This window comes from Kribbella sp. NPDC048928, from assembly GCF_043197975.1.
Lineage (GTDB): Bacteria > Actinomycetota > Actinomycetes > Propionibacteriales > Kribbellaceae > Kribbella.
Genome location: NZ_JBICUC010000003.1, coordinates 55162 through 167938, shown reverse-complemented (window position 1 = coordinate 167938; position 112777 = coordinate 55162). Strand labels below are relative to the sequence as shown.

106 protein-coding genes, 1 pseudogene and 1 riboswitch (2 of these 108 running past the window's edge) are annotated in these 112777 nt (G+C 68.3%); of the genes and pseudogenes, 49 read left to right on the top strand and 58 right to left on the bottom strand.

Annotated features, from left to right (window positions below):
* The 3 genes in view from gmd to ACGFI6_RS14265 are tightly spaced (each overlapping or abutting the next) and all read right to left on the bottom strand, a layout consistent with a single transcriptional unit that may run on beyond the window.
* Positions 1–699, bottom strand: the 5' portion of a protein-coding gene (gene gmd / locus ACGFI6_RS14275; RefSeq protein WP_393118438.1) for a GDP-mannose 4,6-dehydratase. 288 nt of this gene lie to the left of the window's left edge; 699 of the gene's 987 nt are visible here — the first part of the coding sequence; it begins with the start codon at positions 697–699; its stop codon lies off the left edge, out of view.
* Positions 696–1625, bottom strand: coding sequence for a GDP-L-fucose synthase family protein (locus tag ACGFI6_RS14270; protein ID WP_393118437.1), 930 nt, complete (start codon positions 1623–1625; stop codon positions 696–698). Before ACGFI6_RS14270 ends, gmd begins: the two co-directional genes overlap by 4 nt.
* Entirely contained in the window at positions 1625–3109 is a 1485-nt protein-coding gene (locus ACGFI6_RS14265; protein ID WP_393118435.1) for a sugar transferase, read from the bottom strand. The genes ACGFI6_RS14270 and ACGFI6_RS14265 overlap by 1 nt, the downstream gene beginning before the upstream one ends.
* Positions 3110–3363: 254 nt before the next feature.
* Here ACGFI6_RS14265 and ACGFI6_RS14260 point away from each other — a divergent pair, with 254 nt between their 5' ends.
* Positions 3364–4047 (top strand): phosphatase PAP2 family protein, encoded by a 684-nt coding sequence (locus ACGFI6_RS14260; RefSeq protein ID WP_393118433.1) that lies wholly within the window; start codon positions 3364–3366, stop codon positions 4045–4047.
* 15 nt (positions 4048–4062) lie between these two features.
* On the opposite strand, the gene ACGFI6_RS14255 is transcribed toward ACGFI6_RS14260, so the two are convergent.
* The 15 genes from ACGFI6_RS14255 to ACGFI6_RS14185 form a co-directional block, all read right to left on the bottom strand.
* A complete protein-coding gene (locus tag ACGFI6_RS14255) occupies positions 4063–4956 on the bottom strand; it encodes a hypothetical protein (protein ID WP_393118432.1) in 894 nt (297 codons plus the stop codon).
* A gap of 66 nt (positions 4957–5022) precedes the next feature.
* Positions 5023–6336, bottom strand: a complete 1314-nt coding sequence (locus tag ACGFI6_RS14250; protein ID WP_393118430.1) for a glutamate-1-semialdehyde 2,1-aminomutase — start codon at positions 6334–6336, stop codon at positions 5023–5025.
* 2 nt (positions 6337–6338) lie between these two features.
* Entirely contained in the window at positions 6339–6884 is a 546-nt protein-coding gene (locus tag ACGFI6_RS14245; protein WP_393118428.1) for a dTDP-4-dehydrorhamnose 3,5-epimerase family protein, read from the bottom strand.
* A gap of 12 nt (positions 6885–6896) precedes the next feature.
* On the bottom strand, positions 6897–8141 hold the full coding sequence (locus ACGFI6_RS14240; RefSeq protein WP_393118426.1) for a polysaccharide pyruvyl transferase family protein: 1245 nt from the start codon (positions 8139–8141) through the stop codon (positions 6897–6899).
* The gene (locus ACGFI6_RS14235; protein WP_393118424.1) at positions 8138–9082 is read right to left on the bottom strand and encodes a glycosyltransferase family 2 protein; all 945 of its coding nucleotides are present in this window, start codon (positions 9080–9082) and stop codon (positions 8138–8140) included. Before ACGFI6_RS14235 ends, ACGFI6_RS14240 begins: the two co-directional genes overlap by 4 nt.
* The gene (locus tag ACGFI6_RS14230; protein WP_393118423.1) at positions 9079–10428 is read right to left on the bottom strand and encodes a hypothetical protein; all 1350 of its coding nucleotides are present in this window, start codon (positions 10426–10428) and stop codon (positions 9079–9081) included. The genes ACGFI6_RS14235 and ACGFI6_RS14230 overlap by 4 nt, the downstream gene beginning before the upstream one ends.
* A 2-nt stretch (positions 10429–10430) precedes the next feature.
* Positions 10431–11561 carry a class I SAM-dependent methyltransferase gene (locus tag ACGFI6_RS14225; RefSeq protein ID WP_393118421.1) on the bottom strand — a complete coding sequence of 377 codons (1131 nt, stop codon included), beginning with the start codon at positions 11559–11561 and terminating at the stop codon, positions 10431–10433.
* A gap of 14 nt (positions 11562–11575) precedes the next feature.
* Positions 11576–12226 (bottom strand): PIG-L deacetylase family protein, encoded by a 651-nt coding sequence (locus tag ACGFI6_RS14220; protein ID WP_393118419.1) that lies wholly within the window; start codon positions 12224–12226, stop codon positions 11576–11578.
* On the bottom strand, positions 12226–13179 hold the full coding sequence (locus tag ACGFI6_RS14215) for a glucose-1-phosphate cytidylyltransferase (protein WP_393118417.1): 954 nt from the start codon (positions 13177–13179) through the stop codon (positions 12226–12228). The genes ACGFI6_RS14220 and ACGFI6_RS14215 overlap by 1 nt, the downstream gene beginning before the upstream one ends.
* A gap of 43 nt (positions 13180–13222) precedes the next feature.
* A complete protein-coding gene (locus ACGFI6_RS14210) occupies positions 13223–14455 on the bottom strand; it encodes a class I SAM-dependent methyltransferase (RefSeq protein WP_393118415.1) in 1233 nt (410 codons plus the stop codon).
* On the bottom strand, positions 14455–15516 hold the full coding sequence (locus ACGFI6_RS14205) for an NAD-dependent epimerase/dehydratase family protein (protein ID WP_393118414.1): 1062 nt from the start codon (positions 15514–15516) through the stop codon (positions 14455–14457). The genes ACGFI6_RS14210 and ACGFI6_RS14205 overlap by 1 nt, the downstream gene beginning before the upstream one ends.
* A 297-nt stretch (positions 15517–15813) precedes the next feature.
* Positions 15814–15957 (bottom strand): hypothetical protein, encoded by a 144-nt coding sequence (locus tag ACGFI6_RS14200; protein WP_393118412.1) that lies wholly within the window; start codon positions 15955–15957, stop codon positions 15814–15816.
* 176 nt (positions 15958–16133) lie between these two features.
* A complete protein-coding gene (locus ACGFI6_RS14195) occupies positions 16134–16490 on the bottom strand; it encodes a hypothetical protein (RefSeq protein WP_393118410.1) in 357 nt (118 codons plus the stop codon).
* A gap of 194 nt (positions 16491–16684) precedes the next feature.
* Positions 16685–17344, bottom strand: a complete 660-nt coding sequence (locus ACGFI6_RS14190) for a hypothetical protein (RefSeq protein WP_393118408.1) — start codon at positions 17342–17344, stop codon at positions 16685–16687.
* On the bottom strand, positions 17341–17679 hold the full coding sequence (locus ACGFI6_RS14185) for a hypothetical protein (RefSeq protein WP_393118406.1): 339 nt from the start codon (positions 17677–17679) through the stop codon (positions 17341–17343). The genes ACGFI6_RS14190 and ACGFI6_RS14185 overlap by 4 nt, the downstream gene beginning before the upstream one ends.
* 168 nt (positions 17680–17847) lie before the next feature.
* Between ACGFI6_RS14185 and ACGFI6_RS14180 the strand changes: the two genes are divergently transcribed.
* The 11 genes from ACGFI6_RS14180 to ACGFI6_RS14130 all read left to right on the top strand — a co-directional run bounded on the left by ACGFI6_RS14180 (position 17848) and on the right by ACGFI6_RS14130 (position 33828).
* Positions 17848–19170: a UDP-glucose dehydrogenase family protein gene (locus ACGFI6_RS14180; protein WP_393118404.1), complete on the top strand. Its 1323-nt coding sequence runs from the start codon at positions 17848–17850 to the stop codon at positions 19168–19170.
* On the top strand, positions 19167–20408 hold the full coding sequence (locus ACGFI6_RS14175; RefSeq protein ID WP_393118402.1) for a glycosyltransferase family 4 protein: 1242 nt from the start codon (positions 19167–19169) through the stop codon (positions 20406–20408). Before ACGFI6_RS14180 ends, ACGFI6_RS14175 begins: the two co-directional genes overlap by 4 nt.
* Position 20409: 1 nt before the next feature.
* The gene (gene asnB / locus ACGFI6_RS14170; protein ID WP_393118400.1) at positions 20410–22329 is read left to right on the top strand and encodes an asparagine synthase (glutamine-hydrolyzing); all 1920 of its coding nucleotides are present in this window, start codon (positions 20410–20412) and stop codon (positions 22327–22329) included.
* Between the two features lie 25 nt (positions 22330–22354).
* Positions 22355–24502, top strand: a complete 2148-nt coding sequence (locus ACGFI6_RS14165) for a bi-domain-containing oxidoreductase (protein ID WP_393118398.1) — start codon at positions 22355–22357, stop codon at positions 24500–24502.
* Positions 24499–26430 (top strand): alginate lyase family protein, encoded by a 1932-nt coding sequence (locus ACGFI6_RS14160; protein WP_393118396.1) that lies wholly within the window; start codon positions 24499–24501, stop codon positions 26428–26430. The genes ACGFI6_RS14165 and ACGFI6_RS14160 overlap by 4 nt, the downstream gene beginning before the upstream one ends.
* Positions 26431–26499: 69 nt before the next feature.
* Entirely contained in the window at positions 26500–27726 is a 1227-nt protein-coding gene (locus ACGFI6_RS14155; protein WP_393118394.1) for a Wzz/FepE/Etk N-terminal domain-containing protein, read from the top strand.
* Complete coding sequence (locus tag ACGFI6_RS14150) at positions 27723–29357, top strand: hypothetical protein (RefSeq protein WP_393118392.1); 1635 nt, start codon at positions 27723–27725, stop codon at positions 29355–29357. Before ACGFI6_RS14155 ends, ACGFI6_RS14150 begins: the two co-directional genes overlap by 4 nt.
* Complete coding sequence (locus ACGFI6_RS14145) at positions 29354–30601, top strand: O-antigen ligase family protein (RefSeq protein WP_393118390.1); 1248 nt, start codon at positions 29354–29356, stop codon at positions 30599–30601. The genes ACGFI6_RS14150 and ACGFI6_RS14145 overlap by 4 nt, the downstream gene beginning before the upstream one ends.
* A complete protein-coding gene (locus tag ACGFI6_RS14140; protein ID WP_393118388.1) occupies positions 30598–31800 on the top strand; it encodes a glycosyltransferase in 1203 nt (400 codons plus the stop codon). The genes ACGFI6_RS14145 and ACGFI6_RS14140 overlap by 4 nt, the downstream gene beginning before the upstream one ends.
* A 33-nt stretch (positions 31801–31833) precedes the next feature.
* Positions 31834–33459, top strand: a complete 1626-nt coding sequence (locus ACGFI6_RS14135; RefSeq protein WP_393118387.1) for a right-handed parallel beta-helix repeat-containing protein — start codon at positions 31834–31836, stop codon at positions 33457–33459.
* A 33-nt stretch (positions 33460–33492) separates the two neighbouring features.
* The gene (locus tag ACGFI6_RS14130; RefSeq protein WP_393118385.1) at positions 33493–33828 is read left to right on the top strand and encodes a hypothetical protein; all 336 of its coding nucleotides are present in this window, start codon (positions 33493–33495) and stop codon (positions 33826–33828) included.
* 6 nt (positions 33829–33834) lie between these two features.
* Here ACGFI6_RS14130 and ACGFI6_RS14125 read toward each other — a convergent pair whose 3' ends face one another.
* From ACGFI6_RS14125 to ACGFI6_RS14105, 5 genes are all read right to left on the bottom strand, one after another.
* A complete protein-coding gene (locus tag ACGFI6_RS14125) occupies positions 33835–34641 on the bottom strand; it encodes a class I SAM-dependent methyltransferase (RefSeq protein ID WP_393118383.1) in 807 nt (268 codons plus the stop codon).
* Positions 34638–35192, bottom strand: a complete 555-nt coding sequence (locus tag ACGFI6_RS14120) for an RNA polymerase sigma factor (protein WP_393118381.1) — start codon at positions 35190–35192, stop codon at positions 34638–34640. The genes ACGFI6_RS14125 and ACGFI6_RS14120 overlap by 4 nt, the downstream gene beginning before the upstream one ends.
* Before the next feature lie 56 nt (positions 35193–35248).
* The gene (locus ACGFI6_RS14115) at positions 35249–36775 is read right to left on the bottom strand and encodes a sugar transferase (RefSeq protein WP_393118379.1); all 1527 of its coding nucleotides are present in this window, start codon (positions 36773–36775) and stop codon (positions 35249–35251) included.
* 282 nt (positions 36776–37057) lie between these two features.
* Positions 37058–37318: a hypothetical protein gene (locus tag ACGFI6_RS14110; protein WP_393118377.1), complete on the bottom strand. Its 261-nt coding sequence runs from the start codon at positions 37316–37318 to the stop codon at positions 37058–37060.
* A gap of 11 nt (positions 37319–37329) precedes the next feature.
* Positions 37330–38148, bottom strand: coding sequence for a PspA/IM30 family protein (locus ACGFI6_RS14105; protein ID WP_393118375.1), 819 nt, complete (start codon positions 38146–38148; stop codon positions 37330–37332).
* Between the two features lie 165 nt (positions 38149–38313).
* On the opposite strand from ACGFI6_RS14105, the gene ACGFI6_RS14100 reads away from it, so the two are divergent.
* The 13 genes from ACGFI6_RS14100 (at position 38314) to ACGFI6_RS14040 (ending at position 50722) form a co-directional block, all read left to right on the top strand.
* Positions 38314–38901, top strand: a complete 588-nt coding sequence (locus tag ACGFI6_RS14100; protein ID WP_393118373.1) for a DUF3043 domain-containing protein — start codon at positions 38314–38316, stop codon at positions 38899–38901.
* 41 nt (positions 38902–38942) lie between these two features.
* On the top strand, positions 38943–39953 hold the full coding sequence (locus tag ACGFI6_RS14095; protein WP_393118371.1) for an aldo/keto reductase family protein: 1011 nt from the start codon (positions 38943–38945) through the stop codon (positions 39951–39953).
* Entirely contained in the window at positions 39950–40159 is a 210-nt protein-coding gene (locus ACGFI6_RS14090) for a hypothetical protein (protein WP_393118369.1), read from the top strand. The genes ACGFI6_RS14095 and ACGFI6_RS14090 overlap by 4 nt, the downstream gene beginning before the upstream one ends.
* A gap of 31 nt (positions 40160–40190) precedes the next feature.
* Positions 40191–40267, top strand: a riboswitch (cobalamin riboswitch).
* A 114-nt stretch (positions 40268–40381) separates the two neighbouring features.
* Complete coding sequence (locus ACGFI6_RS14085) at positions 40382–41116, top strand: SCO2322 family protein (protein ID WP_393118367.1); 735 nt, start codon at positions 40382–40384, stop codon at positions 41114–41116.
* On the top strand, positions 41117–42202 hold the full coding sequence (locus ACGFI6_RS14080) for an energy-coupling factor transporter transmembrane component T (protein ID WP_393118365.1): 1086 nt from the start codon (positions 41117–41119) through the stop codon (positions 42200–42202). It abuts the gene before it with no gap.
* Positions 42199–43809: an ABC transporter ATP-binding protein gene (locus tag ACGFI6_RS14075; protein WP_393118363.1), complete on the top strand. Its 1611-nt coding sequence runs from the start codon at positions 42199–42201 to the stop codon at positions 43807–43809. Before ACGFI6_RS14080 ends, ACGFI6_RS14075 begins: the two co-directional genes overlap by 4 nt.
* A complete protein-coding gene (locus ACGFI6_RS14070; protein ID WP_393118361.1) occupies positions 43806–44669 on the top strand; it encodes an ECF transporter S component in 864 nt (287 codons plus the stop codon). Before ACGFI6_RS14075 ends, ACGFI6_RS14070 begins: the two co-directional genes overlap by 4 nt.
* On the top strand, positions 44662–45192 hold the full coding sequence (locus tag ACGFI6_RS14065; RefSeq protein WP_393118359.1) for a bifunctional adenosylcobinamide kinase/adenosylcobinamide-phosphate guanylyltransferase: 531 nt from the start codon (positions 44662–44664) through the stop codon (positions 45190–45192). The genes ACGFI6_RS14070 and ACGFI6_RS14065 overlap by 8 nt, the downstream gene beginning before the upstream one ends.
* Positions 45193–45254: 62 nt before the next feature.
* Complete coding sequence (gene cobS / locus ACGFI6_RS14060) at positions 45255–45995, top strand: adenosylcobinamide-GDP ribazoletransferase (RefSeq protein WP_393119732.1); 741 nt, start codon at positions 45255–45257, stop codon at positions 45993–45995.
* Between the two features lie 150 nt (positions 45996–46145).
* Positions 46146–47321: an ROK family protein gene (locus ACGFI6_RS14055; RefSeq protein ID WP_393118357.1), complete on the top strand. Its 1176-nt coding sequence runs from the start codon at positions 46146–46148 to the stop codon at positions 47319–47321.
* 79 nt (positions 47322–47400) lie between these two features.
* Positions 47401–48471 carry a substrate-binding domain-containing protein gene (locus ACGFI6_RS14050; protein ID WP_393118355.1) on the top strand — a complete coding sequence of 357 codons (1071 nt, stop codon included), beginning with the start codon at positions 47401–47403 and terminating at the stop codon, positions 48469–48471.
* Between the two features lie 143 nt (positions 48472–48614).
* The gene (locus ACGFI6_RS14045; protein WP_393118353.1) at positions 48615–49430 is read left to right on the top strand and encodes an ATP-binding cassette domain-containing protein; all 816 of its coding nucleotides are present in this window, start codon (positions 48615–48617) and stop codon (positions 49428–49430) included.
* The gene (locus tag ACGFI6_RS14040) at positions 49427–50722 is read left to right on the top strand and encodes a sugar ABC transporter permease (protein WP_393118351.1); all 1296 of its coding nucleotides are present in this window, start codon (positions 49427–49429) and stop codon (positions 50720–50722) included. Before ACGFI6_RS14045 ends, ACGFI6_RS14040 begins: the two co-directional genes overlap by 4 nt.
* Before the next feature lie 70 nt (positions 50723–50792).
* Here ACGFI6_RS14040 and ACGFI6_RS14035 read toward each other — a convergent pair whose 3' ends face one another.
* From ACGFI6_RS14035 to gcvT, 6 genes are all read right to left on the bottom strand, one after another.
* The gene (locus ACGFI6_RS14035) at positions 50793–51812 is read right to left on the bottom strand and encodes an ABC transporter ATP-binding protein (RefSeq protein WP_393118349.1); all 1020 of its coding nucleotides are present in this window, start codon (positions 51810–51812) and stop codon (positions 50793–50795) included.
* A gap of 18 nt (positions 51813–51830) precedes the next feature.
* Positions 51831–52970, bottom strand: coding sequence for an ABC transporter ATP-binding protein (locus ACGFI6_RS14030; protein ID WP_393119730.1), 1140 nt, complete (start codon positions 52968–52970; stop codon positions 51831–51833).
* A 32-nt stretch (positions 52971–53002) separates the two neighbouring features.
* Positions 53003–53995: an ABC transporter permease gene (locus ACGFI6_RS14025; RefSeq protein WP_393118347.1), complete on the bottom strand. Its 993-nt coding sequence runs from the start codon at positions 53993–53995 to the stop codon at positions 53003–53005.
* Between the two features lie 77 nt (positions 53996–54072).
* Positions 54073–55830 (bottom strand): ABC transporter substrate-binding protein, encoded by a 1758-nt coding sequence (locus ACGFI6_RS14020; RefSeq protein WP_393118345.1) that lies wholly within the window; start codon positions 55828–55830, stop codon positions 54073–54075.
* A 41-nt stretch (positions 55831–55871) separates the two neighbouring features.
* Complete coding sequence (locus tag ACGFI6_RS14015; RefSeq protein WP_393118343.1) at positions 55872–56879, bottom strand: ABC transporter permease; 1008 nt, start codon at positions 56877–56879, stop codon at positions 55872–55874.
* Between the two features lie 376 nt (positions 56880–57255).
* Positions 57256–58356 carry a glycine cleavage system aminomethyltransferase GcvT gene (gene gcvT / locus ACGFI6_RS14010; RefSeq protein WP_393118341.1) on the bottom strand — a complete coding sequence of 367 codons (1101 nt, stop codon included), beginning with the start codon at positions 58354–58356 and terminating at the stop codon, positions 57256–57258.
* Positions 58357–58454: 98 nt separating this feature from the next.
* On the opposite strand from gcvT, the gene ACGFI6_RS14005 reads away from it, so the two are divergent.
* The gene (locus ACGFI6_RS14005; protein ID WP_393118336.1) at positions 58455–59951 is read left to right on the top strand and encodes a leucyl aminopeptidase; all 1497 of its coding nucleotides are present in this window, start codon (positions 58455–58457) and stop codon (positions 59949–59951) included.
* A gap of 27 nt (positions 59952–59978) precedes the next feature.
* On the opposite strand, the gene ACGFI6_RS14000 is transcribed toward ACGFI6_RS14005, so the two are convergent.
* Entirely contained in the window at positions 59979–60296 is a 318-nt protein-coding gene (locus ACGFI6_RS14000; RefSeq protein ID WP_393118334.1) for a hypothetical protein, read from the bottom strand.
* A 184-nt stretch (positions 60297–60480) separates the two neighbouring features.
* On the opposite strand from ACGFI6_RS14000, the gene lpdA reads away from it, so the two are divergent.
* The 4 genes from lpdA (at position 60481) to ACGFI6_RS13980 (ending at position 65957) form a co-directional block, all read left to right on the top strand.
* Positions 60481–61872 (top strand): dihydrolipoyl dehydrogenase, encoded by a 1392-nt coding sequence (gene lpdA, locus ACGFI6_RS13995; RefSeq protein WP_393118332.1) that lies wholly within the window; start codon positions 60481–60483, stop codon positions 61870–61872.
* A gap of 127 nt (positions 61873–61999) precedes the next feature.
* Entirely contained in the window at positions 62000–63943 is a 1944-nt protein-coding gene (gene sucB / locus ACGFI6_RS13990) for a 2-oxoglutarate dehydrogenase, E2 component, dihydrolipoamide succinyltransferase (RefSeq protein ID WP_393118330.1), read from the top strand.
* Between the two features lie 106 nt (positions 63944–64049).
* Positions 64050–64937: a TIGR01777 family oxidoreductase gene (locus ACGFI6_RS13985; protein ID WP_393118328.1), complete on the top strand. Its 888-nt coding sequence runs from the start codon at positions 64050–64052 to the stop codon at positions 64935–64937.
* A 168-nt stretch (positions 64938–65105) separates the two neighbouring features.
* Positions 65106–65957, top strand: coding sequence for a phosphotransferase (locus ACGFI6_RS13980; RefSeq protein WP_393118326.1), 852 nt, complete (start codon positions 65106–65108; stop codon positions 65955–65957).
* Between the two features lie 113 nt (positions 65958–66070).
* Here ACGFI6_RS13980 and ACGFI6_RS13975 read toward each other — a convergent pair whose 3' ends face one another.
* Positions 66071–66799, bottom strand: a complete 729-nt coding sequence (locus tag ACGFI6_RS13975) for a 4a-hydroxytetrahydrobiopterin dehydratase (RefSeq protein WP_393118324.1) — start codon at positions 66797–66799, stop codon at positions 66071–66073.
* 113 nt (positions 66800–66912) lie between these two features.
* Here ACGFI6_RS13975 and ACGFI6_RS13970 point away from each other — a divergent pair, with 113 nt between their 5' ends.
* Complete coding sequence (locus tag ACGFI6_RS13970) at positions 66913–67884, top strand: helix-turn-helix transcriptional regulator (protein ID WP_393118322.1); 972 nt, start codon at positions 66913–66915, stop codon at positions 67882–67884.
* Between the two features lie 142 nt (positions 67885–68026).
* The gene (locus ACGFI6_RS13965; RefSeq protein ID WP_393118320.1) at positions 68027–70000 is read left to right on the top strand and encodes a DUF222 domain-containing protein; all 1974 of its coding nucleotides are present in this window, start codon (positions 68027–68029) and stop codon (positions 69998–70000) included.
* Between the two features lie 386 nt (positions 70001–70386).
* Here ACGFI6_RS13965 and ACGFI6_RS13960 read toward each other — a convergent pair whose 3' ends face one another.
* Entirely contained in the window at positions 70387–70860 is a 474-nt protein-coding gene (locus tag ACGFI6_RS13960) for a hypothetical protein (RefSeq protein ID WP_393119764.1), read from the bottom strand.
* On the opposite strand from ACGFI6_RS13960, the gene ACGFI6_RS13955 reads away from it, so the two are divergent.
* From ACGFI6_RS13955 to ACGFI6_RS13945, 3 genes are all read left to right on the top strand, one after another.
* Entirely contained in the window at positions 70805–71065 is a 261-nt protein-coding gene (locus ACGFI6_RS13955; protein ID WP_393118318.1) for a hypothetical protein, read from the top strand. The two genes, ACGFI6_RS13960 and ACGFI6_RS13955, sit on opposite strands and share 56 nt — an antisense overlap.
* 17 nt (positions 71066–71082) lie before the next feature.
* Positions 71083–71253, top strand: coding sequence for a hypothetical protein (locus ACGFI6_RS13950; protein ID WP_393118316.1), 171 nt, complete (start codon positions 71083–71085; stop codon positions 71251–71253).
* A 63-nt stretch (positions 71254–71316) separates the two neighbouring features.
* Positions 71317–71838, top strand: coding sequence for a hypothetical protein (locus tag ACGFI6_RS13945; RefSeq protein WP_393118314.1), 522 nt, complete (start codon positions 71317–71319; stop codon positions 71836–71838).
* Between the two features lie 1581 nt (positions 71839–73419).
* On the opposite strand, the pseudogene ACGFI6_RS13940 reads toward ACGFI6_RS13945, so the two are convergent.
* Positions 73420–73851 (bottom strand): annotated as a pseudogene (locus tag ACGFI6_RS13940) (protein kinase); the annotation flags it as partial.
* Positions 73852–73944: 93 nt separating this feature from the next.
* Here ACGFI6_RS13940 and lipB point away from each other — a divergent pair.
* On the top strand, positions 73945–74661 hold the full coding sequence (gene lipB / locus ACGFI6_RS13935) for a lipoyl(octanoyl) transferase LipB (RefSeq protein ID WP_393118312.1): 717 nt from the start codon (positions 73945–73947) through the stop codon (positions 74659–74661).
* A 65-nt stretch (positions 74662–74726) separates the two neighbouring features.
* Here lipB and ACGFI6_RS13930 read toward each other — a convergent pair whose 3' ends face one another.
* Entirely contained in the window at positions 74727–76037 is a 1311-nt protein-coding gene (locus ACGFI6_RS13930; RefSeq protein ID WP_393118310.1) for a sulfatase-like hydrolase/transferase, read from the bottom strand.
* An 87-nt stretch (positions 76038–76124) separates the two neighbouring features.
* On the opposite strand from ACGFI6_RS13930, the gene ACGFI6_RS13925 reads away from it, so the two are divergent.
* Positions 76125–77465 carry a hypothetical protein gene (locus tag ACGFI6_RS13925; RefSeq protein ID WP_393118308.1) on the top strand — a complete coding sequence of 447 codons (1341 nt, stop codon included), beginning with the start codon at positions 76125–76127 and terminating at the stop codon, positions 77463–77465.
* Between the two features lie 3 nt (positions 77466–77468).
* On the opposite strand, the gene ACGFI6_RS13920 is transcribed toward ACGFI6_RS13925, so the two are convergent.
* The 5 genes from ACGFI6_RS13920 to ACGFI6_RS13900 all read right to left on the bottom strand — a co-directional run bounded on the left by ACGFI6_RS13920 (position 77469) and on the right by ACGFI6_RS13900 (position 82671).
* The gene (locus ACGFI6_RS13920) at positions 77469–78431 is read right to left on the bottom strand and encodes a LysR family transcriptional regulator (RefSeq protein ID WP_393118306.1); all 963 of its coding nucleotides are present in this window, start codon (positions 78429–78431) and stop codon (positions 77469–77471) included.
* Positions 78432–78540: 109 nt separating this feature from the next.
* Complete coding sequence (locus ACGFI6_RS13915) at positions 78541–79704, bottom strand: ABC transporter permease (protein WP_393118304.1); 1164 nt, start codon at positions 79702–79704, stop codon at positions 78541–78543.
* Entirely contained in the window at positions 79701–80582 is an 882-nt protein-coding gene (locus ACGFI6_RS13910) for an ABC transporter ATP-binding protein (protein WP_393118302.1), read from the bottom strand. The genes ACGFI6_RS13915 and ACGFI6_RS13910 overlap by 4 nt, the downstream gene beginning before the upstream one ends.
* A gap of 144 nt (positions 80583–80726) precedes the next feature.
* A complete protein-coding gene (locus tag ACGFI6_RS13905; RefSeq protein WP_393119729.1) occupies positions 80727–81386 on the bottom strand; it encodes a response regulator in 660 nt (219 codons plus the stop codon).
* A gap of 7 nt (positions 81387–81393) precedes the next feature.
* Positions 81394–82671, bottom strand: coding sequence for a sensor histidine kinase (locus ACGFI6_RS13900; RefSeq protein ID WP_393118300.1), 1278 nt, complete (start codon positions 82669–82671; stop codon positions 81394–81396).
* 55 nt (positions 82672–82726) lie between these two features.
* Here ACGFI6_RS13900 and lipA point away from each other — a divergent pair, with 55 nt between their 5' ends.
* From lipA to ACGFI6_RS13885, 3 genes are all read left to right on the top strand, one after another.
* Positions 82727–83665 carry a lipoyl synthase gene (lipA, locus tag ACGFI6_RS13895; RefSeq protein ID WP_328998572.1) on the top strand — a complete coding sequence of 313 codons (939 nt, stop codon included), beginning with the start codon at positions 82727–82729 and terminating at the stop codon, positions 83663–83665.
* Positions 83666–83676: 11 nt separating this feature from the next.
* Positions 83677–84372 (top strand): DUF4191 domain-containing protein, encoded by a 696-nt coding sequence (locus ACGFI6_RS13890; protein ID WP_393118298.1) that lies wholly within the window; start codon positions 83677–83679, stop codon positions 84370–84372.
* A gap of 110 nt (positions 84373–84482) precedes the next feature.
* Positions 84483–85790, top strand: coding sequence for a class I SAM-dependent methyltransferase (locus ACGFI6_RS13885; protein ID WP_393118296.1), 1308 nt, complete (start codon positions 84483–84485; stop codon positions 85788–85790).
* Positions 85791–85800: 10 nt separating this feature from the next.
* Here ACGFI6_RS13885 and ACGFI6_RS13880 read toward each other — a convergent pair whose 3' ends face one another.
* On the bottom strand, positions 85801–86277 hold the full coding sequence (locus tag ACGFI6_RS13880) for an RDD family protein (protein ID WP_393118294.1): 477 nt from the start codon (positions 86275–86277) through the stop codon (positions 85801–85803).
* 189 nt (positions 86278–86466) lie between these two features.
* Here ACGFI6_RS13880 and glnA point away from each other — a divergent pair, with 189 nt between their 5' ends.
* A complete protein-coding gene (gene glnA / locus ACGFI6_RS13875) occupies positions 86467–87891 on the top strand; it encodes a type I glutamate--ammonia ligase (protein WP_393118292.1) in 1425 nt (474 codons plus the stop codon).
* Positions 87892–87948: 57 nt separating this feature from the next.
* Here glnA and ACGFI6_RS13870 read toward each other — a convergent pair whose 3' ends face one another.
* Positions 87949–88818: an aldo/keto reductase gene (locus tag ACGFI6_RS13870; protein ID WP_393118290.1), complete on the bottom strand. Its 870-nt coding sequence runs from the start codon at positions 88816–88818 to the stop codon at positions 87949–87951.
* Positions 88819–88903: 85 nt separating this feature from the next.
* Here ACGFI6_RS13870 and ACGFI6_RS13865 point away from each other — a divergent pair, with 85 nt between their 5' ends.
* Positions 88904–89470, top strand: a complete 567-nt coding sequence (locus ACGFI6_RS13865) for a TetR/AcrR family transcriptional regulator (protein ID WP_393118288.1) — start codon at positions 88904–88906, stop codon at positions 89468–89470.
* A 177-nt stretch (positions 89471–89647) separates the two neighbouring features.
* Here the strand turns inward: ACGFI6_RS13865 and ACGFI6_RS13860 are convergent, their stop codons facing one another.
* The 3 genes from ACGFI6_RS13860 to ACGFI6_RS13850 form a co-directional block, all read right to left on the bottom strand.
* Entirely contained in the window at positions 89648–91549 is a 1902-nt protein-coding gene (locus ACGFI6_RS13860; RefSeq protein WP_393118286.1) for a glycoside hydrolase family 76 protein, read from the bottom strand.
* A gap of 91 nt (positions 91550–91640) precedes the next feature.
* Positions 91641–92597 (bottom strand): aldo/keto reductase, encoded by a 957-nt coding sequence (locus ACGFI6_RS13855; RefSeq protein WP_393118284.1) that lies wholly within the window; start codon positions 92595–92597, stop codon positions 91641–91643.
* Positions 92598–92864: 267 nt separating this feature from the next.
* Entirely contained in the window at positions 92865–94298 is a 1434-nt protein-coding gene (locus tag ACGFI6_RS13850; protein WP_393118282.1) for a DUF2252 domain-containing protein, read from the bottom strand.
* Positions 94299–94399: 101 nt separating this feature from the next.
* On the opposite strand from ACGFI6_RS13850, the gene ACGFI6_RS13845 reads away from it, so the two are divergent.
* From ACGFI6_RS13845 to ACGFI6_RS13825, 5 genes are all read left to right on the top strand, one after another.
* On the top strand, positions 94400–95449 hold the full coding sequence (locus tag ACGFI6_RS13845; protein WP_393118280.1) for an LLM class flavin-dependent oxidoreductase: 1050 nt from the start codon (positions 94400–94402) through the stop codon (positions 95447–95449).
* A gap of 30 nt (positions 95450–95479) precedes the next feature.
* Positions 95480–95854 carry a hypothetical protein gene (locus ACGFI6_RS13840; protein WP_393118278.1) on the top strand — a complete coding sequence of 125 codons (375 nt, stop codon included), beginning with the start codon at positions 95480–95482 and terminating at the stop codon, positions 95852–95854.
* Entirely contained in the window at positions 95851–96273 is a 423-nt protein-coding gene (locus ACGFI6_RS13835; RefSeq protein ID WP_393118276.1) for a MarR family winged helix-turn-helix transcriptional regulator, read from the top strand. Before ACGFI6_RS13840 ends, ACGFI6_RS13835 begins: the two co-directional genes overlap by 4 nt.
* Positions 96274–96386: 113 nt before the next feature.
* Positions 96387–97328, top strand: a complete 942-nt coding sequence (locus ACGFI6_RS13830) for a peptidoglycan recognition family protein (RefSeq protein WP_393118274.1) — start codon at positions 96387–96389, stop codon at positions 97326–97328.
* 55 nt (positions 97329–97383) lie between these two features.
* Positions 97384–97689, top strand: coding sequence for a pyrophosphatase (locus ACGFI6_RS13825; protein ID WP_393118272.1), 306 nt, complete (start codon positions 97384–97386; stop codon positions 97687–97689).
* Here ACGFI6_RS13825 and ACGFI6_RS13820 read toward each other — a convergent pair.
* From ACGFI6_RS13820 to ACGFI6_RS13800, 5 genes are all read right to left on the bottom strand, one after another.
* Positions 97677–98237, bottom strand: coding sequence for an HAAS signaling domain-containing protein (locus ACGFI6_RS13820; RefSeq protein ID WP_393118270.1), 561 nt, complete (start codon positions 98235–98237; stop codon positions 97677–97679). The two genes, ACGFI6_RS13825 and ACGFI6_RS13820, sit on opposite strands and share 13 nt — an antisense overlap.
* Positions 98234–98575: a PadR family transcriptional regulator gene (locus ACGFI6_RS13815; RefSeq protein WP_393118268.1), complete on the bottom strand. Its 342-nt coding sequence runs from the start codon at positions 98573–98575 to the stop codon at positions 98234–98236. The genes ACGFI6_RS13820 and ACGFI6_RS13815 overlap by 4 nt, the downstream gene beginning before the upstream one ends.
* 67 nt (positions 98576–98642) lie before the next feature.
* Positions 98643–100181, bottom strand: coding sequence for a DUF6297 family protein (locus ACGFI6_RS13810; RefSeq protein ID WP_393118266.1), 1539 nt, complete (start codon positions 100179–100181; stop codon positions 98643–98645).
* Positions 100178–100822 carry an ATP-binding cassette domain-containing protein gene (locus ACGFI6_RS13805; protein ID WP_393118264.1) on the bottom strand — a complete coding sequence of 215 codons (645 nt, stop codon included), beginning with the start codon at positions 100820–100822 and terminating at the stop codon, positions 100178–100180. The genes ACGFI6_RS13810 and ACGFI6_RS13805 overlap by 4 nt, the downstream gene beginning before the upstream one ends.
* Positions 100819–101454 (bottom strand): O-methyltransferase, encoded by a 636-nt coding sequence (locus tag ACGFI6_RS13800; RefSeq protein WP_393118262.1) that lies wholly within the window; start codon positions 101452–101454, stop codon positions 100819–100821. Before ACGFI6_RS13800 ends, ACGFI6_RS13805 begins: the two co-directional genes overlap by 4 nt.
* Positions 101455–101548: 94 nt before the next feature.
* Between ACGFI6_RS13800 and ACGFI6_RS13795 the strand changes: the two genes are divergently transcribed.
* Positions 101549–102529 (top strand): carbohydrate kinase family protein, encoded by a 981-nt coding sequence (locus ACGFI6_RS13795; protein WP_393118260.1) that lies wholly within the window; start codon positions 101549–101551, stop codon positions 102527–102529.
* On the opposite strand, the gene ACGFI6_RS13790 is transcribed toward ACGFI6_RS13795, so the two are convergent.
* On the bottom strand, positions 102526–102945 hold the full coding sequence (locus ACGFI6_RS13790; protein ID WP_393118258.1) for an ester cyclase: 420 nt from the start codon (positions 102943–102945) through the stop codon (positions 102526–102528). The two genes, ACGFI6_RS13795 and ACGFI6_RS13790, sit on opposite strands and share 4 nt — an antisense overlap.
* 76 nt (positions 102946–103021) lie before the next feature.
* Between ACGFI6_RS13790 and ACGFI6_RS13785 the strand changes: the two genes are divergently transcribed.
* A complete protein-coding gene (locus ACGFI6_RS13785) occupies positions 103022–103615 on the top strand; it encodes a TetR/AcrR family transcriptional regulator (protein WP_393118256.1) in 594 nt (197 codons plus the stop codon).
* On the opposite strand, the gene ACGFI6_RS13780 is transcribed toward ACGFI6_RS13785, so the two are convergent.
* The 8 genes in view from ACGFI6_RS13780 to ACGFI6_RS13745 are tightly spaced (at most 57 nt apart) and all read right to left on the bottom strand, a layout consistent with a single transcriptional unit that may run on beyond the window.
* The gene (locus ACGFI6_RS13780) at positions 103603–104289 is read right to left on the bottom strand and encodes a GntR family transcriptional regulator (RefSeq protein WP_393118255.1); all 687 of its coding nucleotides are present in this window, start codon (positions 104287–104289) and stop codon (positions 103603–103605) included. The genes ACGFI6_RS13785 and ACGFI6_RS13780 overlap by 13 nt on opposite strands.
* A 57-nt stretch (positions 104290–104346) precedes the next feature.
* On the bottom strand, positions 104347–105624 hold the full coding sequence (locus ACGFI6_RS13775; RefSeq protein WP_393118254.1) for an alpha/beta fold hydrolase: 1278 nt from the start codon (positions 105622–105624) through the stop codon (positions 104347–104349).
* A complete protein-coding gene (locus ACGFI6_RS13770) occupies positions 105621–106445 on the bottom strand; it encodes an ATP-binding cassette domain-containing protein (protein ID WP_393118252.1) in 825 nt (274 codons plus the stop codon). The genes ACGFI6_RS13775 and ACGFI6_RS13770 overlap by 4 nt, the downstream gene beginning before the upstream one ends.
* Entirely contained in the window at positions 106442–107281 is an 840-nt protein-coding gene (locus ACGFI6_RS13765; RefSeq protein WP_393118250.1) for an ABC transporter ATP-binding protein, read from the bottom strand. The genes ACGFI6_RS13770 and ACGFI6_RS13765 overlap by 4 nt, the downstream gene beginning before the upstream one ends.
* Positions 107278–108261 (bottom strand): ABC transporter permease, encoded by a 984-nt coding sequence (locus ACGFI6_RS13760; RefSeq protein WP_393118249.1) that lies wholly within the window; start codon positions 108259–108261, stop codon positions 107278–107280. The genes ACGFI6_RS13765 and ACGFI6_RS13760 overlap by 4 nt, the downstream gene beginning before the upstream one ends.
* Positions 108258–109223, bottom strand: a complete 966-nt coding sequence (locus tag ACGFI6_RS13755; RefSeq protein ID WP_393118247.1) for an ABC transporter permease — start codon at positions 109221–109223, stop codon at positions 108258–108260. Before ACGFI6_RS13755 ends, ACGFI6_RS13760 begins: the two co-directional genes overlap by 4 nt.
* Positions 109220–110914 carry an ABC transporter substrate-binding protein gene (locus ACGFI6_RS13750; RefSeq protein ID WP_393118245.1) on the bottom strand — a complete coding sequence of 565 codons (1695 nt, stop codon included), beginning with the start codon at positions 110912–110914 and terminating at the stop codon, positions 109220–109222. The genes ACGFI6_RS13755 and ACGFI6_RS13750 overlap by 4 nt, the downstream gene beginning before the upstream one ends.
* A protein-coding gene (locus ACGFI6_RS13745; RefSeq protein ID WP_393118243.1) for a glycoside hydrolase family 127 protein crosses the window boundary here: on the bottom strand, positions 110911–112777 show its 3' portion. It continues 14 nt past the right edge of the window; 1867 of the gene's 1881 nt are visible here — the last part of the coding sequence; the start codon falls outside the window, past its right edge; the stop codon is at positions 110911–110913. Before ACGFI6_RS13745 ends, ACGFI6_RS13750 begins: the two co-directional genes overlap by 4 nt.

The following is a 112777-nucleotide window of genomic DNA, read 5'->3' as shown; positions in this document are numbered from 1 at the left end:
CATGCCCTCGACGTACTCCGGGGCGTACCCCCAGTCGCGGGACGCGTCCAGGTTGCCCAGGTACAGGCGCTCCTGCCGGCCGGTCTTGATCGCCGCCACCGCACGGGTGATCTTGCGCGTCACGAACGTCTCACCGCGCCGCGGTGACTCGTGGTTGAACAGGATCCCGTTCACCGCGAACATCTCGTACGCCTCGCGGTAGTTGCGGGTCATCCAGTACCCGTAGAGCTTCGCGGCACCGTACGGCGACCGCGGGTAGAACGGGGTGTCCTCGTTCTGCGGTGGGGGTGTCGCGCCGAACATCTCCGAGCTCGACGCCTGGTAGAAGCGGCAGTCGAGCCCGATCATCCGGATCGCCTCGAGCAGCCGCGTCGTCCCCATGCCGGTGGTGTCGCCGGTGTACTCCGGCTCGTCGAAGCTCACCCGGACGTGACTCTGTGCGGCCAGGTGGTACACCTCGGCGGGCTGGATCGACGCGAGCAGCGTGACGAGTCGCGAGCCGTCGGTGAGGTCGCCGTAGTGCAGGAACAGCCGCTTGTCCTGCGCATGCGGATCCTCGTACAGATGGTCGATCCGGCGCGTGTTGAACGTACTGGCGCGGCGGATCAGGCCGTGCACCTCATAGCCCTTGGCCAGCAGCAGTTCGGCCAGGTACGAGCCGTCCTGGCCGGTGATGCCGGTGATGAGCGCCTTCTTCATGCCATCTGCTCCTGATACCAGGCGTAGGTGGCGGCCACACCGTCTTCCAATGAAATCGAGGGTTTCCAGCCGAGCGCCAGCAACCGGCTGACGTCGAGCAGCTTGCGCGGGGTGCCGTCCGGCTTGGACAGGTCGTTGCTCAGGGCACCGGTGTAGCCGACCACCCGGGCGACCAGCTCGGCCAGTTCGCGGATCGTCACGTCGGCGCCGACGCCGACGTTGATCGGCTCCGGCTCGTCGTAGTGCTCGACCAGGTGCAGGCACGCGTCGGCGAGGTCGTCGACGTGCAGGAACTCGCGCCGCGGCGTACCGCTCCCCCACAACACGACCTCGGGCGCGTCTGCCTTCCGAGCCTCGTGGAAGCGGCGGATCAGCGCCGGCAGGACGTGCGACGAGGTCGGGTCGAAGTTGTCGTTCGGCCCGTACAGGTTGGTCGGCATCGCGGAGATCCAGCGCAACCCGTACTGCCGGCGGACGGCCTGGACCTGCATGATGCCGGCGATCTTCGCGATCGCGTACGCGTCGTTGGTCGGCTCCAGCTCGCCGGTCAGCAGGCTCGACTCGCGGATCGGCTGCTCGGCGTACTTCGGGTAGATGCAGGATGAGCCGAGGAACAGCAACCGCGGCGTCCGGACCTCGAGCGCGGCGTCCATCAGGTTCACCTGGATGCGCAGGTTGTCGCTGAGGAACTCGGTCGGGTGGTCGCGGTTCGCGAGGATGCCGCCGACCCGGGCCGCGGCGTCGATCACCAGCGCCGGCCGGTGCGTACGCAGGAACTCCAGCGTCTGCTGCCGATCCCGCAGATCCAGCTCGGCGGACGTCGCCCCGATCAGGTTTGTGTAGCCGGCCGCCTCGAGACGGCGCCAGAGGGCCGACCCGACAAGTCCACGATGGCCGGCGACGTACACCGGTGCATGCAAATCCATTAGTACGCTCCCGCGCCGTAGATCACCGCGCGCACGGTCTTCCAGAGAATCAGCAGGTCCAGCGTCATCGACCAGTTGTCGACGTACCGGAGGTCGAGGCGCACGGACTCGTCCCAGGACAGGTCGCTGCGCCCGCTGACCTGCCACAGACCGGTCATGCCGGGCTTCACCAGCATCCGGCGCGAGTCGTCGGCCGCGTACAGCGCGACCTCCTCGGCGAGCGGCGGCCGCGGCCCGACCAGGGACATGTCGCCGCGCAGGACGTTGAACAGCTGCGGCAGCTCGTCCAGCGAGAAGCGCCGGATCCAGCGACCGAGCGGGGTCATCCGCGGGTCGTTGCGCATCTTGAAGATCACGCCGTTGCCGTCGCTCAAGGCGTACAGGTCGCTGAGTCGTTGCTCCGCGTCGACGTACATGCTGCGGTACTTGAGCATCGTGAACTCGACGCCCCCGCGGCCGACGCGCTGCTGGCGGAACAGCACCGGACCGGCACTGGTCAGCTTGACGGCGAGCGCCAGCCCGGCCAGCAGCGGCGACAGCAGCACAATGATGCCGAGAGCAACGATGCGGTCGAAGACGGCCTTCATCAGGTGCGGTCCGCCGCTGACGGACGGGCGCTCCAGATGCAGCAGCGACAGGCCGGCCACCGGGCGGACCGAGATCCGCGGACCGGCGACCTCGATGATGCCCGGGGACACGATCAGCTCGACGCCGCGCTGCTCCAGCGCCCACGACAACCGGCGCAGCGACTGACCGGCCAGCTCGGGATCGGTCGCGATCGCCACCACCTCGACCGCGTGCCGGTCGGCGGCGGCGAGAATGTCCGGCTCGTCCAGCTCGTCCGGCAGCAGGGAGGCGTTGTCGTCCTCGCGCGGGCGGCACGTCGCGACCACCCGGAATCCGTCGGTCGGACGGCTCTCGAGGTGCTCGCACAGCGTCGCGGCCGGGCCACTGCGCCCGACCACGAGAACTCTGTGCATGCAGCGACCTCTGACCCGGTGCCGGTGCAGGTCCTTCCGCAACGCGTACCGCAGCAGGAGCGCCGCGACCACCATCACCGGGATCGCCAGCACCACGAACCCGCGGGCGATCTGCGCCTTGGTCACGTACGACGTCATCGCCACCGCCGCGGTCAGGCCGACGCCCGCGCGCAGCAGGGACCGGAACTCGTCCGGTCCGGCGCCGAAGAACCGCGGGTCGTACCCCTTCGACAGGGCGACCACCGCGACCCAGGCCAACGGCAGCAGACTGCTGACGACCAGGTAGCTGGAGCCGACGTGGTACCCGAACCGGGTCAGCAGCGCGATCGAGACGCCGAGCATCGCGGCGAGCAGATCACCACCCACCGCAGCCCACCGGTAAACCCCGACCCAGCGCGGCTCCGTCGACCGGGACGGCAACGGAACAATCGCCGGAACCTCATGCGGGACGACCCAGAGCGGCCGACGGCTGTCCACAGCGTCCGGCGCTTCTGCTCCGCTCACAGCGGTCCTCGTCCCCTCCCGCATCCGCCCCGTCACTTACAGTGTCCGGCACCGCATGCAGTGTGTCCTTGTTAACCCGCGCGTCGGCGCGGAGTCACCGAACATTACTACGCGAGGTGGGCCCCAGCGACCGGCGGGCCGACTTCCTTGTGGAGAAATTGCATTCCCCAAGACGAACTGGTGGACGGATAACGAACCGGTGGACAAGTGGTTGCCTGGCTACCCTGCCTAGACTGTTGCTTTGGGGGTGGGGCGTGTCAACTGAGGACGAAACACGTGTCATTGCCGGTGCGCGGCCTGCGCTCACGCCGGGTCTTCGCCGCCCGGTCGTTGTCCTGGCCGCAGTCGGCGCCGTACTACTCGTCGTACCGGCGGTACTGCTCAGCGGTCACACCGGACCCAGCCGGGTCGACGGGCGGGTACAGCGCATCGTTGACGCCTCACCAGCTGCCGTGTGGAACCTCATCCGCGGACTGGACTGGCTCGGCGATCCGCTCGGACGTGCATCGCTGACCGTTGCTGTCGCCGGACTCTGCCTGATCGCCGGTCGTCGGCTGCTGGCCGTCACGACGCTGCTCGCGATGGGACTGAGCAGCGTGCTCTGCTCGGTCCTCAAGGAGGTCGTGGATCGCCGGATCCACGACGGCTTCCTGTCCTATCCGAGCGGCCATACTGCCGCCGGCACAGTGAGTGCGACGATCGTTGGTCTGTTGCTGGCCGACGTGCTGCACACCGGTCGCCTCGCCGGTACGGCGATCACCGTCGCGCTGGCTGTGCTGGGTGGCGGCGTGATGGCGTGGGCGCAGATCCACCTGACCGCGCACTACCCGACCGACACCCTCGGCGGATTCGGCTGCGGGCTCCTGGTGGCGACCTCCGTGGCCTTCCTGGCCGACCGGATCGAACAACGCCGGAAGGCCTGGCCGGTGCCGCGATAACACCGGCCAGGGCAGTCAGGCGAGCGCCTCGTGCGGCGTGTCGAAATCGGCCACCACGTCCGCCGGGACATGGTTCAGGTCCCGGACACGCAGGTAGTCGCCCATCGTCGTACCGGTGCATTCCGAGTCGATGTTCGGCGCGGCGCGCCCGGCCGTCGCGTCGCCGAGGTGCACGGTGCGCAGGTCGATGCTGAACCTGGTCCGGCCCGACGAGTTCGGCACGCTCGAGTGCAACTGCGCCCCGGAGAACAAGATAACCCCTCCCGGCTTGCAGATCGGCCGGATCTGCGGCACCAGCTCCACATCCTCCTCGGGCACCGGTTGCACACGGGTGTCGATGCCGATCTGGGTCGCGGCGATCTTGCGACTGGTCGCATTCCACTCCGCGTAGTTGTAGCCCCGCGAGCTGTTCCGCAGTGGGGTCTGCCAGTACTTCGGGTGAAAGGCGAGCCCGTTGTCGGCGCCGATCGCGAAGATCGGCAGCCACCAGTTCAGCTGGACGTACGGTGCCGAGTACCAGGTGTCGCGATGCGGATGGAACGCGAACGCGATCCCAGTGGTGAGGTAGTCGTCCGACGTCGAGCTGCGCATCCGGGGCACGTCGAAGTACACCTGCTCCGGGTCGCACCCGAAGTCGGCCAGCATCAGCTGGATCAGTCGCTTCGACTCCGGGTGGTGGATGAACCGCGGCTTCAGGTCGGCCAGCAGCGCCGCGTACTCCTCGACGGCCATCTCGAACTGCGCGGTCTCCGGGTCGAGTGGCGCAAACGCGGACTGCGCCATCGCGGCGGCGAACTCGGTCAGCGCCAGCGTCGAGGGCCGCGGCGAGTAGACGAACAGGTCGCCGTCGTACAGCTTCTCCCTGCGCTCGTCGTCACCGATCTCGGCGTCGACGTAAATTGAATGCATCGTTCTTCCCCCTTGCTGCGCCGGTCGTTGCCGCCGCCGTTCTTTGTAGCCAGTTCTGTTCCGCCGCTATGCGTAGCGGCGGAAGACTGGTGCCACCGGACGGCCGCCGGTCCAGGACTGCGGATCTCCGGCCTCCAGCGCCTGCCGATAGGTGGCGCAGGCATCGGCGACGACTTCGACGGTCCGTGCGATGTCGGTGCTCGTCAGTGCCGCACTCACCACGAAGGACGGCCCGAGTACGCCCCCGAGGATCAGTTCCCGGAGGAACAGCGTGCGGTACTGCTGCGACGGCGCGAAGTTCTCGTCCAAAGTCGCGAAGACCAGGTTGCTCGGCCGGCCGCGGAGGACGACATGGCTCCCCACACCAGCCGCCTCTGCGGCTTGCCGCACTCCCACGGCGAGCTCAGCACCGATCTCGTACAGCTGTGCCGCGACGTTCTCCTCGGCATAGATACCCAGGACGGCGACGGCCGCTGCGAGTGCGTGTGTCTCGGCACCGTGGGTCGTGGACAGCAGGAAGACCCGCTCGCGGTCGTCGCGCAGGCCGCCGCGCTCCATGAACTCGCGCTTGCCCGCGAGCGCCGCGACCGAGAATCCGTTGCCGAGCGCCTTGCCGAACGTGGACAGGTCCGGTGTCACGCCGTACAGGCCCTGCGCGCCCGCCGCGGAGAACCGCAGGCCGGTGATCATCTCGTCGAACACGAGCAGGGCACCGTGCCGGTGGGCCAGGTCGCGGAGCTGTTCCAGGTAGCCGGCGGGCGGGTCCTGATGCGTCGCAGCCTCGAGAATCAGGCAGGCGACCCGGCCTTCGTGCCGGACGAAGAGTTCTTCGGTTGCTGCCAGGTCGCCGTACGGGAACGCCACCGTGAGCTCGTCGATCGCGTCCGGAATGCCGGCGTTCATCGCGGTCCGGGTGATGAACCAGTCGTCCACGGAGAAGAACGCGTGGTCCGAGCAGACGGCGACCAGCGGGCGGCCGGTGACCGCACGCGCCAGTTTGATCGCCGCCGTGGTCGCGTCCGATCCGTTCTTGCAGAACTTCACCATGTCGGCGGTCGGCACCGAGGCGAGAAAGCGCTCGGCCGCCTCCAGTTCGAGGATGCTCGGGCGGACGAAGTTGCTGCCTCGGTCGAGCTCGCGACGCACTCCCTCCAGGACCTTCGGGTGCACGTGGCCGAGGCTGACCGCGCGCAACCCGGCGCCGTACTCGATGTACTTGTTGCCGTCGAGGTCCCAGACGTGTGCCCCGTTGCCGTGATCGATCACCGGCGCCATACCCTCGGGAAACTGGTCGACGCCCTTGGCGTAGGTGTGCGCACCACCGGGGATGACGTCGTGCAGTCGCTTGTTCGCGGCGTCGGATCGCGTGAACGACTTCATCGTCAGAGCCTCGTGGTCGCCAAGGCGAACGATGCCGCCGCCTTGTCGCGTTCGGACATCAGCGTGACGGGCAACGGCCACGGGATGCCGAGGTCCGGATCGTCGAACCTGATCGAGACGTCCTCGGCAGGATCGTGGGCGCGGTCGATCCGGTAGGACACGTCGGCCGGTTCGGTCAGCGCCTGGAAACCATGCGCGCACCCGGCCGGTACGTAGACCGTCACCTGGTTGTCACCGGTCAGGTCGAACACCTCGCGGTTGCGGTAAGTCGGTGACTCGGGGCGCAGGTCGATGACGACGTCGAAGACCGCGCCGTAGGAGCATCGCACCAGCTTCGCCTCGCCCTCGCCAGAGCGGACGTGCATGCCACGCACCACACCCCGTCTGGACCGCGAGATGCTGTCCTGTACGAACGCGTCCGGATCCAATCCGGCCTGCCGCACCACGTCACGGTCGAACGTGCGCGAGAAGAACCCCCGCTCGTCACGATGCGGCGCCGGCCTGAACAACAGCGCTCCGGTGATGCCAGCTATCTTCTCGACCTGCATCTCGGCCTCCGTCTAGCTCGATCCTGGCACTGCGGACCGTTGCTTGCCGTCCGCAGCGGCGAACAGGGTGGTGGACAACAGTGCGTACTGCTCTGCCAGCAGCTCGCGATTGTGGCGGTTCCGCTCGAGCAGATCGGTCCGCAACGGGCCGGCCATCTGCTTCACCGACTGGAACTGCTTGATCAGGAGCGGAACATCGAGGGCCTGGATGTCCTGGCAGAACTCGCCCAGACCCATGCTCTGCATGACCATGTCGTTCTTGGTCCCGTAACCGATCGAGATCGTGGGCTTCGCGAGTTTCAGTCCCGCCACGACGTTGTGGAAGCGGGTCGCGACGACGACGTCGACCTTCGCCATCCGCTCCAACAGGCTCGCCAGGTTCGGTGCGAACTCGGTGCCGACGCGGTCTTCGGCAAGATCCGGGCGATGCAGCCTCACCGACGAGGTCAATTCCAGCGCGACGGCCTCATCTTGCTGGTCCCCGGTGAACAGCCGCACCCGGTACCCCTCGTCGACGAGCCATTCCACGAAGGCGGTGATCCTGGAGACATAGGTCGCATAGATCTCGTCGGCGCGATGCCGGTCGCGATAGGCGCCGGAGTACGACATCACGCCGACGCCGATGGTGTTCGACTCCGCGGTGTCCGTCGGAGGTACCGGCAGACCGAACGCCAGATCCGGGAAGACATGGTCACGGCTCGTGTCGACGCCTGCCTTCTGCATCGCTGCGCGGGAATTCTCGTCGCGGTACGAGCGATAGGTCGCCAGTGATGCGGCAACGCTCATCACGCGGCGGGTGACCGTCTCGTTGACCTTGTCGGCGCCGACGCTGACGAACGCCACCTTGGTACCGCAGAGCCGACCCCACAGCGTGACGAGAAGCAGCGCGTACGGCAGACCCCACGGGCGAATCGGAACGCCGGCCTCGAGCACTCCTGATCCGGGGATCGCGACGACATCGAACCTGCGGATCCAGCGGAGGGTGCGGAAGGCGTCGATCAGCTTGCCGAGCGCCTTCAACGAGTACATCCGGACCGGCCGGGCCTTGTCCTGTTCGGTCGGGTTGTACCACCACATCGAGAATGCTGGGATGCCGAACTCCTGCTGCACGTCCTCCGGACCGGCGCAGACACAGGTGACCTCGGCATCGCTGTGCACGTCGTGGAGATACCGCAGCATCGCGTCGAGGGAGCCGCCGTTGCCGAGGTTGCCGGAGCCGAAGAGGCCGAACAAGGCAATTCTGAGTGGACGCGTCATCGCGACGGCACTTCCTCCTGATCGTTGCTCACGCGAGCAGCGGTACTGGCAAAATCAGATCGGTCGGCGCTGTCCTCGATCCGTCGAGGGCCTGCAGGTACGACCCGGCTGGCCATCCACTGCGCGAGGTACCGGTAGCACCGCCGGCGCTCGGCGGACGGCAGCGGAGCGCGCCGGACCGCACCGATGAATCCGCCGATGTACTCACCGACGAGCCGGGCCTTCGGGTGCCGGAGCTTGTCCCCGCGACGAGGATCGAGGTTCGCGCAGCGCGCCCGCATGCTCGGCGCGGCGCGCTCGGCCCGGTCCGGGTGATCGCGGCGGAAGAACAGCAGCTCCGGCACCTGGTAGAAGCGCCCGTGCAGTGCGATCTCGGCGACGATCGTCCGGTCGGCGTGGTGATAACTCTGCTGGAGTGCGGTTCTCCGCAGGACGTCCGTCCGCATGATGCCGTAGAAGTCGTCACCGCCCACCGTGAACAGCAGGCTCCGGAAACGTTCGGACGGGCGCGGGTCGTCGGTCGCGAGCGGGTAGTCGATCGACAGGACGACGTCACCATGCTCGTCGATGATGGCCTGCCACGCATGTGCGAGGACGACGTCCGGCTGGGCTTCCAGAGCCTCGACACATCTGAGCAGCAGGTCGCGCCCGTAGAGGTCGTCGTGGGACGCCCACTTGAAGAGTTCGCCGCGCGCCTCCCGGACCACGGCGTTGTGGTTGGGTGCCGCGCCGAGGTTGACCGGCTGCCGGATGTACCGGATGCGGGAATCCTTGGCGACGTACTCCTTGCAGATCCGTTCGGTGCCGTCGGTCGAGGCGTTGTCGGAGATAATCAGCTCGAAGTCCTCGTAGCTCTGCCCCAGCAGGGCGTCGAGGGACTCGGCCAGGTACTTCTCTCCGTTGTACACCGGAAGGCCGATGGTCAATCTCGGCGTTGTCATCTGCTCCTCGTCTCAATCATGTCCTGCTTGTCCTCAGGTACCGCAGGTACGACGCCGGCAGCCAGCGGCGACTCGGCGATCGGCGCACCCTGCGTACTGCCGGTACTCGGGAGCACCGGCTCGATTGCCTGCCGGTGCTCCCGAACACCGGCACGCAGATACCACCACCAGAAGATCGCCCCGACGAACGTCGCGGCCGCGGAGCCCCACGCCGACCCCAACGCACCGCCGACAGCGCCGCCGCCGACGCCGCCGATCAGGTACGCCGTCGACGCGTACAGCTGCGCTCGGAGGCTGCGCCGCGCCACGCCGAGCGCGCGCAGGCCGGCAGCCGCGCCGGTGGACATGCTCGCGCTGGTCACGGACAGCGTCGCCGGAATCAGCAGCGCCGATGCCGAGGCCCACACCTCACCGAGCAGTGCATGCCCCCAGGAGTCCGGCAGGCCGACGACCAGCAGGAACCCCCACAGCAGCGCCGCCACCGCTTGCGCACCACCCAGCAACAGACAGAAGAGCGGCAACCGGCGTACCGAGCGTTTCAGGACTCGGGCAGCCTCCGGCACGGCGACCAGACCGACACCGGACAGAACGATGGTGAAGGGCCCGAGCATCATCTCCGCGCCACGAACGGTACCGACCGCGGCGATCCCCGCAAACGCTCCCAGGCCGTACATCTTGAACTGGTACGCCCCGCTGATCGTCACGTTCTCGACCAGGTAGCGCAGCCCGAGGTCACGGTGGTTCCGCAGCCAGTCGCGAGCCCGGAAAAGGCGGGGTACGACGCCTGCTTGCAGACCGCTGACCAATGCCGCGACTGCCGCCGCGGCACCCCAGGCGAGGACGAACCGCGTCACGCTCGGAGTCCGCGTGGCCAGCCAGAGCAGCGGAATCAATGCCAGCGCCCAGGTGATGTCGGCGATGAAGGCCTTCCCGCCCTGGCCCGAAGCGAAGAACGCGAACCGCCAGCTGTCCTGCAGCATGAGCCCCGGCAGCACGACACCCAAGGCAATGAATCCGGAGCCGCCGCGGCCACCGAGGGCGAGACCGACGGCCACGCAGATGGTGCCGGTTGCCAGGCCGACCGCGATCGCCATCCCGGAGGACTTCGCAACGGCGGTCTTCCAGATCGATCTCTCGACGCCGCTGAACCGGACCGCGAGTGGGTCGGTCGCCAGGCCGCGCGAGATGTTGACCACCACGCCGTACGTGACGAAGGCCAGGCTGAACGCGCCGAATTCCAGCGCGCCGAGCGACCGCGCCACGACGATGCCCACGATGAAACTGACCAGGCTGGTCACCGCCTGGTCAGCCAGCCCCCAGGTGAGCCGGCGCAGAACACCACGCATCGTCAGCGCCCCCTCTCGTGGGGTTCGGGGAGGGGGACGAGGTAGGTCGTGCCCCAGCCGCCGTCGGCTTCGAGTTGCGCGATGATCTCGTCGGCGATGTCCCAGGTGAGGACGAGGACGACGTCGGGCTTCGCGGCCTTCAGTTCGTCGATCGGGCGGATCGGGATCATCTTTCCGGGGACGCCACCGGGGATCCGGCGGCCGTGCTTGCCGGGCGCGAGGTCGACAGTGAACGGCAGGAGGTCCGTTGTCACCTTGCTCAGGTCGAGGAGGACCGGGGCCTTGGACGGGGCGCCGTAGCCGAGGACGGTACGGCCCGCTGCCTTGTGCCGGACCAGCTCGTCGTGGAGCGCGCCGGCGGCATGCCAGGCGGCTTCTTGCAGGCTGCCGAGCTGTACCTCGTCGGCGATGCCTGCCGCGTCCTCGTCCTCGAGCACGACGTCGACCGACTGGTCCGGCTGGACGTCCGCGGTGTGCCGGAGCATCACCATCAGGCTGCCGCCGTACATCTCGACCTGTTGCACCGACTCGACCTTGAGGCCGTGCAGTGCGGCGATGTTCTGTAGGGCGCGTAGTGAGACGTACGCCCAGTGGCCGTGGCGGACGGTGTCGAACTGGTTGCCGACGAACAGCGGCAGCAGGTGGTGGAACTCCATCACCAGCAGGCCGCCGGGCGCGAGCCGGTCCGCGCGCAGCTTGAGCATCTCGCCGTACTGCGGCTCATGCACGATCCCGTGCACGTCGACGACCAGGTCGGCCTTGTCGTCATCACCCGCGAGCCTGGCGCCGGCCGCGTACAGATGGTCAAGCCAGGAACCGCCGTGGGGACTGCCGAACTCGAACACCACGCCATTGCTCAGTTCGGGATGGTCGCTGAGGATCTCCTTGACCGAGGCCTCCGCGTGCGCCCGGCTGGTCGCTGACTCGACCGCGAGCGGCTCCTCGGCCAGCTGCGGCTCGACCGGTCCGAGCTGCACCAGGGTGCACTCCCGGCAGAGCCAGAGCGCCAGCGGCCAGCGTGGATCGGGCCCGGGAGTCTCGGCGGGCGGGAAGTAGTCGGCGCACGGCTGCTCACCGAGGTCCACCACGGGGACGACGTTCTCCCCCGCGCACCCGCGACACTTGAAGCTCACTGCGTCCCCCTCGTTCACCATGTCAGCGTGGCTTTGGCCGTGGTGAAGGCCTCGGCGTACGGCGCCCTGCACTCCATCCCCCGCAGCCGGGCCAGGCCGGCGAACACCTCTTCGTCGAACCAGTCGTGCGGGACCTGGGACGGGTACGCCTTGTGCAGCAGCGCGACCTTCTCCCGGAGCTGGTCCTCGGTGAGTTCGACGTACAGCCACGGGCGGCCGAAGTCGCCGTCCCACTTCGGGATCTCGTAATGCAGCACCAGGTGGCTGCGCCAGACCGTCGGGGCCAGCTCAGCGATCAGGCGGTGGTCCTGGTGGGCGTCATGCTTGCTCGGGGCAAAGACCAGGTCGGCGCGGCGGCTGCCGCGTGCCGTTGCCTCCAGCAACTCCTTGGTCTGGTTCCAGTACGCCGGGAGTCGTCCGTCCGGCAGCTCGGCCGAGGTGACGGTCACCTCGCACTCCGGGAGGAACAGCTCTGCCGCGCGGCGAGCCTCCTCCAGGCGTACTGGTGTGCCGGTCGCGATCACGAACTCGGCGGTCAGCTCCGGCACCGACTCGGCCAACTTCAGCATCGTGCCGCCGCAGCCGATCTCGATGTCGTCCGGATGGGCGCCGAGGGCAACCAGATGGACCGGCCCGTCGATCAGCCCGAGCTGGAACGGAAGCATCAGATCGCCACCACAACCGGATCCTGGCCAACAACCCCATCGTCAACCACCCGATTGTCGACACTCTGCGCAGCAGCCGGCTCCGTGGTGGGAGGCTGCGCGGCGGCGGGCCGATTGTTGGCCGGTGAATTGTCGACAGTTTGCGTGTCGACGATTCGGCTGTGTTGGTCGCGGTTCTCGTGGCTCCACAGGGCCCAGGGCTTTTTGCCCGATCGGTAGAGCTCCTCGAGCTGGCTGCGCTCCTTGAGGGTGTCCATCGGCGCCCAGAACCCGTGGTGCGGGACCGCCTCCAGCTTCGACATCGCCGCGAGCCGCGGGAACGCGTCCCCGACCAGGTCCTCCCCCTCGCCCAGAACGTCGAAGATTTCCTTCTTCAGGACGAAGTACCCGCCGTTGATCCACACGTTCAGATCCGAGGCCGACCGCAATCCGGTGATCCGTGAGTCCGCACCGAACTCGACGACGTGGAACGACGCCTGCGGCGGGACCGCGAGCAGACTCGCCGTCACATCGCTGGCAATCACATTGTCGACGATCTTGTCCATCGGCGCATCGGTGAGCACGTCACCGTAGTTCGCCAGGAAGACGTCATCGTCCTCCAGATACGGGCGTACCCGGCGCAGCCGCTCACCGATGCTCGTGTCGACGCCGGTGTCCACGAACGTGATCTTCCATTCGCTGATGTCGGAGTCGAGCAGTTCGATCTGCTGCCCGCCCTTGGTCATCACGAAGTCGTTCGAGACGGTCTCCTCGTACCGCAGGAAGTACTCCTTGACCGACGACCCACCGAACCCCAGCGGCAGGATAAACTCGGTGTGCCCGAAATGCGCGTAGTACCGCATCACGTGCCACAGCACCGGCCGGTCGCCGATCGTCATCATCGGTTTCGGCGCGGAGTCGACGCCGCTGCGCATCCGCAGCCCGTGCCCCCCGCAGAAGATCACGACCTTCATCGTGGTTTCCCTTCCCCCCAAGGCTGTTTCAGATCCCAACAAGTCAGAGAACAGTGAGCTTCGGGATGGGTACGACGAACTTCGCGCCCCACTCCCGTGCGTAGCCGAGCTGGTGAACGATCTCCGCGCGCAGGTTCCACGGCAGGATCACGATGTAGTCGGGGCGCGTCTCGGCCAGGCGCTCCGGGTCGAAGATCGGGATGTGCGTACCGGGCAGGAACATCCCGTGCTTGTGCGGGCTGCGGTCCACCGTGTACGGCAGCAGGTCCTCGCGGATGCCGCAGTGGTTGAGCAGCGTGTTGCCCTTGCCCGGGGCGCCGTACCCCGCCACCGACTTGCCGTCGCGGCGTGCCTGGACCAGGAATTCCAGCAGGTCCGACTTGATCGTGAACACCTCGTCGGCGAACCCGAGATGCCCCTCGATTGTGTGCAATCCGGCGTCCTGCTCGTCCTGCAGCACCTTCTTGACCAGCTCGGACGGCTCGCCTGCGGTCTCGGCCGGCGTCGACATGACGCGCAGCGACCCGCCGTGGCTGGCCAGCTCCTGAACGTCGACCACCTTGAGCCCGGCCTTCTCCAGCGCGAGCGCAGCGGTCTTCAACGTCAGGTACTGGTAGTGCTCGTGGTAGATCGTGTCGTACTGGCGGTTCTCGATCAGCCGGAGCAGATGCGGGAACTCCAGCGACACCAGGCCGTCGTCCTTCACCAGTGCCCGCAGGCCCTTCGCGAAGTCGACGATGTCCGGTACGTGCGCGAACACATTGTTGCCGACGACAAGATCCGCCTGGCCGTGCCGCGCTGCCGCGTCCTGGCCGGTCGCCTCACCGAGGAAGTAGCTCTCGGTACGGATGCCCTTCTCGTTGGCGATCTTCGCGATGTTCGCGGCCGGCTCGATGCCGAGCACCGGGATGCCTTCGGCAACAGCATGCTGCAGCAGATAACCGTCGTTGCTCGCGGCCTCGACGATCAGGCTGTTCGCATCGAGGTTCAGCCGCTCCTGCATGTCGGCGACGAAGCGGCGCGCGTGCTCGACCCAGCTCGTCGAGTACGACGAGAAGTAGAGGTAGTCGCTGAACACGTCGTCGGCCGCGACGTACGCCGGGAGCTGCACGAGCAGGCAGTTGCCGCAGATCCGGACGTGCAGCGGGTAGAACGTCTCGCCGCTGTCGAGCTGGTCGGCGCGCAGGTAGCTCTCGCACGGCGGCGACATGCCGAGATCCACGAAGGTCTGCGTCAGCGGCTCACCGCAGAGCCGGCAGGCAACTGCGTCCGCCATCACTGCATCTCCTTCGGGCCCGGGAACTGCGCGTCGGTCTGGCGGCGCAGTTGATTGTCGACAAGGTTCGCGCTCAGCAGCTGCTGGATCCGGCGCAGCCGGACGAACTGCGCGGAGTTGAAGTCGTCGAGCGTGAGGCCGTGCCGCTGGTACGCGTCGTACAGCTCCTCGACGCCCTTGCGGACCGACCATTGCAGCTTCAGGTCCGGGAACGTGTCGTTGAGCTTGGCGAAGTCGACCTTGTAGTTGCGCAGGTCCGGGCCGGCACCGTCGGCAATCGACAACGTCGAGCCCGGTACCGCTTCGCGAACCATCTCGGCGATGTCGCGGACCTGGACGACGTCCTCGGACCGGCCGACGTTGAACGCCTCGTCGTGGATCGTCTCCCGCGGCGACTCCAGTACCTGAAGGAATGCGCGGCTGATGTCCTCGATGTGCACAAGCGGCCGCCACGGGGTGCCGTCGCTCTCCAACCGCACCTGCCCGGAGGTCAGCGCGATGGCTGTCAGATTGTTGACAACGATGTCGAGCCGCAGCCGGGTGGATGCGCCGTAGGCGGTGGCGTTCCGCAGGTACGTCGGGCTGAAGTTGTCGTCGGCGAGCTTCGACAGCTCCTGCTCGGCGAGTGCCTTCGTCTCCCCGTACGGCGTGACCGGGAACATCTCGGCGTCCTCGGCGACCGCCTCCGACCCCGCTGCTCCGTACAGGCTGCAGGACGACGCGAACAGGAAGCGCTCGACGCCTGCATCCTTGGCGGCCCGGGCGACGTTGAGAGTCCCGTCGAGGTTCACGGAGTATGTCGCGGCCTTGTCCAGGTTGCCGAGCGGGTCGTTCGACAGCGCGGCCAGGCAGACCACCGCGTCGTACCCAGCGAGCTCCGCCGCCGTCACGTCCCGCATGTCCCGCGGCGTCCGGCCACTGATCGGCTCCGGCCCGCCCAGCAGGTCACACCCCTCGTACAGCCCGGTATCCAGCCCGTCCACCTGATGCCCCGCACCCCGCAGGAACGGCACCATCACCGCACCGATATATCCCCGATCCCCGGTGACCAGAACCTTCATCAGCCATCCCCTCACCCCAGCACAGTCCCGTCGCCCAATACAGAACCGCCGAACCCCCCGTTGATACAGCCAATTTCGCCGCACCAGTGAGGCGCTGGGTGCTGACCTCTCGCATGATGGCCGGTCACGCTGCGCGGAGGTGACGCAATGCGCACACGCACTGACAGGAAGAGGATGCTGCGGGAGCGCCCCGAACGACAGCAGGACGGCATTCGATCGCACCCTCGCGCTGCGGCCGACGTCGGGCCGTCCTCCGCCGGCAACACCTTGCAGCTCACGGGACGGAGTGCCAAGCGTTCACCCGAGGCGTCGGCCTGCGATGCCGGCCGGATCCTGCGTCCGGTGCGCGAATACGATCGGCTGCCGGTACGGCTGAGCACCGAGATCCGGCACCACCCGCCCGTCCTCCACCTTCGGCAAGGCGTCGAACTCCCGATTCACCAGCCGATGCGACGGACCGCGCTCATACCCACCGCAAGTGAACTCACCGATCCACAGGAACTTTCAGCTCCGCACAGTCCCGCAGGTCGTACGACTGCGGTCCGTATCCGGGTACTCGGCGCCCAACTTGTTGCTCTCTTGCCTGAAATCCTGATGGACCATCAGGTGGTAGGTGGTCACTGCTTGCCGGGATCAGCCGGCGGCTCGTACGGCGGGACGTCGAGGTCCCAGCCGCCCTCGCGCGCCGCGTCCTCGAAGGACACCCACTGGGACGGGTCGTCGTTCGCAAGGCGCTGGCGGACCAATTCCTCGCGGCGGCGGTCGTCTTCAGCGTCTTCCTTGAAGGTCTCGTACTCGGCCCACTGTTCGAAGGAGATGACGACGCCCTCCGGCCGGGGGGTGTCGCCGAAGAAGACCGGTTCAGCCGGGCCGGAGCGGAAGAGTTCGAGGACCCGGCCGAGGCTCTGACCGACGGTGGCGGTGTCGATGACGCGCACCCGATCGCCGTTGGGGAGGTCGTACAGGGCTTCCATGGGTTACTCCGATTTCGGGAGGGCCGGACACGTTCCGTGATCCAGGATAGTTTCCGGGCCGTCTTCGAGGTGGGAGATTTCCACAGGGGTGTATCAGGGTGGTGGTCTGGTCGCGGCGGCGGGTTGTTCGCTGGATACCGGGTTGCACAGCAGGCCAGGCATCGAACAGCCCGCCATTGGCGCGGGCCACCAGGTCAGCGTTCTTCGGAGCGCCCGGTGCCGGGTCCGCGGGCCCGGTTGACATTCGCCTGCGGCGCAGACGCCGGCTTCGGCCCGCTACCAGCCGGCGGGCTGTCACGAAGGATCTGCTGCAAAACGTCCTGCGGCATCGGCAGTCGATGCGGTGTGGTTTGCACGCCTGACCGCTGCGGGCCGACGTCAGGACGACCGCCACCGGTGAGGCCGTGCAGGTTCCTGTCCTGTTGCCCCCGGATGCGTCCCAGCCGCTCCCCGGCGATCGCCGCCGGATCGTCACGGCGATGGTTGAACGCCACGATCTGCCGGACCGGCTGCGCGTTCGGATCATGTACGACCGCTCCGTTCTCGACCTTCGGCAGCGGGTCGAACTCGCGGTACACCATTCGGTGCGACGGCCGGGGCCGCTCAGGTGTACCGCCCTCGGCGAAGACGTCCACCTTGATTTCCGCGGCATCCCTGAGATCGTGCGACGACGGTCCGTAGCCGAGCTGCTTGCCGATGTAGTTGCCTTCGTTGCCGTCGCGGAGTGCCGTCATCGCGTCGCGGAAAGCCTCGAACTCCCGGCCGGAGTCAGAAGACGGGTCTGCCTTCCACGCTTGGTAGAGGCGGTTGACCTCCTGCCGAAGCTCGGGGTGCACAACCAGCCGATAGTTCACCGTTTGTCACCGCCGTTCTCCGGTTCGTCCAGCCCCCACTCCCGCAGCATCTCGTCGTACGGCACATAGTCCTCGGGGCGGGCGTTGGCCAGTCGCTCGCGGGTGATCTTCTGCATGCGATGGTCGGTTTCCGCATCTTCCTTCAGGGCTTCGTACTCCGCCCATTGTTCGAAGCTGATGACAACGCCCTCGGGCCGCGGCTGGTCACCGAAGAAGACCGGTTCCGTGTCGCCGGAGCGGAAGAGCTCGAGGACTCTGCCGAGGCTCTGGCCGACCGTGGGCGTATCGATGACCCGAACTCGGTCGCCGTTCGGGAGGTCGTACAGGGCTTCCATGGGTTACTCCGATTTCGGGAGGGCCGGACACGTTCCGTGATCCAGGATAGTTTCCGGGCCGTCTTCGAGGAGGGAAGTTTCCACAGGGGTGTATCAGGGTGGTGGGGTGAGTGCTCTCATGGGCGCTGGGGTGTGGGGGAACCGTGTTTTGAGCCTGTGGGGGGCGTTATGAAGGTTGCCGTGTTCGGCTTGGGGTATGTGGGGTCGGTGACGGCGGCTTGTCTGGCTGCTGCCGGGCATGAGGTGTGGGGGGTGGATGTCGACACCGCCAAGGTCGAGCCGATCTCGCAGGGACGCAGCCCGGTGGTTGAGCCGGGGCTGGACGAGCTTGTCGCGGCGGGTGCGGCGTCGGGGCGGTTGCATGCAACGACCGATCCGCGGCTCGCGCTGGAGCGCGCCGACGTCTCGCTGATCTGCGTCGGTACCCCGTCGACCGCTGCGGGCAGTACCGATCTCACCTACATCAAGCGTGCGGTTCGCGACATCGCCGAGGCAGCTCGGGTCGTCGTACGGCCGGAGTCCGGGTTCCACAGCATCGTGGTGCGCAGCACCGTTCCGCCGGGCACGGTCGACGAGGTGGTCGCGCAGGTGCTGGCCGACGTACCGGCACCGGACGGGCTCACGTTCGGTACGGCGATGTGCCCGGAGTTCCTGCGCGAGGGATCCGGGCTCGTGGACTTCTACGAGCCGCCGTTCGTGGTGGTGGGCACCCGGAGCGCGAAGGTCGGTACCGCTCTGACCGACCTGTTCTCCTTTCTGAACGTCGACATGCAGATTGTCGACGTTCGGACAGCCGAGGCGCTCAAGTACGCCTGCAACGCCTTCCACGCCACGAAGGTCTCGTTCGCGAACGAGATGGGCCGGATCTTCCGGCACTTCGCGGTGGACTCGCGCGAGGTGATGAAGATCTTCGTGCAGGACACCAGCCTGAACATCTCGCCGTACTACCTGAAGCCGGGCTTCGCGTTCGGCGGCTCGTGCCTGCCCAAGGATCTGCGCAGCGTGCTGCACCTGGCGCGGATGAACGACACGGAACTCCCGCTGCTGTCCGGGGCGCTGGCCACCAACGAGCGCAGCGTCCGCGACGTCGTCGACCGCGTGATCGCCGGCCCCGGTCGCGAGATCGCACTCCTCGGGCTGAGCTTCAAGCACGCCACCGACGACCTGCGGGAGAGCCCGAACGTGGAACTCGCCGAGCGCCTGATCGGCAAGGGCTACAACCTGCGGATCTACGACGCGATCGTGAACCCGACCCGCCTGGTCGGTGCAAACCTGAGACACGTCCAGTCCAAGCTCCCGCATCTGCAGCGAGTACTCACCGGCGACGCGAACGCGGCACTCGCCGGCGCGGATGTGGCCATCGTGTCGGCCACCGACAGCCGCGCGATCAGCGCCCTGCTGGAGACGCCGCCGGCGCGCACCATCGACCTCAGCGGCCGGCTCGGCGCCGCGGTCGAGGCGTTGCCCGGGTACGAAGGAGTGGGCTGGTGACCGGTCCGCGGGTACTGATCATCATCCAGAACCTCTGGGTTCCGTTCGACCGCCGGGTCTGGCTGGAGTGCCAGGCGCTGGTCGCGGCCGGGTACGACGTCACGGTCGTCTGCCCGAAAGGTCCGGGCGATCCCTCGTACGAGGTGATCGACGGCGTGACTGTCCACAAGTACAAGGCGTACGCGCCGGGTGGCAGCAAGGTCAGCTTCGTCTGGGAGTACGCGTACTCGTTCCTGCTGACGCTGCGCCTGGTGTTCCGCGCTCGGAAGGCCGGCCGGTTCAAGGTCCTGCAGGCGTGCAACCCGCCGGACATCTTCTGGCCGATCGCGATGCTGCTGCGCCGCCTGGACGGCACGCGGTTCGTGTTCGACCACCACGACCTCTGCCCCGAACTGTTCCAGTCGCGCTTCGGTGGTACGACAAGCCTGCCCTACAAGGGATTGCGCTTCCTGGAACGGATGACGCACCGCACCGCCGACCATGTCACCTCGACGAACGACTCGTACCGCCGGATCGCGATCACCCGCAGCGGCAAGGCGAACCACGACGTCACGGTCGTCCGTACCGGGCCGGACCCGGACAAATTGCTCCGCGGCGCAGCGGACGAGTCGCTGCGCCGCGGTCACCGCTATCTGGTGACGTACATCGGCGTGATGGGACCGCAGGACGGTGTCGACATCGTGGTCCGAGCCGCCGATCACATTGTCAACAATCTGCACCGGACCGACATCGCGTTCACGCTGATGGGCGCCGGCGACTCGTTCGACGACGTGGTCGCGCTCCGGGACGAGCTCGGACTCGGCGAGTACGTCGAGTTCACCGGCCGGGTGCCGGACGAGACCGTGCGCGCGGTGATGTCGACCGCGGACCTCGGCCTGTCGCCGGATCCGAAGAACCCGCTGAACGATGTGTCGACAATGAACAAAACCATGGAGTACATGGCCTTCGAGCTCCCCGTCGTCGCGTTCGACCTGGTGGAGACGAAGGTGTCGGCCGCCGATGCGGCGGTGTACGTCGAGCCCAACGACGTCCGGCAGTACGGCGACGCGATCGTCGAACTGCTCGACGACCAGGTCCGCCGCCGCCGGATGGCGAAGCTGGGTCGCGAACGCGTCGAGCGGGTGCTCGCGTGGAAGCACCAGCAGAAGGCCTACGTCGGGGTGTACGACCAGCTCACCGGGCACGTCAGCCACATCGGCCCGGCGGCCACCCGGATGACGAACGCCACGGGGTCCTGACGTGTGCGGGATCGCCGGCTGCTACCAGCAGCACGACGGCTTCGCGCTCGCGGAGGCGATGAGCGACCGGATCGCGCACCGCGGCCCGGACGCGGATCGCGTGTACGCGTTCGACGAAGGCGATGTCCGGGCCTTCCTGGCACATCGTAGATTGTCGATCATCGACTTGTCGGCAGCCGCGGACCAGCCGTTCAGCAAGCGCGGCCTGACGATCTGCTACAACGGCGAGCTCTACAACTACAAGGAACTCCGCGCCGAACTCTCCAAGAGCGGCGTCCACTTCCGGACCAGCTCCGACACCGAGGTGGTGCTCGAGGCCTGGCGTCGCTGGGGTCCCGAAGCACTCACGCGGTTCCGCGGAATGTTCGCGTTCGCGATGCTCGACGAGGACAGCGGCAGCCTGTACCTGGCCCGCGACCCGCTCGGCATCAAGCCGCTGTACTTCCTCCGCCGGCACGGCGGCGTGATCTTCGCGTCCGAACTGAAGGCCCTCGTCACGGCGGTCGGCTCCGAGCTCCGCACCGAGCCCGGCGCCCTGATCGCGTCGATGCTCTATTACTGGCTTCCAGAGCAGCGCTGCGCGATCGACGGCGTCGACAAGCTGCCACCGGGTTCGTGGGCGGAATTCCGGCCGGACGGGAGCAGCCGGCACGAGACGTACTGGCGGGTGAGCGACATCGCCACCGAGGCCGCGGCCGGTCCGCGGCCCGATCTGCGTCAGGTGATCGAGGAGTCGGTCGCCGCGCACCTGGTCGCCGACGTACCGGTGTCGACCTTCCTCAGCGGTGGCCTGGACTCGAGCCTCGTGACCGTACTGGCGAAGCAGATGGATCCCGGCGTCGACTCGTACACGATCACCTTCCGCGCGCAGGACCAGAAGCTCGAGGCGATGCCGGACGACGCGATCTACGCGCGCAAGGTGGCGCAGCAGTTCGGGATCGACCTGCACGAGATCGAGATCGCCCCCGATGTCGTCGACCTCCTTCCGCGGATTGTTGACAATCTGGACGAGCCGATCGGCGACCCCGCCGCGATCAACACCCTGCTGATGTGCGACACCGCACGGGATGCAGGGGTAAAGGTCCTGCTGTCCGGGATGGGCGCCGACGAGCTGTTCGGCGGCTACCGCAAGCACCTGGCCTGTGTGATGGGAGCGCAGTACCAGCGGCTCCCCGGCGTACTGCGCAACGGCCTCATCGGCCCCACAGTACGAAGGCTCCCGGTCACCGTGAACGGCCGCGGCCTGCGCTACGCGCGCTGGGCGAAACGCTTCGAGACTTTCGCGAACCTGCCCGAGGAAGAGGCGTTCCGCCGCAGCTACACGATGTACGACGCGGACCAGCTCACCGGCCTGATCAGCCCCGACCTCGAGCCGTACGTCGGCAAGCTGCTCGCCGAGCACAGCGACATCTACCACGACAACGCCCTCGACGATCACGTCAACCGGATGTGCCTCGCGGACTCGCGGATGTTCCTGCCCGGCCTCAACCTCACCTACACCGACCGCGCGAGCATGGCGGCGTCGACCGAGGTACGGACACCGTTCGTGGACCCGGTCGTCGCGCGCGCGGCGTTCTCGATCCCCGGCAGCGAGAAGATCCACCGCCGGGTGAGCAAGCTGGCGTTGAAGAAGGCGGCCGAGGCCTGGCTGCCGAAGGAGATCATCTACCGGCCGAAGGCGTCGTTCAGCGCGCCGCTGCGCGCCTGGGTACGGAACGACCTGCGCGAGCTCGTCGACGACACGCTGCTGCGCGGTGAGCTCGTCGGCAGCGGGTTCCTGCAGCAGGCCGCCGTACAGAAGCTGGTCGACGACGAGCGAGCCGGCCGGGAGGACTACTCCAAGCAGATCTGGCAGTTGCTGACGCTGGAGACCTGGACCCGCCACATGCGGTCCCTCGGGGTCACCATCACCTCCCTCTGACCAAGACACCCAGTGAAGGACGGCTATGAAGCAGGTTGCGCAGAACTACAAGTCCGGTGAGCTGGCGGTTCTCGACGTGCCGCCGCCGGCTTGTGCGCCGGGTGGGGTGCTGGTCCGTTCGCTGTACTCACTGATCTCCACCGGGACCGAGCTGATGAAGGTCGGCGAGGCGAAGCTGTCGCTGGTCGGCAAGGCGAAGGCGCGGCCAGATCAGGTACGGAAGGTGCTCGACACCGTCGCCCAGCAGGGCGTGATGAGCACCTACAAGAAGGTGATGAACAAGCTCGACTCGTACACGCCGCTCGGGTATTCGCTGTGTGGCGTCGTGGTCGAGGTCGGCGCAGGCGCCGAGGAGTTCAGTGTCGGGCAGCTGGTCGCTGCCGCGGGCAACGAGTTCGCGTTGCACGCGGAGTACAACTGGGTGCCCTTGAATCTGTGCGTTCCGGTGCCGGACGGCGTACCGGCCGAGCAGGCCGCGTTCTCGACCGTCGGCGCGATCGCGATGCAGGGCGTACGGCAGGCCGAGGTCCAGCTGGGCGACACAGCGGTGGTGATCGGTCTCGGCCTGGTCGGGCAGCTTGTCGTACGGCTGCTCGTGGCCGCCGGCGTGCGGGTGTTCGGGATCGACACGGTCGAGGACCGGTGCCGGATGGCGGAGAAGGCGGGCGCGCTGCACTGCTCGTCCCCCGACGAGGCCGGCGTCGCGACCCTTGAGCGATCGTTGCTGGAGGCATCGAACGGCCTCGGCGCGGACCACATCCTGCTGGCCGCGGGCGGGCACTCGAACGGTCCGGTCGAGACCGCCGCCCGGCTGGCCCGCGACCGCGCCCGGGTGGTGGACATCGGCAAGACCAGGCTCGATCTGCCGTGGAACGCCTACTACGACAAGGAGCTGGACGTTCGCTTCTCGCGCTCGTACGGCCCGGGCCGGTACGACGACCGATACGAGCTGCAGGGCATCGACTACCCCGCCGGGTACGTTCGCTGGACCGAGCGGCGCAACCTCGAGTGCTTTGTGGACCTGATCGCCCGCGAGCAGATCGACCTCGCGCCGCTGATCGCCAACACGTTCCCGATCGCCGACGCGACCGACGTGTACCAGAAGCTGAGCGCCGGCACCTACCCCGGCGTCGGCTTCCTCTTCGAGTATCCAGACCTGGTCGAGCCCGTCGCACCACCGGCGCCGGTCGCGGCCCGGCCCGCCGCGCCGACGAGTGGTGGCGTGCGGCTCGGCTTTGTCGGCGCGGGCAACTACGCGTCGAGCATGCTGCTGCCGCACCTGCAGAAGGACGAGGACGCCGTACTGGCCCGCGTGGCGACCAACAAGTCGCTCTCGGCTGCCAATGCGCAGCGCAGGTTCGGTTTCGAGGCAGTGTCGACGGACGCCGACGAGGTGCTCGGCGACGCGAGCCTGGATGCGCTGTTCGTGGTGACCCGGCACAGTTCGCATGCCGAGCTCGCCTGCCGCGCGCTGGAGACCGGGAAGGCAGTCTTCGTCGAGAAGCCGCTCGCGCTCACCGACGAGGAGCTGGACCGGATCATCGTGACCGTCGATGCCACCGGCAACGACCGGTTGATGGTCGGGTTCAACCGCCGGTTCGCGCCGCTGCTCACCGACCTGCGGGACCGGTTCGGCACGCCCGGCGGCAACTTCTCGCTCCGGTACCTGGTGAACGCGGGCAAGCTCGACTCGACCAGCTGGTACCTCGACGCCGGCAAGGAGGGCAGCCGGTTCGCCGGGGAGGGCGGTCATTTCATCGACACGCTGACCTGGTGGCTGAACAGTCTCCCGACCGAGGTGTACGCGGTACCGGGCCCCGACGCGGGCGACGTCCTGGTCACCCTCAGGTTCGCGAACGGTTCCGTCGGCACGATCACGTACGTCGGTGGCGGCAACGCGCGCTTCCCGAAGGAGACGATCGACATCACCGGCGGCGGCCGCAACGCGCGGTTCGACAACTTCCAGAGCGCCTCGGTCTGGGCGGGGCGCAAACCCACGACCCGCAAGTCCCGCAGTACCGACAAGGGCCAGCGGACCGAGCTCGAGCGCTTCGTCGCCGCCGTGAAGTCCGGCGGCCCGATGCCGATCCCGTTCGACCAGCTGGTCGCCACCACCCGCGCCACCATCGCAGTCGACCGCAGCCTCGCCTCAGGTACAGCGGAGAAGGTGTGACTCGCCAGCCTTTGGGCTGGTACGTCCGCCGCCTGCGCCGGATGTCCCCCACCGAACTCATCCAGCGCACCAGCGATGCAGGACGGCGTTCTGCCTGGGCCCACCGTCAGGTGCGGCCCGGGCAGGACGTGAATCAGAAGCTGCCGCTCCGGACCGAGCGGACGTTCAGTACGACGCTGCAGACGCAGACGGCGTGCACCGTACCGGAGGACGCCCGTAAGGCAGTGATCGCCCAGGCCGACGCGATCCTGGCCGGGAACCTCCAGGTACTAGGTGTCGAACGCACCGACCTGGAGAAGCCGGACTGGTTCTATGATCCCGTCACCGGCCGACGGTCCGATCCGGCGCAGTATGTGTTCAGGCTGAACCACCGCAACGAGCAGGCTGTCGGAAACATCAAGCAGGTGTGGGAGCTGTCCCGTCACCACCACCTGACCCAGCTGGCTGCTGCGTGGTACCTGACCCACGACGACCGGTACGCCGATCGCGTGGCCGAGCACCTGAACGACTGGTGGCGTACGAACCCGTTCCTGTCCGGGGTGCACTGGGCGAGCGGTATCGAGGTCGGCCTGCGCCTGATCAGCTGGACGTGGATCCGCCGCCTCCTGAACGACTGGCCGGACATCACCGACCTGTTCGAGCACAACGACCTGGCGCTCCGCCAGCTCTACTGGCACCAGCGCTACCTGGCCGCGTTCCAGAGCCACGGGTCCTCGGCCAACAACCATGTGATCGCTGAGGCGGCAGGCCAGCTCATCGGAGCCTGTGCGTTCCCCTGGTTCACCACGAGCGACCGCTGGCGTGCAGACGCTGCCGTACTGCTGCAGAAGGAACTGGACGCCAACACGTTCCCCTCCGGCGTGAACCGCGAGCTGGCCACCGACTACCACCGCTTCGTCTCGGAACTGGGTCTGTACGCCGCTCTGGAAGCAGATGCGGCCGGCCACCCACTCAGCCAGGACACGTGGGCGCTACTGACCCGCACGGTCGACGTAGCAGCAGCAATCGTCGACACGAATCTCCGACCACCACGTCAGGGTGACGACGACGAGGGCATGGTCCTGGTACTGGACCCACCAGACGCGAGCACGTGGTCGGCGTACATCTCACTGGGTGCAGCTGTCGTCGGCCGGGAGTCCTGGTGGCCGGACAGCCCAGCTACGGCCACCTCAGTGCTCGTCGGGTCGCTGGTGAAGGGCCGGCAACCGGACCGCCCCACAGAACGTCCCGGCCACTTCAGAGACGCCGGCCTGACCATCCTGCGCAGCCAGGACCCCGGTCCGGAGATCTGGTGCCGCGCGGACGCCGGCCCGCACGGCTTCCTCTCGATCGCCGCGCACGCCCACTCCGACGCGCTCTCCCTCGAAGTACGCGTGGACGGCGTCGACATCCTCGCCGACCCGGGAACGTACTGCTACCACGGCGAAGAGCAGTGGCGGAACTACTTCCGCTCCACGATCGCCCACAACACCGTCGAGGTGGCCGGCACCGAACAGTCCCTCTGGGGCGGCCCGTTCCTTTGGTTGCGCGGGGCAACAGGCACCGTACGTCGACACTCCCCCACAACCTGGGAAGCCGAACACGACGGGTACGCCCCCGTGACGCACCGGCGCGCCGCCGTACTGGAGAACGGCGTCCTGCGGGTCGAGGACAGCCTCGACGCGACCACCGACGTACGAATCGCCTGGCACCTCGGCCCGGACGTCGACGTCGACCTGGCCAGCGGACGGCTGGAGTGGCCAACCGGATCGGCCACCATCGAGTTGCCGCCCGGACTGACCTGGACCGCGCACCGCGGCAGCGACAATCCGTCGCTGGGCTGGTACTCACCGCGATTCGGCCACAAGGTCCCAACCACAACCCTGCTCGGAACCGGAAAGCTGACAGCAACCGGCCCGGCGATCAGCACCTTCCGTTTCCGCGCTTGACGGTGTATCAGAGGCGGCCCGTAGGCCCTCTATTACCGGACACAGTTCGGCGTTCATCTGGAGGGGACCGTGAGCGCACAGCAGCTCGACGTCAGGAAGTCGTGGCGCGCCATTCGCAGGCACCGCCTGATCGTGGCGGCCGTGGCAGCCGTCGGCTTGCTCGCCGGGATCGCGTACGGATTCGCGGTACCGGCCTTGCACACCGCCACCTCGCTCGTCGTCCTGCCACCACCGGCGGCGAACGCTCCACAAACGGCGACCGCGAACGGAACCGGCACCCAGAGCATCGAGACCCAGGTCTACATCGCCGAGAGCGAGCCGGTGCTGAACAGCGCCGGACAGAACCTGACGCCGGCGCTGCCGACCGAGACGGTCCGCAAGCGGGTCAAGGTCACCGCGGTCACCGACGACGTCGTCAAGATCGAGGCACAAGGCACGACGGCCGCACAGTCGATGCAGCTGGCGAACGCTGTCGCCGAGGTGTACCTGGTCTTCGTCACGACCGACCAGAAGCTACCCGGTGACCTGGGGAAGAAGACCGGGGCTCGCGTGCTGGAGCAGGCGACCGCCGCACGCGGCGGCAATCTACTCGTGCACCTCGGCATCCTGGGTCTGCTCGGCGCGCTGGCAGGTGCCGTCGCCGGATCGATCGGTGTGCTGGCCAGGGCCAGAGGCGACCGGCGGTTGCGGCTGCGCGACGAGATCGCGGACGCGGTCGGTCTGCCGGTCCTCGCGTCGGTGTCGTCGTACCAGGCGCACGACATGTCGGACTGGGCCTACCTGCTCGAGCACTACTCCCCGACCGCCGTGGAGGCCTGGAGCCTGCGCAAGGCCCTGCACCATCTGGGGCTGGACGTCCGCGGCGGGAAGCCGGACACGCTGACCGTGCTGTCCTTCGCCGGCGACGACAACGCTCTCCCGCTCGGACCGCAACTGGCGGCCCTCGCGAACTCGATCGGGATCTCGGCCTCGATCGTCATCGACGGCCACCACGAACCGCCCGGCGAGTCGGCGCTGACCATTCACCTTGTCGTCGTGGATCGTGAGGCCCCGCACCTGGGTGAGGCCGAGGAGACCACGAACACGATCATCGCGCTCTCGGCCGGCGTCGTGACGGCCGAGGAACTCGCCCGGCTCGCGGTTGCCTCCGCGGCCGACGACCGGAACATCGACGGCATCGTGGTTACCGATCCGGATCCGACGGACCGCACCGTCGGCCGGGCGGCGTCCCCGGTACGCCGAACCGGCTCACGTCTGCCGACGCTGCTGACCGGTACGGCGAGGAGGACCAAATGAGCAACCAGCCGTACAACGAACCCGCCACCCGCGAGCCGGTCTGGGCGGACGACGACGAACTGTTCGACAACGAACGTTCCGGATCGTTCCCCCCGGACGCACTGGTCACCTTCCGGTTCCTCCGTGACGCCCTCCGCCGGCACCTGCGGATCTGGCTCGTCCTCGCCCTGGTCGGCCTGGCCGCCGGTCTGGCATCGGTGGTCGTACTGCCTTCACCGAGCACATCGCAGACCAGGCTCCTGCTGACGCACCGCGACGGCGAAGACCCGGCGAAGGCGATGGCGACCGACGTGAGCCTGGCCACCACCCACACGGTCGCGCAGAGGGTGATCGACCTGCTCAAGCTGCCGGTGTCGCCGGACGACCTGCTGAAGCGCTACACGGTCGTCGCCTCGACGGACCGCGTCCTCGAGGTGACGACCGCGGCCAAGACCGAGGCGGAGTCGACCAAGCTCGCGACGGCTGTCGCACAGGTGTTCCTGCTCTACCGCAGGGAGCAGATCAGCCTGCAGGACGCCCCGTTGCGTCGGGACCTGGCGGCCGCCCAGAACGAGTTCGCACTGGCCGAGCAGGCCGTCCGCGCGGCCGGTGACGACCCTGACGATCCGAAGCGCCCGAACAGCGTCGACGGCGTCCGGCTCAGCGCCGCCCGGGACAAGGTGCAGTTCGTGCGGCAGCAGCTGCTCGATCAGCAGACCCAGGCGTCCCGGATGAACAGCAGCCGGGTGCTCGATGCGGCTGCTCCGGTAGCGGCCTCGACGAAGCGGATGGTTGCGCTCAACGGCGGCACCGGACTACTGGCCGGGCTCTTCCTCGGCCTGGGCTTCGTCATCATCCGCGCGCTGATCTCGGACCGGTTGTGGAAGCGGCAGGACATCGCCCATGCACTCGGCGTCCGGGTCCGGCTCAGCAGCGCGCGGGCCCCTCGGTGGAGACTGCTGCCGAAGCCGGCGATTCTGCGCGACAGCCAGCGCCGGAGTCCGCAGAACCAGCTCATCGTCCAGCACCTCGACCAGCGGATCTTCTGGGGCGAACGTCCGACGTCCACGCTCACTGTGGTCGCGGTCGACGACGACTACACCTGTTCCCTGGCGGTCGCCTCACTCGCGGTGTCACTGGCTGAGGACGGCAGGCAGGTCCTGGTGGCCGACCTGACTCGATCCGGGACGCTCGGCCGGCTGCTCGGTGTGACGACGCCGGGCACCCACGAGTCGCGCTTCAGCGAGCCCGGACGGCGAATCGACGTACACCTGGCCGACCCGGACGCCGGTCCCGCAGAGGGCGCGTACCTGCGGCTGCGTGAGAACAGCAGCCGGCCCGGACGCTCCGACAACGTCGCGCTCGACGCGTCATGGGAGGTCGCCGACGTCGTGCTGAGCCTGGCCGACCTGACCCCGGAACTCGGCGCCGACCACCTCGGCACCTGGTCCTCGCACGCGGCGGTCGTCGTGACGGCGGGACGCTCGACCGCAACCGCGATCCAGGCCACCGGCGAGATGCTGCGGCTGGCAGGCCTCGAACTGGACACCGCTGTCGTGCTGAACCCGGATCGTACCGACGAGAGTGTCGGCGTCACCGAGGCCGAGGCCGGCCGGACCCGCGCCGTCGACCTCGAGATGTTCGGCAGATGACAACCTCCGCCACCCGAACCGCCGATCGACCGGCCGCCCGGCTCGGCCGGCGGCCGACACGGCGAGTCGTTGCCCCGGAGGTCCGGCGACGCCGGCGGGTACAGCTGGCCTGGGCGTTCCTGGTGCTGAACGTGATGACGTTCTTCCCAGGCGCCCCGCACCTGCTGCCGATCCCGGGCTCGCTCGGCAAGCTGATCGCCCAAGGGGCACTGATCGGCGCGCTGGTGATGGCGCTGTCGGTGAACCGGCCGCTGCGGATCCGGCCGAGCGTGTTCGTCGTACTGCTGATGACGCTGGCCGCCGAGGCTCTGTTGTCCAGCATTCATGCGGAGTTCCTGCTCGGTGCTCTGTTCCGCGCCGCCCGGCTGTTCGGCTTCGCCCTGGTGCTCTGGCTCCTGACGCCCTGGTGGACGCGCCGCGATCTGCTGCTGGTCCGCACGCACCTCCTGGTGCTGTGGGGCATCGTCGCCTCGGTGGTCGTCGGACTGCTGGTTGCGCCTGGACTGGCAATGACCGAGGACCGGCTCGGTGGAACGCTCTGGCCGATCCCACCCACACAGGTCGGCCACTACTCCGCGATGGCCATCGGTCTCACGATCGTGCTGTGGATGTCCGGACTGCTGAAGCGTGGTGTCGCGCTTGCCAGCGTGCTGGTCTGCGTTCCGGTCCTGCTGCTCACCCACACCCGGACCGCGCTCGTCGCCGTTCTCGCCGGGGTGACGATCGCCGGCCTCAGTCTGTTCACCGCGCGATCGCGGGTCCGCAAGGTCTTCGCGGTCGGCGTCGTCGTGTTCACCCTCGGCGCACTCACCCTCGGCTCGGTGGTGACCACCTGGCTGGCCCGTGGTCAGGACACCGAGGAACTCGGTGCACTCACCGGCCGGAAGGCGGTCTGGGACGCGATCCTGGCCCAACCACGGTCGACCGTGGACGTGCTGTTCGGCTTCGGCCTCTCGAACAAGTCCTTCAACGGCCTGCCGATCGACAGCAACTGGCTCGGCACGTACTACGACGTCGGCCTGGTCGGCTGCGCGCTGACAGTCATGCTCGTCCTGTTCGTGCTGATCGCCGCCTGGTTCAAGCCGCAGGGACCGCACCGCGCTCTCGCATTGTTCCTGGTCGCGTATTGCGTGATCGCATCGTTCACCGAGAGCGGCCTCAGCGAGGCCTCTCCGTACCTGCTCGAGCTCACCCTCGCCGCGTCGCTGGTGTACAGCGCGCCTGCTCGTGAAGGACTCCAATGAAGATCCTGCTGGTACACAACAGGTACCGTTCGACCGCTCCGAGCGGCGAGAACCACGTCGTGGATCAGGAAGGTGCCGCCCTGGCCGCTCGTGGCCACGACGTCCACCAGTTCGAGCGCCACAGCGACGACATCGAACGCTGGGCGGCCTGGCAGAAGGCGACGCTGCCTGTTCGCGTGGTGTGGAACCCGGCGAGCCGGCGCGACCTCGCTGCAACGCTCAGCGAACTCCGGCCAGACGTCGTCCACATCCACAACACGTTTCCGCTGCTGAGTCCCACGGTCCTGCTCGCCTGCCGGGACGCACAGGTGCCCGCTGTCATCACCCTGCACAACTACAAGTTGCTGTGCGCAAGTGGTGACTTCTACCGCGACGGGGAGGTCTGCCACGACTGCGCTGGCGGGAACCCGGCCAGCGCGGTCCTGCACCGGTGCTACCGGGGATCGGCACTGGCGACGGCCACCACCGTGCTGAACTCGCGTGGTCACCGCCGGAACTGGCGCAGCCTGGTGTCCGCCTACATCTTCATCTCCGAATCGCAACGCCGCCTGATGACCGGACTCGACCTGGACCCGAGCCGCACCTTCGTGAAACACAACCTCGTGCCGTACCAGGGCGTCACGACCGCACCTCGTCGCCGGCAGGTGGCCTATGTCGGCCGGCTCGATGCCGCCAAAGGCGCTCCCCTGCTGATGAAGGGCTGGGACGCCTACCGGGCGATCGCCGGTGACGACGCGCTCCGGCTGGTGATCGCGGGCGGCGGCCCGCTGCTCGACGAGGTTGTCACCTGGGCCGCCGACCGGCCGTCGGTCGAGCTCCGTGGCCTGATGAGCAAGCCCGAGGTCTTCGAACTGATCGGGCAGTCGCGGGCCGTGGTCCTGCCCTCGGAGTGGGAGGAGACGTTCGGTCTGGTCGTCGTGGAGGCGATGGCCGTCGGCGTACCGCCGGTGGCGTCCGCACACGGGTCGTTCCCGGACCTGATCACCGACGGCGTCGACGGCGTGCTGTTCGCGCCGGGTCGGCCCGAGTCGATGGCCAAGGCGCTCCTGGACGTCGACACCTCCCCGGAGCGCTATGCGGAACTGGGGCGCCGCGCCCGGGCGACGTACGAGACCGCGCATCAGCCCGAGCAGAACGTCGAACAACTACTGGACATCTACAACTACGCGATCAACCACCCGGTAGCCCCCCACCGCTGAGTCCGAGGCCACATGTACCCCGAAGAAGGCCCCATGCAACGCCACGTCTCGCCGTCCGCGGGCGCCCGCGTGATCTGGTTCCGGCGTCCACCGGTCCTCGCTGCCCTGATCCTGCTCGTCGTGGGCGCGCTGGTGACGCTGGCCGTCACGGTGCGGAACCGCGACGACGCCCCTGCCGGCAGTCTCGGCTCCGCTCCGTCGGTTGCCCCCGCCACGCAAGCGCCGGTCACCGCGCCGACCGCACCGCCGGCCAAGATCTGTGGCAACGCCAAGGCTCTGGCCGGGCCGGCCACCGCACCCGCGGGTGCGATCGTGGTCGGCACGGGTGACGACCTCGACGACCTCACCACGAAGAACCCTCCGGGCACGACGTTCTGGCTGACGCCCGGACTCCACCGGCTCGGCACCGGCGCATACGCGCAGGTGATCCCGAAGGACGGGAATGTGTACGTCGGAGCTCCGGGCGCGATCCTCGACGGACGCCGGCTCAACCGCTATGCCTTCACCGGCTACGCCACCGGTGTCACGGTGAAGAACCTGACCGTACAGAACTTCGGACCGAAGCGGACCAACAACGACGAAGGCGTCGTGAACCATGACTCCGCCGTCCGCTGGACGATCGAGGGCAACACGATCAAGGACAACGCCGGCGCCGGGCTGATGGTCGGCGACCACAACGTCGTCCGTGGCAACTGTCTGCAGAACAACGGCCAGTACGGATTCAACGCCTACAGCCCGCACAAGGTCGCCGGGATCGCCATCGAGCGGAACGAGATCGCCGGCAACAACACCGACAACTGGGAGTCGCTGCGGGACGGTTGCGGCTGCACCGGCGGCGGGAAGTTCTGGGCGGTGACAGGCGCGGTGGTGCGCGGAAACTGGATCCACGACAATCTCAGTACAGGGTTGTGGGCGGACACGAACAACACCGGCTTCGTGATCGAGGGCAACTACATCTCCGGCAACGAGGCCGAGGGCATCATCTACGAAACCAGCTACAACGCGGGGATCCGCGGCAACACCTTCGTTCGCAACGGGCTCGGCAAGGGGCCTGCGAACCGCGGCTTCCCGACGGCAGCGCTCTACATCTCCGAGTCCGGCAGTGACGCACGGGTCACCGGGGTGCACAACCAGACCTTCGAGATCAGCGGCAACGTGTTCACCGACAACTGGGCCGGCGTGATCCTGTGGGAGAACGCCGACCGTTTCGCGGGCTCGCCGGCGAACACCAGCACGGGATCAAGCACGCTGGTCAACCCGGAGGTCGTCACCGCGAAGACCTGTACGGCGGCCACGGTCCACAAGCAGCCGTACCTCGGTGACTGCCGATGGAAGACACAGAACGTCCGCGTGCACGACAACGTGTTCTCGCTGGACCCGGACGCGATCGGGAGTACGTGCGGATTCCGCAACGGCTGCGGCTTCAACGGCCTGTTCTCCAACTGGGGCACCTTCCCGGCCTGGTCGCCGTACCTGAAGGGTGCCGTGCAGGACGCCATCACCTACCACCAGGGGAACCGGTTCTTCAACAACACCTACGCGGGACCGTGGAGCTTCGTCGTGCACGAGCAGGGCAATCGGGTGAACTGGGCCGCCTGGCAGGGTGCGCCGTACGGGCAGGATCACGACAGCGTGATCAAGGTGCAAGGGCAGCGCTGAGCCATGATCGTGCCTCCGCAAGACGCTACGGGCATGCAGATCGCGCTGCTGCGTTCGGTCGGGTACGCCGCTTTCCGGCAGCATGAACGCGAGCTCGACGTACTCGACGTGGTCTTCGACAGCCTGGTCGACGCTCCCGGCAGCGAAGACGCACGACGGCTGCGGTTCGCCGGTCACGGCCTCACCCTGGACGTCGAGGTGCACGGGCTGACCGACCTGACGATCGAACTGCGAACCTCCATGCCCGGCCCGTTCGTGGTGGAGCCCCGGGGGTCGGAATGCCGCGGGCCGGCCCGCCTGGTCAGCTTCCTGCTGCGCTGGCCGACTGGTACCCAGCGACCGGTCCGGACGGCGTGGATCGTCCTGTGACGGTCGTCAGACCTTGCGCAGGAGGTAATAGGCGTACCGCTGGTCGAGTTCGTTCTGGGGCACGAGATAGCAAGCCTCCGGCTGAAGTCCTCGGGCCGCCATCGCGGACCAGAACTCGTCGATCCGGTACGACGTCATACTCGCCGCCGTGGATCCGCGATAGCTTCGGCGACGGGATCCGGTGTTCCACCGACAGGTGTCGTACTTGACCTGAACGAACGCCAGGCCGCCGGGACGCAACAACTGTTGCGCACAATCCATCACCCGCAACCCGTAGTTCGGGCTCGGCACCAACTCGAGCACGTAGACGCAGAGAAACAGGTCGCACGGCTCGATCCGCGACAGCGCCGCCTCCGGATCGGACACGTCGACCACCACACCGGAGAACGGTGTGCCGGTCACCTCGGCCACCTGACGGCGGCATTCCTCGACGCTCTCCGACGTGACGTCGACGCCGACGAACTCCACCTCGCACTGCGGTGCGAAGGCAACGGCGTTCGACCCGCCGCCACATCCCCACTCCACAACGCGGTCCAGCCGCCGGCCGGAGCCGGCGGCTGGATCGCAGACCCGGGCCAGTCGTTCGAACAGCCGCCAGTGCTCCGCGCCGACCGCCGCCCACGAGACGTCGGCGAAGACCGACCCGTCCCGGAAATGGGAGTCGTTGCGCCACGCCTGCCCGCCGGCCGCGCCGGTCCAGTACGCGGCCGCGTCCCCGGCCAGCCTCTCCTCGGAATGGCTGAGCCCGACCTGGACCGCAGCCCGGTCGCCAACATCGCGAACCAGGCTCTTCAGCCTCCTCGCCAGACTCATGAAGCAAGCAGCAGTCTTAGTTTGTCGAGGCAGCGGCCTCTGATGGGGCCGATGCTTCCGATCGGGATGCCGATCGTGGCGGAGATTTCGGCGTACGGGGTGGGTGGGTCGGACATCAGCATGCCGAGTAGTTGCTGCCAGCGGTCCGGGAGGCTCTCCAGGGCGCGGCGGACGTCGTCGGCGCGTTCGCCGGCGAGCAGTTCGGCGTCCAGCTCGGGCTGGTCGCCGGCCACGTCCTCGAACGCTGTTGCCTCATAGGTCAGCAGTACGCGCTTGCGGAACGCCAGCACCCGCAGGCATTCCCGGCGCGTGGTGACGACCAGCCAGGCGCCGACCCGTTCGGGATCGACGCGATTGATGTGTTCGAGCAGCCGCAGCCAGACCATCTGGGATACGTCAGCGGCGTCGCTGTCGCTCAGCCGGAAGCTGCGGGTCACGGCCCAGACGAGCCGCGCATAGTGGTCGACCAGCCGGCTCCATGCCCCCTGGTCCCCGGCCGCGGCCTGGACCACCAGGGTCGCGGCTTCGGAACGAGCAGTCGACCTTTCCATTACTGCAGTCACGAATTCCCCCCTCGGGAATTGCAGATCCCTGAAACACACACCGCTCAGTACGCGCCGTCGCTCCCCAGCACGGCGCGCGCGGTCTTCCACAAAATGAGCAGGTCCAGCGCGATCGACCAGTTGTCGGCGTACCGCAGGTCGAGCCGCATCGACTCCTCCCACGTCAGGTCGCTACGTCCGCTGACCTGCCACAGGCCCGTCAGGCCCGGCTTCACGAGCATCCGGCGGGCGTCGTCGATCTGGTACTGGGCCACCTCGGCCGGCAGTGGCGGACGCGGGCCGACCAGTGACATCTCCCCCCGGAGGACGTTCACCAGTTGCGGCAGTTCGTCGATCGAGAACCGTCGCAGGTACCGGCCGATCCTGGTCACCCGCGGGTCGTCCCGCAGCTTGAACAGGATCCCGTTGCCTTCGTTCAGCGCGTGCAGCTCGGCCTTGCGTTCCTCGGCGTCGACCACCATCGTGCGGAACTTCAGCATCCGGAACTGCTCGCCACCGCGGCCGACCCGGGTCTGCCGGAACAGCACCGGACCGCGGCTGCTGAGCTTCACCATGATCGCCGTGAGCAGCAGCAGCGGCGAGAGCGCCACCACCATCAGGCCACCGACCACCCGGTCGAAGATGCTCTTCAGGACGTGCGGCCCACCACTCACCGACGGCCGCTCCAGATGCAGCAGCGACAGTCCGGCGACCGGGCGGATCGAGATCCGCGGACCTGCCACCTCGACGATGCCCGGCGACACGATCAGGTCGACACCGCGCTGTTCGAGGGCCCAGGACAGTTTCCGCAGCGAATGGCCGGCGAGCTCCGGGTCGGTCGCGACCGCGACCACCTCGACGTCCCACTCGTCGACCGCCTTCAGGATGTCCATCTCGGCGCGGCCCAGCCGCTCCGGTTCGGGTTCCTCGAGGACGTCACCGCGCGGCAGGCAGTTCGCCACCACCACGTACCCGTCGGTCTTGCGCTCCTCCAGGTGCCGCCGCAGCGTGGTCACCTGATCGTTGCGCCCGACAACGAGTACCCGGCGCATGCAGCGGTTCAGGAACCGCCGCTTCGAGATCTGCCGGTGCAGCAGCCAGCGGGCGAACATCGCCGCGAAACAGGTCATCGGCACCGCCAGCACGACAAAGCCACGCGCAACCTGGCTCTTGGTCGCGTACGACGTGACGGCGACGACGGCGGTCAGTGCGACCGCGGCCCGAATGATCGAGCGGAACTCCTCCGGGCCGGTGCCGAAGTAGCGGGTCTCATAACCCCGCTCGAGGGCCACACACGCCAGCCAGGCGATCGGCAGCGCGGCACCGAGCAACACGTACCAGAGATTGATCTGGGCCCCGAACCGGACCACAAGCGCCAGCGACACACCGAACAGCGCAGCCCCCAGGTCGCCGGCGAGCGCCGCCCACCGGTACTTCGCGACCCACCGCGCCTCCGTGAACCGTGCCGAGCGCGGCACGACCGCCGGTACCTCGTCCGGAACCACCCAGACCGGCCGACGACGCTCCCCCGACGGCGCCGGCCGTAGATCAGCCGGATCGGCCAACCCCTCCGACATGACAAATTCAGTCACGCACAGTCACCCCCCACAGGTGAAAAGCGAACCCCGTGACCAACCCACACCCCGTCACGGACTTCGTTGAACGCCGCCCCCACAACGGCGTGACCCAGACAGTACTACGTGAAAGACGCTGGTAGAAGCACTTCGGAGAGAGTGTTTACCCGCGCGCAACCCGACTCCCGGGTTCCGGAAATGCGCGAGACCCCTGGGACCGGTTTCGGTGATCCCAGGGGTCTCAAACGACTACTTCAAGTGATCGTCCGCCGGGTCGGGGCAACGATCGGGCAGTCGGTGTCAGCCGGCGATGAGGCCGTCGCCGCTGATCAGTTCACGCATCTCGGCCAGCGAGCTGTCCGACGGGGGCAGGATGGCGTCGGAGTCGTGCAGCTCGTCGTCCGGCACCTTCTCGCCCGAGCGGACGAAGTCCAGCAGGGCGGCGAAGGCGGTCTGGTACGCCGTCTCGTCACCGGACGACACGGCCTTCTCCAGGTCGCCGTCGACCGCGTTCAGCGCGTCGAGCTTGTCGTCGGCCAGTCGCCACTGGCCCTCACTCATGATCCGAACGATCACCGAACATCTCCGTCCTGAGGTCGCGCCGGCTCCGCGGCAGGTTGCTGGACCGGCTGGGCCGGCTGCTGGGCGGACTGCTGGGCCTCACCGGAGAGTTCCTTGGGCGTACTGCTGCCGCCGGACAGCTGGGCCTTCATCGCGGCCAGCTCGCTCTCCACGTCGGAGCCGGACGACATCCGGTCCAGCTCCAGGGTGATGTTGTCCTTGACCGTGCCGCTGGCGTCGTCGAGCGCGCCGGAGGCGAGCAGCTCGTCGATCGCGCCGGCCCGGGCCTGCATCTGCTGGGTCTTGTCCTCGGCACGCTGGACCGCGAGGCCGACGTCGCTCATCTCCTCGGAGATGCCGGAGAACGCCTCGTTGATCCGGGTCTGCGCCTCGGCCGCCGTGTAGGTGGCCTTGATGGTCTCCTTGCGGGTCCGGAACGACTCGACCTTCGCCTGCAGCCGCTGGGAGGCGAGCGTGAGCTTCTCCTCCTCACCCTGCAGCTGGGCGTGCTGGGTGGTCAGGTCGTCGATCTGGCCCTGCAGCCCGGACTTGCGGGTCAGTGCCTCCCGGGCCAGGTCCTCACGGCCCATCGACAGCGCCTTCTGCGCCTGCTCCTGGAGCTTCGACGACTGCGACTGGAGCTGAGACGCCTGCAGCTCCACGCGCTTGCGGCTGGTGGCCACGTCGGCCACGCCGCGGCGGACCTTCTGGAGCAGCTCGAGCTGCTTCTGATACGAGTAGTCAAGGGTTTCGCGAGGATCCTCGGCCTTGTCCAGGGCGGAGTTCGCCTTGGCCTTGAAGATCGTCGACATCCGCCTGAAGATGCTCATCGATATCCGTACCCCTTCTGTGCCGGAGTGACGACCCGGCGTGCGTGCGTTCCACCCTATGTCCCTACGGGTCATCAGACCATCAGGACCGGCCCCGATAAAGTAGGCGAAAGGTCCGGGGACCACCCCGAGTCGCGACCTGCCCTGCGAATGAGGTTCTGCCCCGTGTTCCGTCGTACCAAGTCTGAGACAGCTACCACCGTACCTGCCGACCCCCAGGGCAAGCCGGGCGGCAAGGGCCGTCCCACGCCGAGCCGCAAGGACGCGGAGGCGGCCCGCAAGGCCGCGTTCAAGAAGCCGCGCAACCGCAAGGAGGCCTCGGCGATCCGGCGGGACAAGATGCGCACCGAGCGGGCCAAGATGCAGGCGGCCATGCAGACCGGCGACGACCGGTACCTGCCGGCCGCCGACAAGGGCCCGGTCCGGCGGTACGCCCGGGACTTCGTGGACGCGCGCTACTCGGTGATGGAGTTCGCGCTGCCGATCCTGCTCGTGGTGTCACTGGTCGGCGTGGTGTTCTCGCCGCAGTTCCCGTGGCTGGCCGGGATGGTGAACCTGCTGTTCCTGTTCATGGTGCTGCTGATCGCCGCCGACTGGTTCCTGCTCACCGGGCGCCTGAAGAAGCAGGTCGCGATCAAGTTCCCGAAGGAGTCGACCAAGGGCATCGCGTTCTACGCGGTCCGGCGGACCATGCAGATGCGCCGCTGGCGGCAGCCGAAGGCGATGGTCAAGCGCGGCGAGAAGCCTGCCTGAGTCGCACCACCGTCCGGGGCGCCGCACAGTAGGGTCAGGGTATGGACTTCCGCTATCTGGGCAACAGTGGTCTCAAGGTCAGCGAGATCTCGTACGGCAACTGGCTGACGCACGGCTCACAGGTGGAGAACGAGCAGGCCAAGGCCTGCGTCCGGGCCGCCCTCGAGGCCGGCATCACGACGTTCGACACCGCCGACACCTACGCGAACACCAAGGCCGAGTCGGTGCTCGGCGAGGCGCTGGCGGGCGAGCGTCGCGAGTCGCTGGAGATCTTCACCAAGGTGTACTGGCCGACCGGCCCGTTCGGGCCGAACGACACCGGCCTGTCCCGCAAGCACATCCACGAGTCGGTCAACGCTTCGCTGAGGCGGCTCGGCACCGACTACGTCGATCTCTACCAGGCGCACCGGTTCGACACCGAGACGCCGCTCGAGGAGACGATGGAGGCGTTCGCCGACGTCGTCCGGCAGGGCAAGGCGCTGTACATCGGCGTGTCGGAGTGGACCGCGGAGCAGCTCCAGGAGGGCCACCGGCTGGCCCGCGAGCTGCGCATCCCGTTCGTCTCGAACCAGCCGCAGTACAGCATGCTCTGGCGGGTCATCGAGGGCGAGGTCGTACCGGCTTCGGAGGAGCTCGGCATCGGCCAGGTGGTGTTCTCGCCGATCGCGCAGGGCGTACTGACCGGCAAGTACCTGCCGGGACAGCAGCCGCCGGAGGGCTCGCGAGCCACCGACGCGAACGGCGCCAACATGATCAAGCGGTTCCTCAACGACGACGTGCTCACCCGCGTCCAGGAGCTGAAGCCGATCGCCGATGAGGCGGGGCTGTCGCTGTCGCAGCTGGCGATCGCGTGGGTCCTGCAGAACCAGAACGTGTCCTCGGCCATCATCGGCGCCTCCCGGCCCGAGCAGGTCACGGAGAACGTCAAGGCGTCCGGTGTGAAGCTGGAGGACAGTCTGCTGAAGCGGATCGACGAGGTGCTCGGTCACATCGTCGAGTCCGATCCGGCGAAGACCGCGCAGAACTCCCCGCAGAAGCGGCCGAACTCGTGAGCTGGAGCTGGCGGTTCGAGACCGCGACCGGTGCGCTGGTCGACCCGGGTGAGGTCGGCGGCGCGGAGTTCTCGGCCCAGGGCGACGCGGAGAGCTGGCTGGGTGAGGTCTGGCGGGACCTGGCCGAGCACGGCGTCGGACAGGTCTTCCTGCTGGAGGACGGCCGCGAGGTGTACGGCCCGATGAGTCTCTCCTCGGCAGAGTAGAGTTCGGTCGAACCACACGCCTGCGTCACAGGGAAGCCGGTCCAAGTCCGGCGCTGACCCGCAACCGTAGGCCGTCCCCGGCATCCCGGGGACGGCAAGCCGGAACACTGGGACACAGGCAGTCAGGCTCAACTACCCGCCGTGGTCCGCGGGTGGAGCCCCTACCCTGCCGGTGCAGGCGGGACCTCCTCCACCGGGCTGCGGCCCGACCGAGGAACGACCATGACTGCATATCGGACCGTACGACTGGTCCTCAGCCTGCTGGCGGGTCTCCTGCTGGCTGGGACCGTTGCCGCCGCCACCACTGTCACGGCAGGCGCCGCGCAGGCCGAGGACGGCTACCGCTTCTGGGGCTACTACCAGTGGACCAGCGGACAGTGGGCCTTCTCACAGAAGGGCTCGGACGCCTTCGTCCCCGCCGACGGCGCCGTGGAGGGCTGGAGGTACGCCCTGGGCGGCGCCAAGCCGCGGGTCCCCCGGGCGGCCGGCGACTTCGAAGCGATCTGCGGCAAGACTCCTGCCGAGACCGGGAAGAAGCGCGTGGCGCTGGTCGTCGACCCCGGTACGCCGGAGGACGCCACCACCGGTGACACGCCGGGTCAGCCCAGCGGGACCTGCGTGGTGACCGCACCGAAGTCGACCGGGGCACAGATCCTCGCCGCGGCCGGACCGGTGCGGATCGAGAAGGGCCTGACCTGCGGCGTCGCCGGCTACCCAGCGAAGGGCTGCGGCGACCAGGTGAAGAACATCAAGGTCCCGGCGACCGAGGCGCAGGTCACGCTGCTGATGCGGCCTGCCGTCGGATCCAGCGCGGCCCCGTCGCCTGAGCCGATGGCATCCGACTCGTCGTCCGACAGCGGCGCTCCGTGGACCGGCATCATCATCGCGATCGTCGTGGTCGTACTGCTGGCCGGCGGCGGGTTCTTCCTCAACCGCCGGCGAGCCGCAGCCAAGTAGATGCGCGCCGTACACCACCTGACACTCCCCCGGGCACTCCACCCGGGGGCCTGGTGGCTGTGGGCGCTCTGCATGGCCGTGGCTGCCAGCAGGACGCGTAACCCGGTCCTGCTCGTCCTCATCCTCGCCGTGACCGGTTTTGTCGTCGCAGCGCGCCGCAGCGACGCACCGTGGGCGCACAGTTTCACCGCGTTCCTCAAGCTCGGTCTGCTGGTCATCGGCATCCGCGTGGTGTTGCAGGCGTTGCTGTCGACCCGCTCGCAGGGCAACACCGTGCTGTTCACGCTGCCCCAGATCCCGTTGCCTGACTGGGCCGCGGGCGTGAAGCTCGGTGGTGACGTGACAGCCGAGGCACTGGTGACCGCTCTGTACGACGGTGGTCAGCTGGCTGTCATGCTCTGCTGCGTAGGTGCGGCCAACGCACTGGCCAGCCCACGCAAGCTGCTGAAGTCGTTGCCAGGGGCCCTCTACGAGATGGGTGTCGCCTGCGTGGTCGCCCTGACCTTCGCACCGCAGCTCGTGACCGACGGACGCCGCATCCGCGCGGCTCGGCGGCTCCGCGGCCGTACCCGTGCCTCCTTCCGTACGACGGCGATGCCGGTACTGGAGGGCGCACTGGACCGATCGGTGGAGTTGGCGGCTGCGATGGACTCCCGCGGCTACGGCCGTACTGCGCAAGCTTCTCGCGCCCAGCGGCGGCTGACGGCGCTCTGCGTACTGCTGGGGTTGCTGGGAATCCTCCTGGGCGTGTACGCGCTGCTGACGGACTCCATGGCGTTTCCGTTCGCAGCGGCGACGCTGGCGATCGGCGTACTGCTGGCTGTCGCTGCGATGGCCGTGGGACGGCAGCGGGTCAGTCGGACGCGTTACCGGCCGGATCCGTGGGCGCTCCCCGAGTGGCTCGTGGTCGCGGCCGGTGTGGTGGCGGCTGGTGCCATGGTGACCGCAGCGGTTCGTGGCGTGAACGGTCTGCTGCTGGCCGGCCCGTTGGTCGTCCCACCGGTACCGGTGTTGCCAGTCGTCGGCGTACTGATCGGACTGGTGCCCGCTCTGGTCGCGCCACCGTTGAAGAAGGTGGGGACATGATCGAGTTCGACCAGGTGACGGTGACGTACGACGGGGCGCGGGAGCCTGCTCTGCGCGACGTGAGCTTCACGGTGCCCGAGGGCGAGCTCGCACTGGTGATCGGGCGCACCGGGTCCGGCAAGTCCACGTTGCTGCGGGCAATCAACGGCCTGGTGCCGCACTTCACCGGCGGCACGCTCGCCGGGCGGGTGCTCGTCGACGGCCGGGACACCCGCGAGTACCGGCCGCGGGACCTCGCGGACGTGGTCGGGATGGTCGGGCAGGACCCGATGGCCGGGTTCGTCACCGACACGGTCGAGGACGAGTTGGCGTACAGCATGGAGTCGCTCGGGGTGGCCCCGGACGTGATGCGCCGGCGCGTCGAGGAGACGCTGGACCTCCTCGGCCTCGCTGACGTCCGCGACCGGGCGCTGACGTCGCTGTCTGGCGGTCAACGCCAACGCACTGCGATCGGCGCAGCCCTTACTTCGCATCCCGCCGTACTGGTGCTGGACGAGCCGACCTCCGCACTGGACCCCCAGGCGGCCGAGGAGGTGCTGGCCGCACTCCAGCGACTCGTCCACGACCTGGGCGTCACCGTGGTGATGGCTGAGCACCGCCTGGAACGTGTGATCCAGTACGCCGACCGTGTCATCGAGGTACCGGGTGGAGCCGCGGCCGTGTCGACAGGCCTGCCTGCCGAACGCATGGCCACAGCACCGGTCGCACCGCCGGTAGTGGAACTGGGGCGGCTCGCCGGCTGGTCACCGCTCCCCCTGTCCGTACGAGACGCCCGACGTGCTGCAGCGAGCCTCCGCTCCCGGCTGGACGCTCCGCCGCCGGCACGTACCGGCGTGCCGCTGGGTGAGGTGCTTGCCCAGTGCAAGGACCTGGTCGTGAACTACGGCGACATCACAGCACTGCGCGGGGTGTCCTTGAGCATCCAGGCCGGTGAGGTGGTCGCGCTGATGGGCCGCAACGGCGCCGGCAAGTCGACACTGCTCAACTCACTCGTCGGCCTCCTCCCCGCTCGCTCCGGTAACGCATCAGCAGCCGGTGTCGACCCACGACGTACCAAGCCGAAGCAGCTGGTCAAGGCGGTCGGTCTGGTACCGCAGGAGCCTGCTGACCTGCTGTACGCCGCTACTGTCGCCGACGAGTGCGCCAGCGCAGACGCGGACTTCAAGGTGCCCGCTGGCAGTTGCCGGGCGCTACTGGAGCGGCTGGCACCTGATGTGACGCTGGACGTCCATCCGCGCGACCTGTCCGAGGGACAACGCCTCTGCCTCGCCCTGGCCGTCGTACTGTGCGGAGCACCGCCCCTGCTGTTGCTGGACGAGCCGACGCGTGGGCTGGACTACGGGGCGAAACGGCGGCTCGTAGCGATCCTCCGGGAGCTGGCTGCAGCTGGGCATGCAGTGGTGTTGTCGACGCATGACGTCGAGATGGTCGCCGAGGTCGCGACGCGGGTGATGGTGCTCGCCGACGGCGAACTGGTCAGCGATGGCGGGACGGCCGAGGTGATCGCCGGGTCGCCGGCGTTCGCACCGCAGGTGGCGAAGATCCTTGCACCGCTGCCGTTCCTGACCGTCGGCGAGGTCGCAGAGGCTCTGGACCGTGCGTCATGAACCTGGTCCGCTTCAGGCCCCGCAGCGCTGCCACCTTGCTGGTCGCGTCGTTGGTTGGTGTGCTCGCGTTCGCGTGGCCGCTGTTCTTCCGGACGGCACAGGAGGGCGCGTCGGCGATCGGACACACCACCGACGCCCCGTGGTTGTTCGTCCTGCTGCTGCCGCTGCTCGTCGCCGTCGTTCTCGCAGAGCTGTCCGAATCCGGGATCGATGCGAAGGTGATCTCGCTGGTCGGCATGCTCGCGGCGGTCGGCGCGGCGTTGCGTGCCCTCGGCCCTGGTACGGCGGGTCTCGAGCCGGGGTTCTTCTTGCTGGTGCTCGCCGGGCGGGCGTTCGGCGCCGGGTTCGGGTTCGTGCTCGGGGCCGTGTCGTTGCTCGGTGGGGCGTTGATCAGCGGCGGGGTCGGGCCGTGGATGCCGTTCCAGATGTTCGCGTGCGCGTGGGTCGGATGCCTGGCCGGCCTGCTGCCACGGGTCGGCGGGCGCCTGGAGTTGCTGCTGCTGGCGGCGTACTCGCTCGTGTCCGGGGTGTTGTACGGCGTGATCATGAACCTCTGGTTCTGGCCGTACGCGACGTTCGGGAGCGACTTCTCGTTCGTCCCCGGCGACTCGCTGGCCGAAAACCTGCACCGGTACTTCCTGTTCGTGGTGGCGACCTCGCTGGGCTGGGACATCCCGCGCGGGATCCTGTCCGCAGTCCTCGTCCTGGTGCTCGGGCGGCCGATCCTGAACGCGTTCCGGCGGACCGCGCGCAAGGCCGCGTTCGAGGCGCCGGTGGTCTTCGAGCAGCCGGGCATGGTCGAGGAGCCGGCCGTGGTCGAGGAGCCGGGCGTGGTCGAGCGCGGGAGGACCCGTGGCTGATCAGCGCACGCTTGTGCTCGGCGGGGCCCGGTCCGGCAAGTCGATCGCGGCCGAGCGGCTGCTCGCCGACGTACCGGACGTCGTGTACGTCGCGACCGGTGGGGACGACTCCGGCAACTCCGAATGGGCCGAACGGGTCGCCAAGCACCGGGCCCGCCGGCCGGTGTCCTGGGGTCTGGCGGAGACGATCGACCTCGTCGGCCTGCTGGAGGTTCCCGGACCGCCGCTGCTGATCGACTGCCTGACGCTCTGGCTGTCGCGGACGATGGACGTCGCCGAGGTCTGGTCCGACCTGTCGCGGGCGGAGCTGGTCGAGCAACGGATCGCGGAACTCGCTGCCGCCTGGTCCGCGACACCTCGCCACGTGGTTGCCGTTAGCAACGACGTCGGCTCCGGGATCGTCCCCGCCGACCCCGGTACCCGGCTCTTCCGCGACCTGATGGGCCGCTTGAACACCACCATCTCTCTGTCCTCCGACCAAGTCCTCTGGACCGTTGCAGGCCGAACCCTTCCGCTCACATGAACGGCCCGCCTCCGCATGGGACGTGGCGGGATGCAGCCCGGCTCTCGGTGGGGACCTTGTCGGTGCTTCCGGCGGGCGTCCCGTCCCGGATCGACCGGATCGTTGGTGGCAGAGCGATGCTGCTCGCACCAGCGGTAGGTCTGCTGGTCGGTGGAATTGCCGCCGGGGTGGTCGCACTCGTTCAGCTCGTGCGCCCCGACGCGGACCTGCTGAGCGCCGTCCTCGGAGTCCTCGTGGTCGCGGGCTTGTCGGGCGGGCTGCATCTCGACGGCCTCGCGGATTTCGCGGACGCGCTCGGCAGCCGGCGGGATCGCGAGACGATGCTGCGGATCATGAAGCAGAGCGACATCGGCCCGTTCGGTGTGGTCGCGATCGTCGGCGTACTGCTCCTCGACACCGCCGCCCTCACCGCGTGCCTGCAGGCGAACTTCGGCTGGCAGGCGGTCCTGATCGCCACCACCGCAAGCCGCCTCACCCTCCCCTGGTCCTGCCGTACGTCGGTCCCCGCCGCCCGCCCCGACGGCCTCGGCACGCTCGTCGCCGCCACGGTCAGTCCACTGATCGCAGCCGTCACCACAACCGCAGTACTCGCCGCAACCCTCGCCTTCACCTCCCTGTCCCAGCCAACCGACCTGCTCCGCCTGACAGGCACCGCAGCCACCATCCTCCTGGCCGTCCTGACCAGCTTCGTCGTCGCCAGGCGAGCCCGTCGAACACTCGGCGGAACGACCGGCGACGTCCTCGGCGCAACGGTCGAACTGGCCCTCCCCATCAGCCTCCTGACACTCGCGCTGACCGTGTGAGCGCTCACCTCCGCGACGCTGTCTGCGGGGTGGTCTACTGTCGCCGGTGGGACGTTCTAGTGGGGTAGTGACGGCGAGGTTGCAGATGATGTTGACGGTTCACGAACTGTGGGCGGCCGGGTACACCCCGCGATCCGTTATCTTTATGTAATGAACGCAACTCGCCCAGCCCCGGGCTCGCAGGCTTCGCTGCGCGAAGCCAACCGTGCGCGCGTTCTCGGTGTCGTCCGGCAGCACGGCCCGCTCACCCAGGTCGAGATCGCGGCTGCGTCCGGCCTCTCGGCGGCCACCGTCTCGAACATGGTCAAGGAGCTCGACCAGGCCGGCATGGTCGGCCTGTCCCGGAGCATCCGCAACGGCCGTCGCGCCGTACTGGTCTCCCTGTCCTCCGGCGGCGGGCTACTGGCCGGCGTCGCGTTCGGCGAGCGGGACGTCCGCGTCGCGGTCGCGAACGGCTCCCGCGAGATCCTCGCCCAGCAACTGATGCCGCTGCAGGCCGACCACGTCGCCGACGAGGGCATGGAGCGCGCCGCGCGGCTGCTCGCCGACCTGGCCGAGACGGTCAGCTCCGGCGTCGAGGACATCTCCGCGATCGGGTTCGGGCTGCCGATGCCGGTGGATGCGATCAGCGGCGAGGCCGGCTCCGACGCGGTGCTGCCCGGCTGGCGCGGCGTGAACGTCACCGACGCGATGTCGGCGTACCTGCGGGCCCCGGTCGCGCTCGACAACACCGCCAACCTGGCTGCGCTCGGCGAGCTCCGGGCCGGTGCGCTGCGCGGTGTCCGGAACGGCTGCTACCTGAAGTTCTCGTACGGCGTGGGCGCGGGGATCGTGATCGACGGCGAGGTGTTCCGCGGCTCGGCCGGGACGGCGGGCGAGATCGGGCACGTCACGATCGACGAGAACGGCCCGATCTGCCGGTGCGGGAACCGCGGCTGCCTGGACACGTTCGTCGGGTCCCGCGCGCTGATCAGCAGCCTCGCCGCGTCCCACGGACCGCTGCGTCTGAAGGACATCGTGTCCCGTGCGCGCGGCGGCGACCTGGGCTGCCGGCGGGTGATCGAGGACGCCGGTCGACGCGTCGGCGTGGCCGTGGCAGGCGTGGTGAACCTGCTGAACCCGGAGGCGATCGTGGTCGGCGGTCTGATGGCCGAGGCCGGTGAGATCGTCCTCGGCCCACTCCGCGAAGCACTCGACCGCTGCGCGATCCCGAGCGCCGCCGCGACCGTCGAACTGCGCCCCGCCGAGCTCGGCGACGAGGCGGACATCGTCGGCGCGATCCACCGCGCGTCGATGCTGAGTCACACCAATATCTCTATTTCTTGAATTCAAGCCTTGACGTCAAGACCTTCGCCAGCTTGACTGCGGGCAGGCCAATCGGGCCGCCACGTCAAGGAGTCGCTCTATGTCTGTATCCGCATCACGTCTCATCGGGATCGGCATGGCCGTCTCGGCCCTCGCCGTGTCCCTGGCCGCCTGTGGCTCCAACGACGCCGGCGACAGCGGCGACGCCAAGAAGGTCGCGCTGCTGCTCCCCGAGTCGAAGACCACCCGGTACGAGGCACTCGACCGCCCGCTGTTCACCGAGGCACTGAAGGCCGCCTGCGCCAAGTGCGAGCTGATCTACAGCAACGCCGACCAGGACGCCGCCAAGCAACAGCAGCAGGCCGAGGCTGCGCTCACCCAGGGCGCGAACGTCCTGGTTCTCGACCCGGTCGACGGCAAGGCCGCCGCCGCGGTTGCCGCCTCCGCGAAGGCCCAGAACGTCCCGGTGGTCGCGTACGACCGCTTCATCGAGAAAACCGACTACTACGTGTCGTTCGAGAACGAGGCGGTCGGCAAACTGCAGGCGCAGACCCTCGTCGACACCCTCAAGGCGGCCGGCAAGACGTCCGGCAACATCGCGATGATCAACGGCTCCCCCACCGACCCGAACGCCGCCGACTTCAAGAAGGGGGCGCACAGCGTGCTCGACTCCAGCGGCTTCAAGATCGCCGCCGAGTTCGACACCCCGGACTGGAGCCCGGACAAGGCGCAGGCCTGGATGGAAGGCCAGCTGAGCGCGATCAAGAACGGCCTGGTCGGTGTGTACGCCGCCAACGACGGCACCGCGGGCGGCGCGATCGCGGCCCTCAAGGGCGGTGGCGTGACGCCGCTGCCGCCGGTCACCGGGCAGGACTCGGAGCTGGCCGCGATCCAGCGGATCATCGCCGGCGACCAGGCGATGACCATCTACAAGGCGGTCAAGCCGCAGGCCGAGGCCGCCGCCAAGGGCGCGGTCGCGCTGGCGAACGGCGACAAGCCGGAGTCCACCACCGAGAAGAACGGCGTACCCTCGACAATCCTCGACCCGGTCGCGGTGACCAAGGCCAACATCAAGGACACCGTGGTCAAGGACAACATCTACAAGATCTCCGACATCTGCACCGCGTCCTTCGCGGCGGCCTGCTCCGCGGCCGGCCTGAGCACCAACTGACCGCCAACTGACCGCCCCTTCGGCGTTGCCCCGCAGTGAGGTGCGGGGCAACGCCGGGCGGGTTCCGGAACCGGCCAAGCCTGTTCGGCATCGCCCCGCCGCCGGATCATGGCCCTGTTCGCCAAGCCCAGGAGGCTGATCGTGTGACTGTTACCCCGACTCTCCCCGACGTCGGTGCGGGTACGGTGCTGACCCTGCAAGGGATCTCGAAGCGGTTCGGTGCCGTGCAGGCGCTGAAGAACATCGAGCTGGACGTCCGGGCCGGCGAGGTGCTCGCGCTGGTCGGCGACAACGGCGCCGGTAAGTCGACGCTGGTGAAGACCATCGCCGGCGTCTACACCGCCGACGACGGCCAGATGGTCTTCGACGGCCGTCCGGTCCGGGTCGGCAGCCCGGCCGAGGCCCAGCAGCTCGGGATCGCCACCGTGTTCCAGGACCTGGCGCTCTGCGACAACCTCGACGTGGTCGCGAACCTGTACCTCGGCCGCGAGCTGCTCACCGGCGGCGTCCTCGACGAGGTCGAGATGGAACGCCGGTCCTGGGACCTGCTCCGGCAGCTGTCCGCGAAGATCCCGTCGGTCCGCATCCCGGTCGCCAGCCTGTCCGGCGGCCAGCGGCAGACCGTCGCGATCGCGCGCAGCCTGCTCGGTCAGCCCAAGGTCGTGATGCTGGACGAGCCGACCGCGGCGCTCGGCGTCGCCCAGACCGCCGAGGTACTGAACCTGGTCGAGCGGCTCCGCGAACGCGGCCTGGCCGTGATCCTGATCAGCCACAACATGGCCGACGTGATGGCGGTCGCCGACCGCGTCGCCGTCCTGCGGCTCGGCCGGAACAACGGCGTCTTCGTGGTCAGCGAGACCCGGACGCAGGACATCATCGCCGCGATCACCGGCGCCACCGACAACGCCGTCTCCGAGCGCGCCGCGCGCCGGAGCCGGGAGGAGGGACCCGCATCATGACGGTGCAGGATTCCGTACCGGACACGAGTGACGGTCCGGGCCAGGAACCGGCTGTGGAGGCAGCGCAGCTGCCGGCCGATCTGCAGGACGAGCGGCTGATCGCGAGCCACGGCTTCAGCGGCGCGGTCGGAGCGTTCACGACCCGGCTGCGGTCCGGTGATCTCGGCTCGGTGCCGGTGGTCGTCGGGCTGATCATCATCTGGGCGGTGTTCCAGATCGCGAACGGCTCGTTCCTGTCCAGCCGCAACCTGGTGAACCTCACCCTGCAGACCACCTCGGTCGGGGTGATTGCGCTCGGCATCGTCCTGGTGTTGCTGCTGGGCGAGATCGACCTGTCCGTCGGCTCGGTCAGTGGCGTGGCGGCCGCACTCGTCGGCGTCACGTTCGTCAACGAGGGCTGGCCGCTCGTGGCTTCATTGGTCGCCGGCGTCGCGCTCGGCGTACTCATCGGCTTCTTCTACGGCCTGCTCTACACCCGCTTCGGCGTACCGAGCTTCGTGATCACGCTCGCCGGTCTGCTCGGCTTCCTCGGACTGCAGTTGCTTGTCCTGGGCAAGGACGGCACGATCAACCTGCCGTACGACTCCGCGCTGGTCGGCTTCGCGACCCGCAGCTTCCTCTCCCCCGCAGTGGCGTACGCACTGGTCGCCCTGGTTGTTGTTGCCTACACCCTGACCCGCTGGCAGGGGCGCAACGCGCGTGCGGCGGCCGGGCTGTCCGCGGCGCCGATGTCGTTCATCGCGCTCAAAGCGGCCGGCCTCGCGCTCGTGCTGCTCATCCCGGTCCTCGTACTGAACGGGGACCGCGGCGTCTCGTCGATGTTCCTGCTCTTCGTCGCACTCGTGGTGGTCACCGACATCGCCGTACGCCGGACGCGCTGGGGCCGCTCCGTGTTCGCCGTCGGCGGCAACGTCGAGGCCGCCCGCCGAGCCGGTATCAACGTACGGATGATCTACGTCTCGGTCTTCGCTGCCTGCACCACGTTCGCGGCCGTCGGCGGCATCCTGGCGGCCGCACGACTGGTCGCGGTCGGGCAGTCGAGTGGTGCGACGGACACCAACCTGAACGCGATCGCGTCGGCCGTGATCGGCGGTACGAGCCTGTTCGGCGGCCGCGGTTCGGCGTACTCCGCGCTGCTCGGCGCACTGGTGATCACGTCGATCTCGAACGGTCTCGCACTGCTGAGCCTCGACTCGAGCGTCCGCTACATCATCACCGCGGGCGTCCTCCTGATCGCCGTCACGGTCGACTCCCTGAGCCGCCGCAGCCGCCAGGCCCACGGCAGGGCGTAAAACAACCCTGCGAGACACGCAGGACATGAGAAAGCCCCCGTCGCCGTTGACGGGGGCTTTCTCCGTTAGATCACGCGGTGGCGGCGGTCAGGTCGACCTTCGGCTCCGCGAAGTGGCAGGCGGCCGTGTGGCCGGCGCTGGACTGCGGCTTGATCTCCAGCAGCGGTTCCTGGGTCGCGCAGATGTCCTCCGCCTTCCAGCAACGGGTCCGGAACCGGCAGCCGCTCGGCGGGTCGATCGGCGACGGTACGTCGCCCACCAGCCGGATCCGCTCCTTCGGCGGGACACCACGGATCGTGCCCAGGTCCGGAGCCGCGGACAGCAGCGCCTGCGTGTACGGATGCTGCGGCGCGTTGTAGATCTGGTCCCGGGTGCCCTGCTCGACGATCTTGCCGAGGTACATCACCGCGACCTCGTCACAGAAGTGCCGGACGACGCCGAGGTCGTGCGCGATGAACACGAACGCGATGCCCAGGTCGCGGCGCAGGTCCTCGAGCAGGTTCATCACCTGGGCCTGGATCGACACGTCCAGTGCGGACACCGGCTCGTCGGCGATGATCACCTCGGGCTCCACAGCGAGCGCCCGGGCGATCCCGATCCGCTGCCGCTGCCCGCCGGAGAACTCGTTCGGGTACCGGTTGTGGTGCTCCGGGTTCAGGCCGACCCGCTCCAGCAGTTCCTGGACGCGGTCGAGCTCGCGGCCCTTCTTCACCAGGTTGTGGACGCGCAGCGGCGTACTGATGATGTTGCTGACCGTCTGCCGCGGGTTCAGCGAGCTGTACGGGTCCTGGAAAACGATCTGCAACTGCCGGCGGAACGGACGCAGGTCCCGCTCCTTCAAGCGCGCGATGTCCGTGCCCTTGAACACGATCTCGCCGGCCGTCGGCGTCAGCAGCCGGGTGATCATCCGCCCGGTCGTCGACTTGCCACAGCCGGACTCACCGACCAGGCCGAGGCTGCCGCCGGCCTTCAGCTCGAAGGACACGCCGTCGACGGCCTGCACGACCTTCTTGGTCCGGCCCAGGCCCGCCGCTTCCTTGATCGGGAAGTGCATCTTCAGGTCGCGGACCTGCAACAGAGTTTCGCTCATAGCTCCTCAGTCCCCTCGTCAGCCCAGTCTCGGCGCGACCTCGGCCTCGTACACGGAGGCCTTGTCGTGCAGGTGGCAACGGGACGTGTGTGCACCGGCGCCGTCGACCGGCAGCAGGTCCGGAAGTTGCGTCGTACAGAGCTCGCCCTTGACCCGGTCCTTGTAGGGGCAGCGCGGGTTGAACGAGCAGCCGTCGGGCAGGTTCAGCAGGCTCGGCGGCAGGCCCTTGATCGGGCGCAGCCGCTCGTTCGCCGCGGAGACCGTCGGGATCGACTCGAGCAGACCCCAGGTGTAGGGCATCCGCGGGTTCGCCAGGACGTCTTCTGCGGTGCCGTACTCGACGCAGCGCCCGGCGTACATCACCAGGACGTCGTCGGCCATCTCGGCGACCACACCCAGGTCGTGGGTGATCAGCACGATCGCGGAGCCGAACTCCTTCTGCAGGTTGTTCAGCAGGTCCAGGATCTGTGCCTGCACGGTGACGTCGAGCGCGGTGGTCGGCTCGTCGGCGATCACCAGCTTCGGGTCGTTGATCAGGCTCATCGCGATCATCGCGCGCTGCCGCATACCGCCGGAGAACTCGTGCGGGTACTGGGCGAAGCGGCGCGGCGGATTCGGGATGCCGACCAGGTCGAGCATCTCCAGGGCGCGCTTCTTGGCAGCGACCTTGGAGACCCGGTGGTGCACGCGGTACGCCTCGACCAGCTGGTTGCCGATCGTGTACAGCGGGTGCAGCGACGACTGCGGGTCCTGGAAGACCATCGACGCCGCGTCGCCACGGATCTTCATCAGGTCGTTCTCGCTGAGGCCGACGATCTCCTCGCCACCGAGCATGATCGATCCGGTGATCTGGGTCCGCTTGCGGTCGTGCAGGCCCATCACGGCCATGCTCGACACCGACTTGCCGGAGCCCGACTCGCCGACGATCGCCAGCGTGCGGCCGAGCGGCACCGAGTAGCTCAGCCCGTTCACGGCGCTGACCAGCCCGTCGGCGGTCGGGAACTTCACGTTCAGGTCCTCGACCGCCAGGTACGGGGTCTCACCGCTCGGGTTGGTCGAGCCCACGCGGCGTTCGCGGGTGGCGACCGACGGACCACGCTTGGCGGCGCCGGAGTCAGCTCCGGTGGCGTCCGCAGCAGTGGCATCGCTCTCGGCCATGCTGTCCTTCCGGTCTTCGGGGGCGGGGGTGCTCACGTCAGCCTCACCCGCGGGTCGATCAGGCTGTAGCCGATGTCGACCAGCAGGTTCATCACGACGATCAGCACCGATGCGACCAGTACGGTGCCCATGATCACCGGCAGGTCGTAGCTGTTCAAGCTGTCGAGCACGAGGACACCGAGGCCGGGCAGGTCGAAGATCCGTTCGGTGAAGATCGCGCCGCCGAGGCTGCCGGCGACGTCCAGGCCGAAGATCGTCACGACCGGGATCAGGCCGGAGCGGAGCGCGTGCTTGTAGGTGACCACCCGGTCGGACAGGCCCTTGGCCCGCGCGGTCCGGATGTAGTCCTCGCTGAGCGCCTCGACCATCGAGCCGCGCGAGTATCTGGCGTACGAGACGCAGTTGTAGACGCCGAGCACCAGCCAGGGTGTCAGCAGGCCGGCGACCCACTTGCCGGGATTCTCCGACGGCGGTGTCCATTCACCCCGCGGAAGGATCGGATACAGCACGGTCAGGTACAGCGCGACCATCAGCGCGACGATGTAGTACGGCACCGAGCTGATCACCAGCGTGCTGGTCATCAGGGCCCGGTCGCGCAGGGTCCCTCGACGTTTCGCGGCCATCGAGCCGACGAATACGCCGATCGTCAGCACCAGGACCGCGTACCCGACCACCAGCGACAAGGTCACCGGGAACCGGGTCTTGATCATGTCGGTGACCGGCCGGTCGTTCTTGAACGAGAAGCCCAGGCACGGCACCGCGCAGTGCTGCTTGACGCCGGAGGTCGTGAAGTCCCGTCCGGTGAAGATCCCGCCCGCGTAGTCGGCGAACTGCTTCACCTTCGGCTGGTCGAGATGCAAGTTGGACTTGATCTCGTTGTAACGCTGCTGCGAGCACTGCCGCTCGCCGCAGATCGCACCGGCCGGGTCGGTCGGTGCAATGAAGAACAGCGCGAAGGTCGCGATCAGTGTTGCCAGCACGACACTGAGCGCGCTGACCAGCCGACGCGCCACGAAATAGAGCACGGGATTTGTCTCCTCACCGATCGGCGTGGCGCCCGGACTTGTGGTCCGGGCACCACGCCACCGTTCAGTGGATCAGATCAGGACTGCTTCAGGAACATCGACGTGAACTCGAAGATGCCCTGTGTCGGGTCGTTGATCGCGTGCCCGATGTTCGTGCCTGCCGGCATGTTGCTGGAGCTGTAGTAGAGCGGCAGAACCGGGAGGTACTTCTCCAGGATCTCCTTGTCGATCTTCGACCACTCCTTCAGCTGGTCGTCCGGGCTCTTCGCCGTGATGGCGTCGATCTCGGCGTCCAGGGCCTTGTCCTCCAGCTGACCGACGCTGTTGCCCAGCGGGATCGCGTCGGACTTGAACAGCACCGGGAACCAGCTGGTGCCGCTCGGCCAGTCGGAGCACCAACCGGTCGGGGTCTTGCCGATGTTGACCGGAGCGTCCTGCTTGCCCGTGTAGGTACGGATCTGGGCCTTCGGGACACCGATCGCGCGGACCTTGAAGCCGGCCTTCTCGAACGCCTGCTTGCGCAGCTGGGTGGTCTGCGTCGAGATCTTGTCGTCGATCGAGTAGTACCAGCTGAGCTCGAAGTTCGACTTGCCGATCTTGGCCAGCTCGTCCTTGACCTCCTTGGCGACCGCCGGGTCGTCGGCGCCCTTACCGGTTCCGTTCAGGCCCGGCAGCTCGTACTTCTCGTAGCCCGGGACGGCCGGCGGCAGGATCGTGGACGACGGCGGGTCGTCGGTCGGGTTCAGACCGGCAACCTTGCGCCACGAGTCGTACGGGTGCGCCTTGGCGATCAGCTTGCGGACGTCCAACGGAATCTTCCGGGTGTCCATCGTGTACATGATGTTGCACGGGGACTGACCCTTGACGAGCTGCGACTGGTCCTTGACCTCAGGAAGCAGCGAGACGTCCAGGTTCTCGTAGTTCACCGCGTTCGCGTCCGGACCGGAGCTGGCCAGCACCTGGCGCTGGGCCTTGATCAGGTCCTGGCTGAACTTGAAGTCCCAGCCGTCGACGTACTGGTGCCGCACCGGGTCGGTGTTCGGGTCCCAGCTCGGGTTCTTGGTGAGCTTGAGCTCGGTACCCGGGGTGTACGACGCGACCTGGTACGGGCCGGTCGTCATCGGGTGCTGCTCGTAGTTCTTCTGGGTGTCCTTCGCCTTCGGGATCGGCGTGAACATCGGGAAGGCCGCGTAGTACGGCAGGTCGTCGAACTTCTTCGCCAGGTGGATGACCAGGGTGTGGTCGTCCGGCGTCTCGACGCCGTCGTACTTGTCGCCGCCGGCGACGTACGGGCCCTTGTAGGTGTCGCCGTCCTTGAAGAACTGCAGCTGGTACGTGGGTCCGGCGTCGTACAGCTCGTGCGCGAACGACCGCTTGATCGCGTACGCGTAGTCCTCGGCCTTGACCGGGGTGCCGTCCATGTACTTGATGCCCTGCTTGAGCTTGAACGTCCAAGTCAGGCCGTCGTCCGAACGCGTACCAAGGTCCTCGGCGAGGTCCGGAACCAGTACCGGCTTGTGGTCCGGGCCGTCCAGGCGGTACTGGGTCAGACCGCGGTAGAACAGCTTGCCGATCTGGTTACCGTCGACGTAGTAGATGTTCGTCGGGTCGAAGGTGTCCGGAGTGGTGTCGGACAGCACGGTGATCGTGCCGCCCTTCTTCGCGCCGTCTACGTCAGGGGCCGGACCTTTTGCAGTGGGGTCCGTAGCCTTGATTTGGGCGCCGCCCACATTGTTCGTGTCGCCCTTGTTGCCGCTGTTCGAGGACGGGCTGCCACAGGCCACGGCGGCCAGCATGACCGTCGCCGCAACCGCGGTTATCCGTTTCCACTGCATGGTCGGGTTTCTCCTTTTCTGCCGCTGGGGCAATCGCCGAACTACCGGCGAGTCTTGGGGTCGAAGGCGTCCCGGACCGCGTCTCCGAGCAGCGCCAGCGAGAGCACCAGACCGGTGATCCCGACAACAGGCAGCCACAGATACAGCGGGTCGGCCTTGAACCAGTTGGTGGCGACGGAGATCGTCTGGCCCCAGGAGGGCTTCGGTTCGACCAGTCCGACACCGAGGAACGACAAACCAGCCTCTGCCGTGACGTACGCAGGCAGCGACAACGAGGCCGAGATGACGATCGGGGCGACCAGGTTCGGCAGCAGCTCCTTGAACAGGACCTGCCGGGTCGGCACACCGATTGCCTTGGCGGCGAGTACGAACTCACGTTCGCGCAACGACAGCACCTCGCCGCGGATGATCCGGGCCAGGCCGGCCCAGCCGAAGAACGCCAGCACGAAGATCAGTACGTAGAACCGGATGTTCGCCTGATCCTCGGGAGTGAGGTTGAACGAGCCGCCGCGCATCGACTCGACGATCGGCACCAGCGCGATCGCGAACAGCAGGTACGGCAGGCTCAGTACGAAGTCGATCAGCCAGGAGATCACCCGGTCGACCCAGCCGCCGAGGAAGCCGGCCAGCAGGCCCATCACGACACCCACCGCGGTACCGATGACGGTCGCGACGAACGCGATGATCAGCGACGGCTGCGCGCCGAACACCCAGCGCGCGAAGTTGTCCCGGCCGGTCTTCGGCTCGACGCCGAACCAGTGCTGGCCGGTGATCCCGATCGTCGGGTAGCCGTACTCGTCGATCAGGTCGGTGTTGAACGTGTGCACGTCCTGACCCTCGAGCCGGGTCAGCAGCGGCGCCAGCACCGCGATCAGGATGAAGAACAGCACGACCGACGCGCAGATCACCGCGACCCGGTCCTTGCGGAGCCGGTCGAAGGCGATCCGGCCCGGGGACTTGCCGTGCGGAGTGGCGGCCGTGCGGGCCGGCTCCGCCGAGGCCGGGTGTTCTTCGACCCCTACGGTCGAGTCGGGCGACCCAATACTCATTCGCACTCCGTCGGTTCAGTCGGCTGGATTTCGCCTCGGTTGATCCGGCACTTATCGGTGGATAGCGTGCCGGGCCTTTGCTGTGTGGCTTTGCTGTGTGGCGGGCTCTCGTCAAATCCCCTTGACAACCGAATCCCCCACAACCGCGCGCTAGCTTGCCTGACACTGTGACACCAAACCAGCGGTGCCCGGCACCAGTGCACGAATCGTTACCGGAACGGGTACTCGAACGGAACATTTGCCCCGTTTCGTCACCCAGTGCAGTCAATCCTTCGCAAAACGCGTCGGCACAGCACCGACAGTGGCCATTTTGTGCCAGGTTCTTACACAGTGTGACGAACTGACGCGTTCGGTCGCAGTCAGTGGCACCGGTCGGTTAACGCACATGAACCGTCACGAACGGCGGTTTCACGACGTCGAAGATTTCCTGCCGGCCGCGGATGTCGACACTCACCTGATCGCCCTCTTTCACCGCCGCGTCGAGCAGTGCCAACGCGACGCCTTTCTTCAGCGTCGGTGAGAACGTTCCCGAGGTGACTTCACCGAGTGCCGTCCCCGATTGATCCAGAACGGCCATGTGCGGCCGCGGAATACCGCGCCCGGCGGCGCGCAGACCGCGCAGGATCCGGGCCGGCCCTTGCTCCTTCTCGGCGCGCAGCGCGGCGTCGCCCCAGAAGTGCTCCTTCTTCCAGCCCACGGCCCAGCCGGACCGGGCCTGGACGGGCGTGATGTCCGGCGAGATGTCCTGACCGTGCAGCGGGTAGCCCATCTCGGTCCGCAGCGTGTCCCGGGCGCCCAGTCCGGCCGGGACGATGCCGTACTGCTCGCCGGCCTTCAGGAGCGCGTCGAAGACCGCCACCGCGCCTGCGTTCGGTACGACGAGCTCGTAGCCGCGCTCGCCGGTGTAGCCCGTACGGCAGACCACAACCGGCGTACCGCTGACATCGGCGGTCGCGAAGGCCATGTAGTCGTGACCGATCGGCAGGCCGATCGCGGAGACCACGTCGTCGCTGTGCGCGCCCTGGACCGCGAGGATCGCGTAGTCGTCGTGCACGTTCGTCACCTCGACACCCTCGGGGGCGTCGGCCTGGAGCAACCGGACCACCTCGGCGGTGTTCGCCGCGTTCGGGATCAGGAACACGTCGTCGTCGGCGTGCAGGTACGCGATCAGGTCGTCGACCACTCCCCCGCGCGCGTTGCAGCACAGTGTGTACTGCGCCTGGCCGGGTGCGATCTTGCCGAGATCGTTGGTCAGGCAACTGTTCACGTACGCGGCGGCGCCCGGACCCTTCACGGTCGCCTTGCCGAGGTGGCTGACGTCGAAGACGCCGACCGACGTCCGGACCGCAGTGTGCTCGGCCACCACGCCGCTGTACTCCAAGGGCATCTCCCAGCCGCCGAACTCGGCGAACTTCGCGCCGAGCGCGACGTGCCGCTCGTGCAACGGGGACTTCTTCAAATCGGTCGACTCGGTCATGGAGCGCAAACTACCCGACGCGTAGCATGCGGGAGCAGCTTGCACGTACCGTCACGACCGGCCGTCTGAGTCGCCGGTCAAGGAGGACTGAGGATTTCGTGACCACCATCACCCTGAGCAAGTCCGATGCCGCCGGCGTCAAGACCGACGCCGTGGTCATCGGCGTGGTCAAACTCGGCGGCGCCGTCACTCTGCCGGCCGGCACCGAGTCGCTGAACGCCGCGTACGGCGGGAAGTTGGTGGAGGTGCTGTCCGGCCTCGGCGCCACCGGCAAGGTAGGAGAGGTGACCAAGGTGCCCGGCGCGAAGCCGGGCAGGTCCGCGACGCTGATCGCGGTCGGTCTGGGTTCGGCGCCGGACGATTCGCTGAAGACCGAGGACCTGCGGGCCGCGGCCGGCACCGGCGTGCGCGCCGCGAAGACCTCGCAGTCGGTCGCGTTCGCGCTGCCGGCGCCGGACGCCGAGTGCGTGCGGGCGATCGCCGAGGGCGCGCTGCTGGGGCGCTACGCGTTCACGGCGTACAAGTCGGGTGACGGTGCCGACGACGTACCGGGCAACCTGATCGTGCTCACCGACCTGGCCCGGAACAAGGACGCCAAGGCCGCGCTCGAGCGCGCCCAGGTGACCGCTGATGTCGTCTCCCAGGTGCGTGACTGGGTCAACACGCCGCCGTCGGACCTGCACCCGGCCGAGTTCGCCGCCGACGCCGTCAAGCTCGGCAAGGAGTACGGCGTCAAGGTCGAGGTCCTCGATGAGAAGGCGCTCGCGAAGGGTGGCTACGGCGGCATCCTCGGCGTCGGCCAGGGCTCGGTGAACCCGCCGCGGCTGGTTCGCCTGACCTACACCCCGCGCAAGGCCGTCACGCACCTCGCGTTCGTCGGCAAAGGCATCACCTTCGACTCCGGCGGTCTCTCGCTGAAGACGTCGAACGGCATGGTGAGCATGAAGTCCGACATGGCCGGTGCGGCCGCGGTGATCGGCGCGACGCTGGCGATCGCGCGGCTCGAGCTGCCGGTCCGGGTGACGGCGTACGCGGCGATGGCCGAGAACATGCCGTCCGGTTCGGCCGCGCGGCCGTCCGACGTCCTGACCATGTACGGCGGCAAGACCGTCGAGGTGCTGAACACCGACGCCGAGGGCCGGCTGGTGCTCGGCGACGCGCTGGTCCGGGCGTCGCAGGACGAGCCCGACCTGATCGTCGACGTGGCGACGCTGACCGGCGCCTGTGTCGTTGCCCTGGGCACCAAGGTGGCCGGCGCCTTCGGGAACGCCGACAGCGCCCGGGACCGGGTCGTGGACGCGGGCCTCGCGGCCGGTGAGTCGCTCTGGCCGCTGCCGATCCCGGGCGAGATGCTCGACAAGCTGAAGTCGCACTCCAAGGTCGCGGACCTGGCGAACATCACCGGCGAGCCGTGGGGCGGCGCGCTCGCCGCGGCCGCGTTCCTCGGCGACTTCGTTGCCGATGGCATCGACTGGGTCCACCTGGACGTCGCCGGTCCTGCGTTCAACGACGGCGGCGCGTCGGGATACACCCCGACCGGCGGCACCGGTTATGCCGTGCGCACACTCGTAGAACTCGCCGCTTCGGCCGGCTGACATTGCGGCCGGGTCTGACCGCTCTGGTCAGGCCTGGCCGTTCCTCTTCATGCGGGCGTTGTACTCGCGCATGCGGGGCGGGTAACCGACCACGGCGGCGTCGTACGACGGGATGCCGAGGCGGTTCGCGAAGTCGTGGGCCCATTTGACCGACGGGACCCGGCGGCGGGTCCACTCACCGTCGATCGCGACGAGCAGCAGTGTGTACTCGGTGACCGCGGTGCGCGGCTCGACGAACCCCTCCACGCCTTGCCGGGTCTGGGCGAACTCACGCAGGTGCGCCTGGTCCGGGGAGTCCGCCCGGCGCATCGTTCCGGCCTTCCGCCGGCGACCGAACCACTTCATGGGTGTAAGTGTCCACTATCTGTGCAAGTCGGGCCCGGAATCCTGGATAACGGTTGCGCCTGCTCGCGGCGGGCACGCCGGGACCGGCCCGGACGTGGATCCGGACGGAATCGGTGAAAAGATGACGCCGGGCCGGCCCCGCGATCCGGGGACCCCCGCCTCGACCAGACCCACGGAGGAACCTGTGACTGACACCCCGACGAGCAGCGGCACGACGTACGACCTGGTGATTCTCGGCGGCGGCAGCGGGGGCTACGCCGCCGGACTGCGCGCCGCGACGCTCGGCCTGTCCGTGGCGCTGGTGGAGAAGGACAAGGTCGGCGGGACCTGTCTGCACCGTGGCTGCATCCCGACCAAGGCGCTGCTGCACGCCGCCGAGGTCGCGGACTCCGCGCGCGAGGGTGAGCAGTTCGGCGTCCGGACGACGCTCGAGGGCGTCGACATGGGCGGCGTGAACAAGTACAAGGACAGTGTCGTCGACCGGCTGTTCAAGGGTCTGCAGGGACAGTTGAAGTCCCGCGGCATCACCGTGATCGAGGGCGAGGGGCGACTGACCTCCCCGACGACGGTCCAGGTCGGTGACACGACGTACACGGGCCGCAACGTCATCCTTGCCTCCGGCTCCTACTCCCGGTCGCTGCCCGGTCTCGAGCTGGACGGGAACCGGGTGATCGCGAGCGAGCACGCCCTGACGCTGGACCGGGTTCCGGAGTCGGCAGTGGTGCTCGGCGGCGGGGTGATCGGGGTCGAGTTCGCGTCCGCGTGGACCTCGTTCGGCACCCGCGTGACGATCGTCGAGGCGCTGCCGCGGTTGGTACCTGCCGAGGACGCCGACAGCTCGAAGGCCCTGGAGCGTGCCTTCCGGAAGCGCAAGATCACCTTCAAGACCGGCACTCCGTTCGAGTCGGTGCAGGTCACTGATTCTGGCGTACGGGTAAGCCTCGCGGGCGGTGAGGTGATCGAGGCCGAGGTGCTGCTGGTCGCCGTCGGCCGCGGCCCGAACACGGCCGGCCTCGGGTACGAAGAGGTCGGCGTCACGCTCGACCGTGGTTTCGTCACCGTCGACGCGACGCTGCAGACCAGCGTGCCCGGCGTGTACGCGGTCGGCGACATCGTGCCGGGGCTGCAGCTCGCCCACCGCGGGTTCCAGCAGGGCATCTTTGTCGCGGAGCACCTCGCGGGCCTGTCGCCGACCCCGATCGACGAGTCCGGGATCCCGCGGGTCACGTACTCCGAGCCCGAGGTCGCATCGGTCGGACTGACCGAGGAGCAGGCGCGGGCGAAGTACGGCGAGGTCGACGTCCTGAACTACCCGCTCGGCGCGAACGGCAAGTCGCAGATCCTGAAGACGACCGGCTTCGTGAAGCTGGTCCGGGCGCGCGACGGCGCGGTCGTGGGGCTGCACATGGTCGGCTCCCGCGTCGGCGAGCTGATCGGCGAGGCGCAGCTGATCTACAACTGGGAGGCGTACCCCGCCGATGTGGCGCCACTCGTCCACGCCCACCCGACCCAGAACGAGGCCCTCGGCGAGGCCCATCTCGCACTCGCCGGGAAACCTTTGCACTTCCATGACTGAGCCTGCTGGAACCTTTGAGTAGGTTTGGAGCTGCTGGGCGTGCAGGGCCTCGTGACCCGGATCCTGCCCGCTCCGGCGGCACCGTAGGCTGACACTCGACCGATCAGACGAAGGAGCAACGACCGTCATGCCGACCTCTGTATCCCTGCCGGCCCTCGGGGAGAGCGTCACCGAAGGAACCGTCACCCGCTGGCTCAAGCAGGTCGGTGACACCGTTGCCGTCGACGAGCCCCTGCTGGAAGTGTCGACCGACAAGGTGGACACCGAGATCCCGAGCCCTGTCGCCGGCACCCTGCTGGAGATCAAGGCTGCCGAAGACGAGACCGTCGAGGTCGGCGCCGAACTCGCCGTCATCGGCGACGCCGGCGAAGCCACCTCCACCCCGGCCGCCGCCGAGCCTGCAGCTGAAGCCGACCCGGCTGAGGCCGCTCCGGCTGAGGCCGCTCCCGCTGCTGAGGCTCCGGCTGCTCCTGCTGCTGCCCCGGCTGCCGCTCCGGCACCTGCTGCTGCTCAGGCTGCGGCTCCTGCTCCGGCTGCTGAGGCTCCTGCTGCGGCGCCCGCCGCTGCTGAGGCTGCTCCTTCTGGTGGTGCTGCTTCCGGTACTTCGGTGACCCTGCCGGCCCTCGGCGAGAGCGTCACCGAAGGAACCGTCACCCGCTGGCTCAAGCAGGTCGGCGACGACGTAGCCGTGGACGAGCCCCTGCTCGAAGTCTCCACCGACAAGGTCGACACCGAGATCCCGAGCCCGGTCGCCGGCAAGCTCCTGGAGATCAAGGTCGCCGAAGACGAGACCGTCGAGGTAGGCGCCGAACTCGCAGTAGTCGGCTCCGGCAACCCTGCCGCCGCACCAGCTGCCGCTCCGGCCGCCCCCACCGAGGCAGCCGCCGCACCAGCCCCGCCTGCACCCGCTCCGGCCGCTGCACCCGCTCCGGCCACTGCACCTGCCCCGGCCGCCGCTCCTGCACCGGCTCCGGCCCCTGCCCCAACTGCCGCACCCGCTCCGGCTGCCGCACCCGCTCCGGCTCCCGCCGCGGCGCGCGCTGCCGCTCCGGCACCTGCTGCAGCTCCGGCACCTGCTGCAGCTCCGGCACCTGCTGCGCCCGCCGTACCGGCTGCCGCTCCCTCCCCGAACGGTGCTGCTGCCGACGGCCCGAACTACGTCACCCCGCTGGTCCGCAAGCTGGCCGCGGAGCACGACGTCGACCTGAACGCAGTACAGGGCACCGGCGTCGGCGGACGGATCCGCAAGCAGGACGTGATCTCCGCTGCCGAGGCGAAGAAGGCCGCCGCGGCTGCACCCGCCGCTCCGGCTGCCCAGGCCCCTGCCGCCGCGGCCGCGAAGGCTCCGACGATCAGCCCGCTGCGTGGCACGACCGAGAAGATGAGCCGGATCCGCAAGGCGATCGCGGCCCACATGGTCAACAGCCTGAAGGTCTCCGCCCAGCTGACCACGGTGGTCGAGGTCGACGTGACCGAGATCGCCAAGCTGCGGAATGCGAAGAAGGCCGAGTTCGAGGCCCGCGAAGGCACCAAGCTGTCGTTCCTCCCGTTCTTCGCACTCGCTGCGGTCGACGCGCTGAAGCAGTACCCGAAGCTGAACGCGTCGATCGACGACGAGAAGGGCGAGATCACGTACCACGCCGCCGAGCACCTCGGCATCGCGGTGGACGTGGAGCGCGGCCTGATGGTCCCGGTCGTGCACAACGCAGGCGACCTGAACATCGCCGGCCTGGCGAAGAAGATCGCCGACCTCGCCGAGCGCACCCGGAACAACAAGGTGCTGCCGGACGAGATGGCGGGCGGCACCTTCACCATCACCAACACCGGTAGCCGCGGCGCGCTCTTCGACACCCCGATCCTGAACCAGCCGCAGGTCGGCATGCTCGGGACCGGCGCCGTCGTGAAGCGCCCGGTCGTCATCACCCACCCGGAGCTCGGCGAGACCATCGCGATCCGCCAGATGGTTTACCTGGCCCTGACCTATGACCACCGCCTGGTGGACGGCGCCGACGCGGCCCGTTACCTGACGGCGGTCAAGCAGCGCCTCGAAGAGGCCCAGTTCGACGTCTGATCCGCTCGGGCACCGGCGCCGGCGACTGTCTCCCTCGGGGACGGGCACCGGCGCCGCTGCATTTCCCTTCCTGACAAGGAGCAGAGCCGATGAAAGAGCAGAGCCGATGAAATACGTGCTGGCCGGCGCCTCCGGCTTCCTCGGCAAGGCGCTCACCCGCGACTTGGTTGCCGACGGCCACCAGGTCCTCCGCCTGGTACGCCGCACCCCGTCGGCGCCGGACGAGATCCGCTGGGATCCGGCCCGCGGTGACTTGGACCCCGCCGCACTCGACGATCCAGACGTCCTGGTGAACCTGGCCGGCGCGAACATCGGCCGCCCGTGGACACCGACGTACCGCCTCGCGATCCGCGAGAGCCGGATCAGCACCACCTCGACGCTTGCCGCAGCCGCGACCCAACTCGACCGCCGACCGGTATTCATCACCCAGAGCGGCATCGGCGGATACGGCATGGACCTCGGCGACCGGATCCTCACCGAAGACTCCGAACTCGGCGAAGGCTTCCTCTCCGACGTCGTACGGCTGTGGGAAGGTGCCCTCGAGCCCGCCCGCGCCGCGGGCAGCAGGGTCGCGGCACTCCGCACGGGCGTCGTCCTGGACGGCAAGGCCCCGGCGTTCCAGTTGATGTCCATCCCCTTTCGGCTCGGCGTCGGCGGGCGACTCGGATCGGGAACGCAGTACTTCCCTGTGGTCTCGCTGACCGACTGGATCCGCGCCGTCCGGTACGTCGCGGACAACGACAGCCTCAGCGGTCCGGTGAACGTTGCGCTGCCGACGCCCGCAACGAACATCGAGTTCACCGAAGCGCTCGCCACTGCGCTGCACCGGCCGTCGTTCGTGCCGGTGCCGGCTGCGTTGATGAAGGCAGCCCTCGGCGAGTTCGCCTGGGAACTGCTCGGCAGCAAGCGCGCGCTGCCGACTCGGCTCCAGGCCGCCGGATTCGCCTTCCACCACCCCACCGTCACCTCCGCACTCTCGGCAGCTCTGGCTTAACCGGTCCTCTTACACATCCCCTTCGGCTCCGCAGGTTTCAGCAGTGACTTGTCGTCGATCGGGCTGGCGACTGGAGGCTCTCCCGGCTAGTGTTCTGGCGGGGCGCCTCCAGGGTTCGCTGGGCGCCCTCCCCGGTACCGCCACTTCTACCGGGAAGGAGCGCCTCTGATGGTGCTTGACCAGCTCGTTGTCACCGAGTACGACCTCGGTACGCTCACCGCCGTTCGGCCGCTGTTCTCCAGCGTCAACGAGACGTACGCCGTCGAGTTCGGCTCGACCAGGTACGCACTGCGCGTTCACCGCGCCGACCCGTGGTGGATCGCGCACGAGGACGAGCTCCGTTTCGAACTCGACCTGCTCCGCCATCTGGACCGGAACGGGATTGCCGTGCCGGTCCCGATCGACCGCACGAACGGTGATCCGCTCGGTCGGCTCGAGGACGGCCGTTACTACACGCTGTTCAGTTGGGCGCCAGGCCGTCCCGGCGAGGGGAGCCTGAAGCGGGTACGACTCGTGGGCGAGACGCTCGCCTGCATCCACGTCGCGTCAGACGGCTTCACGAGCCCGCACCGCCGGTACCACCTGGATCAGGCCAACCTGCTCGACCGCTACCTCGCCAAGCTTCGCCCGGATGCCCCTCAGGCCGCTGTCATCGAGGAGCACGCCGCCGCGATCCGGCGCCGGCTCGCGGCGTTCGACCCCGGGCCAACCGGCTGGGGCGTCGTGCACGGTGACGTGCAGAGCCTGGACTTCCACTTCACCGACGACGACCGGATCACGTTCCTCGACTTCGACCTGGCCGGGTACGGCTGGCGCATCTATGACATCGCGTACTACGTGACCCGCATCCGGGAGCAGCACCGGCGGCCGTTCCTGAACAGCTACGAGTCCGTCCGGCCGCTGACCGACGCCGAACGCGAGATGATTCCCACGGTCGGTCGGCTCGCATGGATCCGTGAGGAAATCGGTGCGAGAGAACTGGTCAAGAGGCTGCGCAAGCCCTACATGACGGATGCGTGATTCGCTCTGCCTCCCACAGCTATTACGGGTCACCGCCGCTGTACGCCGCGGGTCCTACCTGGCTACATGGACTACACCGTGTTACGTCTCAGGACATCGCGGCCGCTCTGGGGTCAGCTCCGGCCGCTCCAGTTGATTCCTCCGGGGCGATATTGCGAATCGCACAGGATGCTGTCGCCGGGCTGCCACGTGCACAGGTAGAGCTGGTTGCCGTCGGGGTCGGACAGCACCCAGGCGGACGGTGCGCCCTCGTCGCTGACGAGGGCGCCGCCGGCAGCCAGCGCGGCGTCGATGCGTGGCCGTACCTGGCTCGGGTCGACCCAGATGTGCGGATGCCAGACTCGCTGTGAGGATCGAGCATCTGCGGTCTGGAACCAGATCATCGGCAGCCCCGTACGGGGGTCGCCGACATCACCCCACTCTTCGGTGCCGATGACATGGTGAGAGTCCAGCACAGCGGCCCAGAACGGCGCGATCTTGTCGTAGGCCGCCGTGTCCAGGCCGAGCTCGATTCGGGTGAGGCTGCCGCATTCGAGTTCCACGCCGGCGGCAGCGGCGATCTCGGTGACCTGACGCGCCAGCATCACGTCGATGTCGGTCACGCCGCCGCCATCACGGCTGGACAGCCGGACATCGACTTGAGAGCGCCGCAGGTCAAGCTCTGCGTGATGGCCGAGGGCTTCGGCGGCCTGGCCGATCGACCCCACCAGCCGGAGCCCTTGGGCGAAGCTCTCGGTATGGATCCGGGTCTCCAGGCCGCCCTGCCCGAACGACAGCAGCAGGGTCCAGCCGTCGAGTCCTGCTACGGCGACCTGCTGCCCGGTCAGCACCTGTGTGGTCATGAATGGTCTCCCTCTCGCTGCCCCACATCCGGGCCGGATCGCCCGGACGTTCTGAGACCGTACGAAACAAAACCGGCCAGCCGTATGTCCTGTTTTTCTGCTAATTTGCCGATATGCGCGCCGAGCGCCTGGTGGCGATTGCGCTGCTGCTGCAAGCGCACCGAAGGATGACCGCACCCGAGCTGGCGCGGCGCCTCGACGTTTCCGAGCGAACGATCCGCCGAGATCTGGAAGCGTTGCTGCTCTCCGGCCTGCCGCTGTACTCCGAACGCGGCCGCGGGGGTGGCTGGGCATTGCTCGACGGTCCTGCGATCAACCTCTCGGCGTTGACCGCGCAGGAGGCGCAGGCACTGTTCTTGGTGACCGGGCCGGAACTGCTGGCCGGCCTCGGGCTGGAACAGGGGATCACCTCGGCGGTCCGCAAGCTGCTCGCAGCCCTCCCGGCCAACACTCGCGAGCAGGCCGACCGGACTCGGCAGGCCATACACATCGACCCCACCCGGTGGGGGCGACCCGCGCAGCCTGCGCCTTCCACGCTCCTGCCGTTGCGCGACGCCGTGATTGCCGGAGTCCAAGTAGACCTCACCTACGCCCCACCAGGAGCCGATGCCGCGGTGCACCGCGTCCATCCGTACGGGCTGGTTTCCAAGAGCTCTGTTTGGTATCTCGTCGCCGGCGCGGCGTCGGGCCTGCGAACCTTTCGCGTCTCCTGGACCACCAATGCCGGCATCACCACCGAATCCGTCGAGCGGCCCGACGACTTCGACCTCATCCGGGCCTGGGAGGACGTCAACCGCCGCCATGTGCCCTGCTCGAGCAATCGGGTCGAAGTAGAGTTCCAGGTTCGCCCGGCAGATCTTGGCCGAGTCACGTTGGCGCTTTCGGAAGACACCCAACTCCGGCCGATCGACACCGGCACCGGCACGGGACACCGGTTCACCGCGACCTTCAACTCGGTCCGAGAGGCGGCCTGTGAGCTGATCTACCTCGGCGAGGGCGTCCAGGTACTCGAACCGGCGTCCGTACGGGCGGAGCTGGTGCGAATCGGCCACAGGCTGATCGCGGCACATACCCCGAAATGGTGACGGCCGACCAGCGAACGCACCTTGCCGACCCGGCTCCAGGCCGGCGGATTCGTCTTCGACCATCCCACCATCACCTCCACACTCTCGATTGCCCCAGCTAACCAGATTTTGCGTAATCGAACAAATGTTCTAATGTCGTCGCATGACAGCAGTCGCCGATCCGACGCAGGAGCAGCCCTCATGGCTCACGCCTGCCTTTACCGCTCGGATGACTGCCGAACTGTCGGCCGAGTCGGCCGCGATGGAGGCCGTCGGTGCATCGGTGCCCCCGGCTGATCTCTGCGTCCCGGGCGGTCGCGATGAGGAGAACGGCCTGTGGTTCGTGGACTGGGAGGACCCTTACAACGACCCGTACGACGAGTTGCCGCCGATGTCGCGGGTCGATGCGTTGGAGTGGGAGTTGTGGGCAGGTGTTGAGCAGGACGAGGCCGAGCGTGAGATGTTGCGCCGCAGGGCGCCGGCGTGGGTGTTCCTGCCGCCGGGCGGGGAACTGGCTGCGGAGCTGGAGTTGCTGCGTCCGCAGTGTGAGTCGCCGGTCGCGTTGATCGAGGCGATGAAGGCCGCGGCGCGGATGGAGGCCTGGGCGGCCGCGATCAAGGCCGCCGCGATGGCCTCGTTCTACCGGCAACGCAAAACCCAAGCGGCCGAGATACCGCGCCCGGCCCGGCTCGACTCCTCCGGCCGCCCGGTCGACCCCGAACGGTCCTGGACCGCCGAGATCGGCGCCGCGCTGCACCTGTCCGAGCCCACCGCCGGCCGGCACGTCGACACCGCCCTGCACCTGACCAGCACCCTGACCGCCACCCACACCGCTTTGCGTTGTGGTGCGCTGACCTGGTCCAAAGCACTGTCCATCTCCGAAGCCACCCGCGACCTGCCCCGCGACGCCGCCCAGGCCGTCGAATCCCACGTCCTGCGCCGCGCCCCCGGCCAGACCCACCGCAACCTGCAAGCCTCCCTGCGCCGCCAGGTCGCCAAACACGCCGCCAAAACCGAGGCCGACGACCACCAGGCCGCCGCCGCCGAACGCACCTGCAAAATCGTGCCCCTCCCCAACGGCATGGCCGGCCTGTGGATCGTCCACACCGCCGACAAAATCCAGCAAGCCTGGATCGCCATCCAAGCCATCACCGACCTCACCAAACGCGAAACCCCCAACACCCCACCCACCGGGACCGCCACACCCACCGGTACCGCCACACCCACCGGTACCGCGCAGTCCGCCGCACCCACCCGACCCGCCCGACCCGCTGAGCCTGCTGAGACCGCTGAGACTGCTGAGCCTGCGGAGACTGCGGAGTCGGCTGAGACCGCCGAGTCGACAGTCACCAACTCCGCACGCTCACCGCGACACACCAACGACGAAGACAGCACAGACACCAGCACCAGCACCAGCAACGGCAACGGCACTGCCACCGGCAGCGGCAGCGGCAGCGGCAGCGGCAGCGGCAGCGGTAAGGACGCCGGCAAGCGGACTGCGCCACAACGCCGCGCCGACGTCGTCGCCGACCTGTTCCAGCACATCCTGCACAACGGACTCGACTGGCTCGAACGCCGACTCCCCGACCAACACCGCAGACGCCCCCACATCGAAGTCCTCATCCCCATCACCACACTGATCGAGATGGACAACGACCCCTGCGAACTCACCGGCTACGGACCCATCCCCGCCACCATGGCCCGCCGCATCGCCACCGACGGCACCTGGCGCCGACTCCTCACCGACCCCACCAACGGCACCATCCTCGAAGCCTCCACCACCCGCCACGACCCCGGCACACTCGTCACCGAAACCCTCCTCGCCCGCCACCCCACCTGCGCCTGGCCCGGCTGCAACCGCACCTCCAGAGAATGCGACCGCGACCACACCACCCCGTTCACCCAAACCAAACAAACAACCCTCACCGGCCTCGTCCCCTACTGCGAATACCACCACGTCATCAAAGACACCCCCGCCTGGGGATGGAAAACCACCAGCCACCCCAACGGCTCCGTCACCCTCACCACCCCCACCGGCCACCGCTACACCACCGTCCCACCCGCCCGCGGCCCCATCACCCCCAAACCCACCCAACAACCACCCAGCAGCCCAGCAGACGACCCGCCGCCCTACTGACGCAACAGACCGCCGACCTGACTGCTGGTCGAACGGGATCCCCCCATGGCCGACCACATACCGCCACTGGCGTCGACCCAACGCTCAGTCATGGTGTCGATTGAGCGCCTACACCTCCGAACCGCAGCAGCTCCAGTGCAAGCACACGATCCAACCCAACGGCTTCAGACCGGCGGTTCTCGACCAACTGCTCCACCAGGTAGATGCGGTGGTCGCCCCAACGGTTCTCGCGGGGCTCCTGAGCCAACGGTCATAACCAGCAATTCCCAAGCCAGCAGTAGAAACCAGCGGTCGGCGATGTGCCTGGGCCAAGACTCGGAGCGGCGTTTCCTCAACCTCCGTCTACACAGATGCCGAGTGCCCTCGGAGGTTCTGCTGGCGCGAGGTCAGGCCTGTGTGATGGTGCTGATGCGCCATGTCGGAGTGGCCCGCGTCTCAGGTTGCGTTGGCGTGGTGGTCAGCGTGATGAGTCGGGTTGTCGGACGGCCGGGCGGGAGTGGAGTCTTCGTACCGGCGTGATCGACAGCCTCGCCGGCCGTCAGGCGGTCGGTTGTTCTGAGGGTCACCGTTGTCGCCGTGTGGCGGGTGATTACGGTGCGGTCGATCGTAATCCGGAGCCCTCGAACGCGAACGTTCTGCTTGCGGTACTTCGACAACAACGCGCGGTCAGCGACCCATGGAGAACTACCCGGTACGTAGATGTCATCGAGAACATCCAGGTCGAGAGTCCAGAAAGCCCCTGACCGCTGGGCATCCAGCGCCTCCAGCGTCCGGATCCACGCCGCCACATCGGCAGAGGAACTCGTGGGCCCGACCGACGGGTTCTCAACCGTCGACGACGGCCGCGCCGGTGTCGGCATCAGCGGGCTCGCCGGCGTCGACGGTTGTGCGGATGTGGCGAGCCTGGTCGGCTGGCTCGACTGTGCAGTTGTGGGCTGCGTCGCCTGCGTCGGGTTGGTGTCTAGCGGCTGGGTTGGCGCGGGCGGTGTCGAGTGCCTGGCTGCGGCGCCGGTTGAGGGCGCGGGTTCCGTCGGGAGCGCGGACGTCCACCGTGCCGTGGACTGAGTTGATGCCGACGCCGGTTGTGCGTCAGCAGCGGTGTCGACCGTCCGTACGGCCGCGATCCCGATCGCGAGCACCACGACAGCGCCCGCAGCAGCCGCCGCGAGAACGCCGTACGCCGGATGTGCGAACCGGCCGAAGGTACGCCCACCGACCACCGCCCGACCACGCCGCCGCCGCCGACGACGTAGCCCGCCCCGGCCCCACATCCCATCACCACCGCGCAGTCCCCCACCGCTACGCGCAATGTGCCCATGACGCGCATCTCCACCCGCACGCGGATCACCATCACCACCAGGATCTGCGTCACCGCCAGTGCCAGTGCCAGGGACAGCGCCAACACGTCCGTCGCCAACTGCCCCCGAGTCACCATCACCACCAGCAGGTACGTCACCACCGGTGCAAGGGGCAGCGCCAGCACGTCGGTTGCCACTTACACGCGGGTCAGCATCGGCACGCTCGTCGGCACTAGCGCCCAGGTCGCAACTGGGACCGGCGTCGACGCCAGCCTGCACGTGGACATCAACCGTGTCGTCAGCATCAGGATGTACGTCGGCGCTAGTCCGCGGATCACCACCAACAGGTACGTCGGCGCTGATTCGTGGATCCGCAACAGCGTGTTCCGCGCGCCCAGCGCCTGGAGCGGCAGCACGACGCTCGGGGGCACCGGTATGTACGTCGCCGCCGCCTACGTCGCGGCCACCGCTCACGTCAGGGCCACCGCTTACGTTGGCACCACCCTTTACGTCGGCGGCACCCATACGCGCCGCAGCTGAGGAGTGCGTGCCGGCATCAGTGTGCGGGGCGGGGTTGCCCGTGTCACCTTGGGGTGCAAGTGGTGGCGCGGTGCGCGGTGGGGTTCCTGCTGCGTGTCCGTTTGGACTGCTGTGGGGTGGATTGGCGGAGAGTTGGGCGTTGGTGTGGGGCAGCGGGGCGTCGTGGGGTGGCGCGATCGTCCAGGTGGGTGCGTTGAGGCTGGGGTGAAGATCGGCTTTGGGGAGAAGGTCGGCTGCGGAGGAAAGGTCAGCGCTGGGCTGAGCGTCTGCCTCTGGGGCGGGGTGAAGGTGGGCTTGGTAGGGGGTTCGAGCGGTGCGGGTGGTGCGGATCGCGCGGCCTTGGCGGGTTTTGGTGCGGCGGGTGGTACGTGGGCGCTTCATGCCGCGCTTGCTGGTTGTTGCGGGGGCGGGATCGGAGGGTTGGGATCCGGCGGTTGGGGTTGGCCGGGAGGTCGGGGCGTCTGACGGAGGTGGGGCCAGGGGGCCGCGGGAGATGGCTGGTGCCTCGTCATCGTCAGTTGGGTCGTCGGGTGAGGACGGCGGCCGTTCGTGGGTGGCGTCGGCGGGGCTGGGTGAGGTCGAGTTCTGCTCGGGGTTGGGTGATAGCTGGTCACGAGGAAGGCCGGGGGTGGACGGGTCGGGGGTGGACGGGGCGAGCGGGTGCGTGGCGTCGCCTGCAGATGCAGCCGGGCCCGTGCGGCGGACAGGTCCGGTAGGAGGGTGGGCCGTCAATGGTGAACCCACGATTGGGCTCGGAGGTTGCGATGCCGTAGGCAGGTGCGGTGCTGAGGGCAGGTGCGGTGCCACAGGCAGTTGCGGTGCCGAGGGCAGTTGCGATTGCGACGGATGTAGCGCTGCTGGTGGAGCCTGCGGTGTCGGTGGAACCTGCGGTTTCCATGGATGTTGCGGCTTCCACGGATGGGTGGGGTGCGCGAAGTCGTCTGCGGGGTCGTTGGGCCGCTCGTTGGAGTTTGCCGGCGCGCCTGGCTGCTCGGCGGACGCAGCAGGTGCGTATGCCACCCAGTCAGAACCGGGCTGTGGACTTTGCGGGGCACTCGATCCGGCAGTTGCGTCCGGTGCGGTGCCAGAGGTCGCGGGTGCAGTCGAGTCGTCGATTGAACTGGTGCGCGCGTCCGATGCTCCGTTGGGTGCGCTTGAGCCCGTGAACTCGGGGGTTGTCCCAGGCGCGGTGGGTGGCGTGGATGCGGTTGGTGACTCAGAGACGGTTGGTGACTCAGAGGCGGTAGGCGGCGCAGAGACGGTTGGTGACTCAGAGGCGGGTGGGGCAGAGGCGGTAGGCGGCGCCGAGGCAGTAGGCGGCGTGGCGGGGGTGGGTGCGGTGAGTGGGGTCGGGGTGGGGATGAGGGGGGTGGGTGGATAGAGACCTTCTGGGGGGATTTCTAGTTCTATGGGGGCTGGTGGGGAGAGGGTCAGGAGGCGGGCAGGGACGGTTTGGAGACGGGCCGTGGTGAACAGGGCGGGTGTGAAAGGGCCGGGGTCGGCGGCTGCTTGGTGGGCGAGGGTTGTCAGGGCTTGGATGTCGGCGGTGGGGCTGCCGGGGTGGAGTACGGAGTCGGTGAGGATGGGGCGGCCATCGGCGTCGAACAGGACGTTGGTGGGGGTGAGTGAGCCGTGGTTGAGGCCAGAGTCGTGAAGGTGGGACAGGGCCGAGGCGACGGGGGCCAGGAGGGTGACGAGCTCGCCGCGAGTCAGCGGGGCACGGCGGGTGAGGAGGGCGGCGAGGCTGCCTGCGGCCAGGTGCTGGCTGACCAGGATCCAACCGGTGTCCGTCTCCCGGAACTCGAGCAGCCGGGCCACGTGTGGGTGGCGGAGGCGGGACAGCATGCTGAGGTCCTCGCGGAGCCGGCGGCGGTCGGGAAGAGCGCTGATCGGGATGTGTTTGAGCACCGCGTTGCGGCCGGTCGCGCGGTCCCGGACCTGCCAGACGGTGCCGGCCGATCCGGAACCGAGCTGCCGGCGCAGGCTGTAACCGGCGAGGTCTGCGAGATCCATGTCCAAGAGGATGCACCGATCGCGACTTCCCCCGCGGAAGTTATCCACAGCCCCGGGCCGGAGCGCGTGCGGGCGGCGCCTACACTCGAAGGCGTGAGGGCTATCAAGTACGTGGAGGCCGGCTTCGGCGCCGATGCGGTGGACTACGAGACCGCGTGGGCCGAGCAACGGCGTCTGCACGCGGAAGTTGCCGAGGGCACCGGTTCCGACACGGTCATCCTGCTCGAGCACCCACCGGTGTACACGGCGGGCAAGCGTACCGAGCCGCATGAGCGTCCCCTGGACGGGACGCCGGTGGTCGACGTGGACCGTGGCGGCAAGATCACTTGGCACGGCCCCGGGCAGCTCGTTGGGTACCCGATCGTCAAGCTCGCCTCCCATGTGTACGTCGTGGACTACGTCCGGCGGCTCGAGGAGGCGCTGATCGGCGTCTGCACCGAGCTCGGCGTGAAGACCGGGCGGGTCAAGGGCCGCAGCGGCGTCTGGGTGGCGGCCGACGACCGCGGCCGGGAACGCAAGATCGCCGCGATCGGCATCCGGGTTGCCCAGGGCGTGACGATGCACGGCTTCGCGCTGAACTGCAGCAACGACCTGACCTGGTTCGATCGGATCGTCCCGTGCGGAATCTCCGATGCCGACGTGACCACGCTCTCCCAGGAGCTCGGGCGCGAGGTCACGATCGCCGAGATACTCGAGCCGGTCCGGCGCCATCTCGGCGAACTCCTCGCCTGGGACGAGTACGAGCGCAGCCCGGACATCGACCACCACGAGGAGCCACCCACGGCGATCACCTACGGGCTGACCGTCTGACGCTCCGCACCACCGTTGCACCCGCAGCCGCCCGGTGACCGGGCCGCGGGTGACAGACGGCTGGGCTAGTTGGGCGGTGTTGTGGCGCGGCGGGTGGCTTGGTTGGTTTTGGCTTGGGTGTCGGTTTGGTCGGGGTCCAGGAGCTGTCTCAGTTCGGCGTCCAGGCGCTGCACTAGTTGCGTTTCGGCAGCCAGGTCGTGGAGTTCTTGTGGGTCTTCTTCCAGGTTGAAGACCTGTGGTGCGTGACCGGCGCCGTAGTAGCAGTACTTCCAGGGGCCGGACTTGAGCATGAAGCCACCGTCCGGCATGCCTTGCGCGTGATACTCGGACAGGACCGGACGGTCTTGGGGGTCGAGGAGTGACTCTCCGGGCAGGGTTGGATCTGGCGACAGCCCGGCGACATCCCTGAGGGTGGGGAGGATGTCTACCAGGCTCACGTGGGCGCTGGTGCGGGCCGGTGCGAGCGCGGGGTGGCATAGCAGCAGTGGGATGTGTACGGCGGGCTCGTAGAAGCACTGCTTCTGCCAGATGCCCTGGTGACCGGCCATCTCGCCGTGGTCACTGGTGTAGATGACTACTGTGTCGTCCGGTACGGCGGCTAGCAGCCGGCCGATCTGATGGTCGAGGTGGCTGATCAGCGCCCAGTAGCAGACCGTGGCCTCCCTGATCTGGTCCTCGGTCAGCGGCTCGTCGTTGCGGAAACCGTGCCGGAGCAACGAGATCACGGGGTGTTGTTCGTCGGCGACCACAGGTACCTCCACGTCGGCGGCGTCGTACAGCGCACGGAACTCCGGTGGTGCGACCAACGGGAAGTGCGGGTGCATGTAGCCGACGTACAGGAGGAACGGGTCCTCCCCCGGGTCTTGCAGGAACTCCAGTGCGGCATCGGTTGCGGCTACGTCGTGCTGGGTGTGTACGTGCTCGCCGGTGCCTTGTTCCGTGACGTGGGAGTTCGTGGGGCGCCGCCAGTCTGTCGTACGGCGTGGTGGGCGGCCGCTGTGGTCGAGCCAGAAGTCCAGGTCGTCGGTGAGGCGGCGGTCGAAGCCCAGTAAACGGTCTGGTCCGTTGAAGTGCGTACGGCCCGCCAGTACAGAGGTGTAGCCCGCCTCGCGCAGGTGATGACCCCAGGTGCGGTAGGTCGCGTCCGGAATCACGCCGTTGTCCCAGGCCCCGATCTGGTGCACGTACTTGCCTGACATCAGCGACAGCCGGGACGGAACGCACATGGGGCTGTTCGTGTACGCGTGGTCGAACGCAACGCCCTGTGCGGCCAGGCGATCCAGATGCGGCGTACGTACCTGTGGGTGGCCGGCCCAGCCGGCTGCGGCGGCAGTGTGCTCGTCGGACAGGACAACGAGAATGTTCGGAGGGCGCATGGCCCTAGCTTAGGGAAGCGGTTGCCCGTCAGGGACGTGCCGAAGTGTCTGCGGGGTGTGACGGCAGTTCGTCGCTACCTTGGGGGTGTGTCCAAATTTCTTGGGTTCTTGCTCGGCGTAGTCGTTGCCCTGGCCGGACCGGCCGTGTTCGGAGTCCTGGCGGCGCCGGGTGGTATCGAGCTGAACGCTAAGGAGATGGCGCTGGCCTTCGGCCTCGGCGCGCTGATCTTCTGGGCCGTCGTGTCGTACTTCTCCGGCGCCGGTGCGCTCGGGGCGTTCGTGGCGTTCGGCACGCTGATCTACTGCTGGGTCTGGATCCCGAACCGGACCACGAACTTCCTGAACGACGTCCCCGGCGTCACGAACGGGATGATCGAGGGGTCGAAGCAGTACACCCAGAACGGCGTGGTGCCGATCCTCGGCGTGATCTCGCTGGTGTACGCGATCCAGCTGATCGTCCGCGGCGTGCAGCGTCGGCGGCGCGAACGCGCTGAGGCCGAGCGGCTGCAGCGGGAGCAGGAGGCCGCGCAGGCGCAGCAGGAGGCGGACGTCGCGGCTGTGTATCCGGTTGCCGCGGGCACCTATCAGGCGGCGCCTGCTTATGAGACCCACAGCCGGTACGACGATTTGTTCGACGAGCCTGCGCCGGCGCAGCCGCGGAACCAGGCTGATGAGCAGACGCGTCAGTTCCCGGTGGGCGATGCGGAGGAGTACGAGCACACTCGTGCGTTCCCGGGTCCCGATGCCGAGAGCAACGAATCTGGCGAGGAGACGGTCGCTGCGTCTGGCCCCGCGGTGGACCACTACGACGAGCCGACTCAGTCGGCCGAAGAGCCGACGGTCCAGTCCCACACGCAGGCACCTGCCGCAGAGCAGCCGGACGTACCACAGCAGCAGGCGGAGGCGCAGGTCTCCCCCGCAGCGCAGGCACCCGCAGCGCAGGCACCCGTAGAGCAGGCACCCGTAGAGCAGGCACCCGTTGAGCAAGCGAAGGCACCTGCAGGTGAGGAGCAGAGTGCGGAGGCGGCGCAGGAGGCCTCGGTAACACCAGCACAGACACCTGCTCCAGAGACCACCACGCCGGAGACGCCTGCGGCAGACCAGCAGCCGGCCGAGGACACGGCGGGTCAAGGGCCGACGGCGCAAGGTGGGGCCGGTCAAGGCATGGCTGCCGGCAGCGGGGCTGCTCAGGGCGAGGCGGCTGCGCCGAGTAAGCCGGCACAGCCGGTTGAGGCTGCTCAGGACGAGGCGGCTGAGGCGAGCAAGCCGCCGCAGCGGGGTGAGACGGCTGAGAAGGACGAGTCGGCTCAGCGGGTTTTGCCTCGGGAGCAGGTTGGGTCTCAGTATCGGGAGCGGATGGAGGACCCGGAGGACACCGGGGAGTTCTTCCTGTCGTCGTTCGAGAATCCGGCGGTCAAGCCGGCCTAGCGCTTACGCGACGTGCATGCGTTGCTGGTGTTCGCCCCGGCGCGCATGCTCGGTGATTGCTTCGTCGTACGCCGCATTGGCCATGGCGAGTACGTCGCCGGCCATCTGGGCGCGGGGTGAGTCGGTGCTCCAGGCGAGGACCAGCTTGCGGTGGATCGGGTCACCGGCGAGCGCGCGGGTGGTGACGTCCGAGGAGAGCATCCGGTACGAGGTCGGCGAGATGAGTGCGACGCCCTGACCGCTGGTCACGAACCCCATCAGTACCGACGTGTCGACCGAGTGGTGCTCGACCCGCGGCTGGAACCCGGCAGCCTCGCACGCGGCCCGGAACAGCACGTGGAACCCGCTGTCGTCCGGCGGCTCCCCGATCCACTCCTCGTCGCACAGTGCGGCCAGGTCGAGCTCACCGCGCGTACGGGACGCCACGGGGTGGTCCGCGGACAAGGCGACGTACGCCGACTCGGACTCGACGACCGTGGTGGCCTCGACGCCGGAGGGCAGCCGCAGCTCGAACCCGGGGAACTCGCGGAGCAGTGCAAAGTCCAGCCGCCCGCTCTCGAGCTGCTGCAGCAGCACGCTCGAGGACCATTCGACCTCGATGCTGACCTGCTCGATCTCGCCGTGGGCGCGGAGCCGGGACGCGATCCCGGACATCGGCGCGGTCGGGAATCCACCGAGTCGTACGGCCGACGACTCGACCGCGGTCATCGCGGAGACGGTCGCGGACAGGTGGTCGACGTCGACCAGGATCGCCCGCGCACGGTCGACGGCGTACCGGCCGAGGGCCGTCGGGGTGACGCCGGTCCGGGATCGTTCGAACAGCTCACCGCCGAACGCCGCCTCGATGCGCTTCAGCTGCGCGGTCAGGCTCGGCTGGCTGACCTTGAGCCAGCGGGCGGCCCGACCGACGGACCCCGCTTCTGCCACCAGGACCACCACCCGCAGGTGGCGCAGCTCGACGTTCATGCGTTGAGACCGTAGTCGAGGTCGACGCACAGCACACAGGCGCCCAACATTGCGGTTTCGTCACAGCCGAGCCCGAACCTGTAACGCCGGGCCCGGCAGTGACGATGTGTTACGACGCCTTGAGTGCGATCGCCTCGCGATAACCGAGCCGGCGGCCGGTCTGGAGCAGCGTGCGCTCGTACAGCCGCGCGCCGAGCCGGACGATCAGCACCGTGGTGGCCAGCAGGATCGCGATCGCCACGAGCGGCTGCCAGATCGGTACGTCCTCGGTGAGCATCCGCCCCGGCATCGACATCGACGACGCGATCGGTACGAACGACGCCACCGTCTTGGCCGACGACCCCGCGAACACCGAGAAGAAGAACGGGATCATCAGGATCATCTGCCCCGGCAGCGTGGTCGACCCGAGGTCCTCCTGCCGCGTCGCCAGCGAACCGGCAACCGCCCAGAGCCCGGCCAGCGCCACGAACCCCAGGACGAAGAACACCACGAACCATCCGGCCACCGGTGCCACCACCTCGAGGATCCCGGCCTGATCGGTCGCGAGCAGCCCGATCAGCGACGCCGCGGCGATCACCACGATCTGCGTCAGCGCGAGCACGGTATTGCCGAGCACCTTGCCCCACAACAGCGACCGGATCGGCACCGCGGCCGCCAGGATCTCGACGACCCGGCTCTCCTTCTCCTGGACGACGCTCTGCGCGATCATCATCCCGAAACCGAGCGAGGTCATGTAGAAGACGAGCGCCAGACCGAGATTCACCAGGTACGTAACCACCTCCGGCAGCGGGCCTGGTTTGAGCAGTGTGACTTCGATCTTCGTACCGGCCCGCAACTGCTCCGGGGTGAGCCCCACCTTCGCGGCGTTCGCTTCCATCCCGACCGTCGACGCCGCCTGCCGCAGCGCGCTCTCGATCCCGCTGTCGACACTGTCCTTGCCCAGTACGGAGTACCCGTCGGTCCCAGGTACCAGCGCCGCCTTCACGTCGCCGTCCGTCACCGCCTTCTCCGCAGCGGGCCGGTCCGCGACCTTGCGGACCTCGAAGCCGGCGCCGCCCTTCGCGGTCGAGGCCTGCTGCACCACCCGCGCCGCGGCGTCGTCGACGACCGCGATCTTGTCCGGGCCGCTCTTGCCGTTGAGGAGCGCGGGGATGAGCACCGCCGCGATCACGATCACGAGCATCACCACGGTGGAGCCGATGAACGTCTTGTCCCGCAACTTGGTGCTGATCTCGCGCTCCGCGATCAGCATCCACGGCCTGTCGAGGTTCATCGGGTCGCCTCCCGGAAGATGTCGCTGAGGGCCACCCGCTCGGGCCCGAATTCGAGCACCGGTCCGCGGCTGATCGCCTCCTGAAGAATCTTCTGTTCCACCGCGTCGTCCAGTACGTCGAACAGCGCCGTACCGCCGGCCACGTCCCGCACCTCGACGCCGCGGACGTCGCGCAGCCAGCCCGCGTCGCCGTCGATGACCAGCCGGTACGTCGTGGAGGCGCCGGCCGCCAACTCCGCGACCGGCCCCGCAGCGACCACCTTGCCGCGCGACAGTACGACGAGGTCGTCACACAGCCGCTCGACCAGGTCGAGTTGATGGCTCGAGAACAGCACCGGCACCTCCGGCGTGACCTCCTCGCGGAGCAGGTCGACCATCGCGTCGACGGCGAGCGGGTCGAGGCCGCTGAACGGCTCGTCGAGCACCAGCGCGATCGGCTGATGCACCAGTGCGGCCGCGATCTGCACCCGCTGCTGGTTGCCCAGCGAGAGCGTCTCGAGGATGTCGGTGGCGCGCTCGGTCAGCCCGAGCCGCTCGAGGATCCGGTCGGTTCGCTGCGCGGCCCGCTCCGGGTCGAGCCCGTGCAGCCGGCCGAAGAACACCAGCTGGTCGCGGATCTTCATCTTCGGGTACAGCCCGCGCTCCTCGGGCATGTAGCCGAAGTCCCGGCGGACGTCCTGCGTGAGTGCCGCGTCCTGCCAGCGCACCGCACCGGAGTTCGCGGCCAGGACACCGAGGATGATCCGCATCGCGGTCGTCTTCCCGGCCCCGTTGGCCCCGACGAATCCGGTCATCCGTCCCGGTACGACGTCGAAGGTCACGTCGTCCAGCGCCAGATGATCACCGAATCGCCGGGTGAGCCCACTCACGCTCAGCATGTGTCACCGTTCCCATCAAGGTCAGCCCTCAGCCGGGCTGGTCTACCCGACGATGACCAAGCTAGTGAGCCCGGACGTCGCCGCACGTCGCCCGTGGGACGGATCGACCAGGTCATCCGCGGGGCGGATCTGCAGGTCCACGCCTCAGCTGGAGGCGTCGTCCCCGGGGGTGACCAGGCCGCATTCGTACGCGAACACGACCGCCTGGACGCGGTCGCGCAGGCCGAGCTTGAGCAGCACGCGGGAGACGTGCGTCTTCACGGTCGCCTCGCCGACGTACAGCTGGGCGGCGATCTCGGTGTTGGTGAGGCCGCGGGCGATCAGCCCGAGCACCTCACGTTCGCGCTCGGTCAGCTCCTCGATCAGGTCCGGCCGGTACACGCGCTCACCGGCGCCGGCGAACCGCTTGATCACCCGCCGGGTCACCTCCGGCGCGAGCAGCGCATGCCCGGAGTGCACGATCTGGATCGCCTCGACCAGGTCCTCCGGCGCGGTGTTCTTGAGCAGGAAGCCGCTGGCGCCGGCCCCGAGCGACTCGAACAGGTAGTCGTCGCGGTCGAACGTGGTCAGGATGACGACCTTCCCGGCGTCCTCGGTGACGATCCGCTGGGTGGCGCTGATCCCGTCCATCCCCGGCATCTGGACGTCCATCAGGACGACGTCCGGGCGCAGCGCCAGCGCCAGCTCGATCGCCTTCTCGCCGTCGGACGCCTCGCCGACCACCTGGATGTCCGGCTCCACCGACAGGATCATCCGGAACCCGGCACGTACCAGGTCCTGGTCGTCCACCAGCAGCACCCGCATCGGGTCGTCAGTCACCTGGAACTCCAATCGGCGTGCTCAACGGGATCCGGACCCGGACGCGGAATCCTCCCACGGGCCGCGGGCCGATCTCACTCTCGCCGCCGAGCAGGCCGACCCGCTCCCGGATCCCGACGTGGCCGAGCCGGCTGCCGACCGGCGCATGTTTGGGGCGGCCGTCGTCGAGTACCTCCAGCTCCACCGCGTCACCGAGGTAACGCAGCGTGAGATGGGCGTTCCGGGCCGTCGAGTGCTTGCGGACGTTCGACAGCGCCTCCTGGGCGATCCGGTACACCGAGACCGAGACGGTTTTCGGCAGCTCGGCCGGCGCCCCGATCTGGTGGAAGCCGACCTCCAGGCCGAGGCCGTTCGCCTCCGCGATCAGCGCCGGCAGCCGGTCCGCGCCCGCCTGCGGTGCCTTCGGGTCCGGCGTACCGACGTCAACGTCAGGATCCGCAGCGCGCAGCATGCCGAGCAGCTGGCGCATCTCGTTCACCGCGGTCCGGCTGGAGTCCTCGATCACGTTCAGCGCGTTCTTCGCGGCCGCCGGGTCGGAGTCCATCACGCGCCGCGCTCCCCCGGCCTGGATGCCGATGCTGCTGATGTGGTGCGCGACCACGTCGTGCAGCTCGCGGGAGATCCGCAGCCGCTCGTCGATCACCGCGCGCCGGGCGTTCGCCATCTGCTGGGTGGCCAGCTCGGTCGCCTGGTGCTCCAGCTCGGCCCGCTGCCGGGCGGTCGCCCACGCGGTCCGGCCCCAGAAGTACGCGCCGAAGAAGTACGCGACGTTCAGTGCGACGCTGATGATCACGCTGGATACGTACGGCGAGAACAGGGCGTGGTTCGGTCCCTCGATCGCGTTCGCCCGCAGCGCCTGTACGAAGTTCAGCGCGAGCCAGCCGAACATCCCCACGAACACCAGCGCGACCGCGGCCTTCATCAACCGCCGGTCCCGGGCCCAGGCGACCGCCGCGTAGATCGCCATGAACATCGTCGACTGGGTCACCAGGTTCCCCGCGAACGAGAACACCGCACGCTCCCCGTTCACCACGAACAGCACCGCGACCACCAGCAGCACCGGGATCGGCCACCGGCGCCGGAAGCAGAGCGGCAGGGCGACCGCCGCGCTCAGGACGTACGCCTCGACGCCGCCGATCCCGAGGTCCACGTGCGTCGGCGACCCACCGCGGGCGAGCTCGGTCCCGAGCAGCCCGGCCAGCGCCATCCCGACTCCGAGCAGTACGTCGTAGCGCAGCTCGCGGGCGCTCGGCGCGGGACGGGTCCACATTCTCATCAGCCTACGGGTGAAACCGCGCCGACCAGGGACGCGTACCCTGGGAGGCGTGACGATCGCCCCAGAAGGACGGAAACTGCTCAGGCTCGAGGTGCGCAACGCGGAGACCCCGATCGAGCGCAAACCCGAGTGGATCAAGACCCGCGCCAAGATGGGCCCGGAGTACCAGGCGCTGCAGAAACTCGTGAAGTCCGAGGGACTGCACACGGTGTGCCAGGAAGCCGGCTGCCCGAACATCTTCGAGTGCTGGGAGGACCGCGAGGCCACCTTCCTGATCGGCGGGGACCAGTGCACGCGGCGCTGTGATTTCTGCCAGATCGACACCGGCAAGCCGGAGGCGCTGGACCGCGACGAGCCGCGCCGGGTCGCGGAGTCGGTGCGCACCATGGGCCTGCGGTACGCGACCGTGACCGGTGTCGCCCGCGACGACCTGGACGACGGCGGCGCCTGGCTGTACGCGGAGACCATCCGCCAGATCCACGAGCTGAACCCGGGCACCGGCGTCGAGATGCTCGCGCCGGACTTCAACGCCGTACCGGAGCAGCTCGCCGAGGTGTTCTCGTCGCGGCCGGAGGTGTTCGCGCACAACGTCGAGACGGTGCCGCGGATCTTCCGCCGGATCCGCCCCGGCTTCCGCTACGAGCGCTCGCTGGACGTCATCACCCAGGCCCGCGACTACGGCCTGGTCACCAAGTCGAACCTGATCCTCGGCATGGGCGAGACCCGCGACGAGGTCAGCCAGGCACTGAAGGACCTGCACGCGGCCGGCTGCGAGATCATCACCATCACGCAGTACCTGCGGCCCTCGGTGCGGCACCACCCGGTCGAGCGCTGGGTGAAGCCGGAGGAGTTCGTCGAGCTGGACGCCGAGGCCCAGGAGATCGGATTCGCCGGAGTCATGTCCGGTCCGCTGGTACGGTCCTCGTACCGCGCCGGCCGGCTGTACCGCCAGGCCGTCGAGTCACGTATGAACAACCAGGACAGGTAGAGCAGGTAGAGATGGCCAAGAACGACGCGCCCGAAGAGAAGACCAGCCGGCTCAAGCAGATCGCGTCGGCGTACAAGCTGACCCGCAAGTCCGACCCGACGGTCGGTCTGGTGCTGGCCGGGATCTTCCTCGGCATCGTCGCCCTCGCCGTGATCGGTGGGCTGCTGGTCGGACCGCTGCTGATCTGGCTCCCGCTCGGTGTCGCCCTCGGGTTCCTCGCAGCCACGATCGTGTTCGGCCGCAAGGTCGAGAAGGCCGCGTACAGCCAGATCGAGGGTCAGGCCGGTGCGGCCGCCTCCGCGCTGCAGACGCTCCGCCGGGGCTGGAACGTGGCGCCCGCGGTCGCGGTCACGAAGAACTCCGACATCGTCCACCGCGTCGTCGGCCGGCCGGGCATCGTGCTCGTCGGCGAGGGCCAGGCGAGCCGCGTGAAGAACCTGCTCCAGGCCGAGGCCAAGAAGCACAACCGGGTGGCCGGCGGGGCGCCGGTGACGCAGATCGTCGCCGGTAAGGGCGAGGGCGAGATCGACATCCGCAAGCTCACCAAGCACGTGATGAAGCTCCCGGCCGTCATGCAGCCGTCCGAGATCACCGACCTGCTGCAGCGGCTGAAGGCGCTCGACGCGGTCCGTCCGCAGGTGCCGATGCCCAAGGGTCCGGTGCCGAGCAGCCTGAAGGGCGCCCGGCAGGCAATGCGCGGTCGGTGATCAAACTGTAACCAAGAGGCATCTCGGCAGTTGATCTGTGCAGAGATGCGCCGTGGGGAGGCTGGTTGCCCTTAGGGTGCGACCAGGACGGATTACAGGGGAACTGCTAAATGACGGATCTGATGCCGGGAGTGCAGCATCCGGTGCACGAACCGGTGCCCGAGACGTGGCCGACACTGGCTCGCCCGCGCTCCAATCCGGTCCGGCGTTACGGCGCGGCGACCGCGATCCGGCTGATCGCCAAGGACCTGCCCGCGACGATCCATCTGGACAGCAATCGGTCCTACGGTCTCGGTGGCCCCGCGATGCGCGTGCACCGTACGGCCGCGTTCCTGGACCGCCTCGGCCAGGACGCCGGGTCCGGATTCGGCGAGGCGTACTTGGCCGGCGACTGGGATCCGGAGCCGGGTACCGACCTGTCCGACCTGCTCGTCCCGTTCGCGGAGCGGTTCAGCAACGAGGAGACCCGGCACCTGCTGCCGAAGTGGGCGCAGTCGCTGCGCTGGCTGGTGACCAGGTCCCAGCCGGGCGACCAGGAGAACGACCGGGCCGGCTCCCGGGAGAACGTCAGCCGCCACTACGACCTGAGCAACGCGATGTTCTCGGAGTTCCTGGACCCGTCGCTGACGTACTCGGCTGCCTACTTCGGCGATACCGGCTTCGGCGACAACGCGACCGCAGATCTCGCCACGGCCTCGTACGACGAGCTCAACCACGCGCAACTGCGCAAACTCGACTCGATCCTGGACGCGGCCGGAGTGCAGTCCGGGTCGCGCGTACTGGACATCGGCTGCGGCTGGGCGAGCCTGGCGATCCGCGCCGCCCAGCGCGGCGCGTGGGTGACGGCGATCACGATCGCCTCGCAGCAGGCGTTGCTCGCGCAGCGCCGGATCGCCGACGCCGGTGTCGGCGACCGGGTGCAGGTCGCGCTGCGCGACTACCGCGACCAGATCGGCGAGTTCGACGCCGTACTGAGCGTGGAGATGATCGAGGCGGTCGGCGAGAAGTACTGGCCGGTGTACTTCGACGCGATCGAGCGCCGGCTGGCGCCCGGCGGGGTCGGCGTCGTACAGGCGATCGTGATGCCGCACGAGCGGATGCTCGCCACCCGGAACACCTTCACCTGGGTGCAGAAGTACATCTTCCCCGGCGGCCTGATTCCGTCGGTCGAGGTGATCGAGGACGTCACCGCGCAGCACACCGGTCTGCGCGCCGAGGTGATCCGGCACCTGGGCGCGGACTACGCGCGGACGCTGCGGATCTGGCGGAACCGGTTCATCGAGCAGTGGCCGGCGATCGCGGCGCTCGGGTTCGACGACACGTTCCGGCGGATGTGGGAGTTCTACCTCGCGTACTCCGAGGCGGGCTTCCGGACCGGTTACCTCGACGACGTCCAGCTGCTGCTCACGCGCCGCTGATCAGCCCTGACTATCGCCGTACGACGATGGTCCTGGCGGCCAGGTCGTGCAGGCCGCGGCGCTCGCGGTCGAAGATCGCCGCGGGGATGACCAGGCAGATCAGCAGCGACCGGATGACCCCCGCGATCAGGCCGGGCTGCACCGGGAACGTCTTGCTGTCGCGGACCGGCAGCACCCGCAGGCCACAGAGCCGGTGCCCGATCGTGCTGCCGATCAGCCCGGTCAGGATCGCGGACATCGCGAAGAACACCGTGGTGTGCATCAGGTTGTAGTTGTTCCCGCCGGCCCACATCGGGCGGCCGGTCAGCGCCGAGGCGATCAGGGCCGCGATCAGCCAGTCGACGAGCAGCGCGAGCAGGCGGCGGCCCCAGCTCGCCACGGAGCCCGGACCGTCCTCGGGCAAACCCAGCCGGCTGCCCGGACTGCGTCGTTCCTCTTTGGGGAATTCTTCGGAGGGTCCGGTTGCGGCGCCCGCGGATGATGCCATGATGTCTAGCCTACGGACCTGCCCGCGGCAGCCTGTGACGGGCTGCGAGATCTCAGGGCGTCACCGCCGTACACCAGTGGGTCAGCGCGGACACGCTGGGCGTAACATCCGCGAAACATCAGGGTCACGACGGAGAAACCGGCGGGCCCTACGTTCAGATGCAATCTCTGAGCCACCCTAGGAGTACGTATGTTTTCCAGCGCGGAGGAGCTGCTCGCCTACGTCAAGGACGAGGGCGTCGAGATCGTCGACATCCGGTTCTGTGACCTTCCGGGCATCATGCAGCACTTCACCGTCCCGGTCTCGTCGTTCGGCCCCGAGGTCTTCGAGGAGGGCCTGGCCTTCGACGGTTCGTCGGTGCGCGGGTTCCAGCAGATCCACGAGTCGGACATGAAGCTGCTGCCGGACCCGACGAGTGCCTTCATCGACGAGTTCCGGACCGCGAAGACGCTGGTGGTGAACTTCTTCGTGCACGACCCGCTGACCGGCGAGGCGTACTCGCGTGACCCGCGCAACATCGCCCGCAAGGCGCAGGAGTACCTGAAGTCGACCGGCATCGCGGACACCGCGTTCTTCGCCCCCGAGGCCGAGTTCTACGTCTTCGACGACGTCCGGTTCGAGACCAAGGCGAACTCGGCGCACTACTCGATCGACTCGGTCGCCGGCGCCTGGAACACCGGCCGCGTCGAGGACGGCGGCAACCGCGGGTACAAGGTCCGCTACAAGGGTGGCTACTTCCCGGTCGCGCCGACCGACCACTTCGGCGAGCTGCGCGACGACATCACGCTGGCGCTGGAGCGGTCCGGCCTGATCGTCGAGCGCGCCCACCACGAGGTCGGGACCGCGGGTCAGGCGGAGATCAACTTCCGCTTCGACGAGCTGCTCAAGGCCGCCGACGACGTGATGAAGTTCAAGTACATCGTCAAGAACACCGCCTGGAAGGCCGGCAAGACCGCGACCTTCATGCCGAAGCCGATCTTCGGCGACAACGGCTCGGGCATGCACTGCCACCAGTCGCTGTGGAGCAACGGCGACCCGCTGTTCTACGACGAGTCCGGGTACGGCGGCCTGTCCGACACCGCCCGCTGGTACATCGGCGGCCTGCTCAAGCACGCGCCGTCGCTGCTCGCCTTCACCAACCCGACGGTGAACTCGTACCACCGCCTGGTGCCAGGCTTCGAGGCGCCGGTCAACCTGGTCTACTCGTCGCGGAACCGTTCGGCCTGCATCCGGATCCCGATCACCGGCTCGAACCCGAAGGCCAAGCGCATCGAGTTCCGCTGCCCGGACCCGTCGGCCAACCCGTACCTGGCGTTCGCCGCGCAGCTGCTGGCCGGCCTGGACGGCATCCGCAACAAGATCGAGCCGGCCGACCCGGTCGACAAGGACCTCTACGAGCTGCCGCCGGAGGAGCACGCGGGCATCGCCCAGGTGCCGACCTCGCTGCCGGCCGTGATCGACGCCCTCGAGGCCGACCACGACTTCCTGCTCGAGGGCGACGTGTTCACCATCGACCTGATCGAGACCTGGATCGACCTCAAGCGCGAGCAGGAAATCGCCCCCATCCAGCTCCGCCCGCACCCCCACGAGTTCGAGCTCTACTACGACGTCTGAGTTCGTAGTCTCTTCGGCGAAGCCCACCCGGTCTGTCCGGGTGGGCTTCTTCGTTTTTCAGAGGGCGTCGAGCTTGGCCAGGGCTTCGGGGTTCAGGTGGACGTCGGCGGCGCGGAGGTTGTCTTCGAGGTGGTCGACGCTGCGGGTGCCGGGGATGAGGGCGGTGTGGTCGTCGTGAGCGAGGATCCAGGCCAGGCAGACTGCGGCTGGGGTGGCACCGGTCTGGGTGGCGATCTCCTGGACGATGGGGTGCTCGGTCGGTGACGGGATCCGGTCGAAGGCCGAACCGAGTGGGAAGTACGGGATCCAGGCGATCCCGTTGGTCGCGCAGAGTGCGAGCTGCTCCTCCGACGAGCGGTCGATCACGCTGTAGGCGTTCTGCACACAGACGAGGTCGGCCGGCAACGCCTGCCGGAGCTGCTCGGTACTGACGTTGCTGAGGCCGATCGCGCCGATCAGGCCTTCGTTGCGCAGGGCAATGAGTTCGGCGAGCTGGTCGTCGAGCGGGGCGACCTGGTCGGCCTCGGCGATCAGGCCCGGCCCCTGGTCCGCGCGCCGCAGGTTGACGACCGGCACCTGCTCCAGGCCGAGCGAGGTGAGGTCGAGGTGCACCTGCTCGCGCAGATCCTCCGGTCGTTGCGCGAGAGCCAGCGGCACCGGCGCGTCCACGCGGCGCGCACCGACCTTGCTCACGATCACGAGGTCATCCGGGTACGGATGCAGCGCAGCGCGGATGTGCTGGTTGACCGTGGTGTGCCCGTAGAACGACGCGGTGTCGAGGTGGTTGATGCCGAGCTCGACCGCGCGGTGCAGGACCGTCGCGGCCGCCTCGGCCTCGACGTGTTCGAGCTGCATGGCGCCGTACCCGATCCTGGCGATCTCGTGCCGGCCGAGTTTCACGGTTCCGCCCGGTCGTTGGGATGTCATCAGTGGTGTCCTCAGCTAGAGTCGATGAAAACGGAGGTTTCTCCGTTTCAATCGACGATAGCACTAAATGGAGGTTTCTCCACTTATGCGGGTGGATGCGGCGCGCAAGCGCGAGCAGGTGGTGGCGGCGGCAGGCGACGAGCTCGCCGATCTCGCCGTGGCCGCGCGGAACGGCGAGGCGGTCCGGCTGTCGCTCGACAAGGTGGCGGCCCGGGCGCGGGTCGGTGTGGCCACCCTCTATCGGCATTTCCCGACGCGTGAGGCGCTGCTCGAGGCGGTCTACCGGCAGGAGCTGACCCGGTTGTGCGAGGCAGCGCCGGGCCTGGCCGCGGAGTCACCGGCCGACAAGGCGCTGCTGGCGTGGATGCATCGCTATCTCGACTTCGTCGACTCCAAACGAGCCATGGGCATCGACCTGCGCGCGATGGTCGCGTCCGGCGCCGTGACGCAGTCGGACACCCGTGCACGACTCACCACGGCAGTCGAGCCCTTCCTGGCTGCGGGTACGGCCGCGGGAACACTCCGCGGCGACGTACCGCCCGGAGATGTCGTCGCCGCGATGGCCGGCGCGGTGATCGCCGCCGCTCCGGAGCAGCAGCGCGAGCAGACCGAGCGCCTCCTGGCACTGCTGATCGACGGGCTGCGGCCCTAGGACAGGCTCAGGCGCCGGCCTGGAGCGCGGTCAGCCTCTTCGATGGTGGGTTGGGCCTTGGCATGCAGCAGGCTGACCCACCATCTCGAAGGTCAACCGCTGAGATGGTGGGTCCGGCCGTGCCGTGCGGGGTTGATGGGGCGGCGGCCTACTTGTACGCCGCGGTGACGCGCCGGCCTACTTGTACGTCGCGGTGACGTGGTAGACGCGGCCGCCCCAGCCGTCGTCGGGGAACGAGTCGGAGATCCGGACATAACTGGCCTGCCCTGCTCCGCCCCCGAGGTACGGCGTCAGGTCGAACGTACGCACGTCCTTGTTCTGACCGTCGTGGTACTGGTTCGTCTCGGTGGCCACCGTCGTCCAGTTCTGCCCGTCCGCGCTGAGCTGGACGGCGAACTCATTGTCGATTGTCAACGATACGGATGCCGACGATGCGTCGGACGGGAACGGGAAGCGGTACACGAAGTACGAGTGCCCGTCCGCGAACCGGTTCTGCAGGCCGTTGCTCTGCGAACCGTCGGCGTCGTACAGCCACGGCGTCTCCTCCGGCGAGCCGGTGTCGAAGTCGGCCCCGTGCGCGATGAGGATGTCGGACCGGGTCGTGTACGACAGTTGCGGCCCGGACGACACCGCTGCGGTCACCGAGTGCAGGCCGTCCGCCGTACCGGCGGGAATCGTCACATCGAGGTCGACCGACGTGTGCACCGGTACGGCGTTGCCGCGGGTCCGCAGCGTCACGTTCGCCTTGGCCGGCGTCACGGTCCATCCGGACGGAGCCGCTGCCCGCACAGTCGCCTGGATGCGATCACCGACCGGACCCGTTGCCTGGACGTCCACCTTCACCTTGACGTGGGTCCCGCTGCCGGTCGCCGGCATCACCACGGGCAGCGATGGATCGGTTGTCGCGGACAACGATCGCACCGGCGGTGTTGCCGGTACGGCGGCGAGCAGGGCGCTCAGTGCGCTGGCCTGAGTACGCCAGTCGAAGACGTTCGGAGTCGCACCGGACCACCGCTCCCCCAGCCGGTCGGAGGCGTCCCGGTCGTTGTCCCAGACCGTGGCGGCCTGCTGCGCGACGAAGTCGGTGTAGCGGCGGTCGTGCGTGGTGTCGGCCAGATCCATCCAGTACCGCATGAAGATGCCCTTGAACTGCTTGCCGTTGTCGTCACACGTCCGGCCCGGCGCATCGCAGTACTCCGTGAGCACGCCGTCCGTGACGAGACCACCGGGAGCGATCGCGGCATCCGCGAGACGACGAACCGTGGTCAGCAGTTTGGGGTCGTGGGTGGCGCGCCACAACTCGAGGCCCGCACCGATCGCGAGGCCCTGGTTGTAGCTCCAGACCGTGTCGCCGTTGCTCTCGCAGTTGTCCTTCAGCCCGTCGTTCACGAGGCCGCCGGAGTTGATCATGCCGCTCTTGGTGAACCAGTTCCAGCCTTCCGTGGCGCGCCCGAGCCAGCGCTTGTCGTGCGGCATCCGGTTGTGCAGCTCGGCGGTGAGGCGGATCCACAGGCCGTTGGTGACGGCGTTCTTGTACGTGCGTTCGCCGTTCCACCACACGCCGCCGCCGCACGAGCTCGGGTCCCAGTAGCCCTCGACGTACTCCGCGATCTTGACCGCCATGTCGAGGTACTTCGGGTTCTTCGTGAGGTCGTACGCCTGGATCCAGGTCAGGCCCCACCATTCCGAGTCGTCGATCGCGCGACTGGTGAAGTTGCCGAGCAGCTCGTCACCGGACAGGTAACCGGCCGGGAACGCGCCCTTGTCCTTCTCGAAGGTGTTGTCCAGCTGTGGCAGGTAGCGGCGGTCGCCGGTGCGCTGCATGTAGTCGCCGATTGTCTGCAATGCGACAGCCGAGTTCCACCAGCTCGACGGGAACCAGGCCTTGTTCGGCTCGTACGAGCTCATCAGCTGATCCGCAGCGACCCGGGCCCGGGCGACGGCGGTGGGGCCGGCGGACGGCCCTCCGTCGGGCGGTCCCGAGGCCGGCGCCGCCGACGCGGCCGCCGGCGCCAGGGCCGCTGCGGCCAGGCAGGCGCCGGCCACGAGCAGGCGGAAAGTACCACGATTCACGACCATGGGCGGATCTCCTCGAGGTGCTTGGAAACGTTTCACCGAGCTTCCGAGGAAGTATCGTCGTCGGGCCAGACAACGATGTCAATGGGTCGTCCTACTGCAGAACGTCGACAATCTGCTCGAGCTGCGCTGGCGTCAGCGGTCCGTACTGCACCGCGCCGGCGTTCTCCTCCACCTGCGCAACCGTCTTGAACCCCGGAATCGGCACGAACGCCTCGCTGCGCGCCCACAACCACGCCAGCGCACCCTGCGCGAGCGTCCGCCCGTCGGAGGTGAGCACGTCACGGATCGCATCCAGCCGGCGCAGCGACTCGGCCTGGTCGCCGGTCCGGAAGTTCCAGCCGTGCCGTACGTCATCCTCGGGCAGGCTGCTGTCCTGGTCGAACTTCCCGGTCAGCAAGCCCATCCCGAGCGGACCGCGGACGATGCTCGCCAACCCGCGCTCCTCACACAGAGCGAGCACGTCGGCGTTGCCACCGAACACGTTGAAGTGCTGCTGGATCGCCTTGCAGTTCGGGCTCTTCGCGAACAGGGCCGCCCGTTCCGGGTCGTCGGTGCTCCACCCGATCGCCCGAACCTTGCCCGCGGCAACCAGTTCCTCGAAGACCGCCAGCACCTCCTCCGCCTTCGCCAGGTCGTACCCGCCGAGGTGGAACTGGTACAGATCGATCCGGTCGGTGTTCAGCCGCCGCAGCGACTCGTCACACGCCCAGCGGATGTAGTCCGGGTCACCGTTCTCCCCCGGCGCTTCCCGGGTTTCCTCGACGTACGTGTAACCGGCCTTCGACGCGATCACGATCTCGTCGCGAACGTCCCCGAGCGCCTCGGCGATCAACTTCTCGCTGTGCCCGCAGCCGTACACGTCAGCAGTGTCGAAGAACGTGACGCCCAGGTCGTAGGCGCGGCGCAGCGCACGCTTCGACTCGTCGTCGTCGATCACACCCCAGCCCACCGGACTCCCCTGCCGAGCATGCGGCCCACCGATCGCCCAGCACCCCATTCCGAGCGCGCTGACCTCCGACCCACCGACACCCAGCGAACGCTTCGTCATCTCGACCTCCAGAACGGGAACGTTTCCAGCATGGTCGTCGCTGGACCCGACCCTGTCCAACAACCATCCCTACTGACCCCAACAACTCCAGCCAATGAGTCACCCCGAGACCCTGCAGGCAGCGCGAAACGGGGAGACGGGAGCGGGAGGCAGGAGCGGGAGGGTGGGAGCGGGAGGGTGGGAGCGGGCGGGTGGGAGCGGGCGGGTGGGAGCGGGCGGGTGGGAGCGGGAGATCGGAGTGCGGTGGTCGGTGCCGTACTTCGGTGGTCAGACGCCGGTTCGGGCTTCTACGCGGCCGTCGCGGACTGCTGCGGCGAAGGTCGTGTGATCGGCCTCGTTCTGGTCGGCATAGGTAGTGGCGAAGGCAGTGATCGCCTGGTCGAAGCGATTCGACTTGCCCAGGTAGGCCGCCAGCGCGAAGCGATCGCCTGATCGGGCGTGCGCCCGCGCGAGGGTCCAGCCGCACAACCGTGCGTACAGACCCATCGCCTCGGGATTGAGGGTTTCGATGTCCGCCGACACCTTCCAGTCGCGCAACTGGCGGACGTAGTAATCCTGCTCCCCGTCGGCAGCGTCCGCGCGCAGCCAGCCGAGGAAGATGTCGCTGGCCGCCTGCATCAGGCGCTGCCCCACGACCACGCGCTCCCCCTGGTTGACGTGCGCGGATGGACGGACGTGCGCCGACGGATGGACGTACGTCGACAGTACGGACGGCCCGGCCTGCTTGGCCTGCAGGAGCAACGCTTCGTCGGCGACCGTCGACTCGAGCAGCATGATCCAGGCGCGGGTGCCGACACTGCCGACTCCGACGACCTTGTGCGCGATGTCGGTCAGCCGGAAGTTGTCGAGCAGATGCCGGCGATCCTGCTCCAGCGTGCCGCGGTACCCCTTCATCAGGTCCTGGAGCCGCCCGAGCACGGCCGATCCGTCGATGTCGGTGAGCTGATCCATGGGGACCACCAACGGTGGGTTCGCGACGATCCGGCGACGGTCGCCGTCGACCGCGGTGAGTTTGCCGATCGCCTGCATGCTGTTGCGGGTGTACGCCTTCGCCAGCTTGCCCTCGGCGGCCTTCAGTTCCTTGCGCTGCCGGGTACCGGACGACAGCGTCGCCTTGTACCGCTTGACCAGGTCCTCGATGTCCAGCCGGGCGTACCAGACCGCGAGGATCGGCCGGCCGGCGAACTCGCGGATCGCCTCGCGGTAGCTGCGCGCAACGGTCTCCACGACCGCGCGGCACTGCTTCGCCTTGAATCCGTTGTCGCGGCCGGCCACCACGAAGCTCGCCGCGAGCCGTTTGACGTCCCACTCGAACGACCCCGGCAGCGTCTCGTCGAAGTCGTTGATGTCGAACACGAGCCTGCGATCCGGAGACGCGTACGCGCCGAAGTTCGACAGGTGCGCATCGCCGCACAACTGAACCTCGAGACCCGTCGGTGTCGTCGCGGCGAGGTCGGCCGCCATCACTACTGCGGCGCCGCGGTAGAAGGTGAACGGTGAGACGAGCATCCGACCGTTCCGGATCGGGACCAGCGAAGGAACCCGCCCCTCGGCCTGGGTGCGCAGCAGACCGACCGGGTCGCGGGACGCGCTCAGCCGGACCTCGGCCTGCGCTTCGAGTGGCACCTTCTTGCGCGCGGCCTTCCCCCGCGCCGCGCGTTGCTCCGCGCTGAACTGCTCGCCGGCGGGTCGGTCTGCCATCTCCTCAGAGTCGCCCACCCGGCCCCGATCCGCCAGCACCGCCACGACCACGTCGCGAGACGCTCAAAGTAGACTAAATGAATAGACTTACTGTTCAGGGTATGACTTTGCTCTGGTACATCCCGAACCAGGTCGACCCCGGCCATCGCGGGGACGACGCCGTCCAGGGACACAACAGCATCGAGCGGCTGACCGAGCTGGCCCGGCTCACCGAGGACCACGGGTGGTCCGGCGCGCTGCTCGGCACCGGCTGGGGGCGACCCGACACCTTCACGGTCGCGACCGCACTCGCCGCGCGGACGACGACGTTCCAGCCGCTGGCCGCGATCCGCCCCGGGTACTGGCATCCCGCGCACTTCGCGTCCGCAGCGAGCACCCTCGACCAGCTCAGTGGCGGGCGGCTGCTGATCAACATCGTCTCCGGTCAGGACAACCTCGCTGCGTACGGCGACAGTGAGGGCGACCAGCCGCAGCGCTACGCCCGTACGAAGGAGTTCCTCCAGCTGGTACGGCGACTGTGGACCGAGGAGGACGTGACGTACGACGGCGAGTACTTCTCCGTCACGGGATCCACCGTCGCCACACGACCCGTTGCGCGAGAGGGTCGTCCGCATCCCAAGCTGTACTTCGGTGGCGCGTCGGACGCCGCCCAACGCGTGGCGGCGACGGATGCCGACGTACAGCTGTTCTGGGGTGAGCCGTTGGACGGGGTCGCCGCGCGGATCGCTCGACTGCGGGAGCTCGAGGAGGAGCTGGGGCGCGCGCATCCGCCACTGGAGTTCGGGTTGCGGATCACGACGCTCGTCCGCGACACGACCGAGCAGGCGTGGGCCGACGCGGAAGCGAAGGTCGCGGAGATGGCCGAGAAGCACGGCTCGCGGGACCAGCGCTGGTTCAAAGCTGTCGGTCAGCAACGTCTCCTCGACCTGGCCGAACGCGGCGAGGTCCTCGACGACAACCTCTACACCGCTCCCGGCAAGTACGGCGGTGGCGGCGCCGGCACCACCTGGCTCGTCGGCTCCCCCGCCGATGTCGCCAAGTCGCTGCACCGCTACCGCGATCTGGGCATCACGCACTTCATCCTGTCCGACACCCCGTACCGGGAAGAAACCGTCCGCGTCGGCGACCAGCTTCTCCCCCTGCTGACCTGAGATCTATGCGAATCGCATACAATCGCTCCCATGGATCTCGAGGGAGCGATCAATCGCTGGCACCAGCGCGTGAACGAGGGCGACCCGGCGGCGGTCGCGGAGGTGGTGACTGATCCGGTGGTGGTGCTCGGGCCGAAGGGTGCGGGACCGATCAAGCCGGCCGGGTTCGCCGACTGGGTCGACCGGTCACGGATCAGGTTGGTGCCGCGGTCGTGGCATCCGGTCAGCGAGCGGTTGATGGTGGTCGAGGAGGACGCGAGCTGGCCGGAGAGCACGGAGCCGACGCGGGTGGCGACGGTCTTCCGGGTGACCGGCGACAAGGTTTCCGCGGCGCTCCGGCTGCCGGATCTCCAGCAGGCGCTGGAGCTCGCGTACATCTGCCGCGAGCTGGCCGCGACCGAATGAGCGCGGGACCGGGGCAGGTGTTGTTCGAGTTCGTACGGCACTGGTCGCGACGTACCGCGCCCGACGTTGCCGAGCAGGGGCGTTTGGTGATGGTGGTCGAGTCGGTGCATGCCGTCAGCGGGCGGCGGGCCGCGACGGTCAACGCGGTCGCGCACGAGATCGGGATCGACCAGAGCGGTGCGTCGCGATTGGTGAAGGAGGCGGCGGCCGCCGGCTACCTGGTACTGCGCGCCGCGGACGGCGACGCACGACGCCGCGAGGTCGACGTGACGCAGGCAGGACACGAGCTGCTCGAACAAGCCCACGCCTGGCAGGAAGAAGTCTTCGCACAACTCACCACAGGCTGGAGCGAACGTCGCCGCACCCAGTTCCGCAGGGACCTGCTGAGCCTGCTCGAACGCTCGCACCCCTCGGCCTGATTGGATGTGATCAGTGCTTGACCCACGCCCTAGCGTGATCGGTTGATTACCGAGCGCCAGCGGTGGGTATGTGGCGCTGTGAAGCATGTGAGGAGCCCTGTGAGGAGCACTGAATGGTCGAATATCTGCCCCGGTCCGCGTGGAACGCGCGACCGCCGAACTCCGGGCCGGGCAACCTGACGCCGTCCCGGGTCCAGGGTGCGGTCATCCATTGGCCGGGCACCGGATCGACGAAGGTCATCCACACCAAGGCCGCGGTCGCGTCCGCGTTGCGCGGCTGGCAGGACTACCACATGGACACCCGTGGCTGGTCGGACATCGCGTACCAGATCGCGGTCGACCAGTCCGGCCGGGCGTGGACCCTGCGTGGCCTGCGGACCCAGTCCGGCGCGAACGGCGACGCCGACGTGAACGAACGGTACGGCGCGATCCTGCTCGTCCTGGTCACCGGCGAGCAACCGTCCGCCGCGATGAAGGCGACAACCCGCGCGGTGATCGCCGACTTCCGCAAACTCTTCCCCCGCGGTACGGCGATCCGGCCGCACTCCGCGGTCCGCCCGGAGCCCACCGACTGCCCCGGCGACCCCGCCCGCGCCGCGATCACCCGCGGCGAATTCACCCCCGGCCACCCTGGCAATTCGGAGGACGACGACATGACCCCGGCCCAGATGCAGGAACTGAAAAACTTTATCGAGGCCCGCTCGCAGGCCTATGCCCTCTGGGTGCACAAGCAGCTGCGCCGCGACCTGACCGCGGTCGCGAAGGCGTACGCGCTCGACATCAAGAACTACGAGCGCCAGACCGACGCCGCCGATGCCGCCCGTGCGGCCGCCGCGGTGTGGGCGGCCGCGCCGAAGAACCTGCAGGCCGACGGTGCTGCCCAGGCGACTCCGGAGGCTCCGGCCGCTCCGGACCCGAACGCCGACCCGCAGCTCGAGAACCACGACCTCGACCCGTTCCCGCCCATCGACACCACCCCCGACGCAGCACCCGACGCAACGCCCGACGCAGCACCTGAAGCAGCACCTGAAGCAGCTGCTGACGCCGTCAAATAAGCACCCTCCGACCAGGTCCCGCCGGATTGTCGGCGGGACCTGATTGGGTGTCGGGGTGGATCTCAAGAGACTGCAGGAACGGCTGGAGAAGATCTCCGTCGGGTACGGCGAGCACCTGGGCTTCGAGCGCGATCCGGACTGGTTCCTGCTCAAACTCCAGGAGGAGGTCGGCGAGCTCACCCAGGCGTACCTCCAGCACACCGGCCGGGCGCGCGCCAAGGGCGCGAGCGCGGAGCAGATCCGCGACACGTTCCACCAGGAGTTCGCCGACGTGCTCTGTCAGCTGCTCCTGTTCGCGAAGCAGCACGACGTCGATCTCCCGGCCGAGATCGACAACAAGTGGCTGGTCTACGAAGCCTGACGCGGCGCGCGGGCGTTCAGCACGAGGGCGGCGGTCAGCGCGATCGTGACCACCGCGTCGGCCGCCAGGCTGAGCCCGATCGGGGCCTGGAAGAACGTGTCCAGCACCACGACGACGGCGTACCCGATCGGCCAGGTCAGGGTGCCGATCAGCTTCCAGAGCGTGGTCCAGCGGTTCGACGCCCAGAGCATCCCGAGGCCGATCACCCAGCCGGCCACGGCCACGATCACGCTGAACCCCAGCAGGTACGGTGCCACCAGCAGCAGCCCGACCGCGACGAAGTCCTGCGGGCGCAGCCGCGGCGGCACCTCGACCTGCACGAGGCCGTCGGTGGCGGCCGCAACGATCTCGCTCGGCCGGCCGAGCCGCTGCAGCACCTCACGGACCTCGTCCTCGGACGTCGCGCCACCGGCGCGCGCCTCGGCGATGTGCGCCTTCATGTCGGCGAGCAACTCGTCCCGCCGACCGGCCGGCAGCACCTCGGCCTCGGTGGCCAGCTCGTTCAGGTACGCGTCGACCAAGCGGTCGCTGTCCAGCTCCACGTTCATCCCCGTCTCCCGCTCTGCAAGATTTTGTCGACCGAGGCGCAGAACCGTTGCCAGTCCGCGGTGAACGCGGCCAGTGCTTGGCTGCCCTCGGGGGTTGATGTGTAGTAGCGCCGGGGCGGACCCGACTCCGACTCCTGCCAGGTCGTCTCCACCAGACCTTCGCGCCGCAGGCGCGCGAGCAGTGGGTAGATCGTGCCTTCGGTGGTGACCAGTCCGTCGACCTCACCCAGCGCCTTGACCAACTCGAAACCGTACCGGGGCTCTCCCTGCAACAGCGCGAGGACGCAGAACTCCAGCGTCCCGCGGCGCAGCTGGGTGAACACCTTCTCGGCTACCATGCGAGACAAGGTACCTGTCCGCGCCAAGATCCGGCAAGGAAGGCTGAGTCGTCAGGCGATCAGGCAGTCAGGCGGTCTTCGGGCGGACGCTGAACATCAGGACCAGGACGACCGCCGGGATCACGATGACCCAGAGGTTGCTCAGGTTGAGCAGCACCGGCGCGAGGCAGAGCACGAGCAGGTCGAACCCGCGGGCCGGCTGCGAGAACAGGCCGGGCGGGATCGCCCCCATCGGCGACGTGACCAGCGGTCCGGCGTACGACGGTGGGCGCGCGGACGCCTGCCGGGTCGTACCGCAGATGATGCCCACGGCAACGGCGAAGCTGGCCGCCGCGCTGCCGATCGCCGGGTACGCGCAGGCCGCCCAGATGGCCGTGATCGCGCCCGGAACGACCGCCATCACGACCCGGAGGTCGCGCAGGTCCCAGCCGAGCGCGCGCACCAGTCCGATCGACCGGCATGCCGTCCGCAGCCCGTCGAGCAGCGGCCGGACGGCGATGAAGCCGGCGATCGCGGCAGCCACCGGTACGAGGACGTGGAAGCCGGCGCCGTGCACGGCGTACGGGACAACCAGCAACCCGAACGCGACCGCGAGCCGCCGGGGCCAGCGCAGGATCCGGCGGAACTCCCGCTGCACGATCGCAGCCCCGTTCGCGCCGCGCCCGCGATGGGAACGAACCCGCCCCTTCAACCGCCAGTGCCGCCCGGCGATCACGTCACCGAGCATGCTGATGTCGAGACTGCTCGCCGCCCCCGCAAGCCCCGCCAGCAACTCCCCGCCGGCTATAACACTGATCCGCCCCAGCCGATCAAGCGTCCGGGCCAGGACCAGAACGAGTGCCACACACACAACAACAGCAACCAGCGCGAGCAGAAGAACGGGACCGCGGCCACCGCTTGCCTGCGGATCGTCGAAGGTCAGGATGGTCAACGTCTCGTCGGCCACCGGTCCCGAGGTCGGCCGGAACGCCAGAATGATCGCGGGTACGACGGCAGCGGCCAGCAGCACGTCGGCGACTCGCAGGGTCCACCAAGCCCGTCGCTCCGTCTGCTGTGCCCACACCGTGGCGACGGCCACGCACACCAGCAAAGCCCCGATCAGTACGGCCGCCAAAAAGACGTCACCGAGGCTCGCTCCGAGCAGAGCCCAGATGACTGCGCCGACCACGACGCCGACGGCCGCGACCGCACCGATCACCAGGCGGTACGCCGGCCGCAGCAGCGACGAGCGACTGACCGGCGTGGCGAGCAGCCAGAAGCCGGTGGCGCGCGACGCCGACACCGGACCGACCGCCAGCAGCATCCGGAGTGTGGTTGCCAGCAGCAACGGTATGACGATCCACGGGATCCACGACGTCAACTGGTCGCAGGTCGCCGACGTACAGCCGGAGGCATTCGAGTTCAGGTGCCGTACGACGTTGCCACCGGTCGCGCCGACCATGGCGAGCGTGAACAGGACCAGGTACACGTCCTCGAAGATCTCCCCGAACGACCGGTCCGCATGCTTGCGCCGGGTCGTCCGCATCCACTGCCGCAACGACCGCGACGACGGGATCGCCCCGAAGTCGGCCGGGTCGAACCGCACCGGCTCGTCGGCGGCGGTCATGGCAGCGGGGTGAGCGTGACGACGGAGTCGGCCACCGTCTCGACCAGGCTCGGATCGTGGCTGGCGAACAGGATCGCCGTACCGGACTTCTTCTCCTCGGCCAGCCGGTTCGACAGCCACTCGACACCGCCGGTGTCGAGGCGCGCCTCAGGCTCGTCGAGCACCATCAGCTTGCGTGGGCGCACCAGGGTGGTGGCCAGCGCGAGCCGCCGGCGCTGACCGGACGACAGCGAACCGGGCAACTGGTCGGCCGCCGGGAGCAGACCGATGTCGTCCAGGATCGTGTCGACCAGATCCTCCGGCTCGGCGTTCCCGTGCGCGCGGGCGAGCAGGTCGAGGTGCTCGGCCGCGGTCAGGTCCGGGAAGAAGTCCAGGTCGTCGAGCAGCGTGGCGACGTCCCGGCGGACCACCTCGGCCCGCTCGTCGATCGGCTGCCCGTCGAGCAGGATCTTCCCCGCCGCCGGCTCGGCCGCGCCGACGATGCACTTCAGCACGGTCGTCTTGCCGGCACCGTTCGGCCCGACCAGCGCGATCGCCTTCCCGGCGGCGAGGGTGAAGTTCAGCCCCTCGATCACCGGCCGGTCGCCGTACTTGTGCTGCAGTCCCGCCACCGACAGCCGGGGCGCCGCCTTCTTGCTCACTTCTTGCGGACCAGTGTCAGCCCGTCGCCGATGCCGAGCATCACCACGTCCACGCGGTCGTCCTCGGCGACGTGCGCGTTGAACTCCTTGCGATCCGCCGGGCCGTCCGCGTCCACCACCCGTCCACCGGCCAGGGTGTTGTCGAACAGCAGCAGGCCGTTCGGCCGGATCAGCGGCAGTACGGTCTCGAAGTACTTGATGTACCAGTCCTTGTCGGCGTCCACGAACGCGAGGTCGAACGAGCCGTCGAGCTTCGCCGCGGACTCGTGCGCGTCGCCGATCCGCAGGTCGATCCGGCCCGCGACCCCGGCCCGCTCCCAGTACGGGCGGCCGATCGAGGTCCACTCGTCGGAGACGTCCAGGCAGATCAGCTCGCCGTCGCCGGGCAGCCCGCGCGCGATCGCCAGCGCGGAGAACCCGGTGAAGGTGCCGATCTCGACCGCGCGGCGGGCGCCGATCAGGCGGGTCAGCGTGGTCAGCAGACCGGCCTGGTCGGCCGTGGTCAGCATCCCCGCGGGGCTGCCGAGCTTCTCGGTCTCGGCGCGCAACTCGGTCGCGATCTCGTCCAGCGGCATCCCGTGGGCGAGCATGTAGGCGTGCAGTTGTTCGGTCACCGGTACCTGATGGCCCATGGGAGTTCCGCCCTCCTTGTATTAGATCGTTCGCCTGTAGTCTCTATTGGCTGCTGAAACGCCGTTCATCCACCCCACCCGAGGAGCCCACCGTATGCGCATCGCCGTCGCCGGATCGATCGCGACCGACATCCTGATGACGTTCCCCGGCCGGTTCAAGGACCAGTTCCTCGAAGAGCAGATGCACAAGGTGTCACTGTCCTTCCTGGTCGACGAGCTGGTCGTGCACCGCGGCGGCGTCGGCGCGAACATCTGCTACGGGATGGCCCAGCTCGGGTTCGGTTCGCTGCTCGTCGGCTCGGTCGGCGCCGACTTCGCCGAGTACGGCGCGGCGCTGACGGCGGCCGGCGTCGACGTGTCGCAGGTCCGGATCTGCGAGAACGTACACACCGCGCGGTTCACCTGTACGACGGACCTGGACGCGAACCAGATCGCCTCGTTCTACACCGGCGCGATGGCCGAGGCGCGGGAGCTCGATCTGGGCGCGATCCACGAGGCGACAGGCGGCGTAGACCTGGTGCTGATCGGGGCCGACGACCCGGACGCGATGCTCAAGCACACCGAGCTGGCCAAGCAGCACGGCATCGCGGTCGCCGCCGACCCGTCACAGCAGCTGGCACGGATGGAGGGTGACAGCATTCGCAAGCTGATCGACGGCGCGGCATACCTGTTCAGCAACGAATACGAGGCCGGCCTGATGGTGCAGAAGACCGGCTGGAGCCACGACGAGATCCTGGAACGGGTCGGCGTACGAATCACGACGCACGGCGGCGACGGCGTGGTCATCGAGAACACGAGCGGAATCCTCGCGAAGGTGCCGGCAGTGCCCGCACCGGGCCTGGTGGACCCGACCGGCGGCGGCGACGCGTTCCGGGCGGGCTACCTCACCGGCCGCGCTGCCGGCCTCGACCATGAGCCCGCCGCGCACCTCGGCTGCACGCTGGCCACCACGGTCCTGGAGACGGTCGGCACGCAGGAGTACACCCTCGACCACCCCACGTTCATCGACCGCCTGACCACCGCGTACGGCGCCGACGCCGCCACCACCGCCAAGCAGGCCCTGAAGACGGCCTAACCCAGACGGGCCAGGGCGCCCGTCTGCGCGAGCAACGCGAAGCGGTCCGGATTGCCCCAGTGCTCGACGATCCGGCCGTCGACCACGCGTGCCACCTCGAACAGCGCGATGTCGATCTCGGCATTGCTCGGCGGACCGAAGAACGAGCCGGTCGCGGTGCCGCGCGCCCGCCCGCGGGCCCACACCATGTCGCCCGCCACGACCGAGTCCTCCAGCGTGTAGGCGATGTCCGGCATCAGCTCGTGCACCTGCCGGATCGCCGCCTTCACCTGCGCCCGCGCCTGCGCGCCCTGCCCGGCGACGCCGAACTGGTGCTCGACCAGGTCAGGCGCACAGACCTCGTCGACGATCGCCTCGTTCCCGGTCGCGAACCCGTCGTGCAGGATCCGCTCCAGGACCTCCAATGGTCCTCCCATGACTCCCCCTTTGGTCTGCACTAACAGTGCACTCGATTCAGTATCACTGCACTCAACACAGTGATAGTGTGCCGCCATGCCCGAGGCTGTCAAGACCTACCGGCAGGTGCAGGCGGAGGAGACTCGGCTGCGGATCGCCCGCGCCGCACGCCGGCTGTTCGCCGCGCAGGGGTACGGCGCCACGAGCATCGACGCGATCGCCAAGGACGCCGGTGTCGCGACCCGGACCGTCTACTCCGCGTTCGGCACCAAGCGCGAGATCCTTTCGCTGATCTGCGACCAGTGGCTGCAGGAGGCCGGCGCGATCGAGCGGTCCCAGCAGGTGTTCGCGATCGCCGATCCGGCCGAGCGGCTCAGCGGTGCGGCCGGCTGGCTCACGAACCTGTACGCGGCCGGCTTCGACGTCGTACTGATCTTCGAGGCCGCGACCGACGAGAGCCCCGAGACCCGGGCGCTGCTCCGCTCGAAGCTTGCCGGACGCAACGAGGTGATGGATGCGATGATCGCCTCGCTGGACGGCGCGCTGCGGATTCCGCTCGAGCAGGCGCAGGCCATCTACCGCGCGCTGGCGGCTCCGGGTGTCTATCAGGAGCTGGTCGACTCCTCCGGCTGGACGCCGCAGGAGTTCGAGACGTTCGTCGCCGACTCACTCCACCGTCAGCTGCTCTGAGCGCGGGCCCACAGGCCGCGGACGTGGCCGATGTGGCGGCGCATCAGTTGTTCGGCGCCTTCGCCGTCGCCGGCCTCGACGAGATCGAGCAGCTCGTGGTGCTCGGTGGCGGACGGGACCAGGCGGCCGCTCTCCACCAGCGGCGTCAGCCCGAGCAGGCGCGTCTGCGACCGCAGGTCCGAGACGACGTCGACGAGCTTCTGGTTGCCGGAGTACGCAAGCAGGGTGACGTGGAAGACCCGGTCGGCCTCGATGTACGCGATCAGGTCGCCGGCCTCGGCCGCCACCACGATGTCCTCGGCGAGCCGCCGCAGCCGCGGATAGTCCGCTGCCGGGATCGTCGCCACGACGTCCCGGATCGTCGGCGGCTCGATCAGCTGCCGGACGGCGGCCACCTCGTCGAGGTCCGCGTCGGACACCTCGGTGACCCGGAACCCCTTGTTCCGCAGGGAGATCACCAGGCCTTCACGGACCAGGTCGAGCATCGCCTCCCGGACCGGCGTCGCGGAGACCCCGAACCGCGCGCCGAGGGTCGGGGCCGAGTACACCTCCCCCGGCTTCAGCTCGCCGGAGATCACCGCCGCCCGGAGCGCGTTGGCGACGCTGTCGCGCAGGTTCTCGCGCTGGGCGAGCCGCCGTACGCTCGGCAGCGGCCCGATCGAATCGGCAGCCATGGGTTCACCTCCTGCGGTCTCCCGGCATGTGTCGTCGCTATTGTGAAGCACCGCCCGTCAGTGGTTCGGGAGGCCACCCCCGATCGCGGCGACGAGCTCGGTGAGCCGCTCGAAGACGCGGTCCGTGCCGAGCCCGTCGTGCTCGTACTCGTTCGTCACCCAGGCCTGCACATTCCCGACCCGGCTCGCGGTGTCGAGCTGCAGCCCGGAGTCGACGTACATGTCGTCGAAGTAGACCGCCGCCGCCACCGGTACGTCGTTCGCGGCGAGCCGCTCGAGGTCGTACAGATCGGGCCAGCTCGGGCGCTTCGCGAGCAACTCGACGGCGCCCTGGAACGGCCGCAGCCCGCGGATCTCGGAGAACATCCAGGGGTACATCATCTCGCCGATGAACAGCAGCGGCCGCGCGTCCTCGGCGAACTCGGGCCGCCGGCCGCGCTCCGCCTCGGCGGCCCATCCGGTCGCGCCGTCGCCGGAGCCGTAGATGCTCTCCTGTAGCGCGGCGAAGAGCGGATTCCCCAGGTACGACGAGGATCCCAGCACCTGGCCGAGGAACGTGCCGGACAGCTCGTCGCCGTCGAACGCCTCGTCGAGCAGCCAGTGGATGCGTTCGTAGCCGGGCTTCATCCCGAAATCGATCCCGAGCGACTGCAGCCGGCGGACCGTCAGACGATCGCCGTCCGGCAGCCGTACGTCCGCCTCCGCGAGCCGGTCCGCGATCCGGGCGACCCGCTCGACGTTGTGCGGGTAGCGCCGGTAGAACTCACGGTTCTTCGCCGCGACCCGCGGATATGTACGCCGGTAGACCTCGGCGGCGGACGGGTCGATCGACGCGAGCCCGCCGGTCACGTAGCAGGCGCTGAGTCCCTCGGGTGCCTTCGACAGGTAGGTCAGGGTGAGGAATCCGCCGTAGCTCTGGCCGAGCGTCGACCACTTCTTGCCGCCGAAGACGGTGGTCCGTAGCTGCTCCGCGTCCGCGACGATCGAGTCCGCGCGGAAGCATGCCAGGTACGCGGCGCCCTCCTCGGCCGTCATCGACGCCATCCGCCGGCCGCTGACCGGCGTACTGCGACCGGTGCCGCGCTGGTCCATCAGGACCACTCGATGCGTCTTCAACGCCTGCCCGACCCACCCCGTCGCCGCCGTCGGCCGCGGCCCCTTCCCGCCCGGTCCACCCTGCAGGAACAGCAGGACGGGAAGCTCCTCGTCCTTCCGCGTGGGATCAACCAGCTCCCGAGCGAACAGGCTGATCGACTCCCCCGGCGTCTCCCAGTTCAGGGGTACGTCGACGGTGTGCTCACGGACGTGCATTCCGGGAATGGTGTAGCTGGTCATCCGGCCTCTTTCTGCCTGCGCTTGGCGTCCCACTCGGGGTCGATCCGCGGTACGGCCGCCAGCAGCGTCTTCGTGTAGTCGTCGTGCGGTTCGCCGAACACCTGGTCGCGCGATCCCACCTCCACGATTCTGCCGCGGTTCATCACCGCGACCCGCTGCGAGATCTGCCGTACGACGGCCAGGTCGTGCGCGATGAAGATGTAGCTGAACCCGCTCTCGCGCTGCAGCCGCACCAGCAACTCCAGTACCTGCGCCTGGATCGACACGTCGAGCGCCGACACCGCCTCGTCGCAGATCACCAGCTTCGGGTTCACGGCGAGCGCCCGGGCGATCCCGATTCGTTGCGCCTGGCCGCCGGAGAACTGCGCCGGGTAGCGCCGGCAGTGGTCCGGGTCGAGGCCGACGCGCTCCATCAGCTCCTGCGCGAAGGCTCTGCGGCCTCCGGTCGGGGCGATGCCCTGGTAGGTCAGCGGTGCGGTGATGATCCGTTCGACCGTGTAGCGCGGGTTCAGCGACGAGAACGGGTCCTGGAAGACGACCTGCACGTCGTTGCGGAACGCCGCCAGGTCCTTGCCCTGGGCCCGGGTCACGTCCTGACCGTCGAAGACGACTGTGCCTTTGGTCGGCTCGAGGAGTCGCGCCGCGATCCGTGCGGTCGTGGACTTCCCGCTGCCGGACTCGCCCACGATCGCGAGCGTCTCGCCCAGCTCGACCTCGAAACTCACGTCGTCGACCGCGGTGAACACCGACTTCTTGGCCCGCGCGCCGTCGCCCCGGGTGACGAACTCCTTCGTCACGCCGCGCACCTCCAGCAATGTCATGCCCTGCCTCTTTCGTCGGGGCTTGCTGCGGCAGGCACCTCGTCGTCGATCCGCGGTACGGCGTCCAGCAGCATCCGGGTGTAGTCGTGCTGCGGATCCGAGAACACCTGCTCCGCGGTCCCGTACTCGACCGGGTCGCCGGACTGCATCACCAGCACCCGTTGCGCGATCGAGCTGATCACCGCGAGGTCGTGGGTGATGAAGACCATCCCGGTACCGGTCGAGGTCTGGAGTTCGTCCAGGAGCTCGAGGATCTGCGCCTGTACGGTCACGTCGAGCGCGGTCGTCGGCTCGTCGGCGATCAGCAGCGACGGCGAGCAGCACAACGCCATCGCGATCATCACCCGTTGCCGCTGGCCTCCGGAGAACTGGTGCGGGTAGTGGTCGACCCGGCGCGCGGGATCGGGGATCCCGACGCGTTCGAGGGCCTCGATCGCGACCTTGTGCGCGGCCCGCCGGGAACCGCCGCGGTGCGTCCGGTACATCTCCTCGATCTGCAGGCCGACCGTGTAGTACGGATTCAGCGACGACAGCGGGTCCTGGAAGACCATCGAGATCGCGTTGCCGCGGACGGACCGCAGGTCGCGGTCGGACCGCCCGAGCAGCTCGTTCCCGTCGAGCTTGACGCTGCCGGATGTCCGGGCGCCGCGGGGCAGCAGGCCGAGGACCGCGAGGGCGGTCATCGACTTGCCGGATCCGGATTCGCCGACGATGCCGACGGTCTCGTCCCGGCCGACCGAGAACGACACGTCCTTCACCACATCGACCGGCCCGCGGCTGGTCGGCAATGTGACCGTCAGATTGTCGACAACAAACAGTTTCTCGGTGGCGGTCATGACGACACCACCCGGACACGGGGATCGAGGGCGGTGTAGAGCAGGTCGACCACGACGTTGCCGATCACCACGAAGAACGCGGCGAGCAGGGTGACCGCCATGATCACCGGCTGGTCGTTCTTGGCGATCGAGTCGGCGGCCATCTTGCCGATCCCGTTCAGCCCGAACACGGTCTCGGTGATCAGCGCGCCGCCGAGCAGGCCGGCGAAGTCCATCCCGAAGATCGTGGTGATCGGCGTCAGCGCGGGCCGCAGCGCGTGCCGGCGCATGATCAGCGCACCGCTCAGCCCCTTCGCCCGCGCGGTCCGGTAGTAGTTCTCCGACAACGTGTCGATCACATTGCTCCGCGTCAACCGTGCGTACAGACAGGCGTAGCCGACGGCCAGGACGACCCACGGCATCAGGTACGACTCGAACCAGACAATCGGATTGTCAACAAACGACACCGCCGCCGGGAACGGCAGCACCTGCAGCTTGACCACGAGGACGTACTGCAGGAGCAGCGCCAGCACGTAGTTCGGCACGCTGACGCCGCCGAGCGCGAGCGCCATCGCCGAGCGATCCCACCAGGTGCCTTGCTTGACGGCGCTGACCAGACCACCGATCACGCCGGCGAGCAGCCACAGTACGGCGGCACCGACGGCGACCGTGATGCTCACCGGCAGGCGGGCGGTGATCATGCTCCACACCGACTCGTTGGTCTGGAAGCTGTACCCGAGGCACGGCGCCGAGCAGTGCACCGACCCGTAGTCGCGGCCGGCGAAGATCCCGCTGAGGAACTCCCAGAACTGGGTCAGGATCGGCTGGTTGAGTCCGAGCACGTTCCGGATCGAGTCGATGCGTTCCGGCGTACACGTCTTGCCGCAGATCATCACCGCCGGATCCGGCGACAGCTCGAAGAAGATCAGGTACGTGAACAGGCAGACGGCCAGCAGAATCAGCACCACCCCACCAAGCCGCCCAAGAACGTAGCGCGTCATGCGGCCTCTCCCTGGTCGATCAACGTGCGGATCTTGTCGCCGAGGACCGTGAGCGACAGGACGGTGAGGAACAGGAACAGGCCGGGGATCGCGAAGAACATCGGGTCGACCGAGTACCAGCTCACCGAGCTCGCGATCATCTGGCCCCAGGACGCGGTCGGCGGGGAGACACCGACGCCGAGGAAGGACAGGCCGGCCTCGGTGCCGATGTAGCCGGGGATCGCGAGCGTCGTCATCACCACGATCGAGCCGCGCAGGTTCGGCAGGATCTCGCGGAACACCACCTGCCCGTTCTTCGCCCCGGACGCCCGCGCCGCCTCGACGAACTCGCGGTTCGCGAGCGTCATCGTCTGCCCGCGGATCACCCGCGCCAGGTACGGCCAGCCGAACGCGCTGATCACCACGACGAGCAGCACCGGACGGTTCCCGGACGGCAGCGACGACAGGATCGCGATCATGAAGATCAGCGCCGGGAACGCCATCAGGAAGTCCATCAACCGGGAGATCACCTGGTCGACCCAGCCCCGGTAGAACCCGGCGAGCATGCCGAGCACCACGCCGAGGACGCCGGTCAGCAAGGTTGCAGACAATGAGATTGTGATCGATACCCGGGCGCCGTAGACGATCCGGGCGAACAGGTCGCGGCCGTTCTGCGGCTCGACGCCGAACCAGTGCGACCCGCTGATCCCGCCGAGCGTGCCGTGCGGCAGCCCACCGAGGTCGGAGTTGATCGCGGCCGAGTCGAACTGGTACGGCCCCCAGCCGCTGAGCTTCACGATCAGCGGCGCCGCGATCGCCATCAGGACCACGATCCCGAGGAACACCAGGCACGCGAGCGCGCCCTTGTCCCGGGTGACCGCGGTGAGGATCCGCCGGCCCGAGGTGGGCGGGGCGCCGGACGGCCCGGACAGACCGGCCGGCCCCACCTCCTCGGCCTCGACGAGGGTCGGGCTGGTGGTCACTTCCCGGCGTCCTTCAGGCCGACCGACACCAGGTCGATGCCGCCGGAGAACCCGTCGTGCAGGTAGGCGCCGGCAATGTTGCTTCCGACAAGCATCAGGACCTTCTCGTACAGCAGCGGGACGACCGGCGCGAGTTCCATGATCTGCTTGTCCAGTTCGCCGTACGCCTTGTTCGCGGCCGTGACGTCGGTGAGCTTCGCGATCTCGTCGATCTTCGCGTTCACTGCCGGGTCGTTCAGCTGCGACAGGTTCGTGTTGCCCTTCGACGTGATGTTCCGGCCGTCGAACAGCGGCGGCAGGAACGTCTGGCCGGACGGCCAGTCCGGGCACCACCCGGTGATCGCGGCGTCGTGCTGCTGCGACGTCGTACCGATGACCTCGTAGTAGGTCGCGGTGTCGATCGTGTTGATCTTCACCGTGATCTTCAGCGGCTCGAGCGCCTGCTGGATGGCGACCGCCATCGCCTGCATCTTCGGCTGTGCGCGGGTGTCCAGGGTCATCGTGAAGCCGTTGCTCAGGCCGGCCTCGGTCAGCAGCTTGCGCGCCGCATCGGCGTCACCCTTGTGGTCCGGGCTCGGGTACGGGTCGTAGTCCACCCGGCCGGTGATCGTCGGCGGCTGGACACTGGTCCCGATCTCGGCGAGCGCCGATCCACCGTCCGCATCTCGTACTGTCTGCTTGTTGACCGCGAGGTTGATCGCCTGCCGGACCTTGACGTTGTCCAGCGGCTTCTTCGTGGTGTTCAGGCCCATGTAGGTCGTGCAGCCGTTGATGCCGGTCATCGTGCGCTGCTTGAGCTGCGGCGTCTGCATCCGGGCCACGGTCGCGGCCTGGACGGTGCCGGCGATCGCGTCGGCGTCGGCGCCCTGACCGGCGATCATCCGCTCGTCGATCGTCGCCGGGTCGAGCCCGAACGTCCACTGGAACGAGTCCGGGTTCGCGGTCCGTACGTCGTCGGTCTTCTTGTCCCACTTGTCGTTGCGGACCAGCTTCAACGAGGCACCGGGCTTGTAGTCGGCGACCTTGTACGGGCCCGACGAGATCGGCTTGCTGTCCAGCGCGTTGCCCGCGCCCTGGCCCTTCGGTACCGGCGTGAACGTGTTCTGCGCGACGACGCTGCCGAAGTCCGCGAACGGCTTCTTCAGGTGGAACACGATCGTCTTCGCGTCCGGGGTGTCGATTGTGGACAATTCACCGGACTTGTACGGGCCCTGGTACGACGCGGGCGCCTCGATCAGCTGTTTCGCGTACGGCGAGCCGATGCCGATCTCCGGGTCCCAGGCCCGCGAGACGCCCCACTTCACGTCCGTACTGGTGATCGGCGCGCCGGTCTCGAAGAACAGGCCGTCCTTCAGCGTGAACGTCCAGGTCTTGCCGCCGTCGGTCGGCTTGCCCGTGTCCGTGGCGAGGTCCGGGACGATCTTGGTGCCGTCCGCGCCCGGCGCCGCGCCCTGGGTGGTGAGCGTGCGGTAGATCAGCCGGTAGAAGTTGTTCACGCCGCCGTCGAACCCGCGGGCCGGGTCGAGGTGCGAGAACGCCGCGTTCGCGAGCACCTGGAGCGTGCCGCCCTGCGCGGCCTTCGCGCCGGGGCCCGCCGATTCGCCCTTGGTCGCGGTCCCGCCGCCACCACACGCGGTCAGCGCGAGCGCGGCCGATGCCACCAGCCCGAGGAGTTTGGAGGTTCTCTTCATGAGTGTTCTCTTTCGGTTCGCAGCCACACACGCATGGCCAGGGGCTGACGGTTTCCCCAGAGGAAGTACGGGACGAGCGTCACCGGCACGTCACGGGAGGCGGGTTCCTCGGGCAGTTCGGTGATCACGGGGTACAGCTCGGGAGCCGGCGCGGGGGCGACACCGCCGGTGAGCTCCAGCACGACGTGGTCCTGGAGTACAACGTGGTCCTTGTGCTGACGCGCGGTCGCGCTCGCGACGGCACCCGGAGTCAGCAGCAGGTCATCCACAGGTACGCCGACATCTTGTTGCTCGACGCAATAAACCAACGGCCCCCGAGCAACGGCGATCGCCCCGCGGGTCGCGTCCAGATACGGATGCGCCCCGTGCGCCCTAGGAGCCATAGGCAACGAAAGCCGAAGAACATCCCCCGCCACGAACACCCGCCGAACCAAAACCCACCCATCAGCGGTGGAGGTGGACGGCCCCTCGGGGGTGGTTAGTTTGGCTTCGGTTGCCCAGGCTGGGATTCGGAGGGCGATTGTGCGGGCTTCTGATGGGGCGTTTTCTACGGTGAGGGTGATTTCGCCGGTCCAGGGGTAGTTGGTGGCGAGGGTGAGGGTCAGGTCTTCGGTGGTGATGCGGGCGTCGGCGTAGATGCCGATGTACAGGGTGTTGTCGCGGTGCAGCGCGATGTGGTCCTGGAGTTCGGACATCCAGCGGATGATGTTCGGCGGGCAGCACGGGCAGCCGAACCACGCGCGGCGGAGCAGTTCGCCGCCGTCCTCCATCCCCGAACGCTGCTCGTGATCCGGCCGGCGCTGCAGCGGGTTGTCGTAGAAGAACGCCGTACCGTCCACCGAAAGCCCCACCGCATAAGCGTTGTAGAGCACGGTCTCGTAGACATCGAGGTACGACGCCTTGCCGGTCGCGCGGAACATCCGCCACGCCCACTGCATCGTCGCGATCGCCGCGCACGTCTCGGCGTACGCACGCTCGGACGGCAGCTCGTACCGATCGCCGATCGCCTCGTCGGAATGCCGACTGCCCAAGCCGCCGGTCAGGTACAGCTTGCTCGCGACCATGTCGTCCCACAGCCGCTCGAGCGCCGCGAGCAAGGTCGGATCGCCCGTCTCGAGATGTACGTCGGCCGCTCCCGCCGCGAGGTACGCCATCCGTACTGCATGCCCCGTGACCGACGGCAACTCCCGGAACGGCACGTGGTCCTGGAAGTACTCCCCCGGGAAGATCGTGTGCTTGAGCTTCCCGCGACCGCGCCGATCGACGAACAGCCGGGCCTGCGTGAGATAGTCCGCATCCCCGGTTTCTCGATAAAGCTCGACGAGCGCCATCTCCACCTCGGGATGACCGTCGACGACCTCCTCGCCGTGCTCCCCGAACTTCCGGACGACCAGATCGGCGAACCGCCGGGCGATCGTCAACAATCTGCCGTCCGACAATCGACGATGTGCGGCGACGGCGGCCTGGATCAGGTGGCCGAGGTTGTAGAGCTCGTGGCCCCACCCGAGATCCGACCAGGGCTGCTTCGGCTGGTCCGGGTCCTGGAAGTACGAGTTCAGGTAGCCGTCCTCGGCCTGCGCCTGCTCGAGCAGACCGACGACCTCGTCGAAGAACTCCCGCGCACCGGCCGGCGCATCCGCCCGACCGACCTCGTACGCGAGCCCCTCGAGCGTCTTGTACAGATCCGTGTCCAGGAACGGGTAGCGCCCGCGATAGGCGCCGACCGAGGGGTCGCTCAGCCGCCGGAGGTTCTCCAGGTTGCCGGCTTTGCGCAGCTCCGCGATCGCGTGCGGGATCGTCGCGGTCCGGTTCCGCCGCTGCCAGTCGTGCAGCAGACCGCCGGTCAGCTCCACCTCAACCTCT

What these genes read in the sequence shown, in the direction of transcription:
- ACGFI6_RS14270 (WP_393118437.1), bottom strand. Translation starts at nt 1,625, where the DNA reads ATGGATTTGCATGCACCGGTGTACGTCGCCGGCCATCGTGGACTTGTC.
- ACGFI6_RS14255 (WP_393118432.1), bottom strand. Translation starts at nt 4,956, where the DNA reads ATGCATTCAATTTACGTCGACGCCGAGATCGGTGACGACGAGCGCAGG.
- ACGFI6_RS14250 (WP_393118430.1), bottom strand. Translation starts at nt 6,336, where the DNA reads ATGAAGTCGTTCACGCGATCCGACGCCGCGAACAAGCGACTGCACGAC.
- ACGFI6_RS14245 (WP_393118428.1), bottom strand. Translation starts at nt 6,884, where the DNA reads ATGCAGGTCGAGAAGATAGCTGGCATCACCGGAGCGCTGTTGTTCAGG.
- ACGFI6_RS14240 (WP_393118426.1), bottom strand. Translation starts at nt 8,141, where the DNA reads ATGACGCGTCCACTCAGAATTGCCTTGTTCGGCCTCTTCGGCTCCGGC.
- ACGFI6_RS14235 (WP_393118424.1), bottom strand. Translation starts at nt 9,082, where the DNA reads ATGACAACGCCGAGATTGACCATCGGCCTTCCGGTGTACAACGGAGAG.
- ACGFI6_RS14230 (WP_393118423.1), bottom strand. Translation starts at nt 10,428, where the DNA reads ATGCGTGGTGTTCTGCGCCGGCTCACCTGGGGGCTGGCTGACCAGGCG.
- ACGFI6_RS14220 (WP_393118419.1), bottom strand. Translation starts at nt 12,226, where the DNA reads ATGCTTCCGTTCCAGCTCGGGCTGATCGACGGGCCGGTCCATCTGGTT.
- ACGFI6_RS14215 (WP_393118417.1), bottom strand. Translation starts at nt 13,179, where the DNA reads ATGAAGGTCGTGATCTTCTGCGGGGGGCACGGGCTGCGGATGCGCAGC.
- ACGFI6_RS14210 (WP_393118415.1), bottom strand. Translation starts at nt 14,455, where the DNA reads ATGGCGGACGCAGTTGCCTGCCGGCTCTGCGGTGAGCCGCTGACGCAG.
- ACGFI6_RS14205 (WP_393118414.1), bottom strand. Translation starts at nt 15,516, where the DNA reads ATGAAGGTTCTGGTCACCGGGGATCGGGGATATATCGGTGCGGTGATG.
- ACGFI6_RS14195 (WP_393118410.1), bottom strand. Translation starts at nt 16,490, where the DNA reads ATGGAAGCCCTGTACGACCTCCCCAACGGCGATCGGGTGCGCGTCATC.
- ACGFI6_RS14185 (WP_393118406.1), bottom strand. Translation starts at nt 17,679, where the DNA reads ATGGAAGCCCTGTACGACCTCCCGAACGGCGACCGAGTTCGGGTCATC.
- ACGFI6_RS14180 (WP_393118404.1), top strand. Translation starts at nt 17,848, where the DNA reads ATGAAGGTTGCCGTGTTCGGCTTGGGGTATGTGGGGTCGGTGACGGCG.
- ACGFI6_RS14165 (WP_393118398.1), top strand. Translation starts at nt 22,355, where the DNA reads ATGAAGCAGGTTGCGCAGAACTACAAGTCCGGTGAGCTGGCGGTTCTC.
- ACGFI6_RS14150 (WP_393118392.1), top strand. Translation starts at nt 27,723, where the DNA reads ATGAGCAACCAGCCGTACAACGAACCCGCCACCCGCGAGCCGGTCTGG.
- ACGFI6_RS14145 (WP_393118390.1), top strand. Translation starts at nt 29,354, where the DNA reads ATGACAACCTCCGCCACCCGAACCGCCGATCGACCGGCCGCCCGGCTC.
- ACGFI6_RS14140 (WP_393118388.1), top strand. Translation starts at nt 30,598, where the DNA reads ATGAAGATCCTGCTGGTACACAACAGGTACCGTTCGACCGCTCCGAGC.
- ACGFI6_RS14135 (WP_393118387.1), top strand. Translation starts at nt 31,834, where the DNA reads ATGCAACGCCACGTCTCGCCGTCCGCGGGCGCCCGCGTGATCTGGTTC.
- ACGFI6_RS14130 (WP_393118385.1), top strand. Translation starts at nt 33,493, where the DNA reads ATGCAGATCGCGCTGCTGCGTTCGGTCGGGTACGCCGCTTTCCGGCAG.
- ACGFI6_RS14125 (WP_393118383.1), bottom strand. Translation starts at nt 34,641, where the DNA reads ATGAGTCTGGCGAGGAGGCTGAAGAGCCTGGTTCGCGATGTTGGCGAC.
- ACGFI6_RS14120 (WP_393118381.1), bottom strand. Translation starts at nt 35,192, where the DNA reads ATGGAAAGGTCGACTGCTCGTTCCGAAGCCGCGACCCTGGTGGTCCAG.
- ACGFI6_RS14110 (WP_393118377.1), bottom strand. Translation starts at nt 37,318, where the DNA reads ATGAGTGAGGGCCAGTGGCGACTGGCCGACGACAAGCTCGACGCGCTG.
- ACGFI6_RS14105 (WP_393118375.1), bottom strand. Translation starts at nt 38,148, where the DNA reads ATGAGCATCTTCAGGCGGATGTCGACGATCTTCAAGGCCAAGGCGAAC.
- ACGFI6_RS14095 (WP_393118371.1), top strand. Translation starts at nt 38,943, where the DNA reads ATGGACTTCCGCTATCTGGGCAACAGTGGTCTCAAGGTCAGCGAGATC.
- ACGFI6_RS14085 (WP_393118367.1), top strand. Translation starts at nt 40,382, where the DNA reads ATGACTGCATATCGGACCGTACGACTGGTCCTCAGCCTGCTGGCGGGT.
- ACGFI6_RS14080 (WP_393118365.1), top strand. Translation starts at nt 41,117, where the DNA reads ATGCGCGCCGTACACCACCTGACACTCCCCCGGGCACTCCACCCGGGG.
- ACGFI6_RS14075 (WP_393118363.1), top strand. Translation starts at nt 42,199, where the DNA reads ATGATCGAGTTCGACCAGGTGACGGTGACGTACGACGGGGCGCGGGAG.
- ACGFI6_RS14070 (WP_393118361.1), top strand. Translation starts at nt 43,806, where the DNA reads ATGAACCTGGTCCGCTTCAGGCCCCGCAGCGCTGCCACCTTGCTGGTC.
- ACGFI6_RS14055 (WP_393118357.1), top strand. Translation starts at nt 46,146, where the DNA reads ATGAACGCAACTCGCCCAGCCCCGGGCTCGCAGGCTTCGCTGCGCGAA.
- ACGFI6_RS14050 (WP_393118355.1), top strand. Translation starts at nt 47,401, where the DNA reads ATGTCTGTATCCGCATCACGTCTCATCGGGATCGGCATGGCCGTCTCG.
- ACGFI6_RS14040 (WP_393118351.1), top strand. Translation starts at nt 49,427, where the DNA reads ATGACGGTGCAGGATTCCGTACCGGACACGAGTGACGGTCCGGGCCAG.
- ACGFI6_RS14035 (WP_393118349.1), bottom strand. Translation starts at nt 51,812, where the DNA reads ATGAGCGAAACTCTGTTGCAGGTCCGCGACCTGAAGATGCACTTCCCG.
- ACGFI6_RS14030 (WP_393119730.1), bottom strand. Translation starts at nt 52,970, where the DNA reads ATGGCCGAGAGCGATGCCACTGCTGCGGACGCCACCGGAGCTGACTCC.
- ACGFI6_RS14020 (WP_393118345.1), bottom strand. Translation starts at nt 55,830, where the DNA reads ATGCAGTGGAAACGGATAACCGCGGTTGCGGCGACGGTCATGCTGGCC.
- ACGFI6_RS14015 (WP_393118343.1), bottom strand. Translation starts at nt 56,879, where the DNA reads ATGAGTATTGGGTCGCCCGACTCGACCGTAGGGGTCGAAGAACACCCG.
- gcvT (WP_393118341.1), bottom strand. Translation starts at nt 58,356, where the DNA reads ATGACCGAGTCGACCGATTTGAAGAAGTCCCCGTTGCACGAGCGGCAC.
- ACGFI6_RS14000 (WP_393118334.1), bottom strand. Translation starts at nt 60,296, where the DNA reads ATGAAGTGGTTCGGTCGCCGGCGGAAGGCCGGAACGATGCGCCGGGCG.
- sucB (WP_393118330.1), top strand. Translation starts at nt 62,000, where the DNA reads ATGCCGACCTCTGTATCCCTGCCGGCCCTCGGGGAGAGCGTCACCGAA.
- ACGFI6_RS13985 (WP_393118328.1), top strand. Translation starts at nt 64,050, where the DNA reads ATGAAATACGTGCTGGCCGGCGCCTCCGGCTTCCTCGGCAAGGCGCTC.
- ACGFI6_RS13980 (WP_393118326.1), top strand. Translation starts at nt 65,106, where the DNA reads ATGGTGCTTGACCAGCTCGTTGTCACCGAGTACGACCTCGGTACGCTC.
- ACGFI6_RS13975 (WP_393118324.1), bottom strand. Translation starts at nt 66,799, where the DNA reads ATGACCACACAGGTGCTGACCGGGCAGCAGGTCGCCGTAGCAGGACTC.
- ACGFI6_RS13970 (WP_393118322.1), top strand. Translation starts at nt 66,913, where the DNA reads ATGCGCGCCGAGCGCCTGGTGGCGATTGCGCTGCTGCTGCAAGCGCAC.
- ACGFI6_RS13965 (WP_393118320.1), top strand. Translation starts at nt 68,027, where the DNA reads ATGACAGCAGTCGCCGATCCGACGCAGGAGCAGCCCTCATGGCTCACG.
- ACGFI6_RS13960 (WP_393119764.1), bottom strand. Translation starts at nt 70,860, where the DNA reads ATGCCGACACCGGCGCGGCCGTCGTCGACGGTTGAGAACCCGTCGGTC.
- ACGFI6_RS13945 (WP_393118314.1), top strand. Translation starts at nt 71,317, where the DNA reads ATGACGCGCATCTCCACCCGCACGCGGATCACCATCACCACCAGGATC.
- ACGFI6_RS13930 (WP_393118310.1), bottom strand. Translation starts at nt 76,037, where the DNA reads ATGCGCCCTCCGAACATTCTCGTTGTCCTGTCCGACGAGCACACTGCC.
- ACGFI6_RS13920 (WP_393118306.1), bottom strand. Translation starts at nt 78,431, where the DNA reads ATGAACGTCGAGCTGCGCCACCTGCGGGTGGTGGTCCTGGTGGCAGAA.
- ACGFI6_RS13915 (WP_393118304.1), bottom strand. Translation starts at nt 79,704, where the DNA reads ATGAACCTCGACAGGCCGTGGATGCTGATCGCGGAGCGCGAGATCAGC.
- ACGFI6_RS13910 (WP_393118302.1), bottom strand. Translation starts at nt 80,582, where the DNA reads ATGCTGAGCGTGAGTGGGCTCACCCGGCGATTCGGTGATCATCTGGCG.
- ACGFI6_RS13905 (WP_393119729.1), bottom strand. Translation starts at nt 81,386, where the DNA reads ATGCGGGTGCTGCTGGTGGACGACCAGGACCTGGTACGTGCCGGGTTC.
- ACGFI6_RS13900 (WP_393118300.1), bottom strand. Translation starts at nt 82,671, where the DNA reads ATGTGGACCCGTCCCGCGCCGAGCGCCCGCGAGCTGCGCTACGACGTA.
- ACGFI6_RS13890 (WP_393118298.1), top strand. Translation starts at nt 83,677, where the DNA reads ATGGCCAAGAACGACGCGCCCGAAGAGAAGACCAGCCGGCTCAAGCAG.
- ACGFI6_RS13885 (WP_393118296.1), top strand. Translation starts at nt 84,483, where the DNA reads ATGACGGATCTGATGCCGGGAGTGCAGCATCCGGTGCACGAACCGGTG.
- ACGFI6_RS13880 (WP_393118294.1), bottom strand. Translation starts at nt 86,277, where the DNA reads ATGGCATCATCCGCGGGCGCCGCAACCGGACCCTCCGAAGAATTCCCC.
- glnA (WP_393118292.1), top strand. Translation starts at nt 86,467, where the DNA reads ATGTTTTCCAGCGCGGAGGAGCTGCTCGCCTACGTCAAGGACGAGGGC.
- ACGFI6_RS13870 (WP_393118290.1), bottom strand. Translation starts at nt 88,818, where the DNA reads ATGACATCCCAACGACCGGGCGGAACCGTGAAACTCGGCCGGCACGAG.
- ACGFI6_RS13865 (WP_393118288.1), top strand. Translation starts at nt 88,904, where the DNA reads ATGCGGGTGGATGCGGCGCGCAAGCGCGAGCAGGTGGTGGCGGCGGCA.
- ACGFI6_RS13860 (WP_393118286.1), bottom strand. Translation starts at nt 91,549, where the DNA reads ATGGTCGTGAATCGTGGTACTTTCCGCCTGCTCGTGGCCGGCGCCTGC.
- ACGFI6_RS13855 (WP_393118284.1), bottom strand. Translation starts at nt 92,597, where the DNA reads ATGACGAAGCGTTCGCTGGGTGTCGGTGGGTCGGAGGTCAGCGCGCTC.
- ACGFI6_RS13850 (WP_393118282.1), bottom strand. Translation starts at nt 94,298, where the DNA reads ATGGCAGACCGACCCGCCGGCGAGCAGTTCAGCGCGGAGCAACGCGCG.
- ACGFI6_RS13845 (WP_393118280.1), top strand. Translation starts at nt 94,400, where the DNA reads ATGACTTTGCTCTGGTACATCCCGAACCAGGTCGACCCCGGCCATCGC.
- ACGFI6_RS13840 (WP_393118278.1), top strand. Translation starts at nt 95,480, where the DNA reads ATGGATCTCGAGGGAGCGATCAATCGCTGGCACCAGCGCGTGAACGAG.
- ACGFI6_RS13835 (WP_393118276.1), top strand. Translation starts at nt 95,851, where the DNA reads ATGAGCGCGGGACCGGGGCAGGTGTTGTTCGAGTTCGTACGGCACTGG.
- ACGFI6_RS13830 (WP_393118274.1), top strand. Translation starts at nt 96,387, where the DNA reads ATGGTCGAATATCTGCCCCGGTCCGCGTGGAACGCGCGACCGCCGAAC.
- ACGFI6_RS13820 (WP_393118270.1), bottom strand. Translation starts at nt 98,237, where the DNA reads ATGAACGTGGAGCTGGACAGCGACCGCTTGGTCGACGCGTACCTGAAC.
- ACGFI6_RS13815 (WP_393118268.1), bottom strand. Translation starts at nt 98,575, where the DNA reads ATGGTAGCCGAGAAGGTGTTCACCCAGCTGCGCCGCGGGACGCTGGAG.
- ACGFI6_RS13810 (WP_393118266.1), bottom strand. Translation starts at nt 100,181, where the DNA reads ATGACCGCCGCCGACGAGCCGGTGCGGTTCGACCCGGCCGACTTCGGG.
- ACGFI6_RS13800 (WP_393118262.1), bottom strand. Translation starts at nt 101,454, where the DNA reads ATGGGCCATCAGGTACCGGTGACCGAACAACTGCACGCCTACATGCTC.
- ACGFI6_RS13795 (WP_393118260.1), top strand. Translation starts at nt 101,549, where the DNA reads ATGCGCATCGCCGTCGCCGGATCGATCGCGACCGACATCCTGATGACG.
- ACGFI6_RS13790 (WP_393118258.1), bottom strand. Translation starts at nt 102,945, where the DNA reads ATGGGAGGACCATTGGAGGTCCTGGAGCGGATCCTGCACGACGGGTTC.
- ACGFI6_RS13785 (WP_393118256.1), top strand. Translation starts at nt 103,022, where the DNA reads ATGCCCGAGGCTGTCAAGACCTACCGGCAGGTGCAGGCGGAGGAGACT.
- ACGFI6_RS13780 (WP_393118255.1), bottom strand. Translation starts at nt 104,289, where the DNA reads ATGGCTGCCGATTCGATCGGGCCGCTGCCGAGCGTACGGCGGCTCGCC.
- ACGFI6_RS13775 (WP_393118254.1), bottom strand. Translation starts at nt 105,624, where the DNA reads ATGACCAGCTACACCATTCCCGGAATGCACGTCCGTGAGCACACCGTC.
- ACGFI6_RS13770 (WP_393118252.1), bottom strand. Translation starts at nt 106,445, where the DNA reads ATGACATTGCTGGAGGTGCGCGGCGTGACGAAGGAGTTCGTCACCCGG.
- ACGFI6_RS13765 (WP_393118250.1), bottom strand. Translation starts at nt 107,281, where the DNA reads ATGACCGCCACCGAGAAACTGTTTGTTGTCGACAATCTGACGGTCACA.
- ACGFI6_RS13760 (WP_393118249.1), bottom strand. Translation starts at nt 108,261, where the DNA reads ATGACGCGCTACGTTCTTGGGCGGCTTGGTGGGGTGGTGCTGATTCTG.
- ACGFI6_RS13750 (WP_393118245.1), bottom strand. Translation starts at nt 110,914, where the DNA reads ATGAAGAGAACCTCCAAACTCCTCGGGCTGGTGGCATCGGCCGCGCTC.